Origin of the sequence: Desulfobacter vibrioformis DSM 8776 (genome assembly GCF_000745975.1) — a bacterium.
Lineage (GTDB): Bacteria > Desulfobacterota > Desulfobacteria > Desulfobacterales > Desulfobacteraceae > Desulfobacter > Desulfobacter vibrioformis.
Genome location: NZ_JQKJ01000012.1, coordinates 1 through 115,343, shown reverse-complemented (window position 1 = coordinate 115,343; position 115,343 = coordinate 1). Strand labels below are relative to the sequence as shown.

General features: G+C 49.3%; 109 protein-coding genes, 2 tRNA genes and 1 rRNA gene (1 of these 112 running past the window's edge). 36 read left to right on the top strand and 76 right to left on the bottom strand.

The window, feature by feature from the left end:
* The 6 genes from Q366_RS09490 to Q366_RS09465 all read right to left on the bottom strand — a co-directional run.
* Positions 1 to 346: the 5' portion of a riboflavin biosynthesis intermediates N-glycosidase gene (locus Q366_RS09490; RefSeq protein WP_035238414.1), read on the bottom strand. It extends 194 nt beyond the left edge of the window; 346 of the gene's 540 nt are visible here — the first part of the coding sequence; its start codon is at positions 344 to 346; the stop codon falls past the left edge of the window.
* Positions 347 to 639: 293 nt separating this feature from the next.
* Positions 640 to 1,911 (bottom strand): B12-binding domain-containing radical SAM protein, encoded by a 1,272-nt coding sequence (locus Q366_RS09485; RefSeq protein ID WP_035238412.1) that lies wholly within the window; start codon positions 1,909 to 1,911, stop codon positions 640 to 642.
* A complete protein-coding gene (locus tag Q366_RS09480; RefSeq protein WP_035238411.1) occupies positions 1,908 to 2,633 on the bottom strand; it encodes a hypothetical protein in 726 nt (241 codons plus the stop codon). The genes Q366_RS09485 and Q366_RS09480 overlap by 4 nt, the downstream gene beginning before the upstream one ends.
* Complete coding sequence (locus tag Q366_RS09475) at positions 2,630 to 3,256, bottom strand: outer membrane lipoprotein carrier protein LolA (RefSeq protein ID WP_035238409.1); 627 nt, start codon at positions 3,254 to 3,256, stop codon at positions 2,630 to 2,632. Before Q366_RS09475 ends, Q366_RS09480 begins: the two co-directional genes overlap by 4 nt.
* Positions 3,256 to 3,993, bottom strand: a complete 738-nt coding sequence (fabG, locus tag Q366_RS09470; RefSeq protein ID WP_035238407.1) for a 3-oxoacyl-ACP reductase FabG — start codon at positions 3,991 to 3,993, stop codon at positions 3,256 to 3,258. Before fabG ends, Q366_RS09475 begins: the two co-directional genes overlap by 1 nt.
* A 65-nt stretch (positions 3,994 to 4,058) precedes the next feature.
* Positions 4,059 to 4,484 (bottom strand): ApeP family dehydratase, encoded by a 426-nt coding sequence (locus tag Q366_RS09465; RefSeq protein ID WP_035238405.1) that lies wholly within the window; start codon positions 4,482 to 4,484, stop codon positions 4,059 to 4,061.
* 229 nt (positions 4,485 to 4,713) lie between these two features.
* Between Q366_RS09465 and Q366_RS09455 the strand changes: the two genes are divergently transcribed.
* The 3 genes from Q366_RS09455 to Q366_RS09445 all read left to right on the top strand — a co-directional run bounded on the left by Q366_RS09455 (position 4,714) and on the right by Q366_RS09445 (position 5,923).
* A complete protein-coding gene (locus Q366_RS09455) occupies positions 4,714 to 5,154 on the top strand; it encodes an MlaD family protein (protein WP_035238401.1) in 441 nt (146 codons plus the stop codon).
* A gap of 176 nt (positions 5,155 to 5,330) precedes the next feature.
* Positions 5,331 to 5,576 (top strand): CopG family transcriptional regulator, encoded by a 246-nt coding sequence (locus tag Q366_RS09450; protein ID WP_035238399.1) that lies wholly within the window; start codon positions 5,331 to 5,333, stop codon positions 5,574 to 5,576.
* Positions 5,570 to 5,923, top strand: a complete 354-nt coding sequence (locus tag Q366_RS09445) for a type II toxin-antitoxin system PemK/MazF family toxin (protein ID WP_035238397.1) — start codon at positions 5,570 to 5,572, stop codon at positions 5,921 to 5,923. Before Q366_RS09450 ends, Q366_RS09445 begins: the two co-directional genes overlap by 7 nt.
* On the opposite strand, the gene Q366_RS20830 is transcribed toward Q366_RS09445, so the two are convergent.
* Together Q366_RS20830 and Q366_RS22155 are read right to left on the bottom strand one after the other, a co-directional pair.
* Positions 5,809 to 6,174, bottom strand: a complete 366-nt coding sequence (locus Q366_RS20830) for a group II intron maturase-specific domain-containing protein (protein ID WP_245619919.1) — start codon at positions 6,172 to 6,174, stop codon at positions 5,809 to 5,811. The two genes, Q366_RS09445 and Q366_RS20830, sit on opposite strands and share 115 nt — an antisense overlap.
* A gap of 213 nt (positions 6,175 to 6,387) precedes the next feature.
* Positions 6,388 to 6,642, bottom strand: coding sequence for a hypothetical protein (locus tag Q366_RS22155; RefSeq protein ID WP_281175483.1), 255 nt, complete (start codon positions 6,640 to 6,642; stop codon positions 6,388 to 6,390).
* Between the two features lie 212 nt (positions 6,643 to 6,854).
* On the opposite strand from Q366_RS22155, the gene Q366_RS09430 reads away from it, so the two are divergent.
* The 6 genes from Q366_RS09430 to Q366_RS09405 all read left to right on the top strand — a co-directional run bounded on the left by Q366_RS09430 (position 6,855) and on the right by Q366_RS09405 (position 13,590).
* Entirely contained in the window at positions 6,855 to 7,037 is a 183-nt protein-coding gene (locus Q366_RS09430; RefSeq protein ID WP_035238391.1) for a dual CXXC motif small (seleno)protein, read from the top strand.
* A gap of 191 nt (positions 7,038 to 7,228) precedes the next feature.
* Positions 7,229 to 8,632, top strand: a complete 1,404-nt coding sequence (locus tag Q366_RS09425) for a lytic transglycosylase domain-containing protein (protein ID WP_245619918.1) — start codon at positions 7,229 to 7,231, stop codon at positions 8,630 to 8,632.
* 164 nt (positions 8,633 to 8,796) lie between these two features.
* A complete protein-coding gene (locus tag Q366_RS09420; RefSeq protein WP_035238389.1) occupies positions 8,797 to 9,810 on the top strand; it encodes a type I glyceraldehyde-3-phosphate dehydrogenase in 1,014 nt (337 codons plus the stop codon).
* 17 nt (positions 9,811 to 9,827) lie between these two features.
* Positions 9,828 to 11,603 carry a formate--tetrahydrofolate ligase gene (locus Q366_RS09415; protein ID WP_035238387.1) on the top strand — a complete coding sequence of 592 codons (1,776 nt, stop codon included), beginning with the start codon at positions 9,828 to 9,830 and terminating at the stop codon, positions 11,601 to 11,603.
* 81 nt (positions 11,604 to 11,684) lie between these two features.
* On the top strand, positions 11,685 to 12,581 hold the full coding sequence (gene folD / locus Q366_RS09410) for a bifunctional methylenetetrahydrofolate dehydrogenase/methenyltetrahydrofolate cyclohydrolase FolD (RefSeq protein WP_035238385.1): 897 nt from the start codon (positions 11,685 to 11,687) through the stop codon (positions 12,579 to 12,581).
* Between the two features lie 268 nt (positions 12,582 to 12,849).
* Complete coding sequence (locus tag Q366_RS09405; RefSeq protein ID WP_035238383.1) at positions 12,850 to 13,590, top strand: cytidylate kinase-like family protein; 741 nt, start codon at positions 12,850 to 12,852, stop codon at positions 13,588 to 13,590.
* 85 nt (positions 13,591 to 13,675) lie between these two features.
* On the opposite strand, the gene Q366_RS09400 is transcribed toward Q366_RS09405, so the two are convergent.
* From Q366_RS09400 to Q366_RS09385, 5 genes are all read right to left on the bottom strand, one after another.
* A complete protein-coding gene (locus tag Q366_RS09400; RefSeq protein ID WP_035238381.1) occupies positions 13,676 to 14,929 on the bottom strand; it encodes an Nramp family divalent metal transporter in 1,254 nt (417 codons plus the stop codon).
* 20 nt (positions 14,930 to 14,949) lie between these two features.
* A complete protein-coding gene (locus Q366_RS09395) occupies positions 14,950 to 15,819 on the bottom strand; it encodes a hydroxyethylthiazole kinase (protein ID WP_035238378.1) in 870 nt (289 codons plus the stop codon).
* 206 nt (positions 15,820 to 16,025) lie between these two features.
* Positions 16,026 to 16,322 carry a DUF2442 domain-containing protein gene (locus Q366_RS09390; protein WP_035238375.1) on the bottom strand — a complete coding sequence of 99 codons (297 nt, stop codon included), beginning with the start codon at positions 16,320 to 16,322 and terminating at the stop codon, positions 16,026 to 16,028.
* On the bottom strand, positions 16,279 to 16,452 hold the full coding sequence (locus Q366_RS22345) for a DUF4160 domain-containing protein (protein WP_425388311.1): 174 nt from the start codon (positions 16,450 to 16,452) through the stop codon (positions 16,279 to 16,281). The genes Q366_RS09390 and Q366_RS22345 overlap by 44 nt, the downstream gene beginning before the upstream one ends.
* A gap of 316 nt (positions 16,453 to 16,768) precedes the next feature.
* Positions 16,769 to 16,866 (bottom strand) — tRNA-Sec (locus tag Q366_RS09385).
* 179 nt (positions 16,867 to 17,045) lie between these two features.
* Between Q366_RS09385 and Q366_RS09380 the strand changes: the two genes are divergently transcribed.
* Positions 17,046 to 18,287 carry a glycerol dehydrogenase gene (locus tag Q366_RS09380; RefSeq protein WP_245619917.1) on the top strand — a complete coding sequence of 414 codons (1,242 nt, stop codon included), beginning with the start codon at positions 17,046 to 17,048 and terminating at the stop codon, positions 18,285 to 18,287.
* A gap of 112 nt (positions 18,288 to 18,399) precedes the next feature.
* On the opposite strand, the gene Q366_RS09375 is transcribed toward Q366_RS09380, so the two are convergent.
* The 4 genes from Q366_RS09375 to Q366_RS09360 are packed head-to-tail and all read right to left on the bottom strand — an operon-like array spanning position 18,400 to position 22,013.
* Positions 18,400 to 19,002: a hypothetical protein gene (locus Q366_RS09375; RefSeq protein ID WP_035238370.1), complete on the bottom strand. Its 603-nt coding sequence runs from the start codon at positions 19,000 to 19,002 to the stop codon at positions 18,400 to 18,402.
* Between the two features lie 27 nt (positions 19,003 to 19,029).
* A complete protein-coding gene (gene floA / locus Q366_RS09370; RefSeq protein WP_035238367.1) occupies positions 19,030 to 20,010 on the bottom strand; it encodes a flotillin-like protein FloA in 981 nt (326 codons plus the stop codon).
* A 51-nt stretch (positions 20,011 to 20,061) separates the two neighbouring features.
* Entirely contained in the window at positions 20,062 to 20,544 is a 483-nt protein-coding gene (locus Q366_RS09365; protein ID WP_035238363.1) for an NfeD family protein, read from the bottom strand.
* Positions 20,541 to 22,013 carry an NfeD family protein gene (locus tag Q366_RS09360; protein WP_035238456.1) on the bottom strand — a complete coding sequence of 491 codons (1,473 nt, stop codon included), beginning with the start codon at positions 22,011 to 22,013 and terminating at the stop codon, positions 20,541 to 20,543. Before Q366_RS09360 ends, Q366_RS09365 begins: the two co-directional genes overlap by 4 nt.
* 288 nt (positions 22,014 to 22,301) lie before the next feature.
* On the opposite strand from Q366_RS09360, the gene Q366_RS09355 reads away from it, so the two are divergent.
* Genes Q366_RS09355 through Q366_RS09340 form a run of 4 tightly spaced genes read left to right on the top strand, consistent with a single transcriptional unit; the run spans position 22,302 to position 25,993 of the window.
* The gene (locus Q366_RS09355; protein WP_035238361.1) at positions 22,302 to 23,171 is read left to right on the top strand and encodes a TRAP transporter TatT component family protein; all 870 of its coding nucleotides are present in this window, start codon (positions 22,302 to 22,304) and stop codon (positions 23,169 to 23,171) included.
* 19 nt (positions 23,172 to 23,190) lie between these two features.
* A complete protein-coding gene (locus Q366_RS09350; protein ID WP_035238359.1) occupies positions 23,191 to 24,198 on the top strand; it encodes a TRAP transporter substrate-binding protein in 1,008 nt (335 codons plus the stop codon).
* Between the two features lie 18 nt (positions 24,199 to 24,216).
* Complete coding sequence (locus Q366_RS09345; protein ID WP_035238357.1) at positions 24,217 to 24,711, top strand: TRAP transporter small permease; 495 nt, start codon at positions 24,217 to 24,219, stop codon at positions 24,709 to 24,711.
* 1 nt (position 24,712) lies between these two features.
* A complete protein-coding gene (locus tag Q366_RS09340) occupies positions 24,713 to 25,993 on the top strand; it encodes a TRAP transporter large permease (protein ID WP_035238355.1) in 1,281 nt (426 codons plus the stop codon).
* An 18-nt stretch (positions 25,994 to 26,011) separates the two neighbouring features.
* On the opposite strand, the gene Q366_RS09335 is transcribed toward Q366_RS09340, so the two are convergent.
* Positions 26,012 to 26,398 (bottom strand): metal-dependent transcriptional regulator, encoded by a 387-nt coding sequence (locus tag Q366_RS09335; RefSeq protein ID WP_035238353.1) that lies wholly within the window; start codon positions 26,396 to 26,398, stop codon positions 26,012 to 26,014.
* A gap of 14 nt (positions 26,399 to 26,412) precedes the next feature.
* Positions 26,413 to 26,754, bottom strand: a complete 342-nt coding sequence (locus Q366_RS09330) for a DUF134 domain-containing protein (RefSeq protein WP_035238352.1) — start codon at positions 26,752 to 26,754, stop codon at positions 26,413 to 26,415.
* Positions 26,755 to 26,965: 211 nt separating this feature from the next.
* Here Q366_RS09330 and hisD point away from each other — a divergent pair, with 211 nt between their 5' ends.
* A complete protein-coding gene (gene hisD, locus Q366_RS09325) occupies positions 26,966 to 28,264 on the top strand; it encodes a histidinol dehydrogenase (protein WP_035238351.1) in 1,299 nt (432 codons plus the stop codon).
* Positions 28,265 to 28,287: 23 nt separating this feature from the next.
* Here the strand turns inward: hisD and Q366_RS09320 are convergent, their stop codons facing one another.
* Positions 28,288 to 30,015, bottom strand: coding sequence for a hybrid sensor histidine kinase/response regulator (locus tag Q366_RS09320; protein ID WP_035238349.1), 1,728 nt, complete (start codon positions 30,013 to 30,015; stop codon positions 28,288 to 28,290).
* A 527-nt stretch (positions 30,016 to 30,542) separates the two neighbouring features.
* Between Q366_RS09320 and Q366_RS09315 the strand changes: the two genes are divergently transcribed.
* The 5 genes from Q366_RS09315 to Q366_RS09295 all read left to right on the top strand — a co-directional run bounded on the left by Q366_RS09315 (position 30,543) and on the right by Q366_RS09295 (position 35,916).
* Complete coding sequence (locus Q366_RS09315; RefSeq protein WP_035238347.1) at positions 30,543 to 31,511, top strand: universal stress protein; 969 nt, start codon at positions 30,543 to 30,545, stop codon at positions 31,509 to 31,511.
* A gap of 13 nt (positions 31,512 to 31,524) precedes the next feature.
* Positions 31,525 to 32,169 (top strand): TetR/AcrR family transcriptional regulator, encoded by a 645-nt coding sequence (locus Q366_RS09310; protein WP_035238345.1) that lies wholly within the window; start codon positions 31,525 to 31,527, stop codon positions 32,167 to 32,169.
* A gap of 36 nt (positions 32,170 to 32,205) precedes the next feature.
* A complete protein-coding gene (locus Q366_RS09305; protein WP_035238344.1) occupies positions 32,206 to 33,381 on the top strand; it encodes an acetyl-CoA C-acetyltransferase in 1,176 nt (391 codons plus the stop codon).
* A gap of 231 nt (positions 33,382 to 33,612) precedes the next feature.
* Positions 33,613 to 34,464, top strand: a complete 852-nt coding sequence (locus Q366_RS09300; protein WP_035238342.1) for a 3-hydroxybutyryl-CoA dehydrogenase — start codon at positions 33,613 to 33,615, stop codon at positions 34,462 to 34,464.
* A gap of 165 nt (positions 34,465 to 34,629) precedes the next feature.
* Positions 34,630 to 35,916 (top strand): MFS transporter, encoded by a 1,287-nt coding sequence (locus Q366_RS09295; protein ID WP_035238341.1) that lies wholly within the window; start codon positions 34,630 to 34,632, stop codon positions 35,914 to 35,916.
* Here the strand turns inward: Q366_RS09295 and Q366_RS09290 are convergent.
* The 18 genes from Q366_RS09290 to Q366_RS09205 all read right to left on the bottom strand — a co-directional run bounded on the left by Q366_RS09290 (position 35,909) and on the right by Q366_RS09205 (position 52,813).
* Positions 35,909 to 36,541, bottom strand: coding sequence for a class I SAM-dependent methyltransferase (locus Q366_RS09290; RefSeq protein WP_035238340.1), 633 nt, complete (start codon positions 36,539 to 36,541; stop codon positions 35,909 to 35,911). The two genes, Q366_RS09295 and Q366_RS09290, sit on opposite strands and share 8 nt — an antisense overlap.
* Before the next feature lie 14 nt (positions 36,542 to 36,555).
* A complete protein-coding gene (locus Q366_RS09285) occupies positions 36,556 to 36,744 on the bottom strand; it encodes a FeoB-associated Cys-rich membrane protein (protein WP_035238338.1) in 189 nt (62 codons plus the stop codon).
* Positions 36,745 to 36,870: 126 nt separating this feature from the next.
* Positions 36,871 to 37,518, bottom strand: coding sequence for a MotE family protein (locus tag Q366_RS09280; protein WP_035238336.1), 648 nt, complete (start codon positions 37,516 to 37,518; stop codon positions 36,871 to 36,873).
* A complete protein-coding gene (gene fliJ / locus Q366_RS09275; RefSeq protein ID WP_035238335.1) occupies positions 37,505 to 37,963 on the bottom strand; it encodes a flagellar export protein FliJ in 459 nt (152 codons plus the stop codon). The genes Q366_RS09280 and fliJ overlap by 14 nt, the downstream gene beginning before the upstream one ends.
* A gap of 3 nt (positions 37,964 to 37,966) precedes the next feature.
* Positions 37,967 to 39,334: a FliI/YscN family ATPase gene (locus tag Q366_RS09270; protein WP_035238333.1), complete on the bottom strand. Its 1,368-nt coding sequence runs from the start codon at positions 39,332 to 39,334 to the stop codon at positions 37,967 to 37,969.
* Positions 39,331 to 40,359 carry a FliH/SctL family protein gene (locus Q366_RS09265; protein WP_245619916.1) on the bottom strand — a complete coding sequence of 343 codons (1,029 nt, stop codon included), beginning with the start codon at positions 40,357 to 40,359 and terminating at the stop codon, positions 39,331 to 39,333. The genes Q366_RS09270 and Q366_RS09265 overlap by 4 nt, the downstream gene beginning before the upstream one ends.
* On the bottom strand, positions 40,343 to 41,356 hold the full coding sequence (gene fliG, locus Q366_RS09260) for a flagellar motor switch protein FliG (protein ID WP_035238332.1): 1,014 nt from the start codon (positions 41,354 to 41,356) through the stop codon (positions 40,343 to 40,345). Before fliG ends, Q366_RS09265 begins: the two co-directional genes overlap by 17 nt.
* 4 nt (positions 41,357 to 41,360) lie before the next feature.
* The gene (gene fliF, locus Q366_RS09255) at positions 41,361 to 43,076 is read right to left on the bottom strand and encodes a flagellar basal-body MS-ring/collar protein FliF (RefSeq protein WP_035238330.1); all 1,716 of its coding nucleotides are present in this window, start codon (positions 43,074 to 43,076) and stop codon (positions 41,361 to 41,363) included.
* A gap of 26 nt (positions 43,077 to 43,102) precedes the next feature.
* Positions 43,103 to 43,399 carry a flagellar hook-basal body complex protein FliE gene (fliE, locus tag Q366_RS09250; RefSeq protein ID WP_035238329.1) on the bottom strand — a complete coding sequence of 99 codons (297 nt, stop codon included), beginning with the start codon at positions 43,397 to 43,399 and terminating at the stop codon, positions 43,103 to 43,105.
* Between the two features lie 25 nt (positions 43,400 to 43,424).
* Positions 43,425 to 43,922, bottom strand: a complete 498-nt coding sequence (flgC, locus tag Q366_RS09245; RefSeq protein ID WP_035238327.1) for a flagellar basal body rod protein FlgC — start codon at positions 43,920 to 43,922, stop codon at positions 43,425 to 43,427.
* 3 nt (positions 43,923 to 43,925) lie between these two features.
* Entirely contained in the window at positions 43,926 to 44,339 is a 414-nt protein-coding gene (gene flgB, locus Q366_RS09240) for a flagellar basal body rod protein FlgB (protein ID WP_035238325.1), read from the bottom strand.
* A gap of 196 nt (positions 44,340 to 44,535) precedes the next feature.
* Entirely contained in the window at positions 44,536 to 45,906 is a 1,371-nt protein-coding gene (locus Q366_RS09235; protein WP_035238321.1) for a sigma-54-dependent transcriptional regulator, read from the bottom strand.
* A gap of 15 nt (positions 45,907 to 45,921) precedes the next feature.
* Positions 45,922 to 48,588 carry a tetratricopeptide repeat protein gene (locus Q366_RS09230; protein ID WP_035238451.1) on the bottom strand — a complete coding sequence of 889 codons (2,667 nt, stop codon included), beginning with the start codon at positions 48,586 to 48,588 and terminating at the stop codon, positions 45,922 to 45,924.
* 250 nt (positions 48,589 to 48,838) lie between these two features.
* Positions 48,839 to 49,894 (bottom strand): sigma-54 interaction domain-containing protein, encoded by a 1,056-nt coding sequence (locus Q366_RS09225; protein WP_084691764.1) that lies wholly within the window; start codon positions 49,892 to 49,894, stop codon positions 48,839 to 48,841.
* A gap of 11 nt (positions 49,895 to 49,905) precedes the next feature.
* The gene (locus tag Q366_RS09220; RefSeq protein WP_035238319.1) at positions 49,906 to 50,280 is read right to left on the bottom strand and encodes a response regulator; all 375 of its coding nucleotides are present in this window, start codon (positions 50,278 to 50,280) and stop codon (positions 49,906 to 49,908) included.
* A gap of 39 nt (positions 50,281 to 50,319) precedes the next feature.
* A complete protein-coding gene (locus Q366_RS09215) occupies positions 50,320 to 50,781 on the bottom strand; it encodes a chemotaxis protein CheX (RefSeq protein WP_035238317.1) in 462 nt (153 codons plus the stop codon).
* Positions 50,782 to 50,835: 54 nt separating this feature from the next.
* Positions 50,836 to 51,189 carry a PilZ domain-containing protein gene (locus tag Q366_RS09210; protein WP_035238315.1) on the bottom strand — a complete coding sequence of 118 codons (354 nt, stop codon included), beginning with the start codon at positions 51,187 to 51,189 and terminating at the stop codon, positions 50,836 to 50,838.
* Between the two features lie 97 nt (positions 51,190 to 51,286).
* Positions 51,287 to 52,813 carry an HD domain-containing phosphohydrolase gene (locus Q366_RS09205; protein ID WP_035238313.1) on the bottom strand — a complete coding sequence of 509 codons (1,527 nt, stop codon included), beginning with the start codon at positions 52,811 to 52,813 and terminating at the stop codon, positions 51,287 to 51,289.
* Between the two features lie 239 nt (positions 52,814 to 53,052).
* On the opposite strand from Q366_RS09205, the gene Q366_RS09200 reads away from it, so the two are divergent.
* From Q366_RS09200 to Q366_RS09190, 3 genes are all read left to right on the top strand, one after another.
* A complete protein-coding gene (locus Q366_RS09200) occupies positions 53,053 to 53,511 on the top strand; it encodes an Lrp/AsnC family transcriptional regulator (RefSeq protein WP_035238311.1) in 459 nt (152 codons plus the stop codon).
* Positions 53,512 to 53,598: 87 nt separating this feature from the next.
* Positions 53,599 to 54,867, top strand: a complete 1,269-nt coding sequence (locus Q366_RS09195) for a diaminopimelate decarboxylase (RefSeq protein ID WP_035238308.1) — start codon at positions 53,599 to 53,601, stop codon at positions 54,865 to 54,867.
* 121 nt (positions 54,868 to 54,988) lie between these two features.
* Entirely contained in the window at positions 54,989 to 56,896 is a 1,908-nt protein-coding gene (locus Q366_RS09190) for a bifunctional acetyl-CoA hydrolase/transferase family protein/GNAT family N-acetyltransferase (RefSeq protein ID WP_035238305.1), read from the top strand.
* 39 nt (positions 56,897 to 56,935) lie between these two features.
* Here the strand turns inward: Q366_RS09190 and Q366_RS09185 are convergent, their stop codons facing one another.
* Positions 56,936 to 58,675, bottom strand: a complete 1,740-nt coding sequence (locus Q366_RS09185) for an AMP-binding protein (protein ID WP_035238303.1) — start codon at positions 58,673 to 58,675, stop codon at positions 56,936 to 56,938.
* Positions 58,676 to 58,813: 138 nt separating this feature from the next.
* Here Q366_RS09185 and Q366_RS09180 point away from each other — a divergent pair, with 138 nt between their 5' ends.
* Both Q366_RS09180 and Q366_RS09165 read left to right on the top strand, forming a co-directional pair.
* Positions 58,814 to 59,824 carry a tRNA dihydrouridine synthase gene (locus Q366_RS09180; RefSeq protein ID WP_035238448.1) on the top strand — a complete coding sequence of 337 codons (1,011 nt, stop codon included), beginning with the start codon at positions 58,814 to 58,816 and terminating at the stop codon, positions 59,822 to 59,824.
* Between the two features lie 1,119 nt (positions 59,825 to 60,943).
* Positions 60,944 to 61,582: an AAA family ATPase gene (locus Q366_RS09165; RefSeq protein ID WP_245619914.1), complete on the top strand. Its 639-nt coding sequence runs from the start codon at positions 60,944 to 60,946 to the stop codon at positions 61,580 to 61,582.
* Positions 61,583 to 61,731: 149 nt separating this feature from the next.
* On the opposite strand, the gene Q366_RS09160 is transcribed toward Q366_RS09165, so the two are convergent.
* Positions 61,732 to 62,178 (bottom strand): PACE efflux transporter, encoded by a 447-nt coding sequence (locus Q366_RS09160; protein WP_051957947.1) that lies wholly within the window; start codon positions 62,176 to 62,178, stop codon positions 61,732 to 61,734.
* Positions 62,179 to 62,297: 119 nt separating this feature from the next.
* Here Q366_RS09160 and Q366_RS09155 point away from each other — a divergent pair, with 119 nt between their 5' ends.
* Both Q366_RS09155 and Q366_RS09150 read left to right on the top strand, forming a co-directional pair.
* Positions 62,298 to 63,122 carry a LysR family transcriptional regulator gene (locus Q366_RS09155; RefSeq protein WP_169742950.1) on the top strand — a complete coding sequence of 275 codons (825 nt, stop codon included), beginning with the start codon at positions 62,298 to 62,300 and terminating at the stop codon, positions 63,120 to 63,122.
* Between the two features lie 32 nt (positions 63,123 to 63,154).
* Complete coding sequence (locus Q366_RS09150; RefSeq protein WP_035238293.1) at positions 63,155 to 64,066, top strand: 4Fe-4S ferredoxin; 912 nt, start codon at positions 63,155 to 63,157, stop codon at positions 64,064 to 64,066.
* A gap of 55 nt (positions 64,067 to 64,121) precedes the next feature.
* Here the strand turns inward: Q366_RS09150 and Q366_RS21695 are convergent, their stop codons facing one another.
* From Q366_RS21695 to Q366_RS09135, 3 genes are read right to left on the bottom strand one after another with little or no spacing between them, the layout of a single operon-like run.
* Positions 64,122 to 64,517: a hypothetical protein gene (locus Q366_RS21695; protein WP_211251879.1), complete on the bottom strand. Its 396-nt coding sequence runs from the start codon at positions 64,515 to 64,517 to the stop codon at positions 64,122 to 64,124.
* Between the two features lie 3 nt (positions 64,518 to 64,520).
* A complete protein-coding gene (locus Q366_RS09140; protein WP_035238290.1) occupies positions 64,521 to 66,521 on the bottom strand; it encodes an FAD-dependent oxidoreductase in 2,001 nt (666 codons plus the stop codon).
* Positions 66,522 to 66,543: 22 nt separating this feature from the next.
* A complete protein-coding gene (locus tag Q366_RS09135) occupies positions 66,544 to 67,944 on the bottom strand; it encodes a sigma-54 interaction domain-containing protein (RefSeq protein ID WP_035238288.1) in 1,401 nt (466 codons plus the stop codon).
* A gap of 372 nt (positions 67,945 to 68,316) precedes the next feature.
* On the opposite strand from Q366_RS09135, the gene Q366_RS20260 reads away from it, so the two are divergent.
* The 3 genes from Q366_RS20260 to dusB are packed head-to-tail and all read left to right on the top strand — an operon-like array spanning position 68,317 to position 70,592.
* Positions 68,317 to 68,703 (top strand): hypothetical protein, encoded by a 387-nt coding sequence (locus Q366_RS20260; RefSeq protein WP_051957945.1) that lies wholly within the window; start codon positions 68,317 to 68,319, stop codon positions 68,701 to 68,703.
* Position 68,704: 1 nt separating this feature from the next.
* The gene (locus tag Q366_RS09125; protein WP_051957944.1) at positions 68,705 to 69,649 is read left to right on the top strand and encodes a DUF1848 domain-containing protein; all 945 of its coding nucleotides are present in this window, start codon (positions 68,705 to 68,707) and stop codon (positions 69,647 to 69,649) included.
* A complete protein-coding gene (gene dusB, locus Q366_RS09120) occupies positions 69,624 to 70,592 on the top strand; it encodes a tRNA dihydrouridine synthase DusB (RefSeq protein WP_035238285.1) in 969 nt (322 codons plus the stop codon). Before Q366_RS09125 ends, dusB begins: the two co-directional genes overlap by 26 nt.
* Here dusB and queF read toward each other — a convergent pair.
* Positions 70,582 to 70,983: a preQ(1) synthase gene (queF, locus tag Q366_RS09115; protein ID WP_035238283.1), complete on the bottom strand. Its 402-nt coding sequence runs from the start codon at positions 70,981 to 70,983 to the stop codon at positions 70,582 to 70,584. The two genes, dusB and queF, sit on opposite strands and share 11 nt — an antisense overlap.
* Positions 70,984 to 71,382: 399 nt before the next feature.
* Between queF and Q366_RS09110 the strand changes: the two genes are divergently transcribed.
* Complete coding sequence (locus tag Q366_RS09110) at positions 71,383 to 72,171, top strand: hypothetical protein (RefSeq protein WP_035238280.1); 789 nt, start codon at positions 71,383 to 71,385, stop codon at positions 72,169 to 72,171.
* A 159-nt stretch (positions 72,172 to 72,330) separates the two neighbouring features.
* Here the strand turns inward: Q366_RS09110 and Q366_RS09105 are convergent, their stop codons facing one another.
* The 9 genes from Q366_RS09105 to Q366_RS09065 all read right to left on the bottom strand — a co-directional run bounded on the left by Q366_RS09105 (position 72,331) and on the right by Q366_RS09065 (position 79,740).
* Positions 72,331 to 72,636 (bottom strand): HNH endonuclease, encoded by a 306-nt coding sequence (locus tag Q366_RS09105; RefSeq protein WP_035238438.1) that lies wholly within the window; start codon positions 72,634 to 72,636, stop codon positions 72,331 to 72,333.
* 13 nt (positions 72,637 to 72,649) lie between these two features.
* Entirely contained in the window at positions 72,650 to 73,534 is an 885-nt protein-coding gene (gene era / locus Q366_RS09100; RefSeq protein ID WP_035238278.1) for a GTPase Era, read from the bottom strand.
* A 2-nt stretch (positions 73,535 to 73,536) separates the two neighbouring features.
* Complete coding sequence (gene yihA, locus Q366_RS09095) at positions 73,537 to 74,151, bottom strand: ribosome biogenesis GTP-binding protein YihA/YsxC (protein WP_035238276.1); 615 nt, start codon at positions 74,149 to 74,151, stop codon at positions 73,537 to 73,539.
* Complete coding sequence (locus Q366_RS09090) at positions 74,148 to 75,305, bottom strand: pyridoxal phosphate-dependent aminotransferase (RefSeq protein WP_035238275.1); 1,158 nt, start codon at positions 75,303 to 75,305, stop codon at positions 74,148 to 74,150. The genes yihA and Q366_RS09090 overlap by 4 nt, the downstream gene beginning before the upstream one ends.
* A gap of 3 nt (positions 75,306 to 75,308) precedes the next feature.
* Positions 75,309 to 76,184: an ATP phosphoribosyltransferase gene (gene hisG / locus Q366_RS09085; protein WP_035238273.1), complete on the bottom strand. Its 876-nt coding sequence runs from the start codon at positions 76,182 to 76,184 to the stop codon at positions 75,309 to 75,311.
* Positions 76,184 to 76,558, bottom strand: coding sequence for a phosphoribosyl-AMP cyclohydrolase (gene hisI / locus Q366_RS09080; protein WP_035238437.1), 375 nt, complete (start codon positions 76,556 to 76,558; stop codon positions 76,184 to 76,186). Before hisI ends, hisG begins: the two co-directional genes overlap by 1 nt.
* Before the next feature lie 169 nt (positions 76,559 to 76,727).
* On the bottom strand, positions 76,728 to 77,774 hold the full coding sequence (locus Q366_RS09075; RefSeq protein ID WP_084691763.1) for an ATP-binding cassette domain-containing protein: 1,047 nt from the start codon (positions 77,772 to 77,774) through the stop codon (positions 76,728 to 76,730).
* Between the two features lie 31 nt (positions 77,775 to 77,805).
* A complete protein-coding gene (locus Q366_RS09070) occupies positions 77,806 to 78,525 on the bottom strand; it encodes a GTP-binding protein (protein WP_156968151.1) in 720 nt (239 codons plus the stop codon).
* A gap of 6 nt (positions 78,526 to 78,531) precedes the next feature.
* Positions 78,532 to 79,740, bottom strand: coding sequence for an ABC transporter substrate-binding protein (locus Q366_RS09065; RefSeq protein WP_035238272.1), 1,209 nt, complete (start codon positions 79,738 to 79,740; stop codon positions 78,532 to 78,534).
* 200 nt (positions 79,741 to 79,940) lie between these two features.
* On the opposite strand from Q366_RS09065, the gene Q366_RS09060 reads away from it, so the two are divergent.
* Positions 79,941 to 82,346 carry a penicillin-binding protein 1A gene (locus tag Q366_RS09060; protein WP_035238270.1) on the top strand — a complete coding sequence of 802 codons (2,406 nt, stop codon included), beginning with the start codon at positions 79,941 to 79,943 and terminating at the stop codon, positions 82,344 to 82,346.
* 126 nt (positions 82,347 to 82,472) lie between these two features.
* On the opposite strand, the gene Q366_RS09055 is transcribed toward Q366_RS09060, so the two are convergent.
* The 14 genes from Q366_RS09055 to Q366_RS21270 form a co-directional block, all read right to left on the bottom strand.
* A complete protein-coding gene (locus tag Q366_RS09055) occupies positions 82,473 to 84,464 on the bottom strand; it encodes a methyl-accepting chemotaxis protein (RefSeq protein ID WP_035238434.1) in 1,992 nt (663 codons plus the stop codon).
* Positions 84,465 to 84,584: 120 nt separating this feature from the next.
* Positions 84,585 to 85,661 carry an elongator complex protein 3 gene (locus Q366_RS09050; protein WP_035238263.1) on the bottom strand — a complete coding sequence of 359 codons (1,077 nt, stop codon included), beginning with the start codon at positions 85,659 to 85,661 and terminating at the stop codon, positions 84,585 to 84,587.
* Positions 85,662 to 85,668: 7 nt separating this feature from the next.
* Positions 85,669 to 87,228, bottom strand: coding sequence for a ribonuclease III (rnc, locus tag Q366_RS09045; RefSeq protein WP_035238259.1), 1,560 nt, complete (start codon positions 87,226 to 87,228; stop codon positions 85,669 to 85,671).
* A 29-nt stretch (positions 87,229 to 87,257) separates the two neighbouring features.
* Positions 87,258 to 87,620: an RNA polymerase-binding protein DksA gene (gene dksA / locus Q366_RS09040; protein ID WP_035238257.1), complete on the bottom strand. Its 363-nt coding sequence runs from the start codon at positions 87,618 to 87,620 to the stop codon at positions 87,258 to 87,260.
* Between the two features lie 118 nt (positions 87,621 to 87,738).
* A complete protein-coding gene (gene hypE, locus Q366_RS09035; RefSeq protein ID WP_035238433.1) occupies positions 87,739 to 88,752 on the bottom strand; it encodes a hydrogenase expression/formation protein HypE in 1,014 nt (337 codons plus the stop codon).
* A gap of 88 nt (positions 88,753 to 88,840) precedes the next feature.
* Positions 88,841 to 89,923, bottom strand: coding sequence for a hydrogenase formation protein HypD (hypD, locus tag Q366_RS09030; RefSeq protein ID WP_342668585.1), 1,083 nt, complete (start codon positions 89,921 to 89,923; stop codon positions 88,841 to 88,843).
* Between the two features lie 17 nt (positions 89,924 to 89,940).
* On the bottom strand, positions 89,941 to 92,283 hold the full coding sequence (hypF, locus tag Q366_RS09025; RefSeq protein ID WP_035238255.1) for a carbamoyltransferase HypF: 2,343 nt from the start codon (positions 92,281 to 92,283) through the stop codon (positions 89,941 to 89,943).
* A 12-nt stretch (positions 92,284 to 92,295) separates the two neighbouring features.
* Complete coding sequence (locus Q366_RS09020; RefSeq protein ID WP_035238254.1) at positions 92,296 to 92,526, bottom strand: HypC/HybG/HupF family hydrogenase formation chaperone; 231 nt, start codon at positions 92,524 to 92,526, stop codon at positions 92,296 to 92,298.
* Between the two features lie 113 nt (positions 92,527 to 92,639).
* Positions 92,640 to 93,758 carry a sodium ion-translocating decarboxylase subunit beta gene (locus tag Q366_RS09015; RefSeq protein ID WP_035238253.1) on the bottom strand — a complete coding sequence of 373 codons (1,119 nt, stop codon included), beginning with the start codon at positions 93,756 to 93,758 and terminating at the stop codon, positions 92,640 to 92,642.
* On the bottom strand, positions 93,755 to 93,913 hold the full coding sequence (locus Q366_RS21540) for a hypothetical protein (RefSeq protein WP_169742949.1): 159 nt from the start codon (positions 93,911 to 93,913) through the stop codon (positions 93,755 to 93,757). The genes Q366_RS09015 and Q366_RS21540 overlap by 4 nt, the downstream gene beginning before the upstream one ends.
* Before the next feature lie 3 nt (positions 93,914 to 93,916).
* Positions 93,917 to 95,674, bottom strand: coding sequence for an acyl-CoA carboxylase subunit beta (locus tag Q366_RS09010; protein WP_035238252.1), 1,758 nt, complete (start codon positions 95,672 to 95,674; stop codon positions 93,917 to 93,919).
* Positions 95,675 to 95,703: 29 nt separating this feature from the next.
* Complete coding sequence (locus Q366_RS09005) at positions 95,704 to 95,919, bottom strand: biotin/lipoyl-containing protein (protein WP_035238251.1); 216 nt, start codon at positions 95,917 to 95,919, stop codon at positions 95,704 to 95,706.
* A gap of 226 nt (positions 95,920 to 96,145) precedes the next feature.
* The gene (locus Q366_RS21275) at positions 96,146 to 96,565 is read right to left on the bottom strand and encodes an SEC-C metal-binding domain-containing protein (RefSeq protein WP_035238250.1); all 420 of its coding nucleotides are present in this window, start codon (positions 96,563 to 96,565) and stop codon (positions 96,146 to 96,148) included.
* Positions 96,566 to 96,653: 88 nt separating this feature from the next.
* The gene (locus Q366_RS21270; RefSeq protein WP_156968150.1) at positions 96,654 to 96,809 is read right to left on the bottom strand and encodes a hypothetical protein; all 156 of its coding nucleotides are present in this window, start codon (positions 96,807 to 96,809) and stop codon (positions 96,654 to 96,656) included.
* A 564-nt stretch (positions 96,810 to 97,373) separates the two neighbouring features.
* Between Q366_RS21270 and Q366_RS08995 the strand changes: the two genes are divergently transcribed.
* Together Q366_RS08995 and Q366_RS08990 are read left to right on the top strand one after the other, a co-directional pair.
* Positions 97,374 to 98,747, top strand: a complete 1,374-nt coding sequence (locus tag Q366_RS08995; RefSeq protein WP_035238249.1) for a glycosyl hydrolase family 18 protein — start codon at positions 97,374 to 97,376, stop codon at positions 98,745 to 98,747.
* Positions 98,748 to 99,266: 519 nt separating this feature from the next.
* Complete coding sequence (locus tag Q366_RS08990; protein ID WP_156968149.1) at positions 99,267 to 99,746, top strand: hypothetical protein; 480 nt, start codon at positions 99,267 to 99,269, stop codon at positions 99,744 to 99,746.
* A 425-nt stretch (positions 99,747 to 100,171) separates the two neighbouring features.
* Here Q366_RS08990 and Q366_RS08985 read toward each other — a convergent pair.
* Both Q366_RS08985 and acd read right to left on the bottom strand, forming a co-directional pair.
* Positions 100,172 to 100,264: transfer RNA gene (locus Q366_RS08985), tRNA-Ser, on the bottom strand.
* Positions 100,265 to 100,311: 47 nt separating this feature from the next.
* On the bottom strand, positions 100,312 to 101,475 hold the full coding sequence (gene acd, locus Q366_RS08980; protein ID WP_035238247.1) for a glutaryl-CoA dehydrogenase Acd: 1,164 nt from the start codon (positions 101,473 to 101,475) through the stop codon (positions 100,312 to 100,314).
* Positions 101,476 to 101,856: 381 nt separating this feature from the next.
* On the opposite strand from acd, the gene Q366_RS08975 reads away from it, so the two are divergent.
* Both Q366_RS08975 and Q366_RS08970 read left to right on the top strand, forming a co-directional pair.
* Positions 101,857 to 104,520, top strand: coding sequence for a circularly permuted type 2 ATP-grasp protein (locus Q366_RS08975; protein ID WP_035238246.1), 2,664 nt, complete (start codon positions 101,857 to 101,859; stop codon positions 104,518 to 104,520).
* Entirely contained in the window at positions 104,510 to 105,400 is an 891-nt protein-coding gene (locus tag Q366_RS08970; RefSeq protein WP_035238245.1) for a transglutaminase family protein, read from the top strand. Before Q366_RS08975 ends, Q366_RS08970 begins: the two co-directional genes overlap by 11 nt.
* Before the next feature lie 118 nt (positions 105,401 to 105,518).
* Here Q366_RS08970 and Q366_RS08965 read toward each other — a convergent pair whose 3' ends face one another.
* The 7 genes from Q366_RS08965 to rrf form a co-directional block, all read right to left on the bottom strand.
* On the bottom strand, positions 105,519 to 106,136 hold the full coding sequence (locus Q366_RS08965) for a DUF4410 domain-containing protein (RefSeq protein WP_035238244.1): 618 nt from the start codon (positions 106,134 to 106,136) through the stop codon (positions 105,519 to 105,521).
* 28 nt (positions 106,137 to 106,164) lie between these two features.
* Positions 106,165 to 106,965 (bottom strand): flagellin N-terminal helical domain-containing protein, encoded by an 801-nt coding sequence (locus Q366_RS08960; protein ID WP_035238242.1) that lies wholly within the window; start codon positions 106,963 to 106,965, stop codon positions 106,165 to 106,167.
* Positions 106,966 to 107,057: 92 nt separating this feature from the next.
* Entirely contained in the window at positions 107,058 to 110,108 is a 3,051-nt protein-coding gene (locus Q366_RS08955; protein ID WP_035238240.1) for an efflux RND transporter permease subunit, read from the bottom strand.
* Positions 110,109 to 110,119: 11 nt separating this feature from the next.
* Positions 110,120 to 111,250 (bottom strand): efflux RND transporter periplasmic adaptor subunit, encoded by a 1,131-nt coding sequence (locus Q366_RS08950; RefSeq protein WP_051957943.1) that lies wholly within the window; start codon positions 111,248 to 111,250, stop codon positions 110,120 to 110,122.
* A 5-nt stretch (positions 111,251 to 111,255) separates the two neighbouring features.
* Positions 111,256 to 112,614, bottom strand: a complete 1,359-nt coding sequence (locus Q366_RS08945) for a TolC family protein (RefSeq protein WP_035238238.1) — start codon at positions 112,612 to 112,614, stop codon at positions 111,256 to 111,258.
* 304 nt (positions 112,615 to 112,918) lie between these two features.
* Positions 112,919 to 114,868 (bottom strand): adenylate/guanylate cyclase domain-containing protein, encoded by a 1,950-nt coding sequence (locus tag Q366_RS08940; RefSeq protein WP_169742948.1) that lies wholly within the window; start codon positions 114,866 to 114,868, stop codon positions 112,919 to 112,921.
* A 176-nt stretch (positions 114,869 to 115,044) separates the two neighbouring features.
* Positions 115,045 to 115,161 (bottom strand): 5S ribosomal RNA (gene rrf, locus Q366_RS08935).
* Positions 115,162 to 115,343: the final 182 nt, after the last annotated feature.

Genomic DNA, 115,343 nt, shown 5'->3' with positions numbered 1-115,343 from the left:
TTTGTCCGAACTTGAGAATGCTGCCTGCGGTGACTATTTTGAAGCGCTCATTTTTCCAGATCTGTTCATCAAAATTTTTTACCATTCGGCCAAGGCTTGCTGCTTCTGAGGGATGATCGGATTGAATAATTCGATGGTACGCTTGATCATCGTGAAACAGCATGGCCTTGTGTGCCATCATATACTGTTCAGCACTGTTATAAGTGATGCCATGTTCGGTAAATACGGCTGGATACCATTGACTTAAGCAGGAACTGCCGGGGGTGGATGTCATCGACGGCATATCATCCCAGAAAAACAGGAAGCCATTACGCGTATCTACGGTTGCAGGATGGGTTGGTGTCATTGGATGATTATCTCATAATAAGGGTTAATCTCGGCAGACCGGGGGCAAATTGCCGAGTACGTTGTCAATGCCATAAACTTAAGCATTGAGATTTTATTTTACCACGAAGAACACGAAGTTCACGAAGATATTAGCGTACTAAACTTCGTGTTCTTCGTGAACTTCGTGGTTTTAATCTGAAAAATTTCTTAACTTTATGACATTGAGTACGTTGTAAAAACAAAATTTTTCCAGAAAACCGATACCTGCCCTCCCCTCCCCCGGAGGCTGCTGGAGCGACTTGATCCGGTGTATCAGATCTGTTGACCCGCAGGTCGTCCAAATGCAGACCGGACAAGGTCCCGGTTCCTGGGACGATAGGTGTTATCGGCTTTTTCTTTCTGGATGACCGTCTTTAACAGCTTGTACATTTTGATATTCTGGGGTTCATCCTGGTAAAAGGAGTCCCAGGCATACCGGAGCAATTCCTGGAGGCGCTCCGGGGCCATGTTCTTGGGCTGGAACACCACCTTGTCCGCCGAATACGCATCCCAGTCATAGGATAGAATCCTTTTCTCGCGATTCAGCTCTTCCCAGGCCCGGGTGTGGGGGAACGGCGTCAGAACCGTGAATTCAGCCAGATCAAGATCAATTTCCAAAAGAAAATCAATGAGCCGTTTAATGGAGTCTTCGGTGTGGTGGTCAAGGCCCAGAAGAATGGTGCCCTCGACACCGATGCCATGGTCATGGTAGCGTTTGATTCTGTCCCGGATTACATCAGAGGTGTCAAACACAGCCTGGTAAACATACCAGGCGCCTGCCTGGGCTGCCAGGTCCAGCACCTTGGGGTCGTTTTCAATGGGGTGGCAGCACCACTTTTTCTTTAACGGAATCATCTCCCGGAAAAGGTCCAGCTCCCACTGTTTGTCCTGGGCCAGGGAATTGTCCACGATAAAGAGACGGTTGTTGTCAATGCCGGCCAGCTCTTCAATGGTTTTGTCAATGGGTCTGGGTCTGAATTTGCGTCCCCCAAGGTAGGCCACGGCGCAGGGGTAGCAGTTAAACCGGCACCCCCGGGAGGCATGGACCAGATCCACCATCTGCACCCCTTTGTAGTTGTACAGGTCCCGGTCAAGAATATCCCTTCTGGCCGGACCCACGGATTCAATGGGCGGCTGTGAAGAAAGATTATCGTACACCGGGGCCAGGCGGTTTTTTTCAAGGTCGTCAAAAAGCTTTTCCATCCGGCCTTCGGCCTCTCCAAGAAACACGGCGTCCACCTGGCCTGTGATTTGCTCTGCATGGAGCATGGTGGCAATGCCGCCGGCAATTACCGGAATGCCTTTGGCCCTAAACTTTTTTGCAATGGCAAGACCGCGGTTGACCTGGATGGTGAGCATCATGGAGAGGGCAACCACGTCAACCTCTTCGTCATAGTCAATGGTCTGGACATTCTCATCAATAAACTGGACATCTATATGGTCGGGCAGGGCCGCTGCAAACACAACAGGTCCATGGGGGGGCAGATGAAATTCGGTCTGCCGGTCAAGCTTTGTCCATCTGGGATAAATCAGTTTCAGCTTCATTTATTGTCACCGCAAGGAAGGGTATCAGTAATTAAACTCGCGTCTGTCAGGGTCATGGTTAACGTGTATCGTGAGGGAAATGCCGCCGTCAAGGTGATAGACCTGGGAAAAACAGGGGCCTGGCTGTTTGTGGCCCCTTGGGGAAATAAATACGTAACGCAGCGTTTGATCCGATGGCTGCTGTTTCTTAGGTTCTGGGTCCAAATGGTCCTGTCCGGGGACACGACAAGGTCTATTGTCCCGCCGTCAGGTTCTGAAAACCTCAGGATTGTATTTTTATTTTCAAGCGTTCCCCAGGCGTCGAGTCTGCCCCGGGGTCTGAAAAAGATAAGCTCAATGTCCGATACCAGACCCCTGGCAAAAGCCTGGCTGTCAAAGGGGGGAATGACCCGGTGAATTATGAACGCTTCACTGGTGTGGTCCGCTTCAAAAAGAACCAGTCCCTCCAGGGTCATGACCACACAATGGATGGCGCGGTGCTGGGGATGGATATTTACAACACCCATGAGCATGGCCGAATGGCTGCCCGGCATGGTCAACTCTATGGCGTGGACAAACTGGAACGAATCCGCCGGAAACAGCGCGTTCACCTCCCGGGAAAGGCTTTGTTCATCAGGCGCACAAGAATTGTCCGGGGAAACAATAGGCGGCAATCCTGCGCACCCTGCGCCCATTAAAAAAGCAAATACAAAAAGATATCCCAGGGCTGTTTTCTGTCTCATTTCGGGGTGGCAAATACGTCAGGGTTAATATCTTCATTGAGCGCCACCGCTTCAAACCGAAGAAGGGTGTAAGAGTCTTGGCTTTCGCGGATAATGACCGCTTTAAATACGCCCGGCTGTTCGGACAGCACCAGAACTATGTCCTGGATAAAACGGGACATGGCCTTGTCCTTTGGAACCAGGATGATTCTGCCGGGCTCCGGCTTCCCCTCGATGGTTGCATCAAAAACAGTGGTGTTGAAATCCCCTTTCAGCCATTGGCTGATTTCATCCATGACAACAGCCATGGCACCCATGGCAGCGCCATTGTCCCGGACAAAGGTGTTGTCCTTGTGTATATAGCGCGAAACACTTTTCCCTTGCATGATAAGGATATTCTTAATGGGTTCCCGGTATTCAAACCTTAATGCATCCGGGGTCTGGAAACGGATAATTCCTTTGGAAACCAGAGGCTTTACCAGGATTTTCATGTGCTTTTCCTGGATAAAATCGGCACTGATTGAGCGGATGCTGCCGGCCGCCTCCTGGATATCCTCCAGGGACACTGCGTTTGCGCTGGCTGAAACCATGACCGCCACCAGGACAAAGGCAGCCCCCAGGAAAAGTTTTCTTACCCTAAGCATCAGAACATGCCGCCGTTGACCGAGATCACCTGGCCGGTAACGTAGGATGCATCATCTGAACACAAAAATTTTACCACCCGTGCCACCTCCCCGGGCCGGCCCATCCGGGCCATGGGGATCATGGTTTTGACATTGGGAAGGGGCAGATCCTTGGTCATATCGGTTTCAATAAGTCCTGGTGCCACAACATTGATACGAATGCCGAGCCGTGCCACTTCGGTGGCAATGCTGCGGCTGGCACCGATGAGTCCTGCTTTGGCCGCACTGTAATTGGCCTGTCCCCGGTTGCCTGTCAGCCCGGACAAAGATGCGATGGAGACAACCGCCCCCCGCTTCTGGCGAACCATTTTTTTCAGGACCGGTTTTGTCATATTGTAAAATCCGTCAAGGCTGGTTCGGATCACCTTGTCCCAGCTTTCTTCCTTCATCATGATAAACAGGCCGTCAGCAACAATCCCTGCATTGTTTACCAGGACATCAATGGTCTCACACCGGCCGAGGATGGTGTCAATTGCAGCTTTGGACTGTTCCCTGTCCGCCACATCGAACTGCATGATCTCCCCGTTGGAACCGGCTGCCCGGACCTGTTCAAGGGTGTGGGCGGCACCGTCTTTGTCCGAGTGGTAATTTATAATGGTATAATACCCCTGCCCTGCAAGTTCAATGGCGATGGCCCGGCCGATACCCCGGCTTGCCCCTGTAATGACGGCGGTTTTTGTGTCTATTTTCTGGGACATGGAAAAACTATCCTAACGTATGATTGGTTGTCATATTTAATAATTCATGTGGGCGGTCCGGCGTTTTATGCCGACACAAGCTGCAACGTGATTTCTGCTGCAACGGTTTCATCCAGCATTACGGTTCCGGCAACCTCCCTGAAATTTTCAAAGGAGAAGCTGTTCCGGGTCCGGGTGATAAGGGTTGCCCCCACGGGAAGGCTGTCCATATGAAAAACAGCGGATTTAACACCGGCAATCCATCCCATGGTGCCGTCTTCTTTTCCCCGGGTCTGCAACCGGTGGATACTGTTGTTGACCCCGGCGGTCTGTGCAGTCAGTTCCACCATGACAATGGGGCTTGCCAATCCTGCAAAGACAAGGGGCCAGTGATCCGACACCACGGCACTGGACACGGTTTCGGACGCATTCACCTCAAGAATACGTTCAATAAGGAGCATCCGGTTCCTGTGGGGAAGAAGATCTTTAATGAGAATTTGCCTGGGATTCATCCTATGTCCTGTATTCCAGTTATCTGAAGGCAAAGCCGCTTTTACTGACCTGAAAAAGGATAAAACTATACCGGCTTTTTATATCAGTGTAAAGTTACAAAAAAATTCCCGGATTCACCATCAAAGCGCCACCAATGTCATTTTTAGTTGTTTTTTAAAACTTGATTTTGTAAGTTGGCAAGACTAATCGGGTCCAATTCTTTTAAACAAAACAATTCAAGAGGGCTTCATGTATAAAAAATCAATTTTCATTTTGATGGTGGCACTGTCTTTTTTTCTAAACTGTGCAATGTTTTCCCCAAAAAATTTCTATTACGTTGTATTTGAAGATAATCCCAATATTAATAACACCAAGATCTATTCAAAGGGCATAGAAATCGGAAAAATTCTGGATCAAGACCTTAGCAAAGAAAACAAACTGATTTTAACCATAGCCATAAACAGCGATTATAAAGAATTAATTAAATCTGATACCCTCTTTTACGCGGACGAAAATTCTCTTTTACTTCAAGTGTCAGATACAAATACGCAGGCACTGCCCGAAAAATCATTTATTCTGGGCTTTGCTTCGCAAACAAAACTTGTCTGGTTTAAAGCAAAAAATACACTGAAAGACTTTTCAAAGGCAGCGCAAATAGAAATCCAAAAAATAATAGAATCATTCAAATAAAAATGATAATCTCCAATTAAATTTCGGCTCTAAACCGTTTCACCCAAAGCAATAGACAGAATCTGCCTATTGCCATATTGGCCCATTCTGTCTATTTCACTGTTTTTTTGGGATTACAAAGTATTGACGCCTTTTATACTAAATATTACACTAAAACAAATAATGGAGGGATCAATATGCCGAACGTAAAAACAGCCATTTCTATAGAAAAACCTATTTTCGAAAAAATAAATATACTTGCAAAAAACCTCAATGTTTCAAGAAGCTATATCTTCTCTCAAGCAGCAAAAGAGTATATCCAACGCCATGAAAATATGGAGCTACTTCAACAGCTAAACGAAGCTTATGATGGTCAACAAACTGACTCTTTGGTTCAAAAAATGCGTCCTAAACACAAAGAGCTTCTGAATGATCAATGGTAAAACAAGGTGAAATCTACTGGATTGATTTTGGAGAGCCTCAGGGGTCAGAACCCGGCTATCGTCATCCACATCTTGTGGTTCAAAACAATCTTTTTAACCAGAGTCGAATAAACACCGTTGTTGTTTGTGCCCTTACATCAAACCTAAGAATTGGAAACGCTCCAGGGAATGTTACTCTTCGAAAAGGGGAAGCAAATATCCCTAAAAAAAGTGTTGTGAATATTTCACAAATTTATACGGTAAACAAAACTGATTTGATAGAAAAAATTGGAACTCTTTCAAAAAAACGTTTTGAAGAAGTATTGCAAGGCCTCAGCCTATTGCTTGAGCCACGAGAGGTTGATTGAAAATTAGCCCAATAGGGATATGAAGGATTGTATCGCCCGTAATAATTAATCCAGCCTTGAATTATTGGATTACATTCTATAGCCAGATCCTCAAGCTTGTCCCCTGGCCGTAATTGCCAGTTCCAACTGCGTACTTTCTGTCTGATTGCCTTTGCAGCCTTGTTGCTTATCGCTGGTGTGAAGTTTTCAAAAAATTTTCCCCTGCGATTTCTTGATAATCTGGGCCGAAATGTATTACCCCAGAAAATCAAACTTCATAACAGGATAATCTCCTTTTCGATCTTCATCCTTGCAATAAACTGATGTAGCTCCAATCCAATGCCATAAACTTAAGTATTGAAATTTTATTTTACCACGAAGAGCATGAAGTTCACGAAGATGTCAGCCGACTATACTTCGTGTTCTTCGTGAACTTCGTGGGTTTAATCTGAACGTATCTTAACTTTATGACTTTGGCATGGTACTCAGTGTAGATTAGATATCGAATTGGGAATTATGGGCAAAGGCCCGTCCGGCCAGGCCATGCCCAGAAAAGAACAGACATGAAGGTTATGGACCACGGGCTGGCCTGTAAATCCGGGATGAAACTGGCCTATAAAAACATTGCAACCCAGCACAAATCCGATAATCTCAGGGCGGATATACTGGACAACACCGGCCCTGGGCAACCCGATGGCACCGGCGATATCCCGTTCAAAACAGGCAACGCAGATTCCCATATTCCCCGGATTTCCAAGTTTTTGTAAAACAGCGGCGAAAATTCCGATCACAGCGCCCGCAACAATGATGCCCAGGCGGGTGGAAAAAAATTTTTGACCATAGCCCGACGACCTCCTGTACGTTTCATTTATAAATATTTCAAGTCTGCCTGTTTTATGTTATCCGGGGGACAAGAAAAGAGGTCCAAACAAACAAAAACAGAGGAATAAAAATGGAAAAAGCCCCCCAAACCTGCCCGTCATGCGGCGGAAAACTTGTTGTCAGACGAGCCTGCCCCCATGTTATCATATGCTGCGACGCCTGTGGCAAAAGCTATCCCCAGGAGAAATACAAAGAACTGATCGATGATTACTGGGAGGAGGCCCTGGCCAATATACCGGTGAACCGACTTTAGGCCCAGGATAAAATATTGATATGAAACCAGACCATGATATGATAGCGTTATTCTCTGAATAGATTCTTCAACCTGTTTTTTCTTTTGGAGTTAATATGACCCGTTTCCCAGGACAATTGGTCTGTTTATATATCTTCGCTCTCATTATAATCTGTGTTTGCGGCCCTGCTGGCCAGGACTGCCAGGCAGCAATGTCCCCAGCCCCGCCTGAGCAAGCTGAGCTTTTTCCGGTTTATGACCTGATCAAACCCAATGTGACATTCTGGACCCATGTGTTTACCAAGCACACCCGGGCCCAGGCCCTGGTCCACGATATGGGCGACCTGTCCAGAATTTATGAAGAGATCAAACTCAATCCCGCCAAAAGCAAGGAAGCTGCCCAGGCAAACAAGGCGACAAAAAAAAAGGCCCTTGAAAAATATAGAACCCTATTGCTGACACTTTCCAAAGGAAAAGTTCCGGAAACGCCCATGGAAAAAACAGTGGCAGCCCTGTTCCCGGACAAAACAAAACCAAAGGAATTCAAGCTGGCCGCCCAGAGGCTTCGGGTACAAACCGGATTAAAAGAACATTTCATGGAAGGGGTAATCCGGTCAGGCGCCCTGATAGATGAGTTTAAAATGATATTCAAATCCCATGGCCTGCCCGAAGACCTGGCCTACCTGCCCTGCCTGGAATCAGCCTATGACATCCAGGCTTACTCAAAATCCGGGGCCGCCGGATTGTGGCAGTTCACCCATTATACGGGCAAGCTGTTCATGGATATCAACCATGTGGTGGACCAGCGCCGGGACCCCATTGTCTCCACCCATGGGGCAGCCCGGCTTCTGAAAAAAAATTATGAGACGCTTGAAAACTGGCCCATGGCGATTACAGCTTACAACCACGGCCTTAACGGTATGTCCAGGGCAAAAAATAAGCACAAGACCTATCCGGCCATATACACAGATTACTGCAGCCGGTCCTTTAAATTTGCCTCGCGCAATTTTTATCCGGAATTTCTTGCCGCCCGCCAGGTGGCGAAAAATTATGTTAACTATTACGGCAGGATAACCCTGGATAAACCCGGACAAAAGACCCGGTACAAGGTCAAAGGCTTTGTAGCGGCAAATGATCTTGTCTGTAAACTGCCAATGGGTCTGGCAACGCTTCAGGAGATGAACCCGGCCCTAAAAAAACCGGTTTTTGACGGCATGAAATACATCCCGCCAGGGCAAACCCTGTATCTGCCCAGGCATATATCTTCGGACCTGCTGGACAAAACCCTTGGATCATTGTATCGCACAGCCCAGAGACCCACCCCCTTTCACCGGGTGGTCAAGGGGGATACAGCGGGCAGCATTGCCAATGCCTACAAGGTGCCCCTTAAAAATCTGATCATACTGAACGGCCTTGGGAAAAAGGCGGTGATCCATATTGGCCAGATCCTGAAAATCCCGTTGAAAGAAGAAACCCGGCCCCTTGGGGCTGCCGGGGTTCCGCAATCGGATTCCCTGGCCCAGTCCAAAACAAGGCCATGGCCCCCAAAGCAGCCGGCAAAGCCCTCGCTTCCGCCGGATCAAAGCAAGCTTCCAAATCATCCCCCAGTACAGTAAGTTGTACCTGAGCACAGACCGGCATAGCAGTGCAACGCGTCTGTGTGACAGCCGTTCGCATCAATTTTTGTATCAATCGTGCGGCCTTGCCTTGACACAAGCCGTATTTCCCGGTTATTAGAAGTGTTTTTTTATTAACACCAAACAGTTCAGGAAGTCTGGCAATGGCATATAAGATAGCAGTGAACGGATATGGGAGGATCGGACGTTGCGTAGTACGTGCCCTTTACGAATCCAGGGCATACAGAGAAAAGCTTTGCCTTGTGGCCGTTAATGAAGCCTGGCACCCGGATACGGTGTTTCATCTGACCCGGTTTGATTCCACCCATGGACGATTTCCCGGAGAGATCAACAAAACCGCCCGGGGTATGACCATTGAAACCGATGAGATCTGTCTGCTCCAGGAAAAAAATATTGAGGACCTGCCCTGGAAGGCTCTCGGGGTGGACGCAGTTCTGGACTGCACCGGTATTTTCAATGACCGGCAGGCCGCCAAACAGCATATCCTGTCCGGTGCTGCAAAGGTTATTTATTCCCACCCCGGCAAAGATGAAATGGATGCAACCATTATATACGGGGTGAATCACAACAGCCTGAAAGCCGGACATGCGGTTATTTCCAATGCCTCCTGCACCTCGAACTGCCTGATTCCCATCTTAAGCGTCATTGACGCTGTGCTTGGCATTGACAGCGGTTCAATCACCACCATTCATTCTGCCATGAACGACCAGCCTGTGATTGACGCATATAATACGGATCTGCGCAAAACCAGGTCTGCCCTGCAGTCCATTATTCCGGTGACCACTTCCCTTGCAAAGGGGATCGGCAGGATTCTGCCCCATCTGGACAACAGATTTGAAACCCTGGCCATCCGGGTTCCCACCACCAATGTTTCCATCATGGACATTACCCTTGTGGTGGCGTCGGACACAGATGCGGACCAGGTCAATGACCTGCTGGCCCGGGCAGCAGAATCGGATTTAAGCGGCATCCTAGGGGTGAATGATGAACAGCTGGTGTCCTGTGATTTTAACCATGATCCCAGATCCGCCATTGTTGATCTGCCCCAGACCCGGGTATCGGGATCACGGCTTGTAAAAATTCAGGCATGGTTTGACAATGAGTGGGGGTATTCCAACAGGATGCTTGACACCACAATTGCCGCCCTTGATAAATAAAGTAAAGGAGTTTTGCCATGGCCTTAGATCCAACCCAGCATGCGGATTGGGAAATTGCAGAAGATGCGGAAAAAAAAATGCTCACCATTTATGAAATCGGTGAAAAACTCGGATTGACCAAAGAAGAACTGCTGCCCCATGGACATTACATTGGTAAAATTGATTCCATGACAGTACTTGACCGTCTTAAAGATAAGCCCAACGGAAAGTATATTGATGTCACCGCCATCACCCCCACCCCGCTTGGCGAAGGCAAATCCACCTCTGTCATCGGTTTGGTACAGGGCCTTGGAAAACTTGGTAAACGGGTTTGTGCAGCCATCCGTCAACCTTCGGGGGGCCCGACCATGAATATCAAGGGGTCTGCTGCAGGCGGCGGTCTTTCCCAGTGCATTCCGTTGACGCCCTTTTCCCTGGGATTTACCGGCGACATCAACGCCATCATGAACGCCCACAACCTGGCCATGGTTGCCCTGACCTCTCGGTTACAGCATGAAAGAAACTATACGGACGAGCAACTGGAACGCCTCTCGGGCATGAAGAGAATCGACATTGATCCCACCAACATTGAAATGGGCTGGGTCATAGATTTCTGCTGCCAGGCGTTGCGTAACATCATCATCGGTATTGACGACGTAAACGGCAAGTTCGACGGTTTCATGATGAAATCCAAATTCGGCATTGCCGTGTCTTCGGAAGTGATGGCCATCCTGTCCCTGGCCACTGACCTTAAAGACCTGCGTGAAAGAATGGGTAAAATCGTTGTGGCATACACCAAAAAAGGCGCACCTGTCACCACCGAAGACTTAAAGGTTGCCGGTGCCATGACCGCCTGGATGGTTGATGCCATGAAACCCTCTTTAATGCAGACCCTGGAAGGCCAGCCTGTTATCGTTCATGCAGCGCCTTTCGCCAACATCGCCATTGGCCAGAGCTCCATCATTGCGGATAAAGTCGGCTTGAAACTGGCTGACTATCACGTGACCGAATCAGGCTTTGGCGCCGGCATTGGTTTTGAAAAATTCTGGAACCTGAAATGCCGGTACTCCGGGCTGACACCTGACTGTGCTGTGATTGTTGCAACGATCCGTGCCCTGAAGTGCCACGGCGGCGCACCTGTGCCTGTTCCGGGTAAACCCATGCCCCAGGCGTACAGCACTGAAAACGTTGAATGGGTTGAAAAAGGATGCGTCAATCTCATCCATCACATCCGCAACGTGCGTAAAGCCGGTATCTCTCCGGTGGTCTGCATCAATGCCTTTTATACGGATACGGATGCTGAAATCGCCAAGGTTCGTGAGCTGGTCAAGGCTGAAGGGGCACGGGTGGCCCTTTCCCGCCACTGGGAAAAAGGCGGCGATGGTGCCATTGAATTTGCCCGGGCCGTTGTGGAGGCATGCGAGGAAAAAACAGAATTCAAATTCCTCTACATGCTGGATATGCCGCTTAAACAAAGAATCGAACTTATTGCCAAAGAAGTTTACGGGGCCGACGGTGTTGATTACTCTCCTGTTGCCGACAGGAAACTGGCTGCGCTCCAGGCGGACCCGGAAGTTTCCAAGATGGGGGTGTGCATGGTGAAAACCCACCTGTCTTTGTCCGACACCCCTGGGCTCAAGGGTGTGCCCACAGGCTGGAGACTGGCCATCCGTGAAGTCCTGACTTACAGAGGTGCGGGGTTCATCGTTCCCGTTGCCGGAGATATCTCTCTGATGCCGGGCACCGGTTCCAACCCGGCCTTTAAACGCATTGATGTTGATGTTGAAACCGGCAAGGTTCAGGGTATATTCTAAGATTATAATTTAACTAATCCGGCAAAGAAAACGGCCCTGTCCGCCTTTTTCTCCTTTGCCGGATCATATCAGGAGAACAGCATGACCGCAGAAATCATTAGCGGAACCGAGATAAGAAAAGCGATTCTGGCTGAAATTAAGGCAGATGTTGAAAAGATGAAGGCCAAACACGGCAAAGTGCCTGGTCTGGTCACCATCCTTGTGGGCAAAAACCCGGCATCTGTCAGCTATGTCACCTTGAAGGTAAAAACAGCCTTGTCTGTCGGATTTAATGAAATTCAGGATGATCAGCCCGGGGATATTTCCGAAGCAGATCTGCTGGCGTTGATCCATAAATACAATAATGACCCGGATATCCACGGTATTCTGGTCCAGTTGCCGCTGCCCGGACATATTGATGAAAAAAAAGTAATTAACGCCATCAATCCGGACAAGGACGTGGATGCATTCCATCCCGTTAACGTCGGTCGTCTGATGATCGGCGGTGATGATGCCAGATTCCTGCCCTGCACCCCGGCCGGTATCCAGGAGATGCTTGTCCGTTCCGGAACACAGACCTGCGGAGCCCAGGTTGTGGTGGTGGGGCGTTCCAATATAGTCGGCAAACCCATTGCCATGATGATGGCCCAAAAAGGTAGTTGTGCCGACGCCACGGTAACCCTTGTTCATACAAGGACCAAAGATCTTGCCGCCCATTGCAAACGCGCTGATATCCTCATTGTTGCGGCTGGCGTGCCTGGTCTTGTCAAACCCGAATGGATCAAACCGGGCGCCACGGTTATTGACGTGGGCGTGAACCGTGTGGGTATAAACGAAACCACCGGAAAAGCCATCCTCAAAGGTGACGTGGACTTTGATGCAGCCAGGGAAATTGCAGGCAAAATAACCCCTGTTCCCGGCGGCGTAGGCCCCATGACCATTGCCATGCTCATGAAAAATACCCTGAAATCCGCCCAGTATGCCCTGGGAGATTTATAGTTCAAACAGACCCATGTATCTACCTGGCGAACCTGTCCACAGAATTTACACATGGGAAAAAAAACAGACGCAAGCCCACCACAAACAATGAAACTTACGGCAGCAGCAATGCAGGGCTAAATGGGCGCCCCAGGCGCTTCACTCTCTTGTTTCCTGTATCTTGTCTCTAGTTTCATATGAAAATTCCCCATGGCATTTTTATTGCTATGTAAGGTTAGTGTAGCTCGTAATTTTTTATGCTGACCTTATAAAAAAAGAGGGGGAAATTATGACAAAAGAATCCAAAACAGGATATTCGCCCGGTGATTACGGTAAAAAAAGGCTGGGTGCTGCTGCCTGGGCGGAAATCAATGTTAAGAACTGGAACCGGACACCTGAAAATAAGCCACAGAGACAGCCGAAAGACGGCATTTTCCCCTGCATCTGCTTCTCCCGGCAAATCGGGGTGGGTGCCCTTAAAATCGCTGATCTTTTAGCCGAACGGCTGCCGTTCCGGGTGATTGACCGGGAAATCCTGGAGTTCATGGCCAAAGAAAAGGATCTGACCCAAAAAGCCGTGGAATATTTTGATGAACGGTATCCTGGAATCATGAGTGAATTGTTTACCATGCTGATCAGCGAAAAAACCTATTTAAAAAGCGACTATGCAAGACAGCTTGCAAAAACCGTGACCGCCATGGCAGGGCTGGAGCCCACCATCTTTGTGGGAAGGGGCACCCATCTAATTCTTCCCAGGGACAAAGTCCTGGCTGTCAGATTCATTGCCGGCAGGGAATACCGGATTTCAAGGCTGTCAGGGTTGCTTGGCATCTCCTGGGAACAGGCTGAAAACCGGATAAAAACCATGGACAAGGAACAGAAGGCCTTTTTTAAAAGTGTATACCAGAAGGATGAGGCCAATCCGGATGAATTTGATCTGGTCGTCAACTTAAGGCACCTCAAGGATGCGTCCCAGGCCGTGGAACTCGTTGCCTGCGCCTTTGAACAGAAATTCGGATCTATGGCATAACTGCTTTAGGCCGGGCATGGTCTTCTGCCCGGCCCAAATCAGATCCTGACCATATACAGCCTGACCATATACAGAGAGATGGCGCCTAAATCCCCCAAACCCACTTTATCCCTAAAAACAGGGTAACCAGCAGGGCGCAGCCCCCTGCGATATTCAGCACTGGACCGTTTCTGTACTGCCTTGCCCAGCGTTTATCGTTGAGCAGCCATAAAAATATTCCCACAAAAAGCGGTGTGCCCAGAAATGACAACGCCAGCATGATCAGCAAAAGGTTCACCGGCCTGCCGGAAAGAAAGGCGCCGGGAAGGGCAATAAGGCACCCGGCCAGAATTGTCAGCCGGTACCGGCGGCTTTGGGGGCGCATATCCCAGTTCATTTTATCCCCAAGTACATAGGCCGCGGCAATAAAGGTGGGCATAATCGTTGAAAACACGGCACACCAGATCCCCAGGCAGAAGAAGCCATGGGCATAGGTTCCCAAAAGCGGCGTAATGGCATCAGCCATTTCAAAAAGGGTATTCACATGGATACCTGCCGGGTGAAGCACACAGGCTCCGGTCAGATAGATGGCTGTGCAATACAGCCCGAATGCCCCGAGAAGCGAAAGTGCCGTATCTAAACGGGCTGTTCCCAGATCTGCCACCCCCCATCCTTTTTCATGCACAGTATAGGTCTGCATGGACAAAATGGTCACATGGATGGAACCGCCCATGATAGCGGTCATCATCAGGATCTCGGCTTTTCCCAAATGGGAAAGATCCGGCCAAAGCCCGCCAAGGGCCATGCCCAGGTCCGGCTTTGCAATAAAAAGGGTACCGATAAAACAGCCCACAAGCAAAGAGACAATAATCTTGCACAACATCTCAACAATCCGGTATCCGCCGTGGGCCACCAGAACATAGAAGGCAACGGTAAACACAATGCCCCACCAGGGAACGGCAAGGCCGGATACATATCCGGTCACGGCAACCAGAATTTTTAACAGTACCACATTGCAAAGCCAGATCACGGCAAGGGCGTCCAGGGTTACAAACCAGGCAGGCAGACTACCCCATTTATCCTGCACAATGGAAACAATCCCCCGGCCCCCGATAAGGGCGGTCTTGGCTGCCATGTACTGGCAGACAAAGGCCAGCACCACACTGAGCACCACCACCCATAAAAAATCATAGCCATAGGTCCCGCCGGCCTTGGCAACACTCAAGGTGGTTCCCGGCCCGGCAGCCACGGCACTGATGATCCAGGCAGGTCCCAGCGCAGATAGAATGCGTTTAAAAGACATGCCTTTCCCGGGTGACGTCTTTTGATCTTCTTTTAAATCGGCTTTTACATCGGCCATAATGGTTTCCTGTATATACTTTAATCCAGGCAGTGAACTTCAGCCCTTAAATGTTCATGGATATCCGCTTCGCTAAGGGCGTACAAACTGTCCATGAAATGGGGCAGAAAAAAACCAGGACCGTTCACCCGGGCCGCAGCCAGTTCTCCGGCAATGCCGGTAACAGCGACGCTTGCAACGGCAGCGTCAAAACCATTTTCAGCCACGGCATAAAACCCGGCGCAGATGGCGGAAAGCATGCAGCCGGTACCGGTTACCGCGCCCATGAGTTCGGATCCGTTGGCGATCCTGACCATCTTGCCCTGTCCCATCACCATATCTGTTTTCCCGCTGACAACAAGCGCGGATGCGGATCCAAGAAGCGCTGTTGCACCGCCTGGCAAACCATCAGAATTGCGGTCGGGCCGGCCATGACCGGTCAGAATGGCCCTGGCCTGTTCCGGGGAGATCCCGGTTTCCACCCCCTTGGTGGATAAATGACCCGCAGCCAGGGCGCAGATTTCCGAAGGGTTGCCCCGGATGATTTTTGCCGGGGCAAAGGCGCAAAGTTCCCGGGCAATGTCCGTGCGAAAGGGCCCGGCACCTGCACCCACAGGGTCCAGAACAACGGGCTTTCCAGCGTCCCCGGCAAGGGACATCAAGGATTTCATGACTGAAATCCGCTCGGGAACCGGGGTGCCGGTGTTGATGCAAAGGGCGTCCGATACACCGGACATATACGCTGCATCCTGGTCTGCCCAGGACATCATGGGAGATGCCCCAAGGGCCAGAAGCGCATTGGCGGTCTGGTTCATTACCACAAAGTTGGTCACCACATGGACCAAGGGTCTTATATCGCGCAACGCGGCAAAAAGCCTGTAAATATCTGAGGCCAGTTCATGGGCGTGCATATGATCACTCTTTCCTTTTTATTCCGGACATTTTTCCAGAAAAATTAAGTATATAAAACAAGGCATGGGGGAAGGGTAACCCGCATGTGAATTGTACCGGCACATCTTGACATGTATACAAGGGAATCAAACGGCGGGAATACATGGGGAAACCTAAATTTACATCCGCTTCCCTGCGTCGGCATTATCCGCATCATGAAGCCGTGTTATGCGGTTTCTAAATTTGAGGAGATAGCATTCCCTTTGGAAACAAGTGGGAAGCGTTCGGGATGTTCAATAGATTCAATCCCCAAATCGACATCAAGATCTGGCCAATAGAAATGGCCCAGGCTTGGTTCTTCAACATTAATTATCTTTCCAATAGGAACGTCCTTAAACCAAGGGAATTGATCATAACTGAGAAATAATTCCTTGTCCCCGGACAGCAACCAGATTCCATGGGTAGAAATATTGGTCACTTCAACTCCTGAAATGTCTTTGCCAAGCGGCTTTAAACTGTTCATAATTATCCTCGATTATTTTTTCAATTTGTTTAAGTTCCAATCTGGATAAACGGTAATTTTGGGCTAATTCGATTTCAGGTTCCAGCCAGAATTTTGTCTCTCCATTTTCACAGTTAACATGCACATGCATTCTTGTTTCTTCCCGAGAGAAAAAGAAGAACCGATATCCTTTTTCACGTAATATTGTTGGGCTCATGGCAACCTATTTCATTCTATCTTTTAGATTCAAGATTCACAACCTTTTGAGTTAGATCATTTTCGCTTTTAGACATCAAGGCTTTTTTTAATGGCATTCCCGATAGCATTACCGCCTTGTTGAATCCGCTTGTCTGCAAGGTGGGCATACCGTTGGGGCATGGCAAATGTTTTGGGGTGAGGGGTGCAGGAAAAAACTATCAGAAGATCATTAAAAAACGCTTGAACTGCTTACATAGTGCTTACAAAAATGGCGGAAGCACATAGGAATCGAACCTACCCGGGAAGGTATTAACTCCCCACATCGGATTTGAAGTCCGAGGGCCCCACCAGCGAGCCGCGTGCTTCCGCAATGTCGATAAGGTATACTTTTAGCTTGTTGCTTGTCAATTTATTTTACCAGATCACGGCCATGATCTTCGATTCCACGATCAGCTTGGACGGCACTTTCCTGAACCGCATGAACATATTGAAAATACAAGATTTATCTTCATTTAACAACACTTGTGGTCCATCACGGCTCCGCCCTTGTTTTCGGCAAATACTTGTGCTAACAAGACTCACGGACAGGGGGGCTTTCACCCGCCCATACAGGACACAGATAAAAATGCAGGGAAGGCAAAAAATCGCGCTCTTGATTCAATCGGTATGCTATTGAAAGAAGGAAAAAACATGATAAGTACAACATTGTTCCCCGGCCGTTACATTCAAGGTGCGGATTCCATTAAAAGATTGGGCACAGAGTTATCTCGATTCGGGCAAAAGGGTTTTGCCATATGCACTCCTTTTTTCTTTGAAAAGAGGTTACCCATCCTCCAAAATGATATTCAAAAAGTTATCCGGATCAAGGCTGAAAAATTTAATAGGCAGTGTTCGGATGAAGAAATAGACAGACTGTCTTCCATTGCTGAAACCCAGGAGGCAGACGTAATCGTCGGAATTGGCGGGGGAAAAACAGTAGATACGGCAAAAGCGGTTGCTTATAAATTAAATCGCCCGGTTGCTGTGGTACCAACCATTGCCTCCACGGATGCACCATGCAGTGCGCTTTCAGTGATCTACACGCAAACAGGATCATTTAAGCGGTATTTGATGCTTCCTAAAAATCCCGATCTTGTTTTGGTGGATACAAAGATAATTGCACAAGCCCCTGCCAGATTTATAGTCTCAGGAATGGGTGACGCCCTCGCCACATGGTTTGAAGCTGAATCGTGTAAAACGAAATATGCAAAAAATATGGCGGGAGACCTATGTTCCATTACTGCAGTTGCATTGGCAGAACTTTGCTACAAGACGCTTATTGAATACGGACATCTTGCCACATTGGCCTGTGAAAACCATGCAATAACACCGGCGTTGGAACATATTGTGGAAGCAAACACATTGTTGAGCGGTTTAGGGTTCGAGAGCGGCGGTCTTGCGGCTGCCCATGCCATTCATAATGGGTTGACCGTGCTGGAACAAACGCAAAATCATTTCCACGGCGAAAAGGTAGCCATTGGAACATTGGCTTCACTTTTCCTTACGGATAAACCAATGGATGTAATTAATGACGTGTTTTCCTTTTGTGAAGCCGTTGGGCTGCCGACAACGCTTGGGGACATCGGTTTATCGGATATTTCAGACGCAGACCTGATGAAGGTGGCACAATCGGCGTGTAAGGAAGGCGAATCCATTCACAATGAACCCATACCCGTTACCCCGGAGATGGTGTTTTATGCGCTTAAATTAACGGATGCTTTTGGAAAGAAAAGACAGAGGAAAGTCTGACGACGGAACACGTAAAGGATAATACATCCGGATCTATAAAAGTGTTCAATCATAATGGTATGATTGAACACTTTTTCTTAAATTATCTCCCCCAAAGTGCCCTAAACAAATACTAATCCCTTAACGCAACGGGTTTTCCAAGAATTTCCTTCCAGACTACAGCCTGCTGAAGCCCCCGGGACCGGGCCGGCAGTCGTCTTGGACCTGATCTGAGGCAACTTGTCTGTATGGCATCATGCCCAAAAGATTTTTGGGTTAAAGATCTTGACCCCCTTGTTTCCGACATCCTGACGGCTTTTCTGCGGGGTTCTTTTTTTGTGGAAAGACAACGCGGTTTTTCATGAACAGGCTCAATCGGCCCAAGGACTTGGACATTCGGTTTACCGGGATAAAAATCCAATTCTTTGCTGTCATCAATTTCATCCCAGAAGGTTTGAGTTACAGATTCTTCCCCGGTCAGGTCAACGGAGCGGCTTTGGGGTTCCCGGCGGCGGTTGCTCTGCCCGGACGCCTCTTTTTTCCGGGCCTGCTCAGCCTGGGCTTCCATTTCCCGGGCCGCTTCTTTAAGTGCCTCACGTATCTTTCCCAGAAGGGAAAATCCGCTCGGCTTTGATTGGCCTGATTCTTGCGCCTTGGTTGTCTTTTTTCTTTTCAAAAAAGGAGGCACAATAAACGCCAGAAATAAAATCAAAGTAATAATATCACCAAAATCCATGTTGTTATCCTAATTTTGTTTTCGGTGTTATTTGAGCGGCTCATCAGGCTGATCCGGGGTGGCAATGGTGTCCCTCATCCGGGTGTCTGCGCTGATATTCTGCATCTTATAATAGTCCATGATCCCAAGATTGCCGCTTCTAAACGCCTCGGCTATGGCCAGGGGGACCTGGGCTTCTGCCTCCACCACCTTGGCTCGCATTTCCTGAACCCGGGCCTTCATCTCCTGTTCCTGGGCATAGGCCATGGCCCGTTTTTCCTCGGCCTTGGCCTGGGCAATCTTCTTGTCTGCCTCGGCCCGGTCGGTTTCAAGTTCTGCGCCGATGTTTTTGCCCACATCCACGTCCGCGATATCAATGGAGAGGATTTCGTAGGCAGTGCCTGCATCCAGCCCCTTGCTTAAAACGGTTTTGGAAATGGTGTCCGGATTTTCCAGGACCTGTTTATGGGTGACAGCCGAACCAATGGTGGTAACAATGCCCTCGCCCACACGGGCCAGGATGGTCTCTTCGCCGGCCCCGCCCACCAGACGGTCAATATTGGCCCGCACCGTAACCCTGGAAATGGCTTTGAGCTGGATACCGTCCTTGGCCATGGCCGCCACAAGTGGGGTTTCAATCACTTTAGGGTTGACCGACATCTGTACGGCTTCCAGCACGTCCCGGCCGGCAAGGTCAATGGCAGCGGCCCGGTTAAAAGGAAGGTCAATATTGGCCTTGTCCGCAGCAATCAGTGCCTGGATCACCCGGGACACATTGCCGCCGGCAAGGAAATGGGATTCAAGACTGTCCGTGGCAATATCAATCCCGGCTTTCACAGCCATAATCTTGGATTCCACGATCAGCTTGGACGGCACTTTCCTGAACCGCATGAAAATAATGTTGAACAGCCCCACCCGGGCCCCTGACACCAGGGCCTGGAGCCACAGGCCAATGTAGGAAAATGCAAAGTAAACAACCACCAGGCCAAGAATGCCGGCAATGATAATAAGAATGGACATCATCTGCATGTTAAACCACCTTTTTTAAAATTATTATGTAACGCTTTTAAACGCGTTGATTCAACTGTTTTCCTGACGGCAGACAATCACCTGGTTGCCTGTGACCTTGCAGACCCTTAACGGCGCATCTGGCTCGATAAATTCCCCGTCCGTGACCACATCCAGGCGGACACCGCCAATCAGCGCTATTCCGGACGGACGAAGGGGTGAGATGCTGTGTCCGGTGCTGTCCAGGTAATTTTTAAGGTCCGGGGACTGGGAAACCACACCCTGGGATGCGGATAATTTCTTTTTAAGGGACAAAGGAGAAACCGCCAGCATTTTAAATCCCAGAATAAACACCACGGGAAGCAGAATCAGATCAGCCCCCAGGACCGCATAAAACGCTGAAATGGGAAAGGCACTGAACACAAGGAAAAGGGAGTATCCGGTAAAGCCCAGGGCAATAATGGATAAAAGCCCCATGGACGGCACAAAGACCTCGGCAACAACGGTAAGCATTGCCATGATCTGGAGAACCAAAGGCAGGATCCAGGCACTCATTTTTCCCTCTTTTCCATAATCGTTTCAACAATTACATGGCCTGCTGTGACCTGGGCCACCCGGACCGGTGTGCCAGGATCAATAAAACCGCCCTGGGTAACGGCATCAACTTTTCTGTCACTGATACGGACCTTGCCCGAAGGCCGCAACGTTGTCAAGGAAATGCCTTGATCACCGGCACATATACCTGATGACTCGGCGGATTCGGCACGAGAGTCCCGGAGTGTGGCATCCAGATACGGTCCCTTAATCACCTTTGACAGTTTGGGCAAAGCAAAACGCACCACAGACATCGAAACCACCAGCGCGCCAAAGGCGCTGCCCATGACCAGTCCCAGATTTTTTATCATCAGATCGCTCTGCCATGGCAGGCTTGGGTCAGGCAGCACAAAATCCTGAAAGGAGAGCACAAGGCCTGCGGCCAGGACAATGATGGCGCTGATCCCGGCGATGCCGAACCCCGGCAGGACAAGCACCTCCATACCCAGAAGCAGGAACCCGATGATGAACACCAAAATTTCCGTATAGTTGGCAAGCCCAACCAGGTACTGGTTGAAAAACACCAGTCCCAGACAGATAATGCCCACAAGACCGGGAATGCCGAATCCCGGGGCCTTAATCTCCGTATACACGGCACCAATGCCTAAAATCATGAGAATCGGCAAAAACGGCTGGAGCCATCTTACAAAGGTTTCTGACCAATTTTCAGTAACATAGACCTTTTGATACGCCCCGTACCCCAGAACGCCAAGGGCCTGATCAAGGGTTGTGACACTCTGGCGGGAAAACCCCAGCTCAAAAGCCTCTTTGTCATCCATGGTCAAAAGCTCGCCTTGGCTGACAATGGTGGATTTATCGGTAATTTCTTTCTTTTCTTTTTCGGAAAGCTCCTGCCACTGGGTTTTATCCATGTATTCAGAATGCGTTCCCCGGGTAATTTTATACACTTCCATGGATTTGGACACCATGGATTCAGCCAAAACTTGGGAATAATTGTTCCGCTTGGCCAGGGTTCGAAACTGTGCACGGAGTACGGTCTGGGTTTTTTCGCCTGCTTCCTTGTGACCTTCACTGGTCTGGAGAATAGGCGCACAGTCACCGATAAGGGTGTTTTCCTTCATGACCAGGGAACCTGCGGAAAGCGCAATCAGCGCGCCTGCGGAAATGGCTTTTTTTTCCACATAAGCAATGGTTCTCTGTCTTGGCACGGTGCAGATGGTTTCCACAATGTCAAAGGCGGCATCCACCCGCCCCCCAAAGGTATCCATGGCAAATACCAGAATGGCGGAGTCATCCTTTTCAAGGGAGGAGACCACCCGTTTGAGGTATGCGGCCATGCCCGGATCAACAGTCCCGGAAACGGGAATGATATGCACCACCGGCCCGGCAGTATGTGCTGTAGCGGAAAGGATTAACACAAAAAACAAAACTGAGGCCCACACCCGGAGGATTTTTCGTTCTAAAAACATGGCAGATCTCATTTTGAAAGGCATCACGTCACTCTTTCTGGGAATCAATGAATTGCATGCACTATACCATGATTTACAGCAATTATATCCATAATTTTTTGATTTTGTCGGATTGGGCCTGCCTGGAATCAACCGTTCACTCAACAGTTCTGTCAACCGTTCTGTCTGGTTGCTTTTTTTCCTCAAAAAAGATACCTTCTCTGCGTTAATTTTTTAATTTAATTAATTCCTAATAAAGATCTTTTACGCTTGAATTCAAGGTAAATAGGACAAAAAGGATAAACGCTCATGCTGGCTCATTTTAAAAAAAGGGCATATAAGACTATTGTTTTTTGCATACTGTCCTGGGGGCTGATTTTCCTTGCCCAGGGATGCGGGGTCAAATCCAACATGATGACCGCTTTGTCCAGAAGTATCCTGAATAATAATGACCTGGCCATGGTGGAAGCCGGTGCGCCTGCCTACCTGATCATGGTTGACAGCCTCATTGACCAGGCCCCGGATTCCCCGGACATGCTCTCTTCAGGCGCCCAGCTTTATACTGCCTATTCAGACGTCTTTATCACAGACAGGGAACGAAAAAGAAAACTGGCAGACAAAGCCATGAATTACGCCTTGAACGCAACCTGCTTTGCCCAAAGCAATGCCTGTGATTTAAAGCAGATGCCCTTTGAACAGTTCAGCACTGTTGTAAATGCCATGGAAAAAGACAATCTGCCATATCTGTTTACCCTGGGAAAGACCTGGGCCTCCTGGATCATGGCCCATAAGGATGATTTCAATGCCCTGGCCGATATCGCCCGGATCGAAGTCATTATGAGCCGGGTCATTGCCCTGGACGAAACGTATAAGGACGGGGCCGCCTATTTGTATCTGGGTACCCTTGCCACCTTTCTTCCCCCGGCCCTGGGCGGAAAACCTGAACAGGGAAGGCAGTATTTTGAAAAAGCCATTTCCATTTCCGGGGGCAAAAATCTGATGACCAAGGTTGTCTATGCAAAATTGTACGCCAAAATGATGTTTGACCGGAAGCTTTTCGATCGCCTGCTCAACGAAGTGATGGATACAGACCCGAACATTGACGGCTATACCCTGATAAACACCTATGCCCAGCAGCAGGCCGGAAAACTTCTGGCTGAGGCTGACGACTACTTTTAAACCGGAGAGAAGTTCAACCATGTTTAACAAACCCATCCTGAAATTATTTTCTTTTATACTGATGATCACGGTTTGTTCGGTATCCGCACAAGCCCTGACCATAAAAATTGCCACCATTTCGCCGGAAGGCTCCATGTGGATGGAAAAAATGCGCGAAGGCGCCAGCAAGGTTGCCAGGACCACGGATAATCGTGTGAAATTCAAATTTTATCCCGGCGGGGTCATGGGAAACGACAAGGCTGTTTTACGAAAAATACGCATAAACCAGCTCCAGGGCGGCGCGCTCATGTCAGGTAGCCTATCCTCGTTTTTTCCGGGTAACCAGATTTATGCCCAGCCCATGAAATTCAAATCCCAGGAAGAGGTGGATTATGTACGCCGGCACATGGATGAATACATTATCAAAGGTCTGGACGATGCGGGATTTGTCTGCTTTACCCTCATGGGTGGCGGTTTTGCATATATCATGTCCAAATCTCCCGTTGCATCCATAGCCGACCTCAAGGCGTGCAAAATATGGGTCCCGGATAATGACACAATGACCGTGGATTCAATGGAATGCTTCGGCATCTCCCCCTTTGCCCTGCCCCTGGCTGATGTGCGTACAGGACTCCAGTCCGGTCTCATTGACACCGTGGGAACCTCCCCGGTGGGTGCCGTTGTTCTCCAATGGCACACGGAAATAAAGTACATGACCAATCTTCCATTGCTCTATCTTTATGCTGTTTTTGCCATAGATAAAAAAACATTTAATAAAATTTCACCGGATGACCAGAAAGTGGTTTCTGAAATTATGGACCGGTCCCTTAAAGAGATCGACCGCTTGAACCGGGAAGACAATATAAAGGCGATTGACGCGCTGAAAAAACAGGGAATTAAATTAATCAATCCGTCAAAGGAGCAGATGGATGAGTGGCTGGCAGCCGCAGCCATAGCGTCCCAAAAAATGATAGATGACGGGAATCTGCCAAAAAATTCTGCCGACAAGGTGGATGCGTTGCTTGAACAGTACCGTAAAAATCAATAAGCCCGGAAAATTATTCACATGTCACGCCTGATTTCCATTCTCCATAAAATCGAAGATGCCCTGCTGGTCAGTCTGTTGATGCTCATGATCGGTCTTGCCGTGTTCCAGATCGTTTTAAGAAACGGTTTTGATGCAGGGATGGTGTGGGCCGATCCCCTGGTTCGTGTACTGGTGCTGTGGCTGGGGCTTATCGGAGCCATGGTGGCCTCAAGAACAGATAACCACATCAGCATTGATATTGTTTCCAAATATCTGTGCGCGCGTCTTAAACGGGTTACAACACTTTTGGTTTACCTGTTCACAACAATTGTCTGTGCGCTGATGACCTGGCACAGTGCACGGTTTGTCATCATGGAAAAGGCAGACGGAATGCTGGCCTTTTTTTCGGTGCCCATATGGATTTGTGAACTTGTAATTCCCTTTGCATTCGGCATCATAACCATCAGATATGCCCTGTTTTTCATGGAAAATCTGATCAGAATATTCACTCCCCTGCCCCTGAAACATTCATAACATGACATTTACAATTATCGGTCTGCTCATTGTTTTTGCCCTGATGGGTGCGCCTTTGTTCACAGTGATCATTGCTGCGGCCATGTACGGATTTCATTTGTCTGAAATTGATCTGTCGGTCATGGCCATTGAGTTGTACCGGATTGCAGATACCCCTATCCTGCTGGCCCTGCCGTTGTTCACCTTTGCCGGATATATCCTTGGGGAGAGCAATACCTCCCAGCGGCTTGTAACGCTGACCCGGGCCTTTCTGGGATGGATGCCCGGCGGACTTGCCATTGTGGCCTTTGTGGTATGCGCCCTGTTCACTGCATTTACCGGGGCGTCCGGGGTGACCATTGTGGCCATGGGGGCGCTGTTGTACCCGGCCCTGACCCAGGCCGGATATACGGACCGTTTCAGCCTGGGACTGGTGACCACTTCGGGCAGTCTTGGACTGCTGCTGCCCCCATCTTTGCCCCTGATCCTTTACGGCATCATTGCCCAGCAGATGAACGGCGGCGAGCAGGTCTCCATTGAGAACCTTTTCCTGGCCGGTCTGTTCCCGGCGCTTCTTATGATTGTGATGCTTTCGGCCTGGAGCGTCTGGGCCAACCGGGGAAATCAGGTGCCGTTAATCCGGTTTTCAGTTAGAAACTGCCTTTTGGCCCTTAAAGCAGCCGGTTGGGAGGTACCGTTGCCCCTGTTTGTATTTTTCGGGATCTATTCGGGATATTTTGCCGTGTCCGAGGCTGCCGCGGTAACGGCCATGTATGTTCTGGTGGTGGAAGTGCTGATCTACCGGGAAATCCCGTTAAAAAAACTGCCCGGCATCATCCGGGAATCCATGGTCATGGTGGGCGGTATCCTGCTCATTTTAGGCGTATCTTTGGCCCTGACCAACTATCTCATTGATGTTGAAGCACCCATGAAACTGTTCAAATTCTGCGAAACCTTTGTATCCAGCAAACTGGTGTTTCTCATCCTGCTCAATATCTTCCTGCTGATTCTGGGTGCCATGCTCGATATTTTTTCAGCCATTATCATCATGGTGCCGCTCATGCTGCCCGTGGCCCTGGAATACGGGGTACATCCGGTTCATTTAGGGATTATTTTTCTGGCGAACATGCAGATCGGATACTTCACCCCGCCCGTGGGCATGAACCTGTTCATTGCAAGTTATCGGTTCAACAAACCCATTGTTGAAATTTATCGGGCCACAATCCCTTTTATGCTGGTGCTGCTGCTGTCTGTACTCATCATCACCTACTGGCCGCAGTTAAGCCTGTTTCTGATTTCATAAAAGCGATATGGTTGAGTATCAGGCATCCAGTTTTGTAACAAACACCTTGAATTTCATAAAATTTTTATGGTTCATGGCATGTTCCATACGGCATGCGGTTTGTTCAGCGATATTTTCATCCAGCTCTACATGTTTGAATAAAAAATGCTTGAACACATTATGACGGGTTGTAACCTCTTTTGCGATTTTAGCGCCTTTGGGGGTCAGGGTGATATAGCCGTAGGGCTCGTAATTGATCAGCTTCCGGTCAGCCAGTTTTTTGAGGGTGCCGGTAACAGACCCGCATTTGATATTCAGTTTTGCGGCAATATCTTTTGACCGGGCAACCGTATTCATGGTCTGAAGTTCCAGTATGGCTTCAAGATAGTCTTCAAGGCTTTCGGAAAGGATCTGTTCGTTGTTCATAGTTATAATCTCCTTTAACGTTCTGGTGGTTTTCTGCACCCATGCCGCCACCCCCTGCCCTTTCCCCGGCCCCGCATCTCATAGCAACCGCCCTGGACCGTAAGCCGTTTGGCTGTAACCAGCGATTCAGCAATTTTATAGCGAGCGCTTTTCAGAACCCTTCCTACGGTCTGTCGGGAAACATCCATAACCTGCGCAACGCCGGACTGGTCCATGCCCTCATAATCTATGAGTCTGAGAGCTTCAAATTCTTCCAGGGAAAGGATGACTTCTCCAGTCTCCACTGTTCCTCTGGGCTTGAACCCCTTAATGGCCGGTTCGGATGCAATACATCGGGGTCGCTTGGGTCTTGGCATGTTTTTTCCTCGTTATGATCATTTGATCATAATCATAAATTCCGATAAGGGTTGTGTCAAGAAAAAATTTTAACCCCCATTGGACTTGACATTGGTTTTCTGTGCTGAAAATTGATATATAGTGCTTTTTATCCAGCGGCTCTGTTCCTTTGTTTTGATAATGGAAACAGTTTTTTGGCCGCAAATGAACATAAAACAAAAGAGACACGCCATGAAAATATTTAATTACCCTTCACCGGAAGCGGAAAAAAGAGTCCAGGATACCATAGACAGAGGACTAGGTTTTTCCAAAAAAGACCAGGACAATGTCCAGGCATTTCTGGATGATGTTAAAAAAAGAGGGGATGAGGCGCTTGTTGAATACACCAACAGGTTTGACTCCCCGGCTGTTACCCTGGATACCCTTAAGGTGACGGAACAGGAGTTTGAACATGCCCTGGAACAGATGACCCCGCAGTTTTTAAAGGCCCTTGACCGGGCCGTTGAGCAGATCACAGCCTTTCACAGCCGCCAGAGGGAAAATTCATGGATGGACACCCCCAGAAACGGGGTAATGGTGGGGCAGATGGTCCGGCCGGTTCAGGCCGCAGGGATATATGCCCCCGGGGCCAAAGGCGGAAAAACACCCCTGGTCTCTTCGGTGCTCATGGGAGGGATTCCGGCCAAGGTGGCAGGTGTAAAATCAATCTCTTTGATGACCCCGCCCATGGCAGACGGAAAAATTAATCCCCATCTTCTTGCGGCAGCCCGGGCCGTGGGCATTGATTCGGTGTTCAAGGCAGGTTCTGCCTGGGCCATTGGGGCACTGGCTTACGGAACTGTCCAGGTGCCCAAGGTTGATGTGATTGTGGGGCCTGGGAATATTTATGTCACCCTTGCCAAAAAAATTGTTTCCGGGACCGTTGGTATTGATATGATTGCAGGTCCCAGCGAAATTCTGATTATTGCAGATAAAACCGCAGACCCTGAATGCATTGCCGCAGACCTGCTTTCCCAGGCAGAGCATGATATGCTGGCATCAGCCATGCTGGTGACCGATTCTGCCGATGTAGCGCAAAGGGTCTGCGCCGCGCTTGAGCCCCAGCTCAATGCCCTGCCACGCAAAGATATTGCCGGACCGGCCATCAATGATTTCGGTGCCATTCTCGTGGTTCCGGATATTGATACGGCCATTGACTTGTCCAACCGCCTGGCACCCGAACACCTTGAAATCATCGTGGAATCCCCTTTTGATTATATTGACAGGGTGCATAATGCAGGGGCCCTGTTTCTGGGTCCGTATACCCCTGAGCCCATGGGCGACTATATTGCAGGCCCCAACCATGTGCTGCCCACAGCAGGCACGGCCCGGTTTTCATCTGCCTTGAGCGTGTCCCACTTTACCAAGAAAACCAGCCTGATCCATTATTCCAAAGCCGCCTTTGAAACGGAGGCAGATGATGTGGTCACCCTGGCCCGGACCGAAGGACTGGATGCCCATGCCAATTCAGTAAGCATCCGGCTGAAATAACAGCGCTGTGGTTTCCTGTTTTTTTACAGATTTACAAGGGCCTGTTTCAGGGCCGTGATGGAAAAGGGCTTGGGCAGGGCTGCGGAAAAGCCGAAAAGAGAATGGTTTTCCATGATCGCATCATGGGAATAGCCCGAGGCGACAATACCCTTGATTCCAGGGTTCAGGGCCAGCAGCTTTTCCATGGTCTCTTCGCCTCCCATGCCATGCTTAACTTCAAGATCAAGGATCACCTTGCCGATGATTTTGCCTTCCACAAGACAGGACTGGTATTTTTCCACCGCCTCTTCGCCGGATTTTGCAAGGACAGGTTCGTAGCCCAGCTGGGTGAGAATTTTTCCTGTGATTTCCAGGATCATGGCATCGTCATCCATAAACAGGACAAGGGGTTTTCGGGTTGCCACCCTGACAGGTCGCGTTGCCCTGGCCCCCTCCTCTTTGGGTTTAAGGGTTTCTTTGGAGGTATTCTTTGGAAAGATAGGCAAAATGATATCCACACAAGTGCCCTGGCCCAGGGTGGATTGAACCTGGATATTGCCCTGGTGGTTTTTCACAATGGCCCAGGCAATGGAAAGCCCGAGACCGGTTCCCCGATTCCCCCCTTTAGGTTTGGTGGAAAAATAGGGGTCAAAAATTTTATCTAAATCATCCGGCTTGATTCCCCGGCCCTGGTCTGTGATTGATATGACAATCATGCCTTGTTTTGGGGCGTGAAGCCGGGCTGTTATCTTTACCGGTTCCTTATTGTCCATGGCTTCTGATGCGTTGATGATAATGTTCTTCAACGCTTCCGACAGGGCTTCGTTGTCAGCTTCGATGACAGGGGGCAGGTCAAAGACTTCAAGCCGGGACAAAATATTTTTTTCCCGTTTAATTTGTTCAAGGGTGTCTGTAATAAATCCTGTCAGGTCAATGTGGCTTTTAATTCCCACGGTGCTGCTGCTTGAAAAGATAACAAATTTAGAGGCCAGATTTTTTGCCTGGAGAACAGATTGTTCTGCGTCATTCAGGTATTCTCTGATGGTCTCGCTCTCCGCCGCCATTTGGGCCAGATTAATATTGCCCAGGGTAACGGAGAGGGTGTTGTTGAAATCATGGGCAATGCCGCCTGCCAATGTGCCGATGGCTTCAAGCTTCTGGGTGCGGGCCAGGCGTTTTTTGGCTTTGCTGAGTTCGTTCTGGGCCTGCTTTTTTTCAATGGCCGTGGCAATGGTGTCCGAAACAAAACTGAGCAGTTCCACATGCGCTTCATTGTATTTGACAGAATTGGTATAACTTTTTACCGCCATCACGCCAATCACCTCGGTTTTGACCATCAATGGAATACCCAGCCAGTTTTTGGGCAATCGTCCCATGACCCTGCCTTTGGCTGCAAGGTCCATAAGTTGGTGTTCATCCAGCAGTAACGGCGCTTTGTTTATAACCACATCACCCGTCAACGTGGGCTTTTCAAAAAAATTGTATACCCAGTCAGGAGACAGATCTGCCCGTTCATCCCTGCGAAATACGTATTGTATGGCTTTTTGGTCTTTGTGATAAATGGCTATAAAAAAATTGGGGATATCCATAAGCCCGGATACCCGTTTGTATATGGAGGCATACAGGTCTGCAAGGGAATCGCAGTTGGTCAGATCGGATGCAATATAAAACAGCGTTCTATTAATCAACTCTGCCCGGCGGGCGCCTTGAATGGAGCGCTCCAGTTTTTTGATTTGTTGCTCAAGCATTTCGTAGCTGGGTTTACCGCTCATTTAAGCCTTACCTGTAATACAACGTCTTTCTTGCATGAGGGGGCCGTGCAGATAAATTGCCGGCCCTGCATCTCAAGTGAAATATACGCAACCGCTTTAAGGAACTATTGCCTTTTGATCTTCCGGTGTTAATGCTTTGCCTAGGCTATGGTCATATTGCGTTTTGGATAACCGTCGGAAATAATTTTACTACATGATTTTAACAAAAGCATCAAGTCATTTGGAAAATGAGGTGGCAAGCTTCTTTGCGCCTCGTATCAATATCAATCATTTTGGGATCAATCATTTTGGGATGTATTTTTAATAATATACCGGCATTCTTTTTAATTGGCAATTCGAAAATTCAGCCCGTTGCCTATACAACCATAGATGATGGTGCTACAATCTTTAAAAAAGTTGTCCATGAATTTTAAAACAACTTTTGTTACCTTAACGGGTGCTGACCGTATTATGGAAATCGGTTACAGATCCGTTCTGGTTATGGACAAAACAAAATGCATACTTCCCGATAAATTCAGGAGCAGACAATGAACCGCTTCAACCACATTATGGCCTGTATTGACCTGTCTGATTATTCCCCCATGACCCTGGGCTATGCCATGAATCTGGCCAGACAGGCAGATCTCAAGGTCACCATTTGTTCTATTGTCCCTTTGCGCGAGGTTAATCCGGTGTATATGGCCGGAATGATGTACCCCTGCAGGGAGGATACCAAGGAGTATCTGGAGGAACTTAAAGGAAACAGGATTGCCCAGATCCGTGAACTGATCCGCACACGTTACCCTGAATTCGACGGCAAAACCGATATCCGTATCAAAATGGGATATCCTGCCGAAGAAATTCTGACCATGATTGATGAGGTAGATCCGGACCTTGTGGTCATGGCCAATAAAGGACGTTCCAACCTGTCCAACTTCATGTTCGGCAGTGCGGCAGAATTTGTATTCCGCCATTGCAGAAAGGCGCTGTTCAGTGTCCGGGACAAACATGTTTTTAAACGGATGTACTCAGGCAGCGCGCTGCCCGAACCTGGGGAACTCCGCAATATTATAGCTGCCGTGGACTTTTCTCCCTGGACCGAGCATATTCTGGCACGGGCAGGATGGATGGCAAAAATAACAGGCGCAAAGCTTCATGTATTCCATTGCATCAGCACCAAGGAGTTAGCCTGGATTAAATCCCATTACATCCCTGAACACACCTTTTCTGAAGAACAATTTCTACCCACGGCCAAACAACGGCGAAGCGTAAGGCTCGGGGACCAGATAAAGGCGGCAGGCATTGGGGATATGGCAGGGATTGATATCACCATTGATTCGGGAGATCCTTGTGAACAGATACTTTCGGCTACAAAAAATCTCAGGGCAGATGCCTTGATTTTAGGCCCGTTAGGTCACAGCCGCTCGGTCAAATATGTTCTGGGCAGCACCATTGAGAAAATTTTTCGTCACAGCCCGGTGCCGGTACTGCGTTTGAGCCCTGATATCTGCATTTAAGGCTGGAGCACCCATGGCCCGGCAAAACGTACACCCTGCATCCAGTGCAGATGTCCCCACGCAGATAAAAAATGAGAAGCTAGTCCGTGAACGGCGGAGGCAAATCATTGATGCCACGGTCAAGCTGTCCGTCGAACATGGTTACCACAATACCACCACGCGGATGATTGCCAAAGCTGCCGGATTTTCCATTGGCTCGTTGTACGAGTATGTCAGCTCCAAGGAAGATCTTTTATACCTGGTGTGCAGCGCCATCCACGAGGAGGTCCAGAATGCCGTGGAAGATGCCCTGTCCGGCGGAATCTGTAAAAAAGCGCAACTGGCCGGCGCCATCCGCCAGTATTTTATTGTGTGTGATAAAATGACGGATTATATTCTGCTCATGTACCAGGTTACCCAGTTTCTGCCGGACAAATGGAAAAAAAAGGTGCTGGAAACCGAACTGGATATTTCCGATACCTTTGTCAGGGCCCTGGCCCGGCTGTCCGGGAAAAATGATTTCCCCCATCTGGATGAGAAAACCTGCAGTCTGGTGGGACACAACATTTCTGTACTCGGTCATATGTGGGCCTTTCGGCGGTGGTATCTCAAAAAAAATTTTACCCTGGACCAGTATATTTGTACCCAGACAGACTTTATTCTGGGTCTTATTTATTAAAAAAAATTCAGTGTAAAAAAAGATAAGGAGTTTAAAATGAATAAAGCAGTTATCGTCAGTGCCACCCGAACCCCTTTAGGCAGTTTTGGCGGTTCATTGAGCGGCATGGGCGCCACAACCCTCGGGGGGCTTGTCATCAGGGAAGCCATCCGGCGGGCTGATATTGAGGATGCCGTGGTGGATGAGTGCATCATGGGCATGGTTCTGCCCTGCGGGTACGGCCAGAATCCGGGCAAACAGGCTGTGGTTAAGTCGGGCCTTCCCTGGGAAGTGGAAGCCATTACCATAAACAAGGTGTGCGGGTCATCGCTTAAGGCGGTTATGCTGGCAGCCCAGGCCATCCAGTGCGGAGATGCAGATGTTGTGGTGGCCGGCGGCATGGAGACCATGAGCATGGCGCCCTATTATATGGACAAGGCCAGATGGGGACATCGCATGGGGCCGGGCCGCATTGAGGACCATATGGTCCATGACGGGCTGTGGGATATTGTCAATGATTTTCACATGGGCATGTCCAACGAGCTTTGCTCCGAGCGCTGGGAAGTGACCCGGGAGGACCAGGACCGGTTTGCGGCCCGGTCCTATGAACGGGCCAACAAGGCTGTGGCCCAGGGACGGTTTAAGGATGAGATTATGCCCGTTTCAATCCCCCAGCGAAAGGGTGATCCCAAAATTTTTGATACAGACGAATGCCCCCAGGAGACAAGCTTTGAATTTTTGTCCAAAATGAAGCCCGCTTTTAAAAAAGATGGCGTGGGCACGGCAGGCAATGCGTCCATCATCGCCGATGGCGCGAGCGCCGTGGTGATGATGAGCGAATCAAAAGCAAAGGCCCTGGGATGCACTGTCATGGCTGAAATCGGGGCCCAGGCCTCCTATGGCATTGATATGAAATATGTACTCATGGCGCCCATTTATGCCATTCCCAAGGTGTTGAAAAAGCAGGGTATCAGTATTAATGACGTGGGTCTGTTTGAGATCAACGAAGCCTTTGCCGGCACCTCCGCCGGCATCAACAAGGTCCTGGAACTGGATCCGGAAAAGGTGAACGTGAACGGCGGTTCCGTGGCTTTGGGACATCCCATCGGCGCCTCCGGTGCCCGGGTTCTGACCACGTTATTGTATGAAATGGCCAAAAGGGATGTAAAAACCGGCCTTGCTTCGCTGTGTTTAGGTGGGGGGGAGGCTGTGGCACTGGTTGTCAACCGGTAGGCAGTGACCGTTCTTTATAACCCCCATGTCCTATCGGACACAACGAAGCATGAAACTAAAGACACCAACACTGCGGGCTAAAATGGGCGCCCCAGGCGCTTCGCCCTCTTGTTTCCAGTATCTTGTCTCTAGTTTCTTATAAAAACAAGCGCTTAAACTATATTCAAACCCGGTGCGCAACGGTATGCCGGGTCAATTTTTTTCAAGTTGAATGTACAGGAGAACAGGACAATGGAAATAAAAACCTTTGGTGTTGTTGGTTCCGGCCAGATGGGCAACGGTATTGCCCAGGTGGCGGCTGCGGCAGGGATGACTGTGATCATGAGCGATATTAAAGAAGCGTTCTGCGAAAAAGGCCTTGCTACAATCGCAGGCTCCCTGGACCGTCTGGTAAAAAAGGAAAAAATAACCCAGGCTGACAAGGATGCCACCCTTGCCAGGATTACCACCACTACGGATTTAAAGGAGATGGCCAAGGCCGATTTCGTGGTTGAGGCGGCTGTGGAACGCCAAGACCTGAAATTCAAAATTTTCAGGGACCTGGACGAGATCTGCCCTGCACATGTGATCCTGGCCTCCAACACCTCATCCATTCCCATCGGCAGTATCGCAGCCCAGACCTCCCGGCCGGATAAGGTTATCGGCATGCACTTCATGAACCCCGTGCCTATGATGAAACTTGTGGAGGTCATCAAGGGGATTGCCACCTCCGAAGAGACCTTTAAACTGACCTGGGATCTGTCCGAAAAATTCGGCAAGGTCCCGGCCCAGGCCAATGATTACCCAGGGTTCATTGCCAACCGGATTCTCATGCCCATGATCAATGAGGCGGTTTTCTGTCTCTACCAGAGTGTTGGAAACAAAGAGGACATTGATACGGTCATGAAGCTTGGCATGAACCATCCCATGGGCCCTTTGACCCTTGCCGACCTCATTGGTCTGGATACCTGCCTTGCCATCATGGAAACCCTGTATGACGGATTCAAGGATTCTAAATACAGACCCTGCCCGCTGTTGAGAAAATATGTGGAAGCAGGCTGGCTGGGACGCAAGACCGGCAAGGGGTTTTACGATTATAAATAGAATCCGGTTCTGCGGCATCCGGATACGGCATGACGCGGCAAAAAACAGCAGAGATTACAAGGAAAAGGCGGGGCATTATTTACCCTGCCTTTAATTATTTTATCGTTTAAAGCAGGGCTTCAACAGGGTCGCATCCAGCAATGGAAAACACACAGGGGTCAGAAATTGAATCGTATTGATCTGAGCACAAATGAGAAAAAAGTATTTGGGCTCCACCTTGTGTATTCGACCATCGAAGGCATTCTGGCCGGTGTTGTGGTCCTTAACGAGTTTGTGTTTATAAAAAGCCTTCGGGGAACAGAGATGCAACTGGCCCTTCTTTTCCAGGCCAGCATCATCGTGTTCATTTTTTCGGTTGTCATCCATGAACTGGTAAAAAGATTCAAAAAGAAACATATCCTTAAAGGAACAGCATTGATCACCCGGACCCCTCTGCTTCTGATCTTGTTTTTCCCCAGAAATATGCTTCCGGATGAAGCCATGGTGTCCTATCATTATTTTTTTCTGCTGATCTTTGTGTTTTATTATCTGTCCATGCCCATTGTTTATCCGATCATCAACAGCATTCTAAAAAATAATTACAGCCATTCCCATTTTGGGACATTTTACAGTTATGCCACCATGACCAGTAAAATTGTAATGATGATCACGACATTTGTTTTTGGGTGGATGCTTGACAACAATCCCTTTTCGTTTGTTTATGTTTATCCTGCCATGGGAATCCTGGGAATCATCTCCCTGTTTCTGCTGTCAGGCGCTGTCAAGGAGGACTACCTTCAGACTGGGGAACCGGTCCTTCCCGTGATTTCCTCGCTTGGCAAATCATTAAGAGATATGAAGGCAATTATAACGTCCAACAAACCTTATCGTGATTTTGAAGTGGGGTTTATGATTTACGGGTTTTCGTTTATGCTCACGGCATCGGTTATCACGATTTTTCTGGTTGAACAACTGAAGTTGAATTATACCAGTATTGCCTTTTACAAAAATTCGTATAACGTCATAGCCATTCTTCTGCTGCCGTTTTTCGGCAATCTCATCGGCCGGATAGAACCACGCAAATTTGCCGCATTCACATTCCTGACCTTGCTCATGCATCTGTTTTTCCTAGGACTCAGTGAGTACTTTCCCTACTATTGGGACGTTGGCGCGTATCGCTTTTATTACCTGGTGGTTGCCGCGTTTGCCTGGAGCGGATTGTTTGCAGCAAGCATGTCGCTCTTATGGAATATCGGTTCAGCATATTTTTGCAGCGACGATGATGCCGCCGCATACCAATCGATCCATCTGAGCATGGTGGGGGTTCGGGCAATGATTGCACCGGTGTTCGGTATCTGGTTATACCAGGGCATCGGGTTCACAGGCGTCTTTGTCCTGGGCGTATTATTACTGGCCCTATCTATCCTGGTTATGTTCTGGTCAATCGGACGGAATAAGCAGGTGCTTAGATAGGCACAAACGATCGTTGTCGTGCCGTAACGATCCAGATGCTGATCACGCCCTGGGCATGCCTGATCTGTTGCCGTATTTTAAAACGGTCTTGAATAAGAGGGACCATCCCGCCTTTGTTTACATAAGCTTTAAAATTTCGATAATGCGCTTCACCAGCCAGGCGTTCAATTGTGGTGGCAGCGATTTTGCTGATCATCCTGGCCTGGTCATCCAAAGAAAAATCCACTAGAATGAGTTGCCCGTCCGGCGCCAACAGACGCTTTGCCTCGGCCAGCATATTGTTTTGCATCTGGGCAGATTTTTCATGAACTGCAAGGGAAATGATGATGATGTCGAAACTTGCACCAGGCAGTCCTGTGTGTTGCACATCACATTCCAGCAGATTTGCAATTTTATTGCCTTTCCGGGCGACTTTGAGCATTTCTGTGGATAGATCCATACCTGTTAAATTGCTGAAACCTGCGTCTGACAATTTTTTCAGCTGATCGCCGGTCCCGCAGCACAAATCCAGAATGCGTGCGTCATGGTCCGGAATCAGACGAATGATATTCTGCCGGATGTTTTTCAGGGCAAAATAGAGTATTGGATCGTATATTTTTGCAGCCAAAGCACCTTGGGTATCCATTGTTCGCTTCCGAATTATTTTCTGATCAACCGGTTGCTGTCTGAATCGTCTTCTGGGCTGCTGCAGCCGTTCTTCTGCGTGCAGGGCGTGCATCCGTCACAGTCACAACTGCACGAGGACTGTCCTTTAAAAACATTGATCATTCTTTTTACTAAGTAAAACAGGGCTGCTGCCACAATCAGTCCAACCAGAATATTTCCCATTTTCTCCTCCTTATCTAAGCATGATCAAAATAAAATAGCCCGTCTACTTGTCTTGTGGGCCGGTCTTTTTTTCTTTTTCAGCCCCCCGGCCCAATTGGGTGCCGGGTTGGAAAAAAAATATCCGAATCAGCGTTTTTTAAAGGCCAGACGTTCGCTGATTTTTGCGGCCTTTTCGTACTCCACAAAGGCCAGGATCTGAGAGGCGGAAACCTCGCGCATTCTCAAAAATATTTCATAGGCAACAGAAAGTTCCATCTTATTGACAATTTCTGCAGCGGCTTTAGGTTTCATGCTGGTATACATTTTCACCAACCGGTTCATTTTTACTTCAAATGCGGCGGCTTCGTCCCTTTCTTTGGCGGTTTTCTTATTTTCAAGCCGGGCTATATCTTCTTCAATCTGTTTTTTCAGGGCCGTCAGAGACGCCAGTTTCTCATCAATCTGGGCTTCATAGGTTTCCAGCTCCTTTTTTTCCCTGGCCAGTTTTTCACTGGCCTCGGCCACGGCTTGTTTCTTATCTTCAAGACCCTGGAGAACGACCTTGGCAGGATCAGGGCACTCGGGGCATTCCGGACAGGGGGCAGGACCGCCTCCTCCCTTTTCACCGTCAGCCGGTGCTGTTTCCGATTTATTTTTTTTCGGCTGAGTATCCTTGTCTTCCGCCAAAACCAGTGCCGGCTGCCCCGAATGGATATATGAGACACCAACAAAGGCTCCCGTTACCCAAAGCACACTGACCAAAAAGCCGGCTATCCAGCGTTTAAATGCGTTCATTATTTACCTCCCTGGCTGTTCTCAAGGATGCTACTTCATCCAGGCTCTTTTGCTCTTCCCGCATCATTTCATGGGTATATTCCCGGACCTGTTTTTCCTGCAGACGCTCCAGAGATTTTTTCTCAATGGTTTTTTGTTTCAGCGCATCCCGCTTTTTTTCCAGAATTTTTTCAAGTTCGGTTTTTCTGGTACGTTCAACTATGATCATCTGGTCAACTGCAGTAATAAACTGCCTGTACCTGTTGAACTGGCCTGCACCCATCCCTTTTTCCACCAGGGATTCAAGCTGGTCAGCCGCAGATATTTTGTCATTTTCCAGCCCTGTTATACGCTGTTCACAGGCCAGGATGTCGGCCACACCCCGGGCCATTTCCTGCTTGGCAACCTGCTCAAGATGGCGCTTGTACTTTAAAAGGCTTTGCAGTCTGAATTTAAATTTTTTCATGGATTAGGCCTGCCTTTTTTGGGGTCCAGCCGGCGCATCCTTAATTTCCAGCGCCTTTTTCAAGCCAGCCACACTGGCCGGCATATCCATTTTCTTGCCAATGCTCTGGCGCAGCATCTGGTTGATTCCGGGCATCAGTTTCTTGGCCTGGTCCACACTGGGGTCTGACCCGTCCACATATGCACCGATGGAGATCATGTCCTCTGCATTCCGATATGCGGCCATGATCTTGACGGCTTTGTCCCGCAGGGCCATGTGGTCGGGTTTGCTGACATCCCGCATGACCCTGGAAACACTGGCCATGACATCAATGGCCGGGTAGTGCCCGCGATTGGCAAGATCCCTGGATAAAACAATATGTCCGTCCGTTATGGAACGTACCGTATCCCCCACCGGGTCGTTCATGTCATCGCCTTCCACCAGAACCGTGTAAATTCCGGTGATTGAACCGCCGCTTTCAAGGACGCCGGGACGTTCTAAAAGAATGGGAATCTGGACAAAAAATGAGGGCGTATATCCTCTGGTGGTCGGCGGCTCACCGGCAGCCAGGCCCACATCCCTGGAGGACATGGCAAACCGGGTAATGGAATCCAGCATGAGCAGCACATCTTTTCCCTGATCCCTGAAGTACTCGGCAATGGTGGTAGCCAGATAGGCGCCCCGCATACGGGTCAACGGCGGGGAATCCGATGTCGCCGCAACGAGGACAGCCCGCTTGAGTCCCTCTTCTCCCAGGGTTTCCTCCACAAAATCCTTAACTTCCCGGCCCCGCTCCCCAATAAGCCCGATTACCACCACATCCGCAGCAGTATGTTTGGTCATCATGCCCATGAGCACACTTTTTCCCACGCCGGAGCCGGCCATGATGGCCACCCGCTGTCCCCGGCCCAGGGGAATCATGGAGTTAATGGCCCCGATGCCGACATCAAGGGGTTCTTTGATCATTTTCCGTTGCAGAGGCCCCAGGGGTTTTCCATACAGGTAATAGGAAGTCGAACCGATTATCGGCCCCTTATTATCAATGGGATTTCCCATGCCGTCCAACACACGTCCAAGCATGTCATCGCCCACCGGCACCATGGGGGAAGAGGCCACCGGCACAATCCGGCTTCCCATGCTGATTCCCCGAATTTCACCAAAGGGCATGAACAGCGCTTTTTCTTTCCGGAATCCCACCACTTCAGCCATCACTGCTTTCCCACGGTTATTGATAATGCGACACACACCGCCCACGCCAAGGCCTAGGCTGTCCCCTTCGACAATCAGCCCGATCACCTGGGACACCCGGCCTTCGGGCGTCACGGTCCGGACATCTTCCACAGCCCGGGCATAAACGCTGAAATCTATTTTTTCAAAAATATCGTTCATCATATCTCAGCCTGGGTCTCAGCCCGGGTCTTAGCCTGGGCAATGGCGTCGTAAACCGCCTTAAGTTTGGATTCGGGGTCTGTGGCAATGGTGGCCCCGGCACTTTCAATGCGACACCCCCCCTTGGGAATCATGGCGTCCGTATTGACTGTAATATGCGCCAGGGAGCGTACAGACTCAAAAAAGGTCTCCTTAATCATTTCCACATATTCATAGTCTTCTTCGGCCACACTCAGGGTAATTTCCTCCGGGGAGGCAAGCTGGGACAACGCATCCAGAATTGTGTCCCTGATCACAGCATCGTCTGAGTCAAGTTTGGCCATCACGACTTTTCCGGCAATCTGACAGACAAGCTCCACCAGCTGACTTTCGTATCGTGCCAGCATGTTTTCCAGCATCTGATCTGCGGTTTCCAGTACCTGCCGGAACGGATCCAGAACCTGCGCCATTTCCTGTATAATCTCCTGTTTTCCGGCATCACGCCCCTGTTCCAGGCCCTTTTCAAAACCTTCGGCCTCACCTTTGGCAAACCCGTCGGACTCCCCCTGTTTAAATCCCTGTTCCCGGCCTTTTTTCTGCCCCTCTTCATATCCCTTGGCATGGCCGTCTGCCTGCCCTTTTTCAAGGCCCTGGGCCATACCCAGTTCATACCCTTTGGCAAAGCCCTGTTCTTCCGGCGTGGGCCCCTCCTCTTCGGGCACATCTTCACCCTGAACATCCTCTAAAGGGGCAGAGACATCCTTTTTTACATCGGGCTCATCCACACCCTGGATCAAAGGCTCGAACAACTCCTCTTTAAGTTGTTTGGTCACTTTATAAACAGCCTCAAATCCGCCTTCCTCCTTTTGGATTTCCAGGGGATCAAACAAAAGCTTAAACCGGTCAAAATCAGGCTGGGTATCCGGCCTTTTAAGTGACACCTCGTTATCAAAACTATCAAGGGAACTCACATCTATGGCCTTGAATCCATCATCCGCCGAAGATGGCTGCAGGTCCTTATGTTTCTTTTGGTCAGACAAGGATATCATCCTTTCCTTTGCCCAGGGTTATGGTACCGTCGGCCTCAAGCTCTTTGGCAGCCCTGACCACGGCCTGCTGGGCCTCTTCAACCTCTGCCAGGCGGACAGGCCCCATGGCATCCAGATCGTCTTTGAGCATTTCACCTGCCCGCTGGGACAGGTTGGCAAAAATCTTGGCTTTCATCTCTTCGGTTGCGGTCTTCAATGCGTAAGTGAGCTGCTGGCCTTCAACCTTCTTGAGGATTTCTCTCATGGCCGTATCATCAACGCTGGTCAAATCCTCAAATACAAACATGAGTTTGCGGATCTCATTGGCCATGTCTGCATCATCTTCCTCAACATATTCCATAACCGCATCTTCGGTGGATTTATCCACACCATTAATGATATCCACCAGGACTTCCAGACCGCCTGCTTTGCCTCCAGGTCCCACAGCGCCGCTGAGTTCGTATCTCAGGGCCTTGTCCACATCACGGACAACATCCTCGGAAATCTGACCCAGACGGGCAATTCTCATGGCAATATCGCCTTTAAGTTCGTCCGCTAAATGCATCATGATTTCCGAAGAAATTTCTGCAGGCATATGGGCCAGGATCATCGCTATGGTCTGGGGATGTTCACCTTCAATATATGTAGACAACGTGTTCACATTCACATTCCGGCTCCATATAAAAGGTTTGTCCTGTTTCTTCTTTTCCAGGTCGTCCAGAATGGCTTTGGCGTCCTTGTCCTTTAGTGTTTTGTTTACCACATTCTTAATAAAGGAGTCCCCTTCAACAACGATTTTGGACTCACCCTCAAATTTGACATTGAAATCAGCACACACAACCTTGAGCATGGCTGGTGTAATCTGGTCAACCTTGGACATTTCAAAGGCAATGTCAGCAATCTCCTGTTCCTTCATTTTTAAAAATACCTGGGTTGTATATTCTTCCCCCATGTACATGAGAAATACTGCAGCCTTTTGACAACCGTTTAGATTTTCCGGATCAAGCGCCTTTGGCATGGAATTATTCCTCCTCCTCTTCATTTACTTCACCGAGCCATCCCTTGATGATATTCACAGCCTTTAACAGGTCGTTTTCCGCATAATACCGGGCCCTGTCCTGGTCACTCATATTGGCCAGGTATGCATTCCGCTCTGCTTTGGTCATTTTCGCAATGAACTCTTCCTTCTGCTCTTCGGTCATCATCTCAAAGAATTCACGCTGCTGCTCCGCATTCATCTCAATAAATACAGGTTTCTTCTCCTCTCCCTCAAGCTGGGCAAGTTCTTCCGGTGAGGGCAGGGTCTCCTGTTCCACCGTAACCTTGATGTCGCGAACGGTTTTTATGATAGGCCGGATGATGAACAGGAACAATACAAATACCAGCAGTAAATTGGCAATGAGACGTCCGTATTCCTTCTGGACCATGCGCCAGCCTGTAAGTTCTTCCTGGGTTCCCTGCATGTCGCCGATGGAGGCAAAGGGAAAGCACTCCATGGAAATCTGGTCGTTGCGTTCCTCATTATATCCCATGGCCCTGCTTACAATACTTTGAAATTGCTTCATCTCCTCGGCAGATCTGGGCATATACACCCGTTTGGTGTTGCCCTTGTCATCTGCCTGGAACTCATATTTACCGTCAATCACGGCTGCGACTGAAAGCCTTGTGAGCTCAGCCATGGGTTTCTGGGTTTCTCTGACCCGCCGGCTGATTTCGTAATTAACGGTATCATCACTCTTATTGATCCGCTCCCGGTCTTGATTGCCGGTCTGGTTTTCATCTGTGATGGGGTTGACCGATGACGGGATACCGATCGTCTCATTAAGCTGGACCACCTTTTCAGCCTTGTTTTTCCGGCTGCGGATAAATTCCCCGCCCCGCTCAAACGGATCATAAATTTCTTCATTCATGCTGTGTTTGGAAAAATCCATTTCCGAGGTAACCCGGACAATGGCTTTGTCCGTGCCCACGATGCGCTCAAGCATGGTCTGAATCCTGTGCGTCAGGTTCTCTTCAAACCGCACTTTATACTGATACTGGGCATCTGCCAGATTGCCTGCATCAATAAGGGCCTGCTCTTCTTCGGACTTGCCCTCAAACAGAATCCGGCCGGCAGTATCCACAATGGTGACCAGTTTTGGGGTCAAATCCTGGATGGAAGAAGCCACCAGATGTGCAATAGCAGCCACTTCGTCTTTCTTGAGATCAGCGACCAGTTCCAGCAGAATGGATGCCGAAGGCTGTTTGGTCTCCTCCACAAAAACCGACTCCTTGGGCAGCACAATCATGACCTTGGCATCCTTGACAGCCTCAAATGCGGCAATCGTGCGTGCCAGCTCCCCCTGAAGCGCACGCTTTTTATTGATTTTCTGAACAAATTCGGTGGTACCGAACTCGCTTTTATCAAAAATCTCGTATCCAACCCCGCTGCCTTTGGGAATACCTTCCTTGGCCATGGTCAGCCGGATATCATACACCATGGCATCCGGCACCAGAATAGTGGTCCCGTCACCGGTCAGGCGATAGGGCGTCTTGGAAGATTTAAGCATGTCCACCACAGCAGCGGCATCTTCCTGGCTCAACCCTGAATACGCAACTTTATAAGAGGTTTTGTTGGCCCAGAAAAACATGGTGATAAACCCTGCTGCCACCACCAGGGCCAGTCCGCCTAAAAGGGCTTTACGGACCATACTCATCTCTTTGAACGTGGTAATGATTTTTTCAATTACGGGATTCATTTACGCGGCTCCTGCTCTGCGAGGGATTATACCTGCATACGCATAATTTCTTGATAGGCACTCATGGCCTTGTTCCGGACCTGTGCCAGCACTTTAAGGGAGGTGGAGGCACGGCTTAACGCCATCATGCCTTCATGAATACCGAGGTTGCCTTCAATGACAGCCTCAACAGAATCATCTGCCACATGCTGATCATTATTAACCTCCAGAATGGCTGATTCCAGACGTTCCATGAATTCAGGGCGTCGCTTGGCTACCCGGTCCGCCATAGGTTCCCGGTACAAGGAGAGTTTGCCAGGAACTGCTGCATTTATCTCATCCATTTATCCAATCCTTTCCCTAAAAAAATCACTTGCCTATCTCAAGGGCTTTGCTGACCATATTCTTTGTGGTGGACAGCGCTGTAACACTGGCCTCATAGCTTCGACGGGCCACCATCATGTCTGCAACTTCAGTTAAATGGTCCACGTTGGGCATCTTCACATAGCCTGTATCCGGATCTGCATCGGGATGGGCAGGGTTGTACACCAGGTGAAAATCCTCCTGGGACCTGACAATCTGATCTACCCTGACACCCGTACCGTTATCCGGCTTTTTCTCATCCTCAAACTCAATGGCAGATAATTCAATATTGCCGGACTGCTCTTTTCGAATTTTCTGTTGCACCACGCTTTCAAAGGAGTCGATATTATCGCCTTTAAATACCACCATTTTTCTGCGATAGGGTCCGCCGTCTTCGCTTCTGGTGGTATCCACATTGGCCAGGTTTTCAGCAATAACATTCAGTTTCATACGATGGGCCGCAAGGGCCGTGCCGCTGATTTTTGCTGCATTCATTAAATCCATGGATTATTTGCCTCCCTCATCAATGGCATAGTTGAGTATGGTCATTTTACGCAACAGCATCTCGGCCGTAGATCTGAATTTCACATTGTTCTCCATCAGATTCATCATTTCCGTATCAATGTTCACCGAATCCAGGTGATAGATGTCCACATCTTCGCTCTCCATACCCTTAATCTGACCGGCAGACCCTTCAATATTGCCAGGCAGATGTTTTTCATTGGTTTTTTCCAGATAATCCGGTTCAGGTCCGGCCATGGCCCGTTTGAGCGCACTTTGAAAATCGATATCGCTGGGCGTATACCCGATGGTATCCATGTTGGCGATGTTGCCTGCTATCAGGTTATGGCGCCGGGTTGAGATGTCCATACTTTTTCCGATCATCTCGTAGGTGTGCCCGAAAATTCTTGAATCAGCCATTTTGATCTCCGTTTTTTAAATTAACGCTTCCGGGTCAGCCACAGGTACCATTTTCCCCAAATATCCGGATTAGGTCTCCGGATTAGATATCCAGATTAAATATCCGGGTCAGATATCCGGGCAAGCAGGCCGGAATATCAACATCATAAACGAAAAAAGCAAATTACATACCTGAAATAACAAACAACAGGAATAATCAGGAAGGTTCTTTATATTCGTTCAGTTTATTGCGAAGGGTTCTGACACTGATGCCAAGAATTTTTGCCGCATGGGTCCGGTTTCCCTCGGTCTGATCCAGTGTTCTGAAGATCATTCTATGTTCCATCTCTTTGAGGGAACCTGCAGAAAAGTCCTCATCAGCAAAGGATTCTGCACCTGTGTCTTCAGAAAAGGCTGTTTCTTGGCCATCGTCCATGAGCAGATCCGAAGGGGTGATCATATCGGTCTCAGAAATAAGGACAGCACGATGAATCACATTTTCAAGTTCCCGGACATTGCCGGGAAAGGAATGGTTATGAAGCACGGAAAGTGCCTGATCCGTCAATCCTTTGACACTTCTTGCGTCAATCCTGCAGTATTTTTTTATGAAAAAGTCGCATAAAAGCCGAATGTCCCGGCTGCGCTCCCGCAAGGGGGGGATGATCAGTGGAATGGTATTGAGCCGGTAAAACAGATCCTCCCTGAACGCATGGTTCTCCACGGCCGATTTGGCATCCCGGTTGGTGGTGGCGATCACCCGGACATCCACCTCCACGGGCTGGGTTCCCCCCACCCGGTCTACCACCTTTTCCTGGAGCACCCGGAGCAGTTTGGATTGCAAATGAAACTGCATCTCCGTAATCTCGTCCAGAAACAAGGTCCCCTTGTCAGCCAGTTCAAACTTGCCGGCTTTCCTTGCCAATGCACCGGTAAAAGCCCCTTTTTCATGGCCGAACAATTCGCTTTCCAGAAGGTTTTCCGGCAGGGCCGCGCAGTTGATGGCGACAAAAGGCTGATTACAGCGGGCGCTCTTCTCATGCAGAAATTTTGCAAGCAGTTCCTTGCCGGTACCGCTCTCCCCCTGGATGAGCACCGATGCCGACGAATCCGCCACCCGGGCGGCAAGCTTGAGCAAATTCTCCATTTTGGGGTCTTTAGTAATGATCTGAACCGCTTTATGCTTAACTGTTTTTTCCTTTTCAGCAGACAACGGCGCAATGGCTGTGGCCAAGGATTTTTTAACGCTGAGTTCAAGCTGCCTTGGGTCAACCGGCTTGATCAGATAATCCATGGCACCGTGCTGTATCAGGCTGACAGCATAATCCACCACAGGATCCGAGGTAAGAATAATGGTCTTTGGCACCCCGATGTCTGAATCAGCCGCCTGTCTAAGAAAATCCAAAGCCGAAAACCCCGGCGTACCATCGTCGGCCACAACCACCTCGGGTTTTTGGGAAATCAAATGGTCAAACGCATCCGAGCCCTCGGGCACGGCATCAACCAGAAAGCCCATTCCTTCGAACAGATCGGTATAGATCATTCGCTCTTTGGGGTTTTCAATTATGAGAAATAATCGTTGTCCAGGCACGTTGCCAAAGGATCCTTATGAATTTATCATTTTTTCCGCCAGCCCCATGGTGCTCAGCCGCTGCCGGGCAAGCCGGGCCCAGACCGAGTCATAAGACTGCGCCACCTGCTTAAAGGTCTTTTTTGCCTTATCCAGCACATTTCCTTTCTGGTAGGCGTCCCCCAGCAGAAAACCGATATTGGCCTTATCCCGGTCGCCTTCTGAAAAATCAAGGGCTTTGGCAAAGGCATCGGCTGCCTGCCCATAGGATTTCATTTCCAGGTAAGATGACCCCAAAGCTTTGTAAGCGCCTGCCAGTATCGCGTAATGTTCGCCGGGAGATGCGGCAAATGCTTTCACCGCACGGGCCTGGAGTCCGGATGCGGTCTTCAGGTCTGATTTTTTCTGGTAGACACCGGCGCGAAGCATGAGTATCCGCCCCTTATCCAGAGCGTCATCCTCCGCCTTATACGCCGAGACAAAAGCATTATCCGCCTTTGAAAAATTGCCCTTTTCCAGATAAATCTGCCCGATCCGGGTCAGGGCCTCCACCCGGTTTTTATCCTTTGGGAACCTTTTTACAAAGGCATCCAGTAGTTTTAAAGCATCATCATCCCTGCCGGATTCATCCATAGCCTTGCTCAACCCAAACAGCAGTGAAGCGGGCCGCTCTGCCCTTTTATAGAGTTTATAGGCGGAAATCAACTGATTAAATGCCTCTTCATACAAATCCGCCTGTAAATATGCACTGCCTACATAAAAGGGAATCAGCCGGCTCCCCATTTTTTTTAACTTGAACCGTTCTTTCTCATACCTCATCAATATAGAGGTATATTCATCTGCCTTCAACTGTTCTTTGAATAATGCCTCATAGGCTTTCTGCATTAATTTAACCGCTTCGTAGCGCAACCCCCTGGGATGGGTGGACAACAGATCCTCAATTTCCTGGATGCACTTATCATACTCACCGTTCTGCTGGTAAATTTCAGCCAGGCGCATCATGGCAATCCGGGCATAGGTATTTTCAGGAAACCGGGTCTTGATCATTTCGTAAATCTTAATCTTTTCAGCATCCGTCTTTAAATACCTGGCAATCCCAATGGAGGCATTAATATATCCCGGAGAGTCCGGATATTTTTCCCGGACCAGTTCGTACAACTTGATCGCCTTCTCTTCTTGATTCTCCATCCCATAGGCATCTCCAACCTTGCTTAACGCCATGTCCGGCGCTTTGATATCGGGAAAAAGATTCAACAACCGGATATAATTCTGCCGGGCGTCTTGACTTAAACCCAATTCAAAACTGGCATCTGCCGTGTATTTGAGCAAGTCGGCAGATTCATAAACCTTTTTCACATCATTTTTTATGACATAATTAAGAACGCTCAACGCGTCATAATACCGTAGATTTTCAAACAATGCCTTACCATAACCCAGCCCGGCATCCGGTATATAGTCGTTGCTTATTTTTGACTCAAACACCTTTTTATACAGATTCAGCGCCTTGTCAGTATACCCTCTGCCATCATAAATTTCGGCCAGATGATACTCCACCTCGGGCATACCGGAATAATCCGGAAAGTCCTTGCTGATAATATCAAAATACCCTTCGGCTATTGCGCTGTTGTGCAAACGGGTATGAATCAATCCCATAGCTGCATAGGCAAAGGGAAGATATACGGATTTAGGATAGGCAACCATGGCATCCTGAAACATTCGCTCTGCCGCCAAAAGCCCTGCCGGGTCATCGTTCTCAACACCCATAAAATTGACATAGGCCCTTAAATAGTAGACCTGTTCCAGGCAAAAGGGATTTTCCTCAAATAAGTACTGTTCGAGAATCGCGCCAGCTTCTTTGTACAACTGTTTTTTAACCAGAAGCATCGCATTTTCAACCGCATTGGCCTGACAGCCCTGCAAGGGGTCCTCACCCCGATACATATCACTGATATCTCCTTTAAAACGACTGGCCTGGCGCTTTGGGGGCGTATAAAGCGGCGGTTCCTTAATTTTTTCATTCGCTTTGGCCAGGCCGGTATCCTTTTTTTCAGGTCCCTCTTTTTTGACAGGATTCGGAGACTGTGCTTTCGGGGCCGGTTCAGATTTGGGCCGGGAAGCAGCCACTTGCACTGCAGGCGCATTAGGATCATCTGCAACGGTTTGCTTTTCCCCGGTTTCAGTTGCCGGGGTCACGGGCGGTTTTCTGGATTTGGAAACAGTCGGGGGGGAAGGTTTCGGAACAACCGCCACCTGGGTCACGGGAACAGGCTTAGGAGAGGGAACAGCCGCTTTCCCGGCTTTATTTAAAATCACAGTGACTTGATTACTGGACGCATTGAAAACGGGTTTAATGTTTTCTTCACTGGCGTGCTTGCCTGTCACCATCAGGGCGACCACGTTGCCTTCAAGGGTTTCCACATAGACGGATTCAAGGTTTGGATTATCCTTTCCGCCAATGACAAGCCCTTTGGCAAGACTTGCATTCTTAATGGCCACCAGGACTTCCCGTTCTCCGACACGGACAACTTTTACAGGGGCTTTTCCGGTCATGTCAACCCGAACAGAAAAGGGATTGTCTTTGATCTGGATTGCTTTGACAACGGGGTATCCGGCGATGGTTGTTCCTGCCGGAATAAACACGCAGAAAAATGCAGCCCAGACAGCCGATAAAACTTTCAGGTATGTGGGAATTAATTCTCTCATGGCATCTGTATATCCCAAAGGGTTCATGGTTGGAGAACTTAAAAGCAAGTAATATGCCATTCACCAATGTCATAAACGTAAGCAGCGCGTATTTTATTTTACCATGAAAAACAGAAGGGCATGAAGGATATATACCTAAAAATCAATCTTCATGGTTTTCATGGTTTTAACTTTTACATTGAGTATATTCCGTAAAAGAATTCACAAAAAGGGGCTGGAGAGGGAGTGGGAGGATTTCTGGCGGCAGGTGTCAAAAAACCGGCATGTCATCTTGCGGTTCAATATCCATTTTTTTTATCTTCTCAACCAGGGTGGTCCGGTTCATTTTCAACAGTTCGGCGGCCTTGGCTTTGACCCATCCGGTTTCATTCAAGGCATGGGTAATTAAAGATTTTTGATATGCTTCCACGGCTTCATTAAAACCAATGTTATTCTGGAACACGCTGGCCACACAGACCGGGGTGACACCCGTGCCGTCACCGATCATACATGCCGGCAGATCAGCTATACCGACAATATCATCTTCCACAAGGACTGACAGCCTTTCCACCAGGTTTTCCAGCTCCCGGATATTCCCAGGCCATTCATAGGCCGCAAGCACCTGTTTTACCGCTTCAGGAAATACCTTGGGCATGTAGTCGGCACTGCGCCGTGCAAGACCGGCCTGGAAATGGTCCACAAGGGGCATGATATCTTCAGGGCGTTCCCGCAGGGGCAGGATATTGATGGGAATCACATTAAGGCGGTAATACAGGTCTTCCCTGAATTCGTTATCCTCTATGGCGGCGGTCAGGTTTTTGTTGGTGGCGGAAATAACCCTGATATCCACCGCTATGGTCTGGGAGCCGCCCACCCGCTCGAACTGTCTTTCCTGCAGAGCGCGCAAAAGCTTAACCTGGAGATCAGGACTCATGTCACCGATTTCATCCAAAAAAATCGTGCCTTTATCGGCAATTTCAAAACGCCCGATCCTTGCCCGGTGGGCACCGGTAAATGCGCCTTTCTCATGGCCGAACAACTCACTTTCGAGAAGCTCGCTGGGAATGGCCCCGCAATTGATCACCACCATGGGACCGTCTTTTCTTGTTGAATTTTTATGAATGGCCCGGGCAATAAGTTCCTTACCAGTACCGCTTTCGCCTGTGATAAGCACAGAGGAGTCAGAGCGCGCAACCTTACGCACCCGGTCAAGCACGGCCATCAGTCCCTTACTCACGCCAGCAATGCCGCTGCGGTCAAAACCGGATACCTCTTTGAGCGGGGCGTCAGCAGCGCCGGATGTTTTTTCGGCTATTGCCTGGACCATGGGGATCTGACTCACTTAAGGATTTTTTTGAGTTTGTCGGAAATGGCCTCTGCCGTAAACGGCTTGACCACATAATTGGAAACACCGGCTTGTACGGCTTCTATGACGTTCTGTTTCTGGGCTTCTGCTGTGACCATCAAGAAAGGTGCTTTCTTGTAGTCAGTGCTGGCCCGCACCTTTTTCAGCAATTCAAGCCCTGTCATTTTAGGCATGTTCCAGTCGGAAATAATCAGATCAATCCTCTGGCTTTCAAGGACCTCCCACGCCGTTGTACCATCATCGGCCTCCACCAGATTTTTAAAACCAAGCTGTTTTAAAATATTCTTCAGAATACGGCGCATGGTTGCAAAATCGTCAACTATCAAAATCTTGATGGATGTGTCCATTGCCACATTTTCCTCCTTAATTGGATTGAAGCCCATCTTCTATCTATCAAAACACACCTCAATTGTAAAATATCCACCATCGGTTTGAAAAGGGATCGCGATTTTAGGGCCGTTCCCATAATGTCTGATAGTATGTTTTTTTCCAGTAATCACTGATGGTATGGCAGCCTTGAACACCTTGCCCATTTCATCAAGTTCCCGCCGGGCCTGTCCGGAAATCATATTTGTCAATTCCCCAACAGCATCGGCGATATCATCGTTGAGTCCGTCTATCTTTTCTCCGAACATGTTGGAAACAACCGTTAGAATACATTTTTCTTCAAAAGTAACGGCAATGGTTCCCTGGGCGACCCCGGTCAGCCCTAGGACACCGGTCACATCACCCACGGCGATATTATTTTTTTTCAGGTAGGGTTTTCCCGCCGTAACCGTAACAAAAGCCATTGTTTCCAACACGTTAATCGTTGCATTGATGAACGGATTTATCAGTGTAACATCCAAGGTCCAACACCTCCGGCCGTTTTTAAGCTTTGCTCCGCATACTGCCGGGACAACCTAATCACTGCCTTCAATATTATACAAAACTAGGTTTTTTAAATGGGTATATGTATCTACGTCCATGGACTCAAACTCTACACCGAATCCGGCATCCGTATGTCTGACGATTCGTCCCTGAATTTCCAGCCTGAGATCGTCTATTCCTCCGGCCAGATAAACAGTCACCCGGCACACCGTATCCAAATCAGGCCGCTTGTCTGTCTTGACAAACACCCCTCTCTGGCTCAGATCTTTTGAGTTGGCCGCAAGCTTGACGTTTTGTCCGGATTCATCAAGCATATGAATTTCAATTTTGGTTGTAAAAACTACCCTGGAAAATTTTCGCCGGTCGCTTTTGTTTGAAATGCTCAATGCAATTTCACCCCACGCTTAAAGATCTAAAACTGTTATTTATACTTGGCAATTTTCTAAGGGCAGATTAGCATATTTCATTTTCATGCTCAAGCCATTAAAAATCATCCGGCAGGTCCTGATCTGCAACCCGCAGAAAAGCATCCACCACATCAGGATCAAACTGAGAGCCTGAATTTTTAATTATAATGTCAAGAACGACATTCTTATCCATTTTCTTTCGGTAGGCCCTGTCCGAGGCCATGGCGTCATAACTGTCGGCAACGGACAATATTCTTGCAAGTTTAGGAATCTGTTCCCCTTTCAGGCCGTCGGGATATCCTGTACCGTCAAAACATTCGTGATGATGCCGGATAATCTGCGCTTCCCTGCCCCACAGGCCCAGTTTGCTTATAATATCAGCGCCGATGGCAGGATGCTCTTTTATTTTTTCGTATTCATCTTCGGTAAGGCGTCCGGGTTTCAAGAGGATATCATCCCTGATACCTATTTTACCGATATCATGAAGACTGCCTGCCACATTGATCATGTCCAGCTCTTCTTCGGTGCACCCCATTTCCCCGGCAATCATATGGGAGACTCTGGCCACCCGGGTGGAGTGCTTGCGGGTATAAAGATCCCGGACTTCAAGGGCCGTAACAAATGCAAACAGAGTGGAAAACAGATTTTCATATATATTTTCATATAAAGCAATATTTTCAATACCTGAGGCGGCTTTCTGGGTAATAAAGCTTAAATAGTAAATATCCTGTTCGCTGAAAAACCGCGGTCCCTGGAAAATATAGGCTGAAACAACACCAAAAATCTTATCCCGGATTTTCAATGGCGCAACCATAAAGGAGTGTACCTGCCCTCTCATTGATGGGATACTCACCGCATCTGCAATCAGGCAGGGCGTGTGATCATTTCCCAACGACTCTATGATAAATGCTTTTTCCTGTTCAGGAATGTCTGTGGAATAGGAGGCCGGGTATTTTTTATTTTTCGCACCAGCCTTGCCTACAAGTACCAGGAAGTTATCCTGTTCTGAATAAACATGAAAAAAGACCAGATCCGCCTTGAGTTCTTCGACGCCCAACCGGACAACCTTATTAAAAATTTCGTAACTGGAATCAATGGTGGCAAAATCCTCCATGACCCGGTTTAAGGTATTTACATCCTCTACTTTTTTAATCAGTTCGTTGTTGAGCTGACGCAGCCGCTCCCGTCGTTCCACCTCCTCCTTGAGGATCAGATTTTCAATAAAGAGCCCCCGTTCACGCAGTATCCTGCAAAGGGTCAACTCCATCTGCTCAAGGTTCACCGGCTTGATCAGGTAATCCACAACCCCATTTTTCAGGGTCTGGATGGTATTTTCAAGGGAAGGATACCCGGTCATCACCACAACGGGCAGGGTACTTTCAATATGGCGGATTCGTTCGGCAAGTTCGAGCCCGTCCATCACAGGCATATTGATATCGGTAAAAACACAGTCTATTTTCTCCCGACTGACAATATCCATGGCCTTTGCCCCGTTTTCTGCAGTATATACCTGGTATCCCTTCCTTTCAAAAAATGCTTCGGTGACATCCAGAATGCCTTCCTCGTCGTCCACCACCAGGATTTTAATGCTGTTCTTGTCCATCCACCCCAACCTGTTGTTAATCGGAATTCACCTAAAATTTTACATGTATATGAAACACCGTATTTTATCAACAAAGATCAAATTGTCCAAGATTCTGACAATACTTAAATAAAGAGAACTTAATTTATATTTTTTCATTATTTAAAGAATAATGTTCTTGATTTTATCAAAAATAACGAATACTATTTTATGAACTATAATTTATATAATAACTTTAGCATAAATTGAATATTATTGTCATGGATAAAACTGATCTGGAAATTCTTAAAATCCTGCAGAAAAAAGCCAGGATACCCAATGTTGAGATTTCAAGGACCATTGACATGGCCCCTTCCGCAGTGCTTGAGCGTATTAAAAAACTTGAGGCAAAACAGATCATCCAGGGCTATGAGGTGCGCCTGAACCCGGATATGTTCGGATGTGCCATGACCGCCTTTGTCAGCATCCAGGTGACCCGCCCGTCCGTGATCCGGGAAACCGGCGAACAGCTGGCAGCCATTGAACAGGTCCAGGAAGTCCATTATCTGGCAGGTGGGGATATCCTGATGATTAAAATAAAAACATCAGGCAACAGGGAACTGGAAGAACTGATACAAACCCGGATTGCCGATATGAGCAGTGTAAAGGCAACTAAAACATTTATCGCGCTTTCCACATTCAAGGAAAGTGCAAAGATCAAACTGCCGGATGACGTTTAATTTAATAATATAGGAATTTTCATTTCTAACACCGAACATTAACAACCCGCCCGAAGAGCGATAATTATTATATAAAGGAATATTACCATGCCCATGTCACTTGAATTCAAAGAGAGACTGTCAACGGTGGTTCAGGATGCCCTAGCAGCCTTTGGCACCCCTTTTCACATCTACGATGAAACCGGGATCATTCAAACCTGCCAGGCCCTGAACAAGGCGTTTACCCCCATTGACGGATTCAAGGAGTATTTTGCCGTAAAGGGCCTGCCAAATCCCACGGTAATGGCACTTCTCAAAGCCCAGGGGTTTGGTTTTGACTGCGCTTCGGTACCGGAAATCGTACTGGCCCGCAAAGTGGGAAGCAATGCCGAAGAGATCATGTTCACCTCCAACAACACCACCCGGGAACAGTTAAAAACAGCCATGGACCAGGGGGGCTGCATCATCAATCTGGATGACATCACCCTGATTGCCAAACTGCCGGCCATACCCGATCTGCTCTGTTTCAGATACAATCCCGGCGCGACACGCCAGGGGAACGCCATTATCGGCAAACCCGAAGAAGCCAAATACGGCCTGACCCGGGACCAGATCTTTTCAGCCTATGGGCAGGCCCTGGACCTTGGCGTCAAACGATTTGGCCTGCATACCATGATGGCGTCCAATGAGCTGAATTACCAATACATGATCGACACGGCGGACATGCTCCTGGAACTGGCTGAAGATGTAAGTCAGGCCCTGGATATCCGGTTTGAGTTCATAAATATCGGCGGCGGTTTAGGCATTCCCTACAAACCGGATGACCGGGCATTCAACCTTGAAGGCATGGCCGGCGGCATCATCGAAGCCTTTGAAGCCTTTAAAGCGAAAAACGGCTGGATACCCAGACTGTATATGGAAAGTGCCCGGTTTATCACCGGCCCCCACGGCGCCCTTGTCACCTCGGTGATCAACCATAAAAACACCTACCGCGACTATGTGGGCGTGGACGCTTCCATGTCGGCATTGATGCGCCCCGGGGTGTATGGCGCCTACCATCACATCCACATCCATGGCAAGCCGGAATCCGCCCCCTTAAAGACAGTGGATGTCGTGGGTGCGCTGTGTGAGAATAATGACAAGTTTGCCATCCAAAGACAGTTGCCCGAAACCCGGGAAGGAGACATCCTGATCATCCACGACACCGGGGCCCACGGACATGCCATGGGCTTTAACTACAACGGCCAGCTTCGTCCCAAGGAACTTTTGCTTAAAACCGACGGCAGCATTGAACTGATCCGCAGGGCAGAGACCATGGATGACTATTTCGCCACATTAGATTTTAAGCCCCAAACCATCACACCGGGACATCCCTGATGCTGCCCGGAACCGGAAACAAAATAAAATAATTGATTATCAATCAAATTTATGGTTTGCTTTACCCCGTATATAGGCCCAAAGATTTCGACTCTGGCATTGACCCGGCAGGAGAAATAGCATGGATTTAAAACAGATCTGTCCTGATAAGCTGCTCACGGCTGAAGCAAGTGTAAAAAAAATTCGCAATGGTTCACGGGTATTCATCGGTACCGGGTGCGGAGAACCCCAGCACCTGATCCGGGCCATGGTCGAGAACCAGTCCCTTCAGGACATTGTTGTTTATCAAATGCTGTCAACTACCCTGGCGCAATATCTCAACGATGACAATTTTTCGTCCCGATTTTCCATTAAACTGTTTTTTATTTCCGTTCTCATGCGTAAATTTGCGTTTGAAGGAAAAATTGATTATATCCCGGCCTACCTTTCCCAGATTCCAAAGGTTTTCCGGAACAATGAAATCGGCCTGGATGTAGCCCTGGTGCAGGTCAGCCCACCGGACGCCCATGGCTACTGTTCTTTAGGCATTTCCGTGGATATCACCCTTTCGGGAATGAAAAATGCCAAAGTCACCATTGCCCAGGTTAATCCCCAAATGCCCAGAACCTGGGGAGATTCTCTGGTACACATGGATGACATCGATTACTTAGTGGAATACGAAGAAGATCTTCTGGAATCCCTGCCCAAGACCAAAAACAAAACCGTGGTCGAACGTATCGGCCACTATGTCAGCCAGCTGGTGGATGACGGTTCCACACTGCAGATCGGTTTCGGGCATCTTCCCCATGCCATCATGCCCTATCTGGCTGGCAAAAAGGACCTTGGCATCCATACCCAGGTCATCACGGACGGCCTTCTGCCGTTATTCAAACAAAAGGTAATCACCAACCGCAAAAAAAACTTTCTCCCCGAACGGGCGGTTGCGTCCCTTTGCATGGGGTCAAAGGAATTGTATGACTATATCGCTGACAACCCCATGTTCTATTTCAGATCCTCTGAATTTGTGAACGATCCCAATGTCATTGCCAGAAATGATAACCTGATATCCATCAGTTCAGCTCTGGAGGTGGATCTGACAGGCCAGACATGCACGGACTCAAAAGGGTATCTGTTTTATTCGGGCATTGGTGACCAGGTGGATTTCATCAGGGGATCGGCCATGTCCAAAGGCGGGTTTTCCATTGTCATCATCCCGTCCACGGCCCAGAACGGCCAGGTATCCAGAATTGTAACTCATTTAAGTGAAGGTGCCGGGGTTGCCACCACCCGGGGTGACATCGACCTTGTGGTCACTGAATACGGTATTGCAGAAATCCGGCGGAAAAGCATTTTCCAGCGGGTCATGGAACTGGCCCAGATCGCCCATCCCAAATTCCGCAAGGAACTCATTGAACAGGCCAAACAGCGCCATTATATTTTCAGTGACCAGTTGCCTCCCACAAACCAGGACCTGCTGTTTCTCAATGCCTATAAATACAACAGGCTATTGACCGGCGGAAAACAGCTCGAAGTCAGGCCGCTTCAGCCCTCGGATGAATTCGAATCCAGAAATTTTTACTACTCCCTCCAGGAAGATTCCATCTATTTTCGGTTTTTCAACAGGCGAAAAGTTTTCTCAAGGCGCATGCTCCAGCAGATGTGGGCCCAGGTGGATTACAGCCGGAATATGACCCTTATCGCCCTTATGCAGCAGGGCAAACGCAAACAGATTGTGGCGGTGGCATCTTACGCAGAAGTGGGACCCAAAAATGCGGAAGTGGCATTTCTGGTCCAGGAGGATCTACATGGCCAGGGGATTGCCACCTTTTTGCTGACCTGCCTTGAAAAAATCGCCCGGCAGAACAATTATTCCTGTTTCACTGCCCTTGTCCTGGCCGAAAACCGGAAAATGCTCAATGTGTTTAAAAACACCTACCCCCACGCAGAATTTATACGGGGGGAAAGCGGAGAAATTGAAGTAACCATGCCCTTTGCCACCATCGAAGAACATAATCCGGTGAATGATGATGATGATCTGCCCCCGGAATAAAGCTGACAGATCCCCACACACAATCCAGGTACGACTGATTTATTTATTTTTTGAACTTAATTCGGGAAAATCCCAGTAAAAATACTCTTCTCCCATCCGGTCGGCTTCGTTATCCCGCAATTCAATACGACGAATTTTTCCGGAAATGGTTTTTGGCACTTCATCAACAAATTCAATGATCCTGGGAATCTTAAACTTGGCAAGAATATTCATGGTATGCTTGAACAACGCCAAGGCCAGTTCCCTGTTACCAGTCTCGCCCGGATTGAGAATGACATAGGCCTTGACCAGCTGGTAGCGGGTGGGGTCAGGGGCGCCCACAACTGCGGCCTCGGCCACGGCCGGGTGTTCGATAAGCGCGCTTTCCACTTCAAAGGGTCCGATGCGGTAATCACTGGATTTAATAACATCATCGGCCCGCCCCACAAACCACCAGTAACCATGGGCATCAAAGCAAGCCCTGTCTCCGGTGTAATAATACGGGTCCACGAACACGGAACTCATCTTTTCCGGATTGCCGATATACGCCTTAAAAAGCCCCTTTGGCAACCAGTTATCTGTTTTTACAACAATGTGCCCCACCTGATCCGGTTCTGTAATTTCATTGCCTTCGTCATCTGCCAGGGCCACATCATACATGGGAGACGGCACGCCAAAAGAGCCTGCCCGCATATTTTCAGCCATCCACGGCGGGTTGCCGATCATGGCCGTGGACTCTGTCTGCCCATAAAAATCCCGGATACGGGTGTTTGTAAAGCCATGCCAGCGTGTAATTACATCCGGATTCAACGGTTCGCCGGCAGACATGGACTGACGCAGACAGGACAGGTCAATGTCATCAAGGTCGGCATTCACAAACATGCGCCAGGCAGTAGGCGGCGCACACAAGGTTGTGACCTTTTGCCTTGCAATCGCGTCAAGGTAAGTCTTTGCATTCAGGGAATCAAACCGGAAGGCGGTTACTGTGGCCCCCACATTAAAGGGAACAAAAAAGGAGGACCAGGCCCATTTACCCCATCCGGGCGCACTGAGGTTATGATGGATGTCATCGGGGGTAAGCCCCATCATGGCCGTAGTTGACAAATGCCCCACAGGATAGGAAACTGCCGTATGCCCCACCCGTTTCGGCAAGCCGGTGGTACCGGAGGTAAAAAAGCAGAACAAAATATCCTCGGATGCCGTGTCTTCGGCATCTGCCTTGTCTGATGCACTTTCCACCTCTTCATAGGAGATCCAACCCGGGGCCTGGCCCAGCACCAGTTTAACCCTGGGCGTAATACCGGTCTCCCGGATGGAATTTTCAATGATCTCAACACTGGTCATATCTGCCAGAACCACATCCGGTTTATAGGTTTCAAACCGGAATTCCAGTTCCCTTGCGGTCATGGTGGTGGCCGTGGGCACGCTGACAATACCGGCCTTGATGCAGGCAAGGCTTGCAAACCATATTTCCGGACACAAGGGTACCATCATATACATATTATCTTTCGTTCCAATGCCCCGGTCCGCCAGGAAATTAATCAGCCTGTTGGCCCGGCATGACAGGTCAAGATAGGAAAAACGGCTGGATTCAAGGGTGGCCAGGTCTTGGTACACCAAAGCGGTTTTATCCGGTGTCCGGGCCACATGAATGCCTTCAAACACCTGGTTCACCCAGTTGAATGAATCCGGCATTGCCATGCTGTTCAAAGAATCAAAAAACACCTTTGCCCGGGCCTGTTTTTCAGCATCATCCGGCATCTGGTTGATACGGATGATCTGTTCATAAAGTTCTCTCATACCTTAGGAAACACTCCTTGCAATCCAATTCAATCTTATGTATAGCAGGTCAAAAAATAGAGACTGTATAATGGATCGTTCTCGGGTTTGTCAAAAGATTTTATTGTTCAAGGCCTGAACATCAAGGAAAACCACCCCATGACAGATAATCATCCTTTTTTGATACTGGCCCCTTTGCAGGGGTTCACCGATGTGGTGTTCAGGCAGGCATATGTCCGGCATTTCTCCGGCATTGACCAGGCCATGGCCCCGTTTATCTCCACCATGGGCAGCAGGCGCCTGAAACCGTCCAGACTGAAAGACGTGGATCCTGATCTGAACACAGCCTTTCCTGTCATCCCCCAGATCCTGGGAAATAGTCCGGATGATTTTATCTATCTTGGGGATTATCTTTTTGACATGGGCTATGCCCAGGTGAACTGGAACCTTGGGTGCCCCCATTCAAAAATTGCAAAAAAACAGCGGGGCTCAGGCCTTTTACCCCACCCGGATAAAATAGACGCCTTCCTTTCCCGGGTCATCCCGGCCATGAAGCCCAGCCTAAGCGTTAAAATCCGCCTGGGCCGTAAAAATAAGGAAGAGATCCTGGACCTGATTGCAATGTTCAACACCCACAAGCTTGACGAAATCATCCTGCACCCCAGAACCGGAGAACAAATGTATACAGGCTCCGCTGATGTTGACGCGTTTCAAAGGGCCATGAACGCCTGTGACCATCCCATGGTCTATAACGGGGATATTGTGGACCGGGCATCATGGGAAAAAATCCAACAACGTTTTCCGGAAATAAACCGCTTCATGATCGGCAGAGGCATTCTTTCCAACCCTTTTTTGCCCGAGCAGATCAAAGGGTTGAAAACCGATTTTCACAACACTGAGGCCCCAAAAAATAACAACCAAACGCGGGAACGATTGAAAATCTTTCACACGGATCTTTTTAACAGTTACAAACAGGTCTTTTCAGGCCCGGGGCACCTTATCGGACGCATGAAGGGATTCTGGAACTATCTGGGGCCATCCTTTGAAAACAGCAGAAAACCGTTGAAAAAACTGCTCAAGTCAAATTCGGAACAGGACTACTCAGACCGGGTCAGTGAATTCTGGGAAATGGACCTAAAATTCTGCCCGGACAGGATAGAATTTTCATAGCTTCCCCCGAAGAGTAAAAATTTTAAATAAACTTTTACCGCCGGCCATGACCGCTCCCACCTGTTCATAGGTGATAACAACATTTTACAAGCAGAATTTTAGGAACTGGGTAATACGGCAAAGTCTTTTTCTTGACAGCTACTTGCTTCACAGGGAAAGTCCAGGGTGGTCTTCCATACAAAAAAACAGATCTTGTTTTGGAGGTAGTCTTCACCCAATGTCATAAAGTTAAGATGCTTCCGAATTAAAACCATGAAGCATGAAGATTGATTTCCCGGCATATATTCTTCATGTCCTTTATAGAGAACCCTATAGAAAAAGCCAATGCCGCATATCCCCTAATGATGGAAGGGTTTCAAAAATCCATTTCGGAAGTTGAACGTATGCCCATTCATTTCTATGAAGATGGGATAGCCAGCCTAAAGGGGTGTCTCTCTTGCGAGAAATAATTGCCATGCAGCATTGGCAAGGAAATAGCGATTATTCGCTCAATAATGTGTTCGAACAGATCTTGCCACTGATGTTGCCATCACCGAAACCCGAAAAATAGGGGGGGGGGATCGGGTCAGGTTTTTATTATATTTATAACCAATGAAAGCATCGGATAAACCGGCGACTAACCCGCTGACAGGCTTAAGGAATCGACAAAAAAACATGATATACATACCACCACAGTCAATTATTTTCGCGATTCCAGAACATATCAGTTTTGATATTTCTATCGATCAAATAACAGGCATTTGTAAAAGATACAGATTAGATTATTTCTCAGGAGATATTTATGCCTTCAGAGATAAAAATGCCAGATATGTGGAAACCAATTCAGAATCTAAAGCGGTAAAGCGCAACTTTTTTAAATGCAAACAGCGCCTCAAATATTACGATTTGATCTGCCGGATTTTGCATATCAGGCCCACAATAACAAATGAAGTCAACGCCTTTACTGGCAAGGATTACACACTACATAAATACCATAAGTGCCTGGTCAATTATGTGGCAAATCGAAGAAAAAAATTTGCGGGTTTTTCCAGGTGATGTTACTAATTTTGCTTATCAAGTTTTTTTGATATCATACAAATTTGACCATTCTTACTTTTTGGATGTTATACCGTTAGATAAATGGAAATAAAAAAACTACCGATTAACTTGAAAGTACAGGAATTTCCATTTCCTAAAACGTCAAACCTAACAATCCGCCAGCAGGGCGATAATTCAATTAGGGGTGAAATGAACCATCAATTCGTAATTACCGGTGGGCCGGGAGGTGGCAAGACTACAATCCTTAATGCTTTAGCGGAGCGTGGATATCGCGTCGTGCCAGAAACTGCCCGTGGAATCATCAAAAAACGATTAGCGGCTGGATTATCACCTCGACCAGACCCGGTTTCTTTCGGCCAGGAAATTCTCAGTTCGGATATTGAAAAGTACCGGAATTCAACTTTATGCAAACATGCTGTATTCTTTGATCGCGGTGTGCTGGACGCGTTGTATATGCTTGATGCCGTAGGTGCGTTAACACGTGATGAAATCGAGCAGTACGTCCAGCAATTTCCCTATAACGGTATTGTTTTTCTTCTTCCACCATGGAAGGAAATTTACGTAACAGACTCAGAGCGAGATCAAAGTTTTGAGGAATCCGTAACGGTTTTTGAAGATATGAAAAAGTGGTATTTACAATGGAATTATGAAACAGTAGAAGTACCGCGTGGCAATATTAATGAACGAATATTGTTCATTTTGCAATTTATTGCCCCATAATACTCCACTATTGGCCGACTTTTCCCGCCGCAGCGCCGCTTCAAAAGTGCCGCGAAGTTCTACGTTAAAGTGTTGATTTTATCTGTACTTGAACGCTGCAACGCATATTATTCGTGGTGTTGGCTAGGTTTGTTATTCCTGCCTGGCGCTCAGTCTGGGACGGCTGGGGGCACTGGAAAAATAACGTCGTAAGCATAATTGAAAATCAACGTGTAGGTTAGAGCCGCCATGGTAAAGACAATATCCATGGTAAGCGCTTGGATAAAAGAAAAGCGCATCCAAATCATCGTAAAAGGGACTGATGCCAGCATGAATCCCACCTCAAAAGACACTGAATGACAAACTCTCAGCTTAAATCCCCTGGGATAAAGGGGGTGTTTGAAAAAGATCAGGACATGATCAAAGGCGCAATTGTAAAAAAAGTTCCAAATCATGGCCATGAGTGACATGATGATTCCAAAACTGCCTATGTGGGCGACAGGCTGATTGAGGATATCTTTGAGGATCAATACGGTGAGAAATAGAAAAACGCCTTCATAAATAATGGAATGGCGAAGTCTATCCAAACCGGATCTCATTTCAGGTTTTTTGTTCATATCCAGTACATTCTTTTAATTACTAAAGTCAGAAACAACTTTTAATTATCATTGGTGATAGATGGAATAAAGTTGAGATCTATCTAAATTATTGATAGATTTGTTCCATGGATTTTACCTTGGATCAATTGAAAGCCTTTTTGGCAAGTGCTGAAACAGGTTCTTTTTCGGCTGCTGCCAGAAAGCTGGGCAAAGCCCAGTCTGCCGTGAGTACGGCGATTTCCAATTTGGAGATTGATTTGGGGCTGGAACTCTTTGACCGGGCAAAAAAATATCCCGTGCTGACCCTGACCGGAGAGTTGTTTCTAAGAGACGCTGAAACTATATTATCCCGTTGTCGGTCCATGCAAACCAAAGCGGCGGTGTTGTCCGAAGCCATGGAGAGCCGGGTCCGCTTGGCTGTCTCTGAATCCCTCCCGAACATCGCCTTTAAGGATGGCATGTTGCTCAAGCGCTTTAAAGCCCAGTTTCCTGAGACCGAGCTGGAAATTCTTTCGGGCTCTCTCAATGATGTCTGGGATATGATTGATTGCGACCGGATTGATTTTGGCGTGATGATGCCCACAGAACTCCTTTTGGACCGATGGAAGTCCCGGTCGGATTTTCAAATTGTTGGAAAGATGAATTTTATTCCGGTGGCCCACCCCACATATGGTCTGGGAAAGGCCGGGTTAGACATTTCTGCCCTTGACTTGGTTCTACAAATAGAGGTGACTTCTAGGGGAGGGGAACAGGAAACACAGCTCCCAGTGTTCAGTAGCAGGGTTTGGTGGGTGGAAAACGAATATTTGATCAGGGATCTCCTACTCCAGGGGATAGGCTGGGGACTTCTGCCCGAACACTTAATAAAGGATGACCTATCCGCGGGACGTCATTCGGTCCAAGGATCGTCCTTTGGGTCGTGCCGGAGACTGGCTTTTTTCGGCTATGAAAAGATACTATAGCTGAAAAAATACCAGAAAATAGGAGGATGCTTATGCCCAAAAAAGGAAATCTATCTGTCTGGATCACCGGTTTAGTGGAACGCTTCTTAGCCGAATCGCCCCTTAACAATTTGCAAAATGAAAACAATGCCCAAGCCTGGGATGAGGCCTTGGTCGGATTCGCTTCAGGGGCAGATCCCATCTTTCAAGAATACAAGGAATATGTTGGTCCTTTTCACTGGACGCCATTGGAGATTTATAATCAATATCACCCAAAAAACTTAGCGACACCGGAAGAACTTACGGTTATATCCTGGGTTTTACCCCAACGCAAAGCTGTCCGGGATATGAATCGAAAAGCAAAAAAATTCCCCGCAGAAAGCTGGGCCAGGGTTCGCATTGAAGGCGAAAAATTTAATGCCGCGCTTAGAACGCATGTTGCCAAGACGCTGACGAATGAGGGCTATCCTGCAGTCGCGCCAATGCTGACGCCTAATTGGGCCTGGGTGAATTCTAAGAATTACGGATATGCTTCATCCTGGTCAGAACGTCACGCAGCCCATGCTGCAGGCCTTGGTACGTTTGGACTTTGCGATGGACTGATTACTCCCAAAGGTAAAGCGATGAGAGTCGGATCTGTAGTGGCAAAAATAAAAATAGAGCCTTCGATCAGGTACTATAACCATCACCGTGCCTGGTGCCTTTTTTTTGTTGATGGCTCCTGCGGCAAATGTATTGACCGCTGCCCGGTTCGAGCACTCACAATTTCCGGGCACGACAAGGAAATCTGCCGTCAACATCTGATAGCTTCCAGTGACTATGTCAAAAAAACATATAACTATGAAGGTTACGGCTGCGGCCTCTGCCAAGTTGGCGTACCTTGTGAGACCCGCATACCAGTAAGAAAGGCTCGGGAAGCCTATGAGAAGGGGGAACTCCCGCCACCTCCCCCTCCGCTTGCCTGAGTATGCAAAGGATGCTGTGACAATATAAAAAAGGAGAAAAAGCTGCTGTAAAAAATCAAGGAAGAAAATATGGAAAATGGTGATAGATACTGGAAAGCAAAAATACACTTATTGGCATAAAATTTTGAAAAGTACCTATCCTGAATGGTCCGTCGGAAATATTATCGGACTGAATAGAAGAGAAAGCAAACTCCATCTTTTCAATGATAAAAACCCAAATAATATTAAAGGATTTGCCGTGAAAATGACATGAGATCCGGCTAAAAGAATATATTGAGTTATGCCAGCCGATCAATTCATCCATGAAGGATTGGCCGTCAACCCCTTGTCCTTTGTCAAGCTGAGCTTCACCTTCAGCCAGTCTTGCACGTAACGCTTCCAGCTTGATTGCTTCAATTTTGAAGGAAAAGTTACCCAGGTGCAAGGCGCAGATGGGTGACTTTTCGTCCAAATACTAAATAGATAAAGCAGCCTTATACCCCCCATGTACCGCGTCAAAAGCCATGCCCACATTTAAGGCATCACCGACCACACGAAAGTCTTTGCCAAGTTTTTTGGCAATCGGCTCCAATGGATTGTAAGACACAGACCCCGCAGCCACCACAACCGTGTCAAAGTCCAGGGCATTGATTTTTCCGGCCTGCTCGATTTGAAGGCCTGTTTCAGTAATCCGCACCACTTTTGCGGCCGTCACGGTTTCCACATTGAAACGCCCAAGATCCTGGATCATCCCCCACTTGGTTGATTTGCCGATATCCTTTCCAATGCAATCCGTCATCTCAATGAGACACACCTTTTTGCTGCCTGTGGTGGCCATCTCAAAAAGAGTCTCCGGGGTTTCGGCCTTGTTCACCAGCAGAAACTTTATGATTTGCGCCGGCATGGTGCCTTTTTCCGCAAGGAATAATGCGGTTTCAACGCCCACAGCCCCGCCACCGATGATGGCCACATGTTTGCCGGTTCTCACCTTGTCTTCAAGAACATCCCAGGCCCAGGCCACATGGGGAAGATCCATACCGGGGATGGGCGGCTCAAGGGGGCGCGCACCTGTGGCAAGGATCAGGGCATCTGGTTTTTCCCTTGAAATAAGGGCTTCATCCACCTTGCAGTTCAATACCACGGGAATTTTTTCCACAGAGAGCTGCGTTTCAAGGTCATCTGAAAGTCGGGCAAACTCTTCCCTGCCCGGCGGGGCCGCAGCCAGGTGGAGTTGGCCGCCTAAGCGCCCGGAACGCTCATACAGAGTCACGTCATGGCCGCGCCGGGTACAGGTAAGCGCGGCAGTCATACCGGCAGCCCCGCCGCCCACCACCATGACTTTTTTGGCCGTTTCAACCTGACCTGCATTTTCCCGGTGCTCATGGCCGGCCAAAGGATTGCAAAGGCACTCCACATGCTTAAGTTTGAACAGGTTATCAAAACAGCCCTGGGCACAGGCAATACAATGGACAATCTCATTGCTTCGGCCCGCACGGGCTTTTTTCGGCAGATCCGGGTCAGCGATCAGGCTGCGCCCCATGGCTACCATATCGCAAAAACCCTGATCAATCATCTGACTTGCGGTTTCAGGGTCATTGATCCTGTGGCTTGCGATCACAGGCACATCAACAGCGGTCCGGATATCCCGGGCCAGATAGCCAAACGCCCCCCTGGGCACCTGGGCCACAATCTGGGGCACCCGGGCCTCATGCCAGCCCACATTGATACACAAGGCATCCACAGGCCCTTGGGAGAGTTGTTTTGCATATTCGATGAGATCGGACCGTTTATTCCCGCCCGGCATAAAATCATTGCCGTTCATTCTCACGATCAAGGGATAGTCAGGTCCCACGGCATCCCGAACCGCCTGGGCCACTTCCAGACCAAACCGCATGCGGTTTTCAAGGTGCCCTCCGTATTCGTCGGTGCGCTGATTGGTAAGCGGAGACAAAAATTCGGAAATAAGATACCCCGTACCCGACAGAATCTCCACGGCATCAAACCCTGCCTTCTTCACCCGGGCCGCGGCATTGGCAAAGGATTCAATGATCTGCTGTATCTCGCTGATTTCAAGGGCCTTTGGCGTCTCCCTTGTCATTCTGGAGGCAATGGCAGACGGGGCCACGGGCTGTTTGCCATTGATTAAGAATGAAAAATTATACCGGCCGGCATGGTTGATCTGCACGGCACAACAGCTTCCGTTTTCCCGGATGGCATCTGCCAGCCGGGTCAGTCCCGGAATAAATCTATCATCATGGGCACCAATGTTCCGGGAGTTGCCGGACAAATCGTCCACCGTGGCATACCCGACGCAGATCATGCCCGGCCCGCCTTTGGCCCGTCTTGTGTAAAACTCAACAATCTGATCCGTTACTTCAAACGCCTGTGCCATGCCCAGGTGCATGGCCGGCATATAAATTCTGTTGGAAATATTCAATTGATTGATTTGAATGGGGTTAAACAGGGGATCTGTCATTGTGCTTCCTTTATGTTTAAAATTAACCTTGTTTAAGCGGAATATTCCATTTTTTCATATACTTCCAGACAAGGGTCCGGCTTTTGCCAAGCTGCCTTGCCACCTCAGCCTTATTCCAGTTGCAGGCATCCAGAAGCGACACCAGACGTTCCCGGGTCAAGGGGCTCCGGGAAAAGGAAGGCGAATTTGAGAACAAAGGTATCCCCAAGGAGGCCGTAGGGAATTGATCATGACCGCACACCTCGTCGGGCAAGTCCCCACGGGTTATTTCCCGGGTGCGACACAGCACAAACCCGTGTGCAATGGCGTTTTCCAGTTCCCGCACATTTCCGGGCCAGGGATAGGCCATCAGCGCTTTCATGGCATCGGGTGTTACATTGCGGATATCCATACCTTCGTGCCTGTTGCCCTTTTCAATAAAATGCCTGACCAGCAAAGGAATATCTTCTATACGCTGTCCCAGGGACGGCAGCCGGATGGGAAACACCTTAAGCCGGTAATACAAATCCTCTCGAAACGTCCCCTCCCGGGTCAGGATATTCAAGTCTTTATGGGTGGCAGCAATGATCCGGATGTCAATTTTCTTTTTCCGGGTATCCCCCACCCGCTCAATCTCCCTTTCCTGAAGCACCCGCAGCAGCTTGACCTGCATATATGGTGTCAGTTCCCCGATTTCATCAAGGAATATGGTGCCGGTATCTGCCTGCTCAAACCGCCCGATCCGGTCTTTATGCGCACCGGTGAACGCGCCCTTGACATGGCCGAACAACTCACTTTCCAGCAGGGTCTCGGACAGTGCCGAGCAGTTCACCGTTACCAGGGGCCGCTGTTCCCCGGCCGCTTCATAGTGGATGGCCCGGGCCACCAGTTCTTTTCCGGTACCGCTTTCCCCCTGGATCAGGATGGTGGCCCGGCTGTCTGCTGCCGCCCGGATGGCATGAAACACCTTTTCCATGGCTGCTGATTTGCCAATGATATTGCCAAGGGCGTAACGTTTTTCAAGTTCCTGCTTGGCAGAAGCTTCCCGGGCCTTGATGGCTTTAATTTCCGTTAAATCGGTCAAGGTTTCCACAATGCCCAGGACATTACCCTTTTCATCCCGAACCAGTCTGGCATTTTTAATCACCGGCACATCATAACCGTCCCTGTGCCGGATAAAACACTCCTTGACTTCTGTTTTTCCGTGCGCCAGCACACCGCACTGGGATACATCCGCCGGATTGACCTGCTCATAACACCGGCTGCATTTTATCAGGCGGCATCCCTGGCCTACAGCCTGTTGGGCTGTGTATCCGCTGATATTTTCCATGGCCTGGTTCCAGGCTGTAATTTTACCGTCCTGGTCCAAAGTAAACAGACCTTCAGCCATGGCATCCAAAATATGGTTTAAAAAATTAAGGTTCCAAATCCCGTGGTTTTTCACACTGCTCCTGTTCAGTTATCTATACCCGTGCAAACATAATCCCGGCGTTTCAGAAGTCATAGGACGCTATGCCTTTTTTTAAAAAAATATTTATGCACCCTGATGAAAACGTTACCGGACACCGGATAATGATAAAGTAACGTTACGCAACAATCAATTGTTATCCTCAAACGAATTTTTTTTCAAAAATTAGCGTTTTATTATTAACAACTATCCTTTGCTGCACAGATACCAACGATTCAATCCTGCCAAATCATAACTTTTGATAATTTCACGTCTGTGGTATATGCTGCGGGTCAAACACAGGATTTTTGTTCAAGTTCAAGGCAGATGAAAATTTTAACATGAAAAACACCTGATAATGGAGACAACGTGGCAGAAATAAATGATATTGTGATGATTTACTTAGAAGATGCACCAGTCAGTTTTGCCAGGATTGAAAATATTGTGCCGGACCATAAAAAAGACTGGTACCAGATCCGGCTGCTGATGCTTCAGATACCGTTACAGGTCGTCACCTGGATTTTAAAGGCAGACTACATCAATGGCGCGGTCTTTTCCATGAACGGCAAAAGCATGCGCCTGGAAAAGGTGGAATCCCCGGTCATACCCTTTGAACATGGCGGTTTGTCTGAAAAAACACCTGAAAACGGCAAAAATCTTGACGCCCTTGAATCGGATGATCCTCCCGGAAAAAATCAGGGTAAAATTATCTCCTTTTCCAAATTGAAAAACCATAAAACCGAGCAGGAACCATAGGTTGAACGATCCTGCCGGCATCCTTTCCGCCTCCAGGCGTACAGATATACCAGGATGGTACACGCCCTGGTTTCTGGACAGAATTGAAAAAGGATATTTTTTTATCACCAATCCATTTAACAGACAGTCCCGCAGGGTGAATGCAACGCATGAGGACATTCATACCATTGTTTTCTGGTCTAAAAACTATGGGCCGTTCCTGGACTTAAGGGCCCACAAAATTTTAGCCCGAAAAGGATTTCACCTGTTTTTCAATTTTACCATCAATACGCCGTTAAAAGATCTTGAACCCGGCCTGCCAGACCTTTCAGAACGTCTTGCCCAGGCCCGGATCATTGCCCGGGACTTGGGCCCGGCCCAGGTTGCCTGGCGTTTTGACCCCATCTGTTTTTATGAGAAGGGCGGCCAGGTGTTTAACAATCTTGACGCCTTTGAATATATTGCAGGACAATTGTCACAGATGGGTATCAAGCAATGTATTACCAGTTTTTATGATCCTTACAAAAAAGTAGACTTGAGAATCAAACGTATGGCAAATCAGGGCAGTCCCATGCTTGAATTCATAGATCCGGGCATGGACCGCAAGACAAAAATTATCCGCAGTATGGCTAGGTTTCTCAACCCCCTTGGCATGGATCTTTGTTTATGCTGTGAAAAAGAACTGATGAACGCAGCTGGATTACAGACATATGCATCCCCTAACGCCTGCATCAACGGGCACCTTTATAAAACCTTATTCGGGGGAAATCCGGAAATCCGCAGCGATTATGGACAACGGCGCAAAAAAGGGTGCCAATGCACAAAATCTTTTGATATTGGCTCCTATGAAGACCACCCTTGTTTTCACAACTGCCTTTTCTGCTATGCCAGAACAGGCCGTGACATCACAAAACCGGCCATGGGCTGCCCCACAACAGAACATGAAAATAAAAGACTTAAAACTTAACGGCATCACGTTTCTGGCCCCCCTGGCCGGGATTACCAATCTGCCCTTCAGGCAGCTGATAAAGGATTGCGGGTGCGCCGTGGTATGCTCGGAGATGATCAGTGCCAAGGGCATATTCTACAATGCGGAGAAGACCATAACCCTGCTTAAGTCACAAGAGAGCGAGCGGCCATTATCTGTACAGCTTTTCGGTTCAGATCCGCTCTCCATGGGACAGGCTGCAGCGTTCATCAATGATCTTGGCACAGCGGATATCATTGACATCAATTTTGGGTGCAGTGTCAAAAAAGTGATCAAACAAGGGGCCGGCGTCGCGCTAATGAAGGATCCGGCCCTTGCCCGGAAAATCATAAAGGCTGTGAGGGATGCCACCTCCCTTCCCTTTACCATAAAAATACGCAGCGGGTGGGATGCTTCCGGGGATCAGGCCGTGATTCTGGCAAAAATCGCCGAAGACCAGGGTGTAGACGCCATTGCCGTTCACCCGAGGACAGCTGTTCAGGGGTTCAGGGGCAAGGCGGACTGGCAGTTGATTGCACGACTTAAACAGGCCATCCGTATCCCCGTAATCGGAAACGGAGATATCATTACCCCCCAGGACGCAGGAAAAATGATTTCCCTGACCGGCTGTGATGCCGTCATGGTGGGAAGGGCAGCCATGGCCAACCCGTTCATCCTTTCACAGATCGAACAGTATGTGGCCCATGGTACATTCACCTGTCCTGAGCCCCGGGCCATCTTCAAAACAATGGCGTTACTGACCCAGGGGTATGTATCCTATTTCGGGGAAATCACGGCATGCAGGATGCTGCGGGGAAGGCTTGCATGGTTTATCCGGGGATTGCCCGGTTCCGCGGCATTCCGCCGCGAATTATCCACCCTTGAAAGCAGCGCCCATGCCCTTGAGATACTCCGGGATTTCGAGGCAAGCCTCAAGGCTTGATATATTCGGCAGATCCCACGGACGAAATCCCGCCGCGCGGGGTGAATTCGCCTGTGACCTTCATGTAAAGGGGATTTATTACCGAAACCATATCGTCCAAAATTTTATTCACCACATGTTCATAAAACATCCCGACGTTCCTGTATTGCATCAGATAATATTTAAGTGATTTCAACTCCACCAGATGGGCGTCCGGCCGGTACTCAATAATGATGGTCCCGTTATCCGGCAAACCTGTCATGGGGCAGACTGACGTATATTCGGGCTGGGTGATTTTAATATCAATGCTGCGTTTGGATTTATATGCATACGCAATGGGTTCCAGCAGATCCGGCCGAATAATATCCGCTGTATCCACTGAAAAAGGGGGGTCGTAGTGCTTATTTTCCATTTATACTCTTTCTTTAACAATTTTTTACAATTTTTACCCGAAAATTATCTATTTAACGGGTTGCTAATTTTTCTAAAATTATGGTAACATACGCACCTGAAGTATTCAATATGCTTTGAAACAGAATGCTGGCGGCAAGATTGCCTCTGGTAAATATTTGATAAACATTCGACAAACAATATCCGGCTGTTCAAGATTTGGAAATCATTTAAAATTTTCTTGACAAGCAGCCTGAAAAATTAGATAACGACGTCTGCATTCTGTCCAAAGAAAAAAAGAATTATTAAATCCTTATTATTGCTCGCATTAATTGATTAAGGAAAGCCAAGGTCAATCCCAGAGCCGATAAAAGTTTATATATGCGGCATAAGGAGAATCTAAGGAGAAAGAGGTTATTATATGAACGATTTTTTACAAAGCCTTCGTAACGGCCAGGCCGAAAAGCCAAGGACACCGAAAACAAGAAAAAATTTTGACAACACGTACTATTCAAACACATCCAGGTTCAATTCATATGGAGGTTCCGGCTATCCCAATACCAGACCTTCGCAGATGAAACGGCCCATGTCGCCAGGAATTCCCCAAACACCCGGGAACCAGATTCCTGAAGAACCCAATACCATTCTTTTAGCGGATATCCTGGATAATATATGCACCCAGATTGATATTCTGATTAAAAACCAGGAATATATGATCACTGTTCAAGAAAGAACTGCGGACCTGCTCCAGCGCCAGGCTGATGCCACTGAGATCATCATGGAGCGCTTAAATCTTTCCCAGGACCAGAATCAGATGATGGATATCGCCCCGGAGTTTGAGCATCATTACGTATCGTCCCAGGCCCCGGATGAAGACATTGACAGCGGCACTGTGGAACATCTGCTCAAAGCCGAAATGGCCGAGGAAAAACGCCGGAAAGCCGAAGCTCCGACCACCAATCAAGACACCAATATTGTAAAAAAACGCAGAAAAATTGTTGCACCAGCCGCCCCGGCAGACGCATCACCCGAGGAAACCAAGGAGCTGATGCCCAGAGAAGAGATCATGAATATCATCAACTCCATGCGGGAACAAGGCGCCACCTATGATCAGGTTGCCAATCACCTCATCGCCCTTGGACAGCCTACCTTTTCCGGCCGTGGAGAGTGGCATGCCCAAACGATTCACAGACTGTGCAGCAACAAGTAGCACCTGACGTCTAAGGGCAGCCGGCAACTGCCTGGAAATAGAAAGGTATAAAACCGGCCGGATTTATTCCGGTCGGTTCTTTTGTGCCTGAACGTCCCCCCCCGTGATCGAACTGTTCGACGGGCTCAATCAAGGAGAATAGATCCTCTATCGAGACGTTCAGACACTATTTTTATCACCCCGCAGCCGTGCCATATAGTCATCCCACTCCGTGGGAAGCATTCGTTGTTTTTGGGTATTACACGCCTTGCAGCACGGCACCAGATTAAATTTTTCCGAGCGTCCTCCCCGGGAAAGGGGAATCACATGATCCATGGTCAGCTCTTTGGGGGAGAAATTTTTCCCGCAATAGTGACAAATCCCGGATGATCGTTTTCGCTTCCACCATTGACTGGCCCGAAGCAGCCTGGCCTTGGCCCGTTCTTTTTTCAGTTCAGCATCGTCGGGAAAAGAAAAAAAATCCATACCTGTTATATCGTCAATATCCAAATTCACTCAGGTGCCGTTTATTGGACACCCAGTCCCGGGTCACCTTGACAAACAGCTTAAGCAGAACCTTGCTGCCCAGCATTTGTTCAATATCTTTCCGGGCGTCTGATCCGATACGCTTGAGCATGCTTCCGTTTTTCCCAATAATAATGCCCTTTTGGGAATCACGCACCAGATGAATGCTGGCATGGATCACGATCAGTTTTTTTTCCACCTCAAAGGCATCCACAGTAACAGCGGATGAATAGGGAACCTCCATGCCGGTGAGCCTGAACACCTTTTCCCGGATAATTTCGCTGACCATATATTTTTCGGAAACATCTGTGAAGGTCTCCTCGGGATAGAGGGGGTGGCCCTGGGACAGTCGGGATTCCACTTCGTCAAGAAGCTGATCCACCTGGACATTTCTCCTGGCAGAAACAGGTACAATGGCTTCAAACGCGTACATATGCCTGAACATTTCCACCTGCTCATACACCGCAGCTTTTGGGGCCAGATCAATTTTGTTCAGCGCCAGGATCACAGGTTTTCGTACGGTTTCAAACCGCTTTACGATCATTTTTTCCGACACATAGTTCCGGGATACCGCATCCACCATAAAAAGGATCAGATCCACATCGTCCATGGCCTGGACCGCCTGATCCACGATTCGCTGATTCAGCAGGGTTGTGCTTTTATGAATTCCCGGCGTATCCAGAAACACGATCTGGGAATGGGGACGATTCACAATACCGATGATCCGGTCCCGGGTGGTCTGGGGTTTTTGGGATGTAATTGAAATTTTCTGCCCCAGCACCTGATTGAGCAGGGTGGACTTCCCGGCATTGGGCGCACCAATAATACCCACAAATCCCGAACGGAAGATCTCGGACATATCTATTCCTCCTCCTGATACCAGTCAATGAGATTGTGGATTTCATACCATATGGTCTGACGGCCCTGGCGGGTTTTAGCCGAAAAAAGAATAATCCCGTTCCGGTCCCGGTTAAAGGCTGTGCAAGCCGCATCCAACTGCTTTATCTGCTTGGTTTTGGACAATTTATCCGCTTTGGTCAACACCAGAAGACAGGGCATCTGCTTTGTTTCAAGCCAGCGCACCATGTCAAGTTCCTCTTTGCCGGGCTCCCTGCGGATATCCACGAGCAGAATCAGCCCCAACAGATTTTCGCGCGTCCCCACATAGGTTTCCACCATGGGCTGCCATTGTGCCCTGATTTTTTTAGATACCTTGGCATACCCGTATCCGGGCAGATCCACCAGGGACAGCTCTTCCTGGGTCACATTTCCATTAACCAGAAAGAAATTAATCAGCTGGGTGCAGCCGGGACGGGAACTTGTTTTGACCATATCCCTGCGGTTAATCAAGGTGTTGATCAAAGAAGATTTTCCCACATTGGATCTGCCCGCAAACGCGATTTCCGGAAAATCGTATTCCGGATAATGGGCCGGCTGTACCGCACTTTTCACAAATTCAACAGCACTGATTTTCATGCATACCTTTTCAAATAATTTTCCAGGCGGTCCATTCCGATTTTAAGATTGTCCAGGGAATTGGCATAGGAGAACCGCAGATACCCTTCACCATTGGCACCGAAATCAATGCCCGGGGTAACGCCGATGTGTGCTTTTTCCAGGATATCAAATGCCAGGGCATAGGAATCGGTGGAAATATGTTTAAAATTCACAAAAACATAAAAAGCACCGGTGGGCTCCACCATCATTGAAAGCCCCATCTCTTTCAGGCGCCTGATCATGAAAATTCTGCGTTCATTATATGTATCGCGCATGGCTTGGGTTTCCCTGCCGGCATCGGTCAATGCAACAGCACCAGCCAGCTGGGTAATGGAGTTGGCACAAATAAAGAAATTTTGCTGCAGCACCTGAAGGGCCCGGATGAATTTTGGGGGCGCAATCAGGTAACCCAGGCGAAGCCCTGTCATGGCAAACAGCTTGGAAAAACCGTTAAGTACAAATGCCTGGTCCGTAAACTCCATGATGGAGTGATCTTTGCCTTCATAGGTCAGGCCATGGTAAATTTCATCGGAAACAATATACAGACCATGTTCCCGGGCCAGGTCAACAATCTGCCTCATCCGGGCTTCGGGGATGACGGAACCGGTGGGGTTGGACGGGGAATTGACAAAAATAGCCTTGGTTTTAGGTGTAATTTTTTCCAAAATGGCTTGGGGTGTATAAACAAAGCCGTCCTTTTCATACACCTTGACAAAAACAGGTTCCCCCTGGACATACCGGATAAAATTTGCATAGCAGGCATAGTGGGGATCTGAAACGATGACCTCATCACCTGGATCTATCAGTGCGCTGAACACCAGAAGCATGGCAGGTGATGTTCCGGAGGTTACAAGGATCTGGCCGGGGTCCACAGTTGTGCCGTAAATGCGTTTGTGGTAATCACTGATGGCCTGGCGCAGGCGAAGATCTCCTAGACTGTGGGTATAACAGGTTTCGTTCTGCGCCAGGGCCTCGCCACAGACCCGGTTAACGCATTCAGGCACATTAAAGTCCGGTTCTCCGATCTCCATGTGGATCACGTCAACACCCCGGGCTTCCATATTATGGATTTTTTCCATCACGTCCATGGCAATGAACGGTTTCATCTGTTCACATCTTTTGGCCACACTCATTTTTTAGATCACCTTGTTTAATGCATATTCAATTATGCCTTCAGCACCCGTCTTCAACAGTTGGGGAACCAAATCTCTCACAACAGAATTTTCAACCACGGTCTCCACGGAAAACCAGTCGGACTGGTAAAGGGAGGCCACGGTGGGGGCGTTCAGACATGGAAGAATCTCAACCACAGCAGGCAACTTGGATTCAGGCACATTCATTTTAAGCATCACAAGCTTTTCCGCCACAAGGGCAGCCTGGAGCAGCATGGCAATCTGCTCAATTTTTTCCCGCTTCACCGGATCCTGCCAGGCTGTTTTATTGGCAATGAGCTGGGTATTGGTTTTCATGATCTCATGGATGACCTTTAAATTATGCGCCCGGATCGTGCTTTCGGTCTCCGTGATCTCCACAATGGCATCAGCCAGGCCGGACACAATCTTGGCTTCTGTGGCCCCCCAGGAGAACTTCACATTCACATGAATGTTACGGGACTGAAAAAACCGTTTCGTAAATTGCACAAGTTCAGTGGAAATGGTTTTGCCTTCCAGGTCCTCCAGGGTGTTCATGTCGGAATCACCGGCCACGGCCACCACCCACCGGGCCGGACGGGCAGAAACCTTTGAATAGACAAGATCAGCCACCACATGGACATCAGACTCATGTTCGGCCACCCAGTCAAGACCGGTCAGGCCTGCATCAATAACACCGGATTCCACATTGATGGACATTTCCTGGGCCCGGCACAGGGCGCATTCAATGCTGTCGTCATCAATATCCGGGAAGTAACTTCTGCCTTCCACATTTATTTTCCATCCCGAACGTCTGAACAGGTTGACGGTTGCATTCTGCAGGCTTCCTTTGGGAATGCCCAGCTTTAACTTCTTATCCATTATTTGTATACCTTTTCCGGATCAAAGACCCGCTGTTCAACTATTTCAAATTCACCGTTTTCAACAACTTTGTGAAAACAGCTCTTATACCCTTTGTGACAGGCGGCACCGCCTGCCTGGGTTACCTTGAGGAGCACGGTGTCATTGTCGCAGTCCACCCGGATCTCCCTGACTTCTTGAACGTGTCCAGAGGTTTCCCCCTTTTTCCATAATTTTTTTCTGGACCGGCTGTAATATACGGCATTGCCGCAGGCAAGTGTCTCTTCAAAGGCCTCTTTGTTCATATAGGCCAGCATCAGCACCTCACCTGTATCCGCATCCTGGGCAATGGCGGGGATCAGCCCGCCGGTTTTATCAAAATCAAGTTCCGGCATGACTCTTTTATCTTCCTTATAGTTTTGATCATTCCATAAACTGAAGGCGGCAAAACAAAAGCCGCTTGAAGCCGGTTCATTAAGGGCCTCAACCATTCGGAAACACCTTAATATTTTATCCGGCTGACCATATCAAAACCTAAATACTTAATGGTTTGGGCACAAAATGTCAATTAGAGTTGAAAAAATTCTGGTCAAAAACAAGGTGTTTCCCCTTTCGAACCCTTTCCCGCAAAAGGCCCAGTTTTTTGTCCAGACCCGCCAGGCAGGCAGCACTTTTTTTCTCCGCCTCCAAGGTTTTGACCACATCGGCAATACCGCCGTTTTTTATCACAATACGCCGGTCGCAGGACAGGGCAAGCAACGGATCATGGGTGGCAATCAGAACTATTTTTTCCTTGTTGAGCAGCAGGGAAACCGCTTTGACACGGTCGATGCCCGCATTTTCAATCTCATCAATCAACACCACCGGGGACGCACTCAGATAAGCCACATCAGCGATCATCAAGGCCCGGGACTGCCCCCCGGAAAGGGAGGTAATGGCCGTATCCAAGGAAAAGGGTTCGCCGGCAAGCATGACAGCGGACTGGTAGATCTGCTCGATTTTTCCGGGAATATTGTCAATCAGGCGGCTTTCGGCATGCATGTGTAAAAACGCCTCCACGGTCAGGTCCATGACAAAATTCATATTCTGGGAGAGCTGGGCCACCAGCCTGAATTCGCCGGAAAAACGGGACCGGGCATCCGGCGTTTTGCCGTCCGGCAGCACGTTCCGCCCCGAGGGGGTATCCCCCTGGGCCAGACACTCAATATCCGAGAGAAGCTGACTTTTTCCCGAACCGGTGGGGCCCACCACACTGACCACCTCACCGGGGAAAAGGGTGATGCCCATGGCTTCCGGGCAACCGTCCTTATCGAATCCAGCCCCAATGACCAGGTGATCCATACGGCCATGGATCTTGTACCGGCACTGCTCCATTTTTGCAATAAATTCCAGAACCTGGGCAGACAAAGCGTGATGGTCCAGGTTGAATTGAGACAAATGGTCCGGGGACAGGCTTTCAATAAGCATGGACAGGGTCTTTTGCCCTGGAAAAGGATCAATCCCAAGGGCGCTGAAAAAATCCGTCAGATACGGATATTTTTCCAGCAGCGTATCAATCCCGAGAGTCAAAAGGCCCGGGTCCACGCCAGCTTTTTCGATCACTTTCCCCATCACGTAAAATCCGTATCACGTAAAATCCCCATCACGTAAAATCCATAGTTTTGACATTGCCGATCTGGCTGTCAGGGCCGATCCTGGTCTCACCCAGACAATAGGAACACAAGGCTGCCGGCATGGTAAAACGAAGGCGCATGCCGTTTAATGAATCAATGGCAGGCGCTGTTTTAAAATGACCGGCAGACAGCAAGGAGCCCTGACCCGTCAACCCGTTGACCGGCAGTACCGAGGCCCGTGCATTGGCCTGGCGGACCCGGAAGGTAAAGACTTCCCGTTCGGCCTGGGACACAATATCCCCCTTGGTCAGTACCACAAGATCGGCATTTTTCAACATGGGGCCGATTTTCCTGGGTGTATGCACACCGCTTAAATGATCAATGACACATACGGCAAAAACCCCTTTAATATGGGGAGAACACCGGTTGCAAAGCCCTGCACTTTCACTGATCAGCAGATCAAAACCCTGGCTGATACCCCATTGCACACAGGCCTCAATATTGGCGATAAAAAAATGATCCGGACACAGCCCCCCGGCCAGCCCTTTTTTCACAGGCAGGCCCGCACGTTCATATCTTTTATGATCGTCTCCGGTAAGGCAGTCAAACTTGATGATACCGATGCGAAGTCCTTGTTCCAAAAGCACTGCTGCCGTATGCAGGATCAAAGAGGTTTTTCCGCTGGACGGTGGCCCTGCCACTGTCACCAGCCTGATAGAAGAAATTGGATTTTCCAATACCTGGTTCATGGAAAATCACGGTGCCAGGGGCATGAAAATTTTATCAATCTCAACATTTAAAGCCGTCAGATCGTTCTGCCTTAAAAAATCCCAGCCCAGCCATTTCAGCGGTTTTTCCTGGACATCTGCGGCCACCGCTGCATGGGGCACGGGAAACCCCGCACCTGCAAGGATCTGTGCAAGCTGACGGCCCACAAGATAATCAAGAACCGGCTTGAGTTCCTCTTTTTTTTCAGGTTTGACCTGGAGAATGACCGGGCTTGCAAGGGCCCCGTCATCCGGCCATATCACCTTAATCCGATCCTGGTGCAGGATGCGGTCCGCAAAAAAAGCCGGCATGACATAAAGTGCGCCCGGGCCGTTATTGTCAATCCGGTTGACCATCTGTGCCGGATGAAGTCCTTCAAGCACATTGCCCGCCAAGGCCTTTAACCCCGGGTTGCCAAATGCCTTAAACGTGGGCAGCAGAACTGCATGGCAATAAAACCCGTCGCCTCCCCTGATGATCAGACTTTTTTCCCAAACAGGCCCAAGGAGATCTTCCCAGGTGTGCGGCAGTTCTCTATTTTCCAGCTTATCAAGGTTGGCAACCACCACTAAAGGATTTACACACAGAATGGTATATTCGTTTTTGGGATCTGAAATTTGGGCGTCCGAAAAATTGGGGCCGGCAGCCTGTGTGCCATATCCTGTGAAATGTCCCGGGACCACAAAATGGGTATAAAACCGATGGCCTAAAAACACATTAAAATCAGCAGACACAATAATATCGGGCAGTTCATCCCTGGATTCAATGGTGTCAACATAGGAATAATATGACAGTTCCTGGTTTACATTTCCTTCAACCGCCGATTGAATGCAAAGCCCTTCTTTGGCTTGAAGTTCGTTTAAAAATTGAGTAAATGCCCGGCTAAACGGCATTTTCAAGCCACAGGGCATAAGCCCCAGAAAGCTCAAGTCTTTCTGGGCTTCCATCGAGGCCAGCCCGGGGATGTCAATGGCAGGGTTCCGGGCGATGGCGCCCTCAAGCATCTCAATGAATGCCTCAATGTTAATAAACCGGCTTTTCAAGGCTGTACCCAGGGTTAAAAAAGGGGCCAGCACCCGCATGGCATCGTCACTGACCAGGGCGCCCAGGCCATTTGCCGCAAAAACCGACCGGGTCTGGGGAAAACGCTGGATGATTTCATATATTTTCAAGTTGGCATGAATATGGGTTGACATTATTTTCTGCGGCTCCTTTACTATTGTTCTAAATTTTAGGGATACTTCCCGCAAACCTGTAAACTATATTGTCATATCAGTTTCAAGTAAACACAAACTTGCAATAAAGCGTATGGGGCAAGTTACCTGCTATTGCCATCTTAAGTCTAATCTGGTAAACACAGATATTTTATCAAAATAAAATATTATTTCGTAACCTTATGACAAAACAACAAAGTCGCACCCAGATTCTGAAGAAGCGAAGCAAGAAAAAAGAAAAAAGCATATGGTTTTCTTTTTTCATATGGGTATTCATCCTGTTCATCTTTGCCGTTATTGCCGGATGTGCCGCCCTTACCGCCGGATTTTTCTATCTGAGCCAGGACCTTCCCCAGATTAATACGCTTAATGATTACCGCCCGGCCATTGTGACCAATGTATTCTCAGATGACGGCAGAAAAATCGGCGAGTTTTACAAGGAGCGCAGAATCGTCATTCCCTTGTCCGATATGCCTGCCAATCTGACCAACGCGTTTGTGGCGGCCGAGGATTCCCGGTTCCGGGAACATCCCGGCATTGATATAAAATCCATTATCAGGGCGTTCATAAAAAATTTTATGGCCGGCACCATTGTCCAGGGCGGTTCCACCATCACCCAGCAGGTGACCAAATCTTTTCTTCTTACCCCGGAAAAAACTTATGAGCGCAAGCTTAAAGAGGTGATTCTCGCCTATAAAATTGAAAAAAAGCTTTCCAAAGATGACATACTCTTCCTTTATTTGAACCAGATTTATCTGGGACACGGGGCTTACGGTGTTGAGGCGGCTTCTGAAAACTATTTCGGAAAGCATGTCAAGGACCTGACCCTGGCTGAATGTGCCATGCTGGCAGGCCTGCCCCAGGCACCCAGCCGGTACAGCCCCTTTCACCATCCGGAACTGGCCAGGCAGCGCCAGGTGTATACCCTGAACCGCATGAAGGAAGAGGGCATGATCTCCAACTTGGAGGCCACCGGAGCCATGGGTGCCAAACTGGATATCAAACCCCGGAAAAACTGGTTCATCGAACGGGTTCCCTGCTATACCGAGCATGTCAGGCGGTATGTTGAAAAGAAATACGGTAAAGACATGCTTTATACCCAGGGGTTGAGCATCCATACTGCAGTGAACATTGAACTGCAGAAAATCGCCCGGGACGCGGTCAATAAAGGCCTGTCAGACCTGGATCAGCGCTGCGGATACCGGGGCCCTGTAAAAAATATACCCGCGCTTCTGGTGGCGGATTTCAGCCGCACCATTGCCGGAGAACTGAACGGCAGCCGCCCGGTCAAGGGAGAGATCTACAAGGGGGTTGTCCTGAAGGTAGACGACGACAACAAGATCACCCAGGTAAGGGTTGGCGATGTCACAGGCATCATCCGGTTTGCCACCATGACATGGGCCAGAAAACCAAACCCCAAAATGTCCTATCAATCTGCCAGGATCGCAAGACCATCCCAGGCCTTAAAAACCGGGGATGTCATTTATGTGAAAGTCCTTGAGGAGATGACAGGGGAAAAGGAATATGAATTTGCCCTGTACCAGGAACCTGTTGTCCAGGCAGCACTTCTGAGCATTGAAGCAGAAACCGGCCATGTCAAAACCATGATCGGCGGAAGGGATTTCACAAACTCCCAGTTCAACCGGGCAATTCAATCAAGACGCCAGCCCGGCTCCGCGTTCAAGCCCATCCTGTACGCAGCAGCCCTTGACAAGGGCTATACACCGGCCACGATTATCATTGATTCTCCTGTGGTATTTGAGGACAAGGTGCATGACAGGGTGTGGAAACCCCATAACTATGCACAAAAATTCTACGGTCCCACATTGCTTCGCCAGGCCCTGACCCAATCCAGAAACATTGTCACCATCAAGATCCTCCAGGAGATCGGCATAGATTATGTCATCAATTATGCAAGAAAACTTGGGATCACCACCCCCTTCCCCCGGAACCTGTCCATCGCCTTAGGATCTTCAGGGGTTTCCCTGTTCGAACTGACCAAGGCGTATTCAGTATTTTCCAACCTGGGCTACCTGATTGAGCCGGTATTTATCACCGAAATTTATGACCGGGACAACAAGCTTCTGGAATCTTCCAAACTGATCCGTAAAAAGGTCATTGATATGAGCACGGCCTATCTGATGACAAGTATGCTTGAAAGCGTGGTACAGGCCGGCACCGGCCAGAGGGTTAAGGCCCTGAACCGGCCTGCAGCAGGTAAAACAGGCACCACAAACGATCTTCACGATGCCTGGTTCATGGGCTTTACCCCCAGGTACACCACAGGGGTATGGGTGGGACTTGACCAGGAAGCCCCCATCGGCAGGGGAGAAACAGGCTCCCGGGCCGCAAGCCCCATCTGGCTGGATTACATGCAGCATGCCCTGGAAGGTAAGTCCGTGCGGGAGTTCACAGTGCCCGAAGATATCATCCGTGTTAAAATAGACGCCGAAACCGGCCTTCTGCCCATTGCCCAAAGCAAACAAACCATTTTTGAGTGTTTCAAGGAAGGTACTGAGCCGACCCAGCACACCCCGAGGCCGGATGAGGTGTTAAGCACAGAAGAGTTGTTCAAGGAAGGGTTCTAGCTTTTGTCCCCGGTAAAATTGCCGGGATTGGCAATGCCATGCATTTTTTATTGCCAAGGGTTGGGTGGATAATGGCGTGCCCGGGAATCCCCCCAACCATTTCATGGGCCTTTTACGATGGGCCCCTTACGCTTTTTCCAGGGTAAACCGGGAAATCAACTGTTTAAGATTCCCGGCAAGCCTGGACAATTCTCCTGCGCTTTCATTGACCTGGAGGCAGCCGGCCTTGATCTCGTCAGACGCCTGGCTGACCTGATGAATATCCTGGCTGACCTCAGCTGTCACAGCAGAGGCCTGGTTGATATTTTCATTCACCTCCTGGACCCCGAGACCGGCCTGACTCACATTATTGGAAATTTCCTGGGTGGTGGCGGTCTGTTCTTCAATGGCAGCAGCCACAGAGGTGACAATGGTGTTAATCTCATTGATCACTTCAACAATTTCGTTAATGGCTGTCACGGATTCACCGGTACTCTTCTGCACGTCTTCGATCCGGTGGCCGATTTCTTCAGTGGCCCCGGCTGTCTGATGGGCAAGGACTTTAATTTCCGCGGCAACTACGGCAAAGCCTTTTCCGGCCTCGCCGGCCCTGGCAGCTTCAATGGTGGCGTTGAGCGCCAGAAGGTTGGTCTGTTCAGAGATATCTGCGATGGTTTCGGTTACCCTGCTGATCTGGGAAGCGGCTGTTCCCAGTTGGTTGACTTTTGCTGAAACCTCTTCCGCCTTTTTCACGGCATTAATGGTTGTCTGGCTGCCTTTGGATGTATTGGCTGCGATTTCCGAAATGGTGGAAGACATTTCTTCGGTAGCGGCTACAATGGTTTGGATATTGGCGGCGGTTTGTTCGGTTGCCGCAGCCACACCGTTCATATTCACAGTCATCTCTTCCGAAGCGGCAGCCACACTGTTCGCCTTTTCCGAAGTGTTCTCTGAATTGGATGCCATTTGTTCTGAAATGGCAGAAAGTTGAGTGGAGGATGACGTCAAGGTGTGAACGCCGTCAGTGACTTCTTTGAGCATATTCGTCAGATTCTGGGCCATTTTTTTCATGCTGGCGTATACGCCGGTCAGCTTTTCAGCATCACCCATAAATTGGATGCTCAAATCCCCTGCCGCAATGCTGTCAGCAATACCGGCAATCTCCACAGGCTCCCCTCCCAGCTGAACCATAACGCCTTTTATAAACCAGAGAACCCCGGCCAATACAGCGATAAAGGCAATCACGCCCACGATACATATCAGGTTCCTGATATTTCTGGGCGTTTCCATAAACTCGTCCTGGTCCTGGGTAACGCAGACACGCCACCCCGTGGATTTGACCAAAGCGAACCCGGCGATTTTGTCCACGCCTTTGAAGTTATAGTCATGCACACCGCTTTCGCGGGCCAGTATGTGCCTGGCTGCCTCCTCCATTCCACTGGTTTGGGTCATATCGGTTTTGAAAATAAGTTCGGACTTGGGATGGGCAATAAAAAGGCCTTTGTTGTCAATTACAAAAGGATATCCGGTTTTACCCAGTCTAGCCTGGGTAATATGGTTGCTTAACTGGTCCAGTTTGATTCCGGACACAAAGGTACCGATAAATGTCCCGTCTGACTTTTTTAAGGGAGCGGCAATGGTAATAATTGGAAGGCCAGAACATGATGATAAAATAGGTTCGCTTATGCTGATGTTTCCTTTTTTAGCATCGTTAAAATATTGCCGGTCCGCCAAACAACGCTTCTTGGCCTTTCCTTCATAGCTGTCGGCGATGATATTGCCATCCTTATCTGAAACCCTGAGGCTTTCATATTTGGTTCCGATCTCGGCAAAAATGGCAGCCAGAAAATTTTCCAAGGCATTCAGTTCCTGTTCCGCATCATCCGTTCCTGAATCAAACACCTTTAAGGCGGTCTGCATGACCACAGGGGTTTGGGCCATGGACAAGGCAAAGCATCTTTCCTGGTCAATAAACTCTTCGGACAGCACAGCCAAATCTTTGGCGACCTGAATAGATTGGGACCTGTAAATTTCAGTGATGGCATTAGAGGATTTGCTTACCGAAAAATATCCTGAAATGAGCAGAGGGAGCATGGAGGCCAGAATGCCTCCGGTGAGGAGTTTGGATTTGAAAGTCATTCTCATGATTCCCTTTCCTTTATAAAATTAATCAATTTGGTTCCATATCCCCACAATGTAACTTATGGGGTATAGCGTTTCAATCGTGTTTCCGGTGGATCATTTGCGCTGGATTGATTATCAAAAACGTCCCAAAATGTGAGCATGAACCTGATCCGGATCCAGGGTTTCAACCCTTTCAATGGAGAAAAAAAGCCCCGGGTATCTTTGGGCCAGCCGGTCAAGATTGGCTTTCCGGTCACCCTGGAGCCGGGACAAAGACCTGGGGTTGACCTGGAGCACGACACTCTTTTTTCCACCGGGATTTCCAATTTTTTCCCGGCCTGTCTGTCCTGTTAGAACGACATCAATCTGTTCACAGGCCTGATCAAACATAAGTGCGGATAAAACCAGATGGCCAAACGCCGGGTGCCATGGGCCCGCAATCATCTGGCCGGCATCCTCCATCATCTGTGTGGCCTGAAGCCCTATGCGTGCCACCGCCACCCCTGCACGCCTGAAAATAGTGACCATTTTTTTTGTCTGATCAACTGCCTGGTCAAGACTTAACGGCACATATTGTCCGGACCGGTACCATTGGGCAAGCCTGGAGCCATCCAGCACCAGGAGGGGGTAGATCCTGGCAAGATCCGGTCCAAGTTCCGCCAGCGCTTCAGCTGTACGCACCGCCCCGGTATCGTCATCCCCGGGAAGTCCAACCATCACCTGGACTCCGCTTTTAAAGCCATTTTCCCTGAGCAGGGCCAGGGCTTTCCGGGTATCCCCACTTGTGTGCCCTCTTTCGGCCAGGGCAAGAACACGATCATCCATGGACTGGGCACCCAGTTCTACGGTTTCAAGGCCAAAGGGCCGGGCAAGATCCAGAACTTGCGGGGTAACGGTGTCCGGACGCGTTGAGCACCGGATACGATGGATCTGTCCTTGCCTGATCCATGGCTGCACCGCTTTGAGCAGTGCAAGTATCCTGGATGTTTCCAGTCCCAGAAAATTACCGCCGAAAAAGGCCAGTTCCACCTGGCCACGATTTTTTTTAAACTGAAGATAGCGATGAATAACAGAAGACAGACGATCCGCCTCATTGTCCAAAGATTGCTCTTTTACAGTCTGTCCTGCAATCAGGCGCTGGTTACAGAAAATGCATAAATGGGGACATCCCTGGTGGGGAATAAAAAAAGGAATCACCAGGGGCCCGGACATCGGAGGTCTATTCAGAATCCTGGTTTAAAATAGCCAGCGCTTTTCTGGCAGCATCCTGTTCAGCAGCTTTTTTGGTTTTCCCGGTACCCATGGTGGAAATCGTATCCAGGTTCAGACAAATTTCAAATGTTTTGTCATGGTCAGGGCCCTTCTCTTTTGCCAGGGTGTAATCCGGGGTTGTGCCAAAATGCTCCTGGGTGAATTCCTGGAGGCCGCTTTTATAATCAATGAAATCCAATGATGCCAGAACCTGCTGTACAGGCGCTTCAAAAAGACGGTTCACCATGGTTTGAACCCTGTCAAATCCGGCATCCAGGTACACTGCGGCCACCACAGCCTCAAAGGTATCTGACAGGATCGAATTTTTGTCACTTCCGCCGGAAAGAGATTCCCCCTTGCCCAGCTTAATAAACCGGCCCAGATCAATCCTGCGGGCAATGTACGCCAGTCCTGTTTCGCTGACCAGGGTTGACCGCAGCCGGGAAAGTTCACCCTCTTTTTTCAAAGGATCACTTTCCATGAGCAGATGCCCCACACACAGCCCGAGTACCGCATCGCCCAGGAATTCAAGGCGCTCATTATCCGTATCACAGGTATTCTGATTTTCATTCATGTAGGAGCGATGGCACAGGGCATTGGATAAAAATGAACGGGACCGAAACCGGTAATCAAGATTTTGTTCAAGAATATCCAGACGGGGAATGGCCTGGATTTCCAGCAACCGGTCGTTCAATGTTTTGAATACGGACATGGGCACATTCAAATCTCCCCTGGCCCGGCCAAGATCCACGCCTTTATTAAAGCTGCCGTGGAAATCAGACCCCCCCGTCGCCACCAGTCCTTTACTGTGTACAATTTCAGACAGATAGTGTCGCAGGGCTGAATCATGTCCTGGATAATGGACCTCGATACCTGCAAGCCCGTCCTGAACCAGCATATTTACAAAGGTATCCAGGTCATGGGGATGTTGAAAATCAATAATGCCCGGATGGGCCAGAACCGGCAGGCCCCCGGCATCAAGAATCATTCGGATGGCGTCGGTGCAGGACAGTTTAAATTTATCAACATAGGCGGGTTTATTTTTACCCAGGTAAAGATCAAAGGCCTTGCGGAAATCAGACACATAGCCTTTTTCCACGAGCAGTTCGGCAATGTGCGGCCGCCCTGTCTGGCGGGCACCGAAGCGCTTTTCCACCTCGTCCAGGGTAATGTCAAATCCCAGTTCATTGAGTTTTTGAATAATTCTTGGATTCCGGTTGGCCCGGGCATCTGCCGCCCGGGCCAGTGCATCATTCAATCCACAGTCATAAACGGAAAATCCATATCCCAGCATATGAATGCTGCCCAGGGATTTGAACTCAGGCGGCGGCGAACACGAAATCTCAACACCAGTGATAAATTCAAGCGGATACGAATGAACAAGATCTTTTATTTCCAGAATTCCGGCAATGGTGTCGTGGTCAGTCAGCGCAACAGCCTCAATGCCAAGATTTCTGGCCAAATCAAGGATCTGCCTGGGCGTCAGGGATCCGTCCGACGCCGTGGAATGTGTATGAAGATCGATCAAAACCTGATGTAAAGCCTGGGACGGGAAATTTAAATTCCCAAAGCCTTCTCCATGTTTTCTTCACGGGTTTTGCAAGTGATGCACTGGGTCGTCACAGGCCGGGCTTTGAGCCGTTCGACGGAAATATCTTCCTCGCAGAGTTCACACCGGCCAAAGGTTCCGTTTTCAATCCGCTCCAAGGCCTTTTTAACTTTTTTAATCAATTTGTGCTCCCGGTCCCGGATACGCAGTTCAAAACTTCTGTCCGCCTCATGGGAGGCCCGGTCCGTGGGATCAGCAAAATTTTCCTTGGGCTGGGTCATGCCTGTAACGGTTGTGTCGGCATGGGAAAGCAACTCATTGAGCCGTTCAGTCAACAATGCTTTAAAATAATCCAGATCTTCTTGTTTCATAGGGGTTGTCCTTCTCTATAAATAGATTTTGCGCGACACCTAAAAAGTTCGCAATTATATTCAGATATACCGTTATTGTAAAGTTTTTTTATCCATATCCTAATATTTATCAAATAAATCAGCAGATCCGGGGCAGCTGATCTCCAGTGTGCATATCCACAACCCGGGTGCCGCCGATAAGGGTCTCCAGCACCACCCGGCCCGGCTCCTGGTCTGTAACTTCTCCGACAATTACAGCGTCTTTGCCGAACTCATCCCGGCGGATTATATCCAGCACATTGCCGGCATCTGCGCCAGGCACCATGGCGATGAGCTTGCCCTCATTGGCCAGGTACAGGGGATCAAATCCCACAATCTCGCAAATAGCCCGGACCGGGCCGCGCACCGGCAGCCGGTCCTCGAAAAGCCGGATGCCCACCTTTGACTGGACGGCAATTTCGTTCAGTGTTGTACCCATCCCGCCCCGGGTGGGGTCCCGCAGCACATGGACCGGGGATCCTGATTCCAGCACCCTTTTGACCATGTGGTTTAAGGGTGCGGAATCGCTTTTTACGTCGGAATCGAATTTCAACCCTTCGCGTTCGCTTAATATGGCGACCCCGTGATCGGCAATGGTGCCTGAAACAATCACTTTATCCCCGGGCCGTGCCCTGTCACCCGATACATTGACGCCGGCCGGAACTAGCCCGATCCCGGAGGTGTTAATGAATATTTTGTCAACCTTTCCCCGGGGCACCACCTTGGTATCACCGGTGACGATCCTGACCCCCGCCTTTTGGGCGGCCCGGGCCATGGATTGAAGAATGCGCCTGAGATCATGTATTTTCATGCCCTCTTCAATGATCAGCCCCACAGATATATACAAGGGGATAGCCCCGCACATGGCTACATCATTGACGGTGCCGTTCACGGCAAGCTTGCCGATATCCCCGCCAGGAAAAAAAATGGGGTCCACGGTATAGGAATCCGTTGAAAAAGCCATTCTGCCCCCGGGCACCTCAAAAACAGCCCCGTCATCCTGTTTCGCCAATAGTCCGTTGTCGAACAAAGGCAGAATCAATTCCGAAAACATGGCATGGGAAAGTTTGCCCCCGGCACCGTGGTCCAGAAGAATCGTATCATTATTGTTCATGGTATTTTCCTTAATCGCCTGTACCGGTGCCTGCAGGCCAGTGTCAGTCCTGGCAGCCAACGGGTCCAGGATCAATTGTCCTTGTATCTTACCGGCTGTATTTATAAAAGGCAGCACAGGCCCCTTCGCTGGAAACCATGCAGGGTCCCACCGGATGCATGGGGGTACAGGATTTTTTATACAGCCGGCACTGGTCAGGCCGCTTCAGCCCCATTAAAATCCGGCCGCAGTCGCACCCGGCCGGCTCCCGGGTATCCGGAACCGGCATATCAAATTTTTTGGCAGCGTCAAATTTATGAAAGGATTCCCTCAGCACCATGCCTGAATCCTGAATTTTACCAATCCCCCGCCAGATGGTGTCGGCCTTTTCAAACACCTGATCCATGATTGCCCGGGCTTTGGGGTTTCCGGTATCCGCCACAGCTCTGGCGTAGGCATTGACCAGCCCGGGTGCTTTGGATTCTTTCTGCGCCACGAGCATGAGTATGGCCTTAAGGATATCCACAGGCTCAAACCCTGTAACCACAGAAGGTATCCGGTATTTTTCAAAAAACGGGACAAAGGCGTCAAGCCCTGTGATGACCGATACGTGCCCGGGCAGAATAAATCCGTCTATGTCCACGCCGCCGGTCTCCATGAGTGTGGCCAATGCCGGCGGGGTCAGCTTGTTGGCGCTATAAATGCTGAAATTGTTTACCCCCTGGGCTTTGGCAGTAAGGACGGCCCCGGCAATGGTCGGAATGGTGGTCTCAAAGCCCACTGCGCAAAACACCACTTGCCTGTCCGGGTTTTCCTTTGCCACGGCCAGGGCATCAAAAACAGAGTAAACCATACGGATATCCGCACCTTTGGCCTTTTCCCCAGCCAGGCTGGACCCGGAGCCCGGCACCTTCATCAGATCACCAAATGTGGTCAGGATCACATCAGACCTGCGTGCCAGCATCACACAGGTGTCAATGTCCTTTTGGGCGGTCACGCACACAGGACAGCCGGGTCCTGACAAAAGCGTAAGGGTGTCGGGCAGCACAGACCGGATGCCGTAACGGAAAATGGCCATGGTATGGGTGCCGCACACTTCCATCAACCGCAACGGGCAGGTGATTTTTTCACGGATCCTGGCCACCAGGGCCTTTGAAATTTCAGGATCTTTAAATTCCTGGGTATATGTCATACGCATGGATGGCCTTATTACTTTGTGTTGTGTTGACGGGCTGAGGCTGCCATGGCCTGGCCCAGGGCAATGCCGCCATCCCCGCAGGGAACCCTGCTGTGGGTATATACCTTAAAGCCCTTTGCTTCAAGCATACCCGTTATCCGGGAAAAAACCGTATCATTGTTGAACACCCCGCCGGACAGAACGACCCGGTCAAGGCCGGTTTCCTGGCCCACCCTTGCAACGGCATCCACCATCATACCGGACAGGGTTAGATGAAACCGGGCCGCAATCCGGCCCCGGGGCACACTGCGTTTAATATCCGCCACCATCTGCCGCACCCAGGGACCGGCATCCATAATCCAGCAGCCGTCAGCCCCGGTTTTCATGCCAAAGGGGTAAGCTATGCTTACCGTTTCTTCAAGATCAGCAGCCGCTTCCAGGGCAATGGCGGCCTGGCTGTCATGGGAAATTTCATGGCAGATCATTAAAAGGGCGGATACTGCATCAAACAGGCGGCCTGTGCTGGATGTCAAAGGGCTGTTCACCTGCCGGTCCATCATCTGAATTAAAAATGCAAGTTTGCGCTTATCCAGGGACCGGACAAAGGGAATATCCAGATCTGCCATCCCGGGCCCATACACTTTATATAACAGGGAAACCGCCATGCGCCAGGGCGCTGTCACCGCCGCATCTCCCCCGGGCATGGGCAGGTAATTGAGCCGGGCCCGGCGCTCAAACCCATCATAGGTACAGGCCAGGACTTCGCCGCCCCAGATATGGCCGTCCGTACCCAGGCCGGTACCGTCCAGGGTCAGGGCAAGCACTTTTCCGTCCAGATGATTTTCCGCCATACAGGAAAGGGCATGGGCATGGTGGTGCTGGACCCCTGTCAGGGGGAGACCCTGACGCCTGAGCAGCTTGGCGAATTGTGTAGAAAAATATCCCGGATGCAGGTCATGGGCCACACACACAGGCTGGATATCCAGAATTTTCTGCATATGTTCAATGGTGGCGTTATAAAAATTATGGGCCTGCATTGATTCCAGATCGCCAATGTGCGGACTTAAAAAGGCGTACCGGTCCCGGGTCAGACATATGGTGGATTTCATACCGGCCCCGCAGCCAAGGATATTGGCAGGTCCGCCACATGCAGGCGGGGTTATCTCCACGGGCAGGGGTGCATATCCCCTGGATCTGCGCAGAAACCGCACGTTTCCCTGCTGGATCCTGGCAATGGTGTCATCCGCCCTGAAATAGATATCCCGGTTGTGGAGCAGAAAATAATCGGCAATATGGGAAAAGGCATCCAGGGCATCGGCATTGTCAATGGACAAGGGGTCACCGGCCCGGTTTCCCGAGGTCATGACCAGAATATCGGGTCCTTTGTCCAGAAGCAGGTAGTGCAGCGGTGTATAGGGCAGCATGATACCCAGACAAAGATTGTCCGGGGCCAGATTCGGGGCCAGCCCCGTGCCCGCGGATCGGGGGAATGCTTTTTTTCTCAACAATACAATGGGCCGGTGATAGGACCCAAGCAGCGCTTTTTCATCCCCATCCATGCAAACATGGTTAAACAGGGACGAATCCCGGGCCGCCATCAGGGCAAAGGGTTTATGGGGCCGTTTTTTTCTTTGGCGCAGCAGATCAACAGCCGTTGCATTAGCTGCATCCACGGCCAGGTGAAACCCGCCCAGCCCTTTGATTGCAACGATTTTTCCCTGGCTGAGAAACCGGGCCGCAAGAACCACGGCCTGGGCCGGATCATTCCCGTCCACCTGTTTCCCCTTCTTGTCGAGCAAAAACACATGGGGCCCGCAGACAGGACAGGCATTGGGCTGGGCGTGGAAGCGCCGGTTTAAGGGATCTTCATATTCCTTGCGGCAGTCCGGGCACAGGGTAAAGGACTTCATGGCGGTTTTTGGCCGGTCATAGGGAATATCCCGGATAATGGTGTATCTTGGCCCGCAATTGGTGCAATTGATAAACGGGTATTCAAACCGGCGGTCTGCTGAATCCTGCATCTCTTTGAGGCAATCCGGGCAGACACCCACATCCGGGGCTATCAGGGCAGACCTGTTCCGGGCATCCCGGCTTTTAACAATCGTGAAATCAGCTATATCCAAAGGGGGTATATCCGTTGATACCATGCGTGAAATCTGTGACAGCCGCGGTTTTTTTTCAGGGATATCCAAAAGAAAAGCGTCCAGGTCCTTTGGCGCACCCTGGATAAAAAGCGCCACACCCGAGGCGGTATTGGACACATGGCCGCAAAGATGATGGGCCCGGGCCAAACCCAATAAAAAGGGGCGGAATCCAACACCCTGGACCACCCCTGAAATTTCAATTTTTTTTGCCGACAGACCGGAAGAACGCATTTTAAAAAAAAATCAGTCCGGGCCAGCGCCCAGATCGAGTATCCTGCGCATGTCTGCAATGGTTTGCAGTGCCGCTTCTTCATCCATTTTTGAAATGGCAAATCCGGCATGGACAATAACATAATCCCCAATACCAACATCCTCAAGCAGCATCAGACTGGCCTCCCGGACCACCCCGTCCACCGCCACCTTTGCCACGGCATTGTTGATTTCAATAATTTTTGAAGGTACAGCCAAACACATATGTTTTAACGTTCTATCCTCTTGTTTTAATTTTCAAAATTATTTTATATGAGATATGAAAAAGAAGTTAAAGAATTTTGTGCCTTCCGTTCCATATTGAATGTCCGGGAGAATCACCCCCCTAAAAGGGTCAGAAAAATACCCGCCGCAATCACGGTGCCGATAACACCTGCCACATTAGGCCCCATGGCATACATGAGCAGATAATTTTTCTTATCCGCTTCCATGCCCACCTTATGAACCACCCTGGCAGCCATGGGTACGGCCGAGACACCGGCTGCACCCAGCAGGGGATTTATTTTATTTTTGGAAAAAAGGTTCATGAGCTTGGCAAGGAGTACCCCTGTCATGGTGGAGATCACAAAGGCAAAAAGCCCCAGGCAAAAGACAAATATCACCTGGGGCCTTAAAAAATTTTCCGCATTCATGGTGGCGCCCACGGAGATCCCAAGAAAGATGGTGACGATATTCATCAGTTCGTTCTGGGCTGTATCGTGCAGACGCCCCACCACACCGGACTCCCTGAACAGATTGCCCAGCATGAACATGGCGATCAACGGCGCGGATGCCGGAACCAGCAGGATGATGACAAAGGTGGAGACAATGGGGAACAGCATTTTTTCAAGCTTTCCCACCTTTCTGCCCTTGGCCATGCGGATTCGTCTTTCGTCTGCGGTGGTCAAAAGTTTCATCACCGGGGGCTGGATAATGGGCACAAGGGCCATGTAGGAATAGGCTGCCACGGCGCAGACACCTAAAAGAGACGGGGCCAGTTTGGATGCCAGGAATATGGTGGTGGGCCCGTCTGCGCCGCCGATGATACCGATGGTTGCCGCCTCTTTCAGATCAAATCCAAAGGCCTGGGCCGCAAAAAAGGTGATGTACACCCCGGCCTGGGCCCCGGCACCAAGGAAAATCAGCCTGGGGTTGGCAATGAGCGGCCCAAAATCCGTGAGCGCCCCAAGGCCCAGGAATATCACCGGCGGAATAATCTCCCAGTGAATGCCATACTCGTAAAATTTCCAGATCAGCCCTTCATGGGGGATCATAAGTCCTGCCAGGGGCAGGTTGGCCAGAATGATCCCGAATCCAATGGGAAGCAGCAGCAACGGTTCATAGGATTTTGCAATGGCAAGGTAAATCAGGGTCAGTCCGATGATCCACATGACCACAATGCCCGGGGTGACATAAAACAAGCCCGTGGTCTGAAACAGGGAATACAAAGTACTCATTTGTCCTCCCCTTGCCCGGCAACTTCCCTGGCTTTCCTTTTTGATTCCACCGCGGTAACCGCCGTTTGGGTAATCTTAATGGAAAAGTAAAGAAAAGTCATGCCTGTGAATACACCCAAAAGGCCGATGAGAAATACCCTGACCGCATCACCCATGCGTTATTCCTTTTCCTTTGCTGCAGCGTAATCCCGTATAATTCTGGGCAGAATCATCTGGTGCTGGGGGCAGATGGATTTGGGATTCTGGTAGGCAGCGCCTGCAAAGGACTGCATATAGTGCCGCAGATCGGCAAGCCTTACCACCTCATCCACCATGCCCTGTTTTGCGCAGTAAAGCGGGGTTGATGTGTCCTTGTATTTTTGGGCAAGGGCATTCATCTTCTCCACCACAGGTTCAAGATCCCGACCTGCTTCCTTTTCCTTGACAAGCCGCCTTGCATAGGTGGCAACCGCAGCTGTCTCACCGTGCATAACACAGATTTCGGTGGCACAGGTGCCCAGGGTAAAGGCATTGTTCCGGTTGGCCTGGGGGCCGCCCATGACATAGTGGGCGGCTGCGGTTCCTTTGCGCAGGATGGCAAGCATCATGGGAAGACCTGACTGCTGGATGGAGTAGATCAGGGATTGGCCCAGGCCCAAAAGTTCGGCTTTTTCAGCAACATCTCCCACGTCAATGCCCGAAGTATCCTGGAACCAGATCACAGGAATTCTATCCCTGCCGCAAAGGGTTACAAACTCGTTCATCTTGAGAAGCCCCTGGCGGTAAAGCTTGGCGCCCATGCCGGGATAATCGGCATATTCAGGGTAGCCCTTGCCAAGATACCCCTGGCGGTTTCCGATGCAGGCCACAAGAAATCCGTCCACCTTGCAAAGCCCTGTATAGATTTCAGGGCCGTAGCCGGGGCGGTATTCCATGTGCTCGGAGCCGTCCACAAGCCTTGCCAGGATGTCGTCAAAATCATATACGGTCTTGGATGCCATGGGCAGAAGGCGCATGACATCTTCGGCGTCGAACGCCGGGGCCTTGGGCCTGGTCACCCTGAAAAATTCAGGATCATAGGCCGGCAGCTTTTTCATATATTCTCTAACGCCGTCCAGAACCTGCTTTTCCTCCTTGTACACAAAGCGGAAAAAACCGGTGTGGTCATAATGGGTGGCAACGGATCCGGGCGGCTTTGCCTGATGTGCTTTGGCTTTTTGGACCAGGTCTTCGGCCATGTCCACGGTAAACCCGCCCCGGGGGGCCATGCCGCTGACAATGCCGGCACCGCCCACGGCCATATTGCTTTTTTCATGGGCAAAAAGAACCGTGGGGCTGATGGACTGGTAGCCGCCGCCGGCAGGGTTGGTGCCGTAAATGGCCGCCAGTACGGGGATGCCTTCCTGCTCAAGTTCCGCATGCCTGAAAAACGGGGTGCCGGACCCTCTTCTGTTTGCATAGAATTTTTCCTGCTCCGTGAGCTTGGCCCCGCTGCAGTTCACCAGCCAGACCAGCGGGATATTGAGCCTTTTTGCAAGGTCTGTGGCCCTCAAGATGTTCTCGGACTGGCCGGGCAGCCAGGCACCGGCCATGACCTTGTTGTCAAAACCGATCACAACCGCCCATTTGCCCGCAATTTTTCCAAGGCCGTCAATGACGTTGGTGGTACCCTCAACGTTGTCCGCAGGATTAAAAAGCGTATGAAGCGGGGTCCAGGTACCCGGGTCCACGATATATTCCAGCCGCTGCCATACGGTCATCTGGCCGCGCTGGTTGACCTTTTCTTCGGAAAGGCCTGCGTTTTTAACTTCATCCACGGCGGCTGAGATCTGTTTTTCAGCCTCAATTACCTGCTCATAGTTATTCTGGGTGCGTTTTATGGTCCCTTTTTTGAGCGCTTTGCCAAACGGCGCCATGTTTTCAAAATAGGATTTCATTTGTCCTTCCTTTGACGACCGATCGACGCCTATTCAATTACGGCCAGCAGATCATCTTCTTCCACAGCATCCCCTTCCTTTACGGCAATCTTTGATACGATGCCGGAACAGGGTGCAAATATGGGGGTTTCCATTTTCATGGCTTCAATAACCAGAATTTCATCGTCCTCTTCCACTGCTGCACCCGGCTCAACACTTAAGCTGACAATTTTTCCTGACAGGGGGGCTAATACGTCTTCAGACATGTGGGGCTCCTTTTTTTATTTGTTACATTTATGCTGGCGGAGAGGGTGGGATTCGAACCCGCAGGGTAATATTGAACAAAACATATTAACATGCTTAAATAAAACAATATGTTATACAAACCATCTTTGTTTCGCTCTGGCGAAAGTCCACAAAAGTCCGCATTATTTTATCTAAAACCTCCACATATGATGTAGGGTCCGGCACCATTCTTTGAAAAGAAAGCATTTATAGACAAAGTGAACACTGTTTGTACTTCTTTCCGCTGCCGCATGGACAGGGTGCGTTGCGTCCTGTCTTCGGAAATTCCTGTGCCCGGTGCGTTGGCGTCGTGGATGCCTTGAGTGTTTCCATTGCTTTTGAAGCGCTTGCGGACCCGCCCCTCGTCATGCTCGGAAACATCTCATGGTGCTGCTGGATCATCGGCAAGACTACGGAGTGCCGAAGATCGTCGAACTCCGCGTTCTCCATCCCAAGATTCGGTCGCATCGCCGAGATGATCTCTTCACGTTTGTCTTCGGGTAGTAACGCCAAATTCCAACAGAGCTGGGCAAGGGACAAGGCCTTGTTCATGTTCTCAATCGAACCGTCAGTTTCGTCGAGCAACGGTTGCGCGTACTTCATGAATGATTTTCCCATAATTCCCATGACCGACCTCTCATCTTATCAGACCTGACGGCTGTACTCGTGAGTCCCTTTATCATGTAGCGATTAAGGGGTCTCTTGCAGCCCAATGTTAGTCAGTAATTTGCTCTTCAATTGCTTTGAAGACTTCATCAATAAACATTTCCAACTCCATTGATTGTGCCTCATAATCCCATCCATCAATCTCATCACAGTCATAGCACGATGCAAAGTAATTGTACTCCTCAATCAATGTTTCTTTTTTCATTCCTTTGGCAGCCTTGTCAAGATATTCCTCTACAAGGCCTTGATCATCCTTTGGGCCAATTTTGATTATCGAATCATGAATGCTTGTCGAAACACCTTTAACAGCAATGGTTTTTGAATTTGAACAATGCCTAAAAGTCTCAAGCGGCCGAAACGATGATCAAGGCCTCGTTGTGCAAAAAACCAACCAGTCATGTTATATTCGCGCCCTAAGGCTTCATTTCAATATCCAAAATATGATATCCCTGTAAAAAGTCATAGTTGGGTGACGAAGATGAAGATATAATTTGCACAATCGGGATAGGACTCCCCATCACTGAGGAGCCCTCCCACACCACCCGGTAGCCCCGCCTGGATTTTAACCACTGCTGTGCGTGCAATCTGATTAAAAATACTGTTAATCTCCAATAAAATCACCCCCTATCAATACAAAAAAACAATAAAAAATTAAGGGGTTCCCTGATAGGCACATAGATATGTAGATGATACAAGATAAACGTGGGTTATCCGTATTAAGTTGAATTTTAGCTCTAAAACCTTTCATTTTAAAACAAAGGAGAATGACATGGCAGGCCTACCATACGGTATCAATGCATGGATCTTTTTGAAAGAAGATGGGCCCCCCGGCACCAACTACAACAGCGCTGATAGCTGCTTTCAATCTTTAATTCAGTACAAAGTTTATAACAGTTTGGATTTTCTTGGTATTGCCTTTTTTGAAGTCGTGCCCGGCAGCAGCGGTTTCACCATCAAGATCGGTAATGGTTGTCATCTTGGTAACGCTGATAATCCGAACAACTTGTTGAGCAACCAAGACTACTTAACCTATGTGTTGCGTGATGCACGAAAGGTTAATCCAGATATCAAATTTTTGGCTACCATGATATATAAAGGCGATCAAACCCTATCTGCGATTTTTTCCAGCGGGAATGAACAAACACAGGCCACCGATTTTGCCAATAATCTGGTGATCTATCTGAAAAAAAATGGCATGAATGGATTGGATGTAGATTGGGAGGGAGATGTGGCAGACAGAATGACCCAATCGCAGTTCAAAATCCTGTTTTCCACGATTCGCCAGGTATTTGATCAGCAGCCGGAGAAATATTATCTGACAATGGCACCCGCCTGGGACTATTCGGTCTATGATTTCCCCACCCTCAAGAGCACTTTCGATGTGGTTTCTCCGCAATTCTACGACGGCACTACATTATCAGAATTTCTTGGTGCGGGAATGTCCCCAGACAATATTGGCTATGGGGCACAATTTGAGCCGGGAAATGAAGCACCTAACACCAGTGCCCAACAGGTTTGGAGCGCCGTCTCTCCGGGCTTCAATTACCAGGACAAATCCTATAATTACCAGGATATATTTATGTGGCGGCTTAACTCCGGCAACTACCAATTCGAGCAGGCACAGTTGATGATTCTTTCTCAACTCGCGAATCCTCCTGCCGGAGATAGTTTCGACGACACTGCGATTGTCGCTGCGGCGGGTAATCCAAACATTACCCGAATGACGGTCCGCGCGGGCGAAGTACTCAACGCAATTCAGGCCGTCAATACCGGGACTGGCCCATACAACACCGGTACTCAGAATACGGAAACCGGGATTTTTACATTGTTACAACACGGCGGAAATAGCGGGGGCGCTCAAACAATCAATATTCCGATAGACGATCCGATTATCTCAATTACTGGCTACACAGGTAAATGGTATGGCTGGGAATGTGTTTTACAACTCACGTTAACCGGAAAAAGCGGGGCCACTTATGGCCCATTCGGCACCATGGCTGGTTCAACCACCCAGACTCATTTCACACAATCTGCCCAACCTGAACAGAGCGTAGTTGCATTTAGCGGATCCACCGTGACGGTTCCATTGGCAGACGGCAGCCATACAGCAATTATTGCAAGTCTGAATGCTGTCTTTGCATAGCCAGTTATTCCCCCGGCCTACGCGGCTTCTCGCGCAGGTCCGGTGAATTTAACCTTAAAACCTACTAACCAGGAGGACTCTCTGCTAAAAAAGGGCACCCTCATTTCCTTTAAGGAAACGGCATTGGACCGTGAACCATCGGGGACCTAAGCTTTAAATATAAAAAACTATTCCACAAATTTATTGTGGTTGCCTTGAGTTGATCTCCAATAAAATTGATCTCTATCCATACAAAAAAAAGGCCTTGATCATGGTTTCGGCCACTTGAAAATTTGGGGCATTGTTCAAATTCGGAAACCCTTGCCGTTAAAGGTGTTTCGACAAGCATTCATGATTCGATAATCAAAATTGTCCCAAAGGATGATCAAGGCCTCAAAAAACAATAAAACACTAAGGGTTTACCCGATATATCTCTATCCAAATTAATGATACGGAATAACCTAAATTAAGTTGCCCCCTGCTGCTCCCGGGTGGCCGGTTTAAATTGTGAATCAAATGTAGATAGATTTGAGGAAACTAATGAAAGGAGATAAAATGAATCCGTCGCGACAGGAATTTAGATCTATACCAAAAGCATTCAGTAAAAGTGATGTAGCTTTACAAAACGCTATCAAAGTTCAAGGGATTGGAACAGCAACTACTTCATGGGACAAACTTTTAATTGATCTGCGTGATATGGATCCCTTAAAGTTAGATTCTACAATCATCATACGTGATTGTGATTTTTTGAAGAATGCAATAATCAAGGAGCATGAAAGCATTGTTAAAGTAATTCAATTGCTTCAACAAGGAAAACCTAATGATCTTAAAAAGGCTTTTAAGATCGTTCGTGAAAAACGATTGAGAGAAGATGATGCTATAGACGCAGACGGGGGAATGATACAGCTTGCTATAGCGGTAGCTGCTTTATTACTTGCAGGATGCCTTGACGATTGTGATGATGAAATTGAAACACCTCCTGAAGAAGGAGAATGCGCTGGGCATCCCTGCCCTAAATAAAAATTTGGCAATTAAAATCGTGCTTCAAGTCATGATTATAATTGGGTGTGTCCCACCTTTTACATGGCAATAATCGTTAAATGCAAACCTTACTTAAAAAATAAACTTGTTACAGTGTAGTTGATGTTGCGCGGTTAAAAATCTACAAAATTTGTAGATCGTCCATGTAATATACTGTATTGACATAAGAATAATTCAAAAGCATCATAACTTCTATGTAAAAGGTGGGACACACCCTCTATGAAACCTACGGACAGTATGTCAGTGGCATTGAAAAGGATGTGGGAAAAATTAGAGAGTATTTAGGCTATTATTTCAAATAATTAAAAAATAAAACCTATAATTTTCACCGATTTTTGTGGTGAAAGCGCGGTGAAAGCTATGGGTTTATTCAAGCCAACTATTTTCAATCATTACGCTTTATTTGGCGGAGAGGGTGGGATTCGAACCCACGATCCCGGTGTTACCGGGATACTGCTTTTCGAGAGCAGGGCCTTCAGCCGCTCGGCCACCTCTCCTGAGCACCAATGTTGCGATTCTTATCATTGATGATGGCTTGATAAAGTTACCTGTTCGCTTTTCTGATACCCAGCTGATCCAGGGCAATAATCCACTTGCAGATATTGGCGGAACCTTCCACCATGGCATAGGTGGGAGCATCCCGGTAGTAACGGGCCACGGGATATTCAGTGGAATAGCCGTAGGCGCCCAGAATTCTCATGGCAAAGTTGGCGCATTTGTAAGCCACTTCGCCGGCCATGTATTTGGCCATGGCCACATCCAGGCCGTTGTTCAACCGGCCCTGGTCCTTGGCCCAGGCAGCTTTGTAGACCAGAAGACGGGCGGCTTCAATTTCCGTGGCCATCTGGGCGATCATGTCCTGGTTCATCTGGAACTCGCCGATCTTTTTGCCAAACTGTTTTCTTTCATTGCAGTATTTGACGGCTTCGTCAAGGCAGGCCTGGGCCAGTCCCACACCGCCGGCAGCGGCAGACAGCCGGGTCTGGTTTAAAGATGAGAATACAATCCCGGCACCGTCGCCGGGTTTGCCAAGGATGTTTTCTTTGGGTACCTTAACATTGTCCAGAAACAGTTCCCCTGTGGGAGAAGAGTGGGAACCCAGCTTGTCCAGGGAAGAGGTTGTGATGCCGTCAAAGTTTTTGGGCTCAATCACAAAGGCGGACAGCCCCTTGGAACCGGCGGATTTATCCGTATACGCATAGTAAACCAGGCAGTCTGCCACATCAGCATTGGAGATCCAGGTTTTATTGCCGTTGAGCAGCCAGTGATCGCCCTTGTCTTCGGCTGTGGAGGCCATGTTCATGACATCAGAGCCTGCATCCGGTTCGGTGATGGCGAACCCGCCGATATATTCGGCAGTGCACAGCTTTTCCACATATTTTTTACGGACCGTTTCATTTCCGTATTTATAGATGGGGTAGGCACAGCCAAGTACCTGCATATTCACCTGGACCCGCAGGGATGAACAGGCACTGGCCAGCTCCTCGGTCACGATCATGGCCGCCAGAAAGCCTAAATCTTCTCCGCCGTACGCTTCGGGAATCACGGTGCCGAAATATCCCATTTCTCCCAAAGGCCGCATCACCTCTTCAATGGGCAGGTAGTGCGCTTCATCCCACTGGTCCGCAAAAGGGGTGATCTCTTTTTTTGCAAAGTTCCGGATCTCTTTTTGGAGCATTTGCAGCGCGTTGCTTAATTCAAAATCCATTTTACCCTCCCTCTCCTGTATTAAGGAACGAGTTTTAAATAACTTGCCCATTAATATCGCTTCACAAATTTTGTAATTATATGATTGACGTTTAAATTTAGCCAGTCATAAAAACTTGATCATCAAGTATGAGGTTCTTAAGGGCCTTCGTGCCAGAATCGAGATCCCCGTGTTCACAATAAGGTCGTAGCGCTTACGGTTCATTAGATGAAACGCCTGGATTTTTGATTTTTACACGCAATTGCACGGAAAAGGCAACCTTTTGATCTTGCGTCTTTCAGGGGAATCAATTATAGTGGGAGCCTTTAAAACATGGTGATTATGGCAAATTCTGCTTTGATATTAATACGTTAAAAACCGTGCTGACATAGACATAACTGAATGCGTCTGACCAATGAATCCATCCCCGGGGACGACCCGGGACCGTCCGGGGAAAGGCCTGTCACCCCGGTATTTACCGCAGATATATTAAACCAGAGCACAGCGGTTGATTTCAGCAGCGGTAAAATGCCGCCCCATTGGGATGGCCTGGCTGAATACCTGAACAGCCTGGGAACCGCAGAACTGTCCCGGCGCTGGCAAAAGGCGCAGCAGATTATCCAGGAACACGGATCTGCCTACAATATTTTCAACCCGGAAACCGCCACGGAACGGCCCTGGGCCCTTGATCCCATTCCTTTACCCATTTCAAGCCACACCTGGCAGACCCTTGAACACGGCATCCAGCAGCGGACAAAACTCCTGGCTTTAATCTTTAAAGACATCTACGGTCACCAGAATTTTATCAAAAACCGGGTAATTCCTGCAGAACTGATATTCGGCAACCCAGGATTTCTTCGCCAGTGCCGGTTTGGTCCGGATCGCTTTACCCCGGATCATCACCTGTTTTCTTCGGATCTCATCCGTCTGGCCGATGGCCGGTGGCAGGTGGGGTCCCACGGCACCCAGACACCGGCCGGAACCGGGTATGCCCTGGAAAACCGCGTAATCCTCACCCGGATTCTGCCCAGGATGTTTCACTCCAGAAAGGTCCAGCGGCTGGCCCCGTTTTTTAAATATCTGAATATGTCCCTGATGGAAATATCCGGTCAGAAACAGCAGGAACCACGCATTGTAATGCTCTGCGAAGGCCCTTCCGGTGCCCATTATTTTGAACAGGTTTTTCTGGCAAGGTATCTGGGCTATACCCTGGTGGAGACCAATGATCTGACCACCAGGGGAGACTGGGTGTTTCTTAAAACCCTGGGGGGGCTCCAGCGGGTGGATGTTATTTTGCGCCGGATTCCGGATTATGCCTGTGATCCCCTGTTGGGCACAAACTTAGCATTTCCCGGCATCCCCGGCCTGGTTCAGGCCGCCAGGGCAGGCAATGTAGCCATAAGCAATGCGCTGGGTTCAGGTGTTCTTGAATCTCCGGGCCTGTTCGCTTTGCTGCCGGAGTTATGCCGGGATATTCTGGGCGAACCCCTGATCCTTGAAAATACGGATACATTCTGGCTGGGAACACCGGACACCCTGTTCCGGGTGACGGAAGAGATAAAAAGCAATACCCGGCCCATGACCCTTTACAGCGCATTCAGCCCGGCCCATACCCGGGTGGTGCATACCCGGTCCCTGGCCGGGCCTAAAAAACAGGAACTGATTGCCGCCATCCAGGCCGCGCCCTATGCCTGGGCCGGCCATTACCCGGTGGAACCCTTTACGGTACCGGTCTGGTCCGAACAGGGGATGAAAAACAGGTACACGGCCGTGCGCATGTTCTCGACCGCCATCACGGAGAATGCCGGCCCAGGGTCTGCAAAAATCTCGGATCAGGTGGAAGCCGCTGTCATGTCCGGCGGATTGGCCCGGGTGGCCGATGACCCGGAAACCCTTGTTCTGTCCGGCACCCGGGGAAAAGGGCAAGGGGCCAAGGATGCCTGGTGCCTGTCCGAGCGTCCCACAGAATTCAAAAGCATGCTCCACCGTTTTACCACCCCCTTTGAAATTCACAGGGGAAGTGACCTGCCCAGCCGGGTGGCTGATAACATGCTGTGGCTGGGGCGGTACATGGAACGTACAGAAGGGATGCTGCGGGTGATCCGAAGCGTTTTGATGCGGGTACACAGCGAAACCCGGCTGGACAAGGTCAGTGAAATGCCGTTCTTTTTCCGGGTCATGGCTAATTTGAAAATTATCTCTTCGGATCCTGGCCGGCCTGATGCCTCGTTTTCCGTAAGACTTATCGAAAAGGAATTATACCGGTCCATCTACGGGGTTGCGGTGCAAAGCAGTATTCTTAACTGCCTGAACAACGCACTCCAGGTGGCAGACCGGGTAAGGGACCGGCTCTCTGATGATTCCTGGCAGATTCTCGGGCGCATTGAAAAAGGGCTGGTCCGGATCAACCCCAAAAACCAGAGTGCGGAAATTCTGGAAATGCTCAGCGACATCATTCTGAATATGTCCGCCTTTGCAGGCCTTGCCCTGGAAAGCATGACCCGGGGAATGGGGTGGCGGTTCATGGACATGGGCAGGCGGATCGAGCGGGCCCTTCACATGACAAACGTGATGGCCAGTCTGGTTCAGGGGCACACGGTTCCGGATTCCAACGACCTTGAGGCTGTGCTTGAGGTGGCGGACAGCCGCATCACCTACCACACCCGGTACCGGACCACCCTTCACATGGAACCCCTGGTGGACCTGCTCCTGCTGGATGAAATAAACCCAAGGTCTGTGGGATTTCAGCTGGCAGCACTTCATTCCCACCTGGAAACCCTGCCTAAGCCTCACCCCCTCCCTTTCCGGACAAAGGAGGAGAAGATCATCCTGGATCTGACCACCCGGCTGCGCCTGGCAGATACACAGGAACTGATGATACTTGGGGAAAAACATGTGCTGCCCAACCTGGATGCGTTGCTGGAAAAACTGAACAATGATCTACAAGGCCTTGCCGACAGTATTACCCAGCACTATTTAAGCCGGATTGAGACGGAAAAACAGCTCAATGGCCAGTTTGAGGGTAAGGGGTACCCTGTGGCCGGGACGGTGAATAATGAAATATAACATCCGCCACCGGACCCATTATCAATATGAGTCACCTGCTTCTTTGTCCCATAGTGAACTGGTGCTGATACCCAGGAATTCAGAGTTCCAGACCTGTATCCAGAGCCGGGTTTCTCTAACCCCCGAACCGTCAGCCCGGTCCATGCGCCAGGATTATTTTGGCAACACAGTGATTAATATTTGTCTGGAAAGCCCCCATTCTGAGCTTGATATCCTGGCTGAGGCCGAGGTGACCCTTCATCCGGCAGCCCGGCTGGTGCCGGATCAGACCCAGCCCTGGGAACAGGTCAAAGAGACGATGATGCGGTATGAAACGCCCAAGGACCTGGAAGCCTTTGAATTTATCTTTCCCTCTCCCATGATCCGGCCCGATAAAGAAATTGCACAATGGGCCGCTGAAATATTTACGCCGGGCACCCCGGTGCTTCGCGCCGCCCTTGATATGACCCACAGGATTTTTACCGAATTCACCTACGATCCCAATGCCACCTCTACATCAACCCCCCTTTCCAAAGCCTTTGAGATAAAACGGGGGGTGTGCCAGGATTTTGCCCATGTGGGCATTGCCTGTCTTCGGGCCATGGGACTTGCGGCCCGGTATGTCAGCGGTTATCTGAACACCCAGCCCCCGCCCGGAAAATCAAAGCTGGTGGGTGCGGATGCCTCCCATGCCTGGCTCTCCCTTTATATTCCGGGGCTTGGGTGGGTGGATATGGACCCCACCAACGATGTCATGCCCAAGGATCAGCATATTACCCTGGCATGGGGCCGGGATTACGGGGATGTCACCCCGGTCCGGGGCACGGTGCTTGGCGGCGGCAACCACCGTCTCCAGGTGGCTGTGGATGTAATGCAGCAGCAAACAGGACCCGCAGCCTAATAAAGGCAAGAAATAAAACAGGCCATGAAAAAAGTTTGATTTTCACGGCCTGTTTTATTTCTGGTTCTATTGCTCGGCTACCCAGGCAGATTCAACCAGGTATCCCTGGCGTGTGTTGCTATCTTTGGGCTGGAATTACTGTGGCCAGATATTCACTGATAATTTTTCCCATATCCATGGGCAGTGATTGGTCATTACTGCCGCCAGACCATGCCGCAGCAAAAGCATTGTTGGAGGAGGATATGATCTTTTCTTGGATAACATTGCCCATGGCAGCATCCGTAAGTTTCAGATAAACAACCATGTGAGAAGCCCCTGCCATAGCCCCTGCCCATATACGTGCACCAGCACTGGCAATTCGCATGTCCAAAATTTTACCTTCCACAACAAGCGCATTGCCGGCAGGTGCGACATTTCCGGGTTCAACGACACGCTTAAACAAATTTTTACTTTTAAGATCACTGAGCAGGGAGATCTGAAAATAATTCAAGGCGTCCGCATAGTCGCGCCTGAACTCATCAGAGGCTTGAAAGTTGTTGATAATAATCGTTTCATAAGGACCTGCACTGAGAGGCATTTCCTTTTGGACCAACTCAATTGTTGCGTTCTCAATGATGGGGACGTTTGGTGCCTGTTCCACAATTTTAGACTCGGAACTGCCGCCTCCGCAACCCGTGAACGCTACCGCGAAAACAACAATCATACCCAATATCAATGCAGATATTCCTTTTTTCATCTATATATTTTCCTTTAGGTTTATTAGGTTATCCCAGCAGACTCACCAGATTATTCCGGGAATCATTGGAGTGATTCAGGGCATAGGTGGCCACGCCTTGGAGCAGGTCCATCTGGTTTAAAATGATACTCTCTTCAGCAAGGTCTGCATCCCTGATATCCGATTCGGACGCCATCAGATTGATCCGGGTGCTGGACATGTTGCTGACATCCGAAGTGTACTGGTTCTGGCTGGTACCCACCGAAGAGCGGTTCTGGGCGATCTGGTCAAGGGCCAGATCCACGGTTTCGATGGCTTGCTGGGCGCCTTCGGTGGTGGTGATGTCAAGGTCGGACAAGAAGCCTGTTTCCTGGGAGCCAAGGGCTGACGTTGCCGCAGATGAGATTGAAAGACCGTTTATGCTGTAAGTGCCGTCCAAAAGGTTCTGCCCGTTATAAGATGTCGAGCCTGCAATATCATCAATGGTATCCAGAGAACCTTGGATATCAGACTGGAGGTCAGCCAGGCTGCCCTGGGAATGGCCCCCGCCTGATGCATCCACAGCCTGGGTTTTGATGTCCTGGAGCAGGTCGGTGATCTGCCCCAGCGCGCCATCAGCGGTCTGGGTTATGGAAACATTATCGCTGGCGCTCTGGATTTGCTGGCCTGCCGACAGGGATTGACTTTTCAAACTGTTGGCAATGGTTAGGCCGGATGCGTCATCTGCAGCTGAGTTAATTTTCTGACCCGTTGCCATCCGTTCAATGGAGTTCGTTAACTCAGTGTTGGCCCTTTCAAGCATTTTTGCCGTAAGTAATGATGTGGTATTTTGATTTATGGTAAGTGCCATGGGCCCCTCCCTATTCTTAATTCGGTTGCTTTGACTGGCCTGTAATATTTAAATAATACAGCAGGATATAGGAAAAATCAAATTAAAATTTTCTATTTTTCTTTCACCCGGTACCAGGCCGCCACCATACAGGGCAGAACAAACAGGGTCAGGATGGTGGCACCCAAAAGTCCGCCGCCAATGCTTACGGCCATGGGTCCCCAGAACTTGTCCACGGCCAGGGGCACCATACCCAGGATGGCAGCCGCCGCGGTGAGCATAATGGGCCTGAACCGGAACACCGTGGCCCTGATAATGGCATGGTACCGGTTCTCGCCGGCAGCCACCTGGCGGTCGATCTGATCCATGAGGATCACCGAGTTGCGGATAATAATACCTGACAGGGCAAAGATGCCCAGCTGGGCCAGAAAGCCCATGGGCATGTTGAAAATCAGAAGGGATGCAATCACCCCCATCAGCCCGAGGGGCGCCGTTAAAAGGGTCAGGATCATGTTGGGGATATTCTGCAGCTGGATCATCAGAAGGATCACGATAATCATGGACATTGCCGGCACCATCTCCAGAATATAGCCCGTGGCTTTTCTGCTTTGTTCCGAAAGGCCGCCGATGTCAATGGAATACCCCTCAGGAAGGCTCTCCCGGACAGATTTCAGGGCTTTGTACACTTTTTTGCTGGCATCATTGCCGGTGATGCCTGCCACCGTGTCTGCCTGCACCGTAATAGTGGGCAAAAGGTTGCGGCGCCAGATCAGGCCCTCTTCCATACCCAAACGGATATCGGCAATCTGCTCCAGGGGAATGGTTCTGCCCTGGCCCACATGGATGGGAAGTGTCCGGATATCATCCAGGGACTGCCGGTCGCCTGCACACAGCCGCAATACGATATCAACGGTTTTATCCTTTTCCCTGAATTTACTGACCGGGATGCCGGAGAGCTGGGACTGGATGGCCAGTGCCAGATCGGAACTTGCGACCCCAAGCATCCTGGCCTTGTCCTGGTCCACGTGTAATTGAAGCTTTTTGGTCTTTTCATACCAGTCAAAATTGATCGCTTTTAAATCCGGATCCGCTGCCATCACATTCTTAACCTTGTCCGCAAGGGCCCGCACCTTTGCATAGTCATGTCCTGATACCCGCAGCATCACGGGATAAGGCTCAGGCGGACCCATCTGGAGGGTCTGGAGATGGCCCCGGACATTGGGAAAGGCGTTGTCCAGAAGTTCCTGGATCTGCGTTTGAAGCTGTTTTCGTTCATCCAGCCCCCTGGCCACAATGATAAGCTGGACAAAGTTAGACCGGGGCATGACCGGGTCAAAGGTCAATATAAAACGGGGCCCGCCAACGCCCACATAACAGGCAAAATGGTCAATGTTCGGATTACCGGAAATGGCGTTGATAAAGGCTTGGGCCTGCTTATCCGTGGCCTGAATGGAGGCGCCTTCGGGCAAAGTGAGATCCACCACCAGCTCCGGGCGCACAGAGCCCGGAAAAAACTCTTCCCTGACATATTTAAAACTGTATAGGGAAAGAACAAAACCTGCGGCAGTGAAAATCAGCACCACATACCTGAACCGCAGGCACCAGACCAGAATCCGCCGGAACACCCGGTAAAAGGTTTTATCATAAATGTCTCTTTCCCTTTCCCCGTCGTTTGTGGGATGGGCCTTGATCAGATAAGTCCCGAACAGCGGGGTCACCATGACTGACACCATCCATGAAATGATCAGGGACAGGCCGATAACCGGGAAAATGGTCCTGCAGAACTCCGAGGAATCGCCCTTTGCAAAACCAATGGGGATAAATCCGGCACAGGTAATCAGGGTCCCGGTAAGCATGGGAAAGGCTGTGGCGGTGTAGGCAAAGCAGGCCGCCTTCACCTTGTCCCACCCCTGCTCCAGCTTCACGGCCATCATCTCCACGGAGATCATGGCATCGTCCACCAGAAGACCTAAAGAGATAATCAGGGCGCCTAAAGAGACCCGGTGCAGGGAAATGCCGGCCATTTTCATGGAAAGAAAGGTGGCGGCAACCACCAAAGGGATGCAAAGCGCCACCACCATGCCCGAACGAAGGCCGAGGCTCAAAAAACTGACCACGATAATAATGGCAATGGCCTCGGCCAGGGTTTTGATAAATTCGTCAATGGCGTCTTTCACCACCAGGGGCTGGTTGGCCACCTGGTGAATGTCAAACCCCAGGGGCATATTCTGTCTGATCCGTGTAAAAGCCGCGTCAAGGTCCTGGCCCAGTTTGAGAATATTGTCCCCATCTTCCATGGAAACGGCAATGCCGATGGCAGGTTCCCCGTTGTAATACATCCTGGGTTCGCTGGGATCTGCATAGGCCCGCCGGATCACGGCAATATCCCCCAGCCGGAAGGTGCGCCCCAGCACCCGGATGGGAAGTTCCCGCAGGGCTGCAACATTGTCAAAAAGGCCTGTAACCCTTATAAACACGTTATCTGTGGAGGTCTCCAGCATGCCCGACGGGGTCACGGTGTTCTGCTTTTTGATAACAGCGGCCACAAGCAGGGGATCAATACCCATGCGGGCCAGCTTTCTGCTGTCCATTTCAATATATATTTTTTCCGGCTGAACCCCTTCCAGGGTCACCTTTTTAACGCTTTTTATCATCAGAAGGTCCTGGCGGATATCTTCGGCCTTTTCCCGCATCTGTTCGTAGGAAAAACCGTCGGATGTCAGGGCATAAATATTACCGTAAACATCGTCAAACCGGTCATTGAAATAGGGGCCTGCAATGCCCTTGGGCAGTTCATCGGCCATGTTGTTGACCAAGTTGCGCACCTCAAGCCAGGTGGGCCGGATGTCGCCGGAATCCACGGCGTCCTTGATGTTGACATAGATGACCGCTGTCTGGGGCCTGGAATAACTTTCCAGGTAATCCAGACCGGGAATATCCTGCAGTTCCTTTTCAATTTTATCCGTGACCTGCTGTTCCACCTCGGTTGCCGACGCACCGGGCCAGCCCACGCCGATGATCATCTGGCGTATGGTGAAATTGGGGTCTTCCATGCGCCCCATGCCCTGGTAGGCATAGACGCCTGCCACAGCCGTTAAAACAATACAGAACCAGATAAGCTGCCGGTGGTTCAAGGACCATTGGGTTAGATTAAAGTGTTTCATTTTATATATCTCTATTTACCCGGGGATTGGGTTCGAACCTGCTGACCTTCCAGAAGCTTGTGTACGCCGGTGGTGATAATTTCATCGCCCGGGGACAGGCCCTCGAGGACCTGAATCTCTTCTCCGTGCCCGGCCTTTCCCAGCCTGATTTTCTGCAGCCCGGCCCTGCGATCTTTAACCACCCATACCATGGGCGTATCGCCGGTCTGATAAACAGCGGACAGCGGGATAAAAATCCGGCTGGTGCCGGCCTCATGTCCGGCGCTGACCGCAGACGCTGTCATGCCCAGCCGAACCGTGTTCGGGGGATCAATCAGCGTAATGCGGGTCTTGTAGGTCCGGGTAATGGGATCTGCCACAGGTGACACATACCGGACCTGCCCCTGCACCGCCAGGTCGGGAAGTGCCCAGAAATTGACCTGAAAAAGGGCGCCTGGGCTGACTTGTGCCACCTGGTTCTCGGGCATAAAAATTTCAACCTCCCGCTGGTCTCCCCTGGCCATGATGACCACGGGCATGCCTGCAGCCACCACCTGGCCGGTTTCTGCCCGGACATCAAGCACCACACCGTCATCGTCGGCTTTGAGATTACAATAGTCCAGCTGGTTGTTCGCCTGGGTAAGCTGGGCCCGGGCCTGCTTCAATAAAGCCCGGGCCGAGTCTGCGCTGTTCTGGTAACGGTCAATCTCAGCCTTACTCATGTAATCCTGTTCATAAAGGGCCTTAAAACGATTGAGCAGGTCTGCGGCCAGATTATATTGACTTTCAGCCGCATCCACCTGGGCCCTGGCAGCCATCACAGACTCTTTAATATTACTGGGGTCCACCTGCATGAGCAGATCGCCTGTCTTGACCCGGGTGCCGGTCTCCACGTGGCGGGCAATGACCTTACCCGGAACCCGGAATCCCAGGGCAGCCTCGTACCGTCCCCGGACCTCGCCTGAAAAGAGATGCCTCGGCTGGGTGTTTCGGGCGGAAATGGTCATGCTGGTGACAAGGGGCAACGGTTCCGGCGGGGTCTGTTTGCGCTCATGTTCCAGCGGATTGTTGCACCCGGCCACAGCCAGTACGAAGATAACCAGTATGGATATCGCACAAAGACCCAGGGCCGGTATCAAATCTTTTTTTCTGCCTTGCTTCATCAGGGTTACTCCTTTCCCATAGCGCGTTCCAATTCGGAGACCGCAATGTTATACATACTTAAGGCGTGAATATAATTGGTTTTCGCCCGGGTCAGGGATACTTCGGCATCCAGACGTTCCAAAGAGGTACTCAAACCCACCCGGTACCGGGTCCGGGCCGCATCCAGGGCCTCCTGGGCCGTATCCAGGGATTTTTGGGCCACATCAATGGACTCAAGGGCGGCCTGGGCATCGTGGTATGCTTTTTCCACCTCCAGGCGAATGCCTCTGAACAGCTGCTTTTTTGCGATCCGGGCCTTTTCAAGCCCCTGGGCGGCCTGGGCCTTTTTATGGCTGGTACGGCCGCTGTCAAACAGATCAATGCTGGCCACAATGCCGATTTGGGCAGAGGGGTCCTCATTTTCAGGTTCATAATGGTGGGCTTCCCCCACCAGGGCCAGGGTGGGCAGATGGCCACTTTGGGCAATGGTGATCTGCGCTTTTGCCATCCGGATCTGTGCATCCAGCGCCCCTATCTCCGGCCGGTTCTCCAGACCGGTCTTGATACAGGTCTGAAAATCCCGGGGCATGGGCAGGGTCAGCGGGGCGTCATCATAGGTGTAGCAGGTATCCATGTCCACGCCCAGCACATAGTTCAATGCGGTCTGGGCAAGGTCCACATTATTATGGGCATATAACTGCTGCTGCCTTAAATCCGCCAATTTTTCTTGGGCCCGCAAAAGATCCAGTTTGGGAACAATTTTCTGATCATGAAAGGCGGTTGCCTCTTTGACATGCCCGGTCATGCTCTCCACAGCCTCGTCCATGGCCCCGGCCATCTGCCGGGTCAGGATCGCGGTGTAGAATGCTTTTCTGGCAGACAACGCCAGATCATTGTCTGATGCATCCAGACTTTTCCGGGCATTTTCCAGGTTGGCTTGGGCCAGGCAGCGGGTGGCGGTCAGTTTATTGCCTGTATATAAAGGCTGGGTTACCTTGACCAGCCCGCCGTAATAATTGCGGCTGTCACTGGGCAGGCTTTTTTCCGGCACCTGGCCGGAGGAGATGGCAGACAGGGCATTATTCAGCTTTGCCAGGCCCTGGTTTGTCTGCACCAGGCTGGGCGGGTCATTATACCGGTAAAGGCCGCCCTGAAGCGTCAGGGTCGGTCCGAATTCGGCTTTGGCCCTGGCAAGGCCCTCATCGGCGATTTCCACATCCTTTGCAGCCATTCGCCGCTCCAGGCTGTTTTCAAGGGCAATCTGTACCGCCCGGTCCACGGTCAGCAGTTCCCGGGCCTGGCATGTTCCGGCCAGGCATACCAGGGTCAGCACAGCGAATATAAGAAAAAAAAATGACCGGGTTACGCGTATGGTTTTATCCATATTTGACCTCTTATGGTTCAAAGGAGAGACTTTCATGAATACCGATTCAGGTTTATCCTTATCCCATAGCCGTTAGGAATGCAAATACCATGTGGGCAATGCTGACGCATGAATTTAAAAAATAGCAGGCTAATAAAAACCTGCATCCTCCCTTGGGGAGGCTTCAATCATTTTTAATTCCAAAAAGCATCCTTCAGACACCCAAAATGCATCCAACTGAAAAATTTTCTTCGCTCGGGACGCAACGCTTCCGTTCTGGTCCTGGCGCATTAGACCATGGTATCCTTTCATTATTCAAAACAGCCTACAAGTCTCCATATTTTTTGTCTGAAACACCATAAATCAGAATGGGTTCTGTTTTCCCCTTTACAAGAGCCCTGCCACGTTTGTTAAAATTAAATTCATGGGGCCTGTCCAGCAGATCCACGATGTCCGAGGATACAATAATTTTTTCATTTTTCTCTTTGGTCAAACTTTCCAGACGGGAAGCGATATTGACGGCGTCACCTAAAACCGTTGAATCCATGCGGTTTGAGGTGCCCACCGTGCCGATCACCACCCTGCCGATATGAATGCCGATGCCCATATCAAGCCTGGGACAAAAGGATGCATCTGCCTTTGCATTAAATTTTTCCAGGGCCCTGTGCATTTCAATGGCTGCCCGGACCGCATTTTCAGCGCTGTGGTTCAGGTCTTTGCCATTGGAATCGAACAAGGCCATAATGGCGTCGCCGATGAATTTGTCAATAAATCCGTGGTTTTTATGAATCGGGGGACTCATGGCGCTGAAAAATGAATTTAAAAAGGTAAGTACCTGTCCCGGCTTCATTTTTTCGGAAAGGGTGGTGAACGAGCGGATATCACAAAACAATACGGCAATGGTATCGTATTCAGTATTACCGATTGCAATGCTTTCAATGCCTTGTTTGGCAATACGATCCTGGAAATGTGACGGCACAAATTTTTCAAATACACAGACCAGATTTTCGATTCTGTCATAGGTTTGGGAAGACTGCATGGCCAGAACAATGGCCTGGCTCAGAATGAAGATCAAAAAACCCAAAGGCATTAAGTTTCCGGTGTGGATGATTTCTTCGGAGTAAAGGATTTCGTTAAAAACACCGGCCAGAAAAATCGTGAAACCGAAAAGGATATACCCTGCCCCGTTCCTGTGTCTGATAACCGCACGCATAAGACAGATCAGTACGTAGAGACCGAATCCCATGACAGCAAGGTCATAGGATGGGATGAAACGCCAGAATATCTTTGTGGGCAGAAATAATACCGGGATAGCGTAAATCAGGCTGAATACAACAGATGGTTTGAAAATCCGTCTGGAAAATTCTTCTGGAAAAACAGAACCCATAAATCCCGCAAATGCCGGCGGCAGAAAATATAAACAAAGCACCATGATTTTGCGCAGAATTTCCCAGGAAAAACTTGGAAAAACCTGTGTAATCAAAGTAACACCAATGGTTAGATTGCGCAGCGAAATAAGAAAACAGATCACGCTGAAATAAAAATGGGACATCTCTTTGCGCCGGAAACAGAACAGAAGGAAATGGTAAACGCTCATGGAAAGAATGCACCCGATTACAAAAAAATCAATGCCTTTTGTAATATCGTAGTGTTTGCGGATCAGTCTTTCCTGGCCTAATTTTATGGCCCGGACAATACCTGCGTCAATATGGCTGAAATTGGAAACCTGAACAATGATTTCACATTTTTTTGTGCGGGGTTTAAAGCAAATGTTCTGACTGAAACTTTGGGGCCGGGATTTCGATGGTGACATGCCGACAATACCGTTTCCCGGGACAGGCCGGCCGTCTATCCACATTTTATAAGCAGTGGCCATATCCAGAATATTTAACGCATAGGTCTGGTCTGCTTCGGGCAAGAGAACCGTTAATCTATAGGTTGCATATCCGCTGCTTTTAAACCTGCCGTCCGGGCTGTCGTACCGGACCCAGGACTGGGGAACAAAAAAAAATCCTGTCTTTGGGGGCAAGGGTGGGGATGAAAAATCCCCGGGCAAAAGCAGCCGGTTCCAATAAAATTCCCAGTATCCGTTCAGCTCGATATAGTCTGTCTTATTAAAATCAAATGTTGAAAGATCCAGTACCCCGTTTATCACCTCAATCGGCTTTTCCGGTGCCCGGTCCTTTGCTTGGCAGATAGATGGATTAAGGAAAGAACATAAAAAAATGAGCAAAAAACCGGTTCTGATCCAATTCCAGTTTTTTAGAAATGCCATATTCACATAACAGTGCCCCACTGTTTTCATTTATTTGGTTGAATATTCATTTTTGAACCATAATAGCGTGTTGAAAATATAAAGAAAACCGTTTTAAAAAATTTATTGCGGGGCAGAGTGATCTAAAAATAAAAAAGCCCTGACCAAGGATATCTTGATCAGGGCTTTTCAAAAAGAACCGGCAGCGTTCTACTCTCCCACACAGTCTCCCATGCAGTACCATCGACGCTAAAGAGCTTAACTTCCGTGTTCGAGATGGGTACGGGTGTGGCCTCTTCGCCATCGCCACCGGTTACACTGGTCGGACCTGGAACTTCAGAATGTTTAAATTTGACATGTCCCATGGGTCCAAATATGTAATCTGTTGCAGTAAAATCAAGCTTTGCTATGTTGATATATCAAAACGTTCAAAATTATTTATGGAAAAAAGTGGCTAAGCCTCACGACCTATTAGTACTGGTAAGCTCAACATGTT

Bases quoted from the DNA above. Each gene is read 5' to 3' on its own strand.
- Q366_RS09485 (WP_035238412.1), bottom strand. From the start codon at position 1,911: ATGAAGCTGAAACTGATTTATCCCAGATGGACAAAGCTTGACCGGCAG.
- Q366_RS09480 (WP_035238411.1), bottom strand. From the start codon at position 2,633: ATGAGACAGAAAACAGCCCTGGGATATCTTTTTGTATTTGCTTTTTTA.
- Q366_RS09475 (WP_035238409.1), bottom strand. From the start codon at position 3,256: ATGCTTAGGGTAAGAAAACTTTTCCTGGGGGCTGCCTTTGTCCTGGTG.
- fabG (WP_035238407.1), bottom strand. From the start codon at position 3,993: ATGTCCCAGAAAATAGACACAAAAACCGCCGTCATTACAGGGGCAAGC.
- Q366_RS09465 (WP_035238405.1), bottom strand. From the start codon at position 4,484: ATGAATCCCAGGCAAATTCTCATTAAAGATCTTCTTCCCCACAGGAAC.
- Q366_RS09455 (WP_035238401.1), top strand. From the start codon at position 4,714: ATGTATAAAAAATCAATTTTCATTTTGATGGTGGCACTGTCTTTTTTT.
- Q366_RS09450 (WP_035238399.1), top strand. From the start codon at position 5,331: ATGCCGAACGTAAAAACAGCCATTTCTATAGAAAAACCTATTTTCGAA.
- Q366_RS09445 (WP_035238397.1), top strand. From the start codon at position 5,570: ATGGTAAAACAAGGTGAAATCTACTGGATTGATTTTGGAGAGCCTCAG.
- Q366_RS22155 (WP_281175483.1), bottom strand. From the start codon at position 6,642: ATGGGAATCTGCGTTGCCTGTTTTGAACGGGATATCGCCGGTGCCATC.
- Q366_RS09430 (WP_035238391.1), top strand. From the start codon at position 6,855: ATGGAAAAAGCCCCCCAAACCTGCCCGTCATGCGGCGGAAAACTTGTT.
- Q366_RS09425 (WP_245619918.1), top strand. From the start codon at position 7,229: ATGTCCCCAGCCCCGCCTGAGCAAGCTGAGCTTTTTCCGGTTTATGAC.
- Q366_RS09420 (WP_035238389.1), top strand. From the start codon at position 8,797: ATGGCATATAAGATAGCAGTGAACGGATATGGGAGGATCGGACGTTGC.
- Q366_RS09415 (WP_035238387.1), top strand. From the start codon at position 9,828: ATGGCCTTAGATCCAACCCAGCATGCGGATTGGGAAATTGCAGAAGAT.
- folD (WP_035238385.1), top strand. From the start codon at position 11,685: ATGACCGCAGAAATCATTAGCGGAACCGAGATAAGAAAAGCGATTCTG.
- Q366_RS09405 (WP_035238383.1), top strand. From the start codon at position 12,850: ATGACAAAAGAATCCAAAACAGGATATTCGCCCGGTGATTACGGTAAA.
- Q366_RS09400 (WP_035238381.1), bottom strand. From the start codon at position 14,929: ATGGCCGATGTAAAAGCCGATTTAAAAGAAGATCAAAAGACGTCACCC.
- Q366_RS09395 (WP_035238378.1), bottom strand. From the start codon at position 15,819: ATGCACGCCCATGAACTGGCCTCAGATATTTACAGGCTTTTTGCCGCG.
- Q366_RS09390 (WP_035238375.1), bottom strand. From the start codon at position 16,322: ATGAACAGTTTAAAGCCGCTTGGCAAAGACATTTCAGGAGTTGAAGTG.
- Q366_RS22345 (WP_425388311.1), bottom strand. From the start codon at position 16,452: ATGCATGTGCATGTTAACTGTGAAAATGGAGAGACAAAATTCTGGCTG.
- Q366_RS09375 (WP_035238370.1), bottom strand. From the start codon at position 19,002: ATGGATTTTGGTGATATTATTACTTTGATTTTATTTCTGGCGTTTATT.
- floA (WP_035238367.1), bottom strand. From the start codon at position 20,010: ATGCAGATGATGTCCATTCTTATTATCATTGCCGGCATTCTTGGCCTG.
- Q366_RS09365 (WP_035238363.1), bottom strand. From the start codon at position 20,544: ATGAGTGCCTGGATCCTGCCTTTGGTTCTCCAGATCATGGCAATGCTT.
- Q366_RS09360 (WP_035238456.1), bottom strand. From the start codon at position 22,013: ATGTTTTTAGAACGAAAAATCCTCCGGGTGTGGGCCTCAGTTTTGTTT.
- Q366_RS09355 (WP_035238361.1), top strand. From the start codon at position 22,302: ATGCTGGCTCATTTTAAAAAAAGGGCATATAAGACTATTGTTTTTTGC.
- Q366_RS09350 (WP_035238359.1), top strand. From the start codon at position 23,191: ATGTTTAACAAACCCATCCTGAAATTATTTTCTTTTATACTGATGATC.
- Q366_RS09345 (WP_035238357.1), top strand. From the start codon at position 24,217: ATGTCACGCCTGATTTCCATTCTCCATAAAATCGAAGATGCCCTGCTG.
- Q366_RS09340 (WP_035238355.1), top strand. From the start codon at position 24,713: ATGACATTTACAATTATCGGTCTGCTCATTGTTTTTGCCCTGATGGGT.
- Q366_RS09335 (WP_035238353.1), bottom strand. From the start codon at position 26,398: ATGAACAACGAACAGATCCTTTCCGAAAGCCTTGAAGACTATCTTGAA.
- Q366_RS09330 (WP_035238352.1), bottom strand. From the start codon at position 26,754: ATGCCAAGACCCAAGCGACCCCGATGTATTGCATCCGAACCGGCCATT.
- hisD (WP_035238351.1), top strand. From the start codon at position 26,966: ATGAAAATATTTAATTACCCTTCACCGGAAGCGGAAAAAAGAGTCCAG.
- Q366_RS09320 (WP_035238349.1), bottom strand. From the start codon at position 30,015: ATGAGCGGTAAACCCAGCTACGAAATGCTTGAGCAACAAATCAAAAAA.
- Q366_RS09315 (WP_035238347.1), top strand. From the start codon at position 30,543: ATGAACCGCTTCAACCACATTATGGCCTGTATTGACCTGTCTGATTAT.
- Q366_RS09310 (WP_035238345.1), top strand. From the start codon at position 31,525: ATGGCCCGGCAAAACGTACACCCTGCATCCAGTGCAGATGTCCCCACG.
- Q366_RS09305 (WP_035238344.1), top strand. From the start codon at position 32,206: ATGAATAAAGCAGTTATCGTCAGTGCCACCCGAACCCCTTTAGGCAGT.
- Q366_RS09300 (WP_035238342.1), top strand. From the start codon at position 33,613: ATGGAAATAAAAACCTTTGGTGTTGTTGGTTCCGGCCAGATGGGCAAC.
- Q366_RS09290 (WP_035238340.1), bottom strand. From the start codon at position 36,541: ATGGATACCCAAGGTGCTTTGGCTGCAAAAATATACGATCCAATACTC.
- Q366_RS09285 (WP_035238338.1), bottom strand. From the start codon at position 36,744: ATGGGAAATATTCTGGTTGGACTGATTGTGGCAGCAGCCCTGTTTTAC.
- Q366_RS09280 (WP_035238336.1), bottom strand. From the start codon at position 37,518: ATGAACGCATTTAAACGCTGGATAGCCGGCTTTTTGGTCAGTGTGCTT.
- fliJ (WP_035238335.1), bottom strand. From the start codon at position 37,963: ATGAAAAAATTTAAATTCAGACTGCAAAGCCTTTTAAAGTACAAGCGC.
- Q366_RS09270 (WP_035238333.1), bottom strand. From the start codon at position 39,334: ATGATGAACGATATTTTTGAAAAAATAGATTTCAGCGTTTATGCCCGG.
- Q366_RS09265 (WP_245619916.1), bottom strand. From the start codon at position 40,359: ATGATATCCTTGTCTGACCAAAAGAAACATAAGGACCTGCAGCCATCT.
- fliG (WP_035238332.1), bottom strand. From the start codon at position 41,356: ATGCCAAAGGCGCTTGATCCGGAAAATCTAAACGGTTGTCAAAAGGCT.
- fliF (WP_035238330.1), bottom strand. From the start codon at position 43,076: ATGAATCCCGTAATTGAAAAAATCATTACCACGTTCAAAGAGATGAGT.
- fliE (WP_035238329.1), bottom strand. From the start codon at position 43,399: ATGGATGAGATAAATGCAGCAGTTCCTGGCAAACTCTCCTTGTACCGG.
- flgC (WP_035238327.1), bottom strand. From the start codon at position 43,922: ATGGATTTAATGAATGCAGCAAAAATCAGCGGCACGGCCCTTGCGGCC.
- flgB (WP_035238325.1), bottom strand. From the start codon at position 44,339: ATGGCTGATTCAAGAATTTTCGGGCACACCTACGAGATGATCGGAAAA.
- Q366_RS09230 (WP_035238451.1), bottom strand. From the start codon at position 48,588: ATGAGAGAATTAATTCCCACATACCTGAAAGTTTTATCGGCTGTCTGG.
- Q366_RS09225 (WP_084691764.1), bottom strand. From the start codon at position 49,894: ATGGTCCAGGCAATAGCCGAAAAAACATCCGGCGCTGCTGACGCCCCG.
- Q366_RS09220 (WP_035238319.1), bottom strand. From the start codon at position 50,280: ATGGACACATCCATCAAGATTTTGATAGTTGACGATTTTGCAACCATG.
- Q366_RS09205 (WP_035238313.1), bottom strand. From the start codon at position 52,813: ATGGACAAGAACAGCATTAAAATCCTGGTGGTGGACGACGAGGAAGGC.
- Q366_RS09200 (WP_035238311.1), top strand. From the start codon at position 53,053: ATGGATAAAACTGATCTGGAAATTCTTAAAATCCTGCAGAAAAAAGCC.
- Q366_RS09195 (WP_035238308.1), top strand. From the start codon at position 53,599: ATGCCCATGTCACTTGAATTCAAAGAGAGACTGTCAACGGTGGTTCAG.
- Q366_RS09190 (WP_035238305.1), top strand. From the start codon at position 54,989: ATGGATTTAAAACAGATCTGTCCTGATAAGCTGCTCACGGCTGAAGCA.
- Q366_RS09185 (WP_035238303.1), bottom strand. From the start codon at position 58,675: ATGAGAGAACTTTATGAACAGATCATCCGTATCAACCAGATGCCGGAT.
- Q366_RS09180 (WP_035238448.1), top strand. From the start codon at position 58,814: ATGACAGATAATCATCCTTTTTTGATACTGGCCCCTTTGCAGGGGTTC.
- Q366_RS09165 (WP_245619914.1), top strand. From the start codon at position 60,944: ATGGAAATAAAAAAACTACCGATTAACTTGAAAGTACAGGAATTTCCA.
- Q366_RS09160 (WP_051957947.1), bottom strand. From the start codon at position 62,178: ATGAACAAAAAACCTGAAATGAGATCCGGTTTGGATAGACTTCGCCAT.
- Q366_RS09150 (WP_035238293.1), top strand. From the start codon at position 63,155: ATGCCCAAAAAAGGAAATCTATCTGTCTGGATCACCGGTTTAGTGGAA.
- Q366_RS09140 (WP_035238290.1), bottom strand. From the start codon at position 66,521: ATGACAGATCCCCTGTTTAACCCCATTCAAATCAATCAATTGAATATT.
- dusB (WP_035238285.1), top strand. From the start codon at position 69,624: ATGAAAATAAAAGACTTAAAACTTAACGGCATCACGTTTCTGGCCCCC.
- queF (WP_035238283.1), bottom strand. From the start codon at position 70,983: ATGGAAAATAAGCACTACGACCCCCCTTTTTCAGTGGATACAGCGGAT.
- Q366_RS09110 (WP_035238280.1), top strand. From the start codon at position 71,383: ATGAACGATTTTTTACAAAGCCTTCGTAACGGCCAGGCCGAAAAGCCA.
- Q366_RS09105 (WP_035238438.1), bottom strand. From the start codon at position 72,636: ATGGATTTTTTTTCTTTTCCCGACGATGCTGAACTGAAAAAAGAACGG.
- era (WP_035238278.1), bottom strand. From the start codon at position 73,534: ATGTCCGAGATCTTCCGTTCGGGATTTGTGGGTATTATTGGTGCGCCC.
- yihA (WP_035238276.1), bottom strand. From the start codon at position 74,151: ATGAAAATCAGTGCTGTTGAATTTGTGAAAAGTGCGGTACAGCCGGCC.
- Q366_RS09090 (WP_035238275.1), bottom strand. From the start codon at position 75,305: ATGAGTGTGGCCAAAAGATGTGAACAGATGAAACCGTTCATTGCCATG.
- hisG (WP_035238273.1), bottom strand. From the start codon at position 76,184: ATGGATAAGAAGTTAAAGCTGGGCATTCCCAAAGGAAGCCTGCAGAAT.
- hisI (WP_035238437.1), bottom strand. From the start codon at position 76,558: ATGCCGGAACTTGATTTTGATAAAACCGGCGGGCTGATCCCCGCCATT.
- Q366_RS09075 (WP_084691763.1), bottom strand. From the start codon at position 77,774: ATGGGGAAAGTGATCGAAAAAGCTGGCGTGGACCCGGGCCTTTTGACT.
- Q366_RS09070 (WP_156968151.1), bottom strand. From the start codon at position 78,525: ATGAACCAGGTATTGGAAAATCCAATTTCTTCTATCAGGCTGGTGACA.
- Q366_RS09065 (WP_035238272.1), bottom strand. From the start codon at position 79,740: ATGTCAACCCATATTCATGCCAACTTGAAAATATATGAAATCATCCAG.
- Q366_RS09060 (WP_035238270.1), top strand. From the start codon at position 79,941: ATGACAAAACAACAAAGTCGCACCCAGATTCTGAAGAAGCGAAGCAAG.
- Q366_RS09055 (WP_035238434.1), bottom strand. From the start codon at position 84,464: ATGACTTTCAAATCCAAACTCCTCACCGGAGGCATTCTGGCCTCCATG.
- Q366_RS09050 (WP_035238263.1), bottom strand. From the start codon at position 85,661: ATGTCCGGGCCCCTGGTGATTCCTTTTTTTATTCCCCACCAGGGATGT.
- dksA (WP_035238257.1), bottom strand. From the start codon at position 87,620: ATGAAACAAGAAGATCTGGATTATTTTAAAGCATTGTTGACTGAACGG.
- hypE (WP_035238433.1), bottom strand. From the start codon at position 88,752: ATGAACAATAATGATACGATTCTTCTGGACCACGGTGCCGGGGGCAAA.
- hypD (WP_342668585.1), bottom strand. From the start codon at position 89,923: ATGACATATACCCAGGAATTTAAAGATCCTGAAATTTCAAAGGCCCTG.
- hypF (WP_035238255.1), bottom strand. From the start codon at position 92,283: ATGCGTTCTTCCGGTCTGTCGGCAAAAAAAATTGAAATTTCAGGGGTG.
- Q366_RS09020 (WP_035238254.1), bottom strand. From the start codon at position 92,526: ATGTGTTTGGCTGTACCTTCAAAAATTATTGAAATCAACAATGCCGTG.
- Q366_RS09015 (WP_035238253.1), bottom strand. From the start codon at position 93,758: ATGAGTACTTTGTATTCCCTGTTTCAGACCACGGGCTTGTTTTATGTC.
- Q366_RS21540 (WP_169742949.1), bottom strand. From the start codon at position 93,913: ATGGGTGATGCGGTCAGGGTATTTCTCATCGGCCTTTTGGGTGTATTC.
- Q366_RS09010 (WP_035238252.1), bottom strand. From the start codon at position 95,674: ATGAAATCCTATTTTGAAAACATGGCGCCGTTTGGCAAAGCGCTCAAA.
- Q366_RS09005 (WP_035238251.1), bottom strand. From the start codon at position 95,919: ATGTCTGAAGACGTATTAGCCCCCCTGTCAGGAAAAATTGTCAGCTTA.
- Q366_RS21275 (WP_035238250.1), bottom strand. From the start codon at position 96,565: ATGGGAATTATGGGAAAATCATTCATGAAGTACGCGCAACCGTTGCTC.
- Q366_RS21270 (WP_156968150.1), bottom strand. From the start codon at position 96,809: ATGAAAAAAGAAACATTGATTGAGGAGTACAATTACTTTGCATCGTGC.
- Q366_RS08995 (WP_035238249.1), top strand. From the start codon at position 97,374: ATGGCAGGCCTACCATACGGTATCAATGCATGGATCTTTTTGAAAGAA.
- Q366_RS08990 (WP_156968149.1), top strand. From the start codon at position 99,267: ATGAAAGGAGATAAAATGAATCCGTCGCGACAGGAATTTAGATCTATA.
- acd (WP_035238247.1), bottom strand. From the start codon at position 101,475: ATGGATTTTGAATTAAGCAACGCGCTGCAAATGCTCCAAAAAGAGATC.
- Q366_RS08975 (WP_035238246.1), top strand. From the start codon at position 101,857: ATGCGTCTGACCAATGAATCCATCCCCGGGGACGACCCGGGACCGTCC.
- Q366_RS08970 (WP_035238245.1), top strand. From the start codon at position 104,510: ATGAAATATAACATCCGCCACCGGACCCATTATCAATATGAGTCACCT.
- Q366_RS08965 (WP_035238244.1), bottom strand. From the start codon at position 106,136: ATGAAAAAAGGAATATCTGCATTGATATTGGGTATGATTGTTGTTTTC.
- Q366_RS08960 (WP_035238242.1), bottom strand. From the start codon at position 106,965: ATGGCACTTACCATAAATCAAAATACCACATCATTACTTACGGCAAAA.
- Q366_RS08955 (WP_035238240.1), bottom strand. From the start codon at position 110,108: ATGAAACACTTTAATCTAACCCAATGGTCCTTGAACCACCGGCAGCTT.
- Q366_RS08950 (WP_051957943.1), bottom strand. From the start codon at position 111,250: ATGAAGCAAGGCAGAAAAAAAGATTTGATACCGGCCCTGGGTCTTTGT.
- Q366_RS08945 (WP_035238238.1), bottom strand. From the start codon at position 112,614: ATGGATAAAACCATACGCGTAACCCGGTCATTTTTTTTTCTTATATTC.
- Q366_RS08940 (WP_169742948.1), bottom strand. From the start codon at position 114,868: ATGGCATTTCTAAAAAACTGGAATTGGATCAGAACCGGTTTTTTGCTC.